A 114,254-nucleotide genomic window follows, 5' to 3' on the forward strand; every position below is an offset into this window, starting at 1 on the left:
GGCAGATCGATCTGGGTGCGCGTGTGGGTTCGATACACTACCACTTCGTCGTAAGGCTGTTGGCAGCGAACAAGCGCACGGGGAAGCGTGTCGCGGCGCCGGTTGCCAGACAGGAAAAGCAGCTTTCCGGGGGCGTCGCCCTTGATCTTTTCGGATAGGGCTTCGGCGTTACCGGTATCGGCTCCTACTGCAGTGCCTCCGATGTCGTGTACCACCGCCGCTGTGCGCGGCCCCACCACGTACGTCGGTTTTGCAATCCAGGTTGTTGGGGAGAGATGAGGGGCGTCCTTAAGCGCATCGTGAAGTGCTTTGACGGCACGTGGACTGGTAATTAGGAGCCCGGCATAGTCGTCGGGACGGGCGAGCAGGGTGTGCAACGGCGGGGGCGATAAAAATTCGAAGCGAAGCACCGGTTTGCAGATTGCCGTGTACCCATGCTCGGTGGCAGCACGCACATACGGATCGGGGCCGACTTCTGTGCGAGGGTGGCGTAAGAAGACAAGCGGCCAGTCATCCATACCTAAAAACGAGGCTATGTAGAGACAGGACGGATGTCGGCAAGCACTTCGGCACCGCCTGCAGCGAGCAGTTCGGCGGCAAGAGCGGTTCCTGTAGCCGCTGCTTCATCAAAGGATGCAGTTTTTTGCGCACGAAGTGTTGTGCTGCCATCAAGAGCAGCTACACATCCATCAATTACCACTGTGTTATCGTCTTGCAGGCGCGCCCAGGCACCGGTGGGCACCTGGCAGCCTCCTCCAATACGTTTCATGAAGCTGCGCTCTGCTTGTACAGCTGTGGCTGTGGACAGGTCGTGCACTGTGCCTTGCAGGAGCGTACGCAGGGCGGTGTCCTCGGTGCGGCTGGTAATGCCCAGCGCGCCCTGTGCTACGGCGGGCACCATAATGTCGGCTGGAATGACCGTGCGAATGGCCTCTCCACGATCGAGGCGCCGTAGGCCGGCAACGGCGAGGACCATGCCGTGCCAGTTGCTCTCGGCTAGCGTATCGAGACGCGAGTCAACGTTGCCCCGCACTGGCACAACATTCAGATCTCGTCGCCACGCCAATAGTTGGGCGCGGCGGCGGAGCGACGCTGTTGCCACGGTGGCTCCTTCTGGCAAATCTTGTAGGACGCCGTCAAAGTCGGGGTGCGCAATAAACGCGTCAAACGGCGAAGCGCGCTCGCCAATTGCAGCCAGCGTAATGCCATCGGGCACGCGCGACGGGATGTCTTTCAGCGAATGTACGGCACAGTCGATGCGTCCATCGAGCAGTGCACGGTCGAGCTCCTTTGTGAAGACCGATTCGTCACCGATTTCTGAGATCGGAACGCCCTGTACACGATCGCCTCGTGTTGTGATGTGTTGCAACGTGCTTTCGTGGCCATGACGAGCCAGGTGGCGTTGGATGCGGCGGGCTTGCCACAGCGCCAAGTCACTGCTGCGCGTCCCAATAACGAAGGGCGACGAGGGGGTGGACATACAGACAGGTTATCCGTGTGGAGAGCGAAGAATCGCGCGGATCGAATCGGCAGGGGTTGAGGCGGCCTCGTATGGACACCGCTCATCGGTTTGCGACCCGGGCACGTCGGAGAGCTGGGGACGGTCGTCATCATCGCGATCGGGAAGGCGGTCGGTCGCTTCCTCATCGCGAGTGAACAGCGCGTGCAGCAGCTTAATGCCATGCACAAAGTCGATGCTATCCGGATCCACATTTTTGAGTCGTACGATGGGCACCGCCAGCAGTTTTTGCATGATGGACTGGGTAAGGCGATCAACCTCTTCACGGTCCATACCGTCTACGCGGTGGGCATGGCGCTCGACCTCTTGCTTCCGGATGCCTTCAAAGGTATGCCGAATGGCTTGAATGGCTGGCTGAAGCGCCTGCTGATGAAACACCCAGGTTACGAAGTCGCTGAGCAGTTCATTGCAAATGGCTTTCGCTTTTGGAATTTCGGCGCGACGCTGTGAGTGAACATCCGTCGTCCAATCCTCAAGTGCGTCCATATCACGCACCACGTAGTCATCGTTCGCGTTTAACGACGGGTCTACGTTGCGTGGCACCGCCACATCAACTACAAAGGCGGGCAGCGGCTTATACGTACGCTCTGGGGCATCCTCGGCGTTGAGCACGTGCACCGGGGCGCCCGTTGCGACGAGAATGACATCGGCATCGGCAAGGGCGGCGTAGCGGTTTTCCCAGCGTACGATGTTGATGTTATGCGTATCAGCAAGTGCTTGTGCGGTATCGTGGGTGCGATTGGTAAGCGTGACCGAAGCCGGCTGGTAGTTATTCAGCGCGTGCAGGGCCAACTCTCCCATCTTGCCTGCTCCCAGCACAAGCACATCTTGCGCTTCCAGGTTGTTAAAGCCGTAGTTTGCAAAGAAGTCATCCGCCATAGCCAGGGCAGCGGTGGATACCGAGGCGGTGCCATTCGACACGTTGGTTTCATGCACCACGCGCTTTGCTGCCCTAAAGGCCGTATGCATCAGGCGATGCATGAGCGAGTGGACCTGGTTGCCATCAATGGCTCGCTGATAGGCGTCTTTGACTTGCGATAGGATTTGTGCATCACCTACAACAACGGAGTGCAGGCCACTGGTCACATGCAACACATGTCGTACAGCGGCTTCGTCGCGCAAGGAGAACGTGTGATCGGAGGGCCACGGTGTTTCGGCTTCTGCAGCAAGCGCCTCCTGAATGCGCGTCCGGTCGGCGGAGCGGCCATACAGGTAGACCTCGGTCCGATTGCATGTAGACAGCAGCACCATCTCCGCATCGTCGCTCAGCGACACACGGTCGTAGATGCGTGCCTGCGCATCGGGTGAGAAGCTAAAGGCCTCGGTTTGTTCGACCGATGAAGATACGTAGTTAATACCAAACGCGTAAAACGTCATGCAGGGGGTGGAAGGATGGACTACAGAACATGACATAGAATACAACCGTCTTGGAAAAACCCGGGTTCAATGTAGGGGTGAATTACAAATGAACGGGGGATGGTATAGTCAGGGAGATTCTATGTGGTGCGGGCAAATCGCAATTGCAGGATGAAGAAAAAGGAAGGGGCGTATGCGTCATTGGCGCATGCCCCTTCGCCAGTGGATGATACCTGTTGAGGCTATTTTCTCGCATATTGGTGTGCCATTGGAGCCGGCTATCTATTGTTGCATGCCGCACCTTGGAATGCATGAAGAAAGCGCTGTGCTACGGGTGAATGACGTACCCTTTCCGACATTGTCTGAAAGGGGCGGTGTAAGCCAAAAGAGGTAGCGTGGTTTATCAAGACATATGGTCTTGGTTCTACTGTTGTCTAACTTATTCCAGGTGCGTGCTATGAATCGTTTTCTTATTAGTGTTGGAACATTCCTCAGTTTATTTACGATAGCATCGCTTGTAGGGATGTTTGCAGACCTGGAGCGCATAGAGTTTTGGGCTTTAGGACTGGGGATAGGCATTGCTTTGCTTATAGTGTGGGCTCCTTTGTATTTAGTGGTGCGCACGCGCACTGAGCGGGCACAGGCCGCAGCAGCGGAGCCTGTAGCAGCCCAAAAGCATCTACGCCCCACCATTGCCTTGTCCTCAATCACATGGGGCGTAGTTGTTGTATTTGTTGGAGCATTGGCTACTTTGCTTGTCAGCTTGGCGCAGGTCATCGTATTTACTGCGGGGCCAGGATCGGGGTGGGGGCAAATTGGCGTCGGTGCATTTCTGGTGCTGGTTGTGTGTGGACCCATTCTTGTACTTGCACACAAACTTACCAAGCCCACCCCAGCGGCAGCCCCTCCATTTGTAGCTGAGGAAGATCTTCCAATGGGGGCACCTGCTCGGGCCTTCACAAGTGATCCATCATCCGACGAACACGAAGCTGCCAACGAATGGCCATACGCTTCAGTAGCGGCTGAAGACGGAGTCATGCAAGACGAAGAGCGGCCATACACCGGTTAAGCAGCGTCTAATCAGAGCAGTAGTGCCGTGTCACACCTGAATGTTATGGTCCAACATTGTCATCGCGAGGAGGGAGCCCTGCGACTGACGCGGCGCTGTGAGCGCTAGCGAACGAGTACTCCTGGGGTGCGATCTCATGCCGTTGATTGGGCGGCTGCATCTAGTCTGGAAGCAATGAGATTGCTTCGCTCCGCTCGCAATGACAAGGTTGTGAGTTGTTCGCGGTACGTTAGGGTGCACATGCGTTACCCGAAGATGGACCTGTGACAGAGCATTAGTGGTGTGTCACATCTGAATGTTATGGTATGGAGTGGACTCGCGTTGAAGCATTTCAAACCAAATGTTCTGTCATGTTGAGCAAGCGAAGGGCCCCCAGGGCCCGAAGCGCGTCGAAACATCTCCTCGGCGCTCAGCAGCTACTGGCAAATCAACGGCCCTGCCCAGTTCGTGGGAGATCTTTATTCGCTACGCTCATCAGTCGCTACGCTCGTGTCAGACTCCGCGTCTCCTAGGCGGAGCCGCTACGCTCAAGATGACATCATTAAGACGGGGGTGTTGCAACCCGAAGATGGACCTGTGACGCAGCAGTAGTTACCGTGGGGCATGCTACGCGCTCTTCGTTTGTCCAGCTCGCAGGGTGAGTACAGGGCACGGGGCGCGGCGTAGCAATCGGCGGGTGGTGCTTCCTAGAAGCATCCGCTTCAGGGCGGAGTGGCCGCGGGTAGCAATGACTGCAAGGTCAATGCTACTGCGTTCAATAAGGTCAATAAGGATAGGAGCAGGTTCGCCTTCTTTGATATGAATGCGGTGCTCCACAGCCGGGCCATTAGTGCGGTCAATGAGTTGCTGCAGCGCTTTCCGGCTGTTTTCGACCATCGCTGGGGGCATCTCCAACGTTTGCAAACCAGGAAGCCCGGTATCGCTGAAGACAGGGATGGTACGCTCCTCGGCAACGAACAACAGGTGCAAGGTAGCATCAAACTGGCCAGCCACCGATCGGGCATACCCATAGGCCTCATACGAGTGTGGCGAAAAGTCAATGGGGGCCACTACATCAGAGAGCGTTTCTGCGTTACCCGGGGTCGCCCACGGAGCCGACTGCCCTACCAGAAGTACCGGACAGGGCGCTTTTTCGGTCACCCGGCTGGCTACATGCCCCAGGCCAAACTGGTCGCGCTTGGTATGCCCACGCGTCCCCATCACCACCAAGTCAATGTCACGCTCACTAGCGTATTCGACAATGGTAGCAGATACGTCGAAGCTCAACTGCATCGACACATGCGTTTTCACCTCGACGGCGGTGTCGTCGGGGACAAGGTTGGTTAACATCTGCTGTGCTTCCTGCCGAATGGCATTGCGAAGGGCTTCAGCACGTCGTTCCGCATCTTCAAAGCCATACCAGCTCGAATCGAGCTTATCAACCGCGTGCATGATGTGCAATGTGGCATCAAAGCGCTTGGCAAACAAGAGCGCTTTGCAAAGGCCGGCCTTCGAGGCGTCCGAAAAGTCCGTGGCTAGCAGAATGGTGTTGATATCCATCGTCTTGGCATCCATCATTAGATAGCGGCAATTGTTAGGTAAAGAAAACGAAAAAGACGGCGATTGCTTATTCGAGGTTAGGGATCAATTTACGCGGGCAGCAACGAACGGCTTTCGTGCTGCAACGTAAGGACCGGACAGGGTGCATGGCGCACAATTCGCTCGGCTACGCTCCCCATAAGCAGGCGGTTAAGGCCTTGACGCCCATGGGTACCCATTACTACAAGATCAATATCTTCTTCTTTGACCGTGTCGAGCAGTTCTTCGGGCGGGTACCCGACGCGCACCTGAGCTTGTGCATGTTCGATGCCAACATGCTTGCTAAGCAGGTCGGCCAGTGCTTGCTCAACATCCGGACGCACCGCATCGGCATCTACCTGCTTGGGTTCAATGCCATATGCCATCGGAAGGATGACTTCTTCAATCGCATGAACGACCAAAATCTCGGCGCCGTACGTCATCGCCAGTTCGTAGGCGTGTTGCAACGCACGCTCTGAAGCATCTGAAAAGTCAATAGGCACCAGAATGCGCCTCATAAGTTGCGAGGGGGCATGCGTAGCCTCTTTGCGGACCGTAAAAACGGGACACGGTGCACGGCGCACAACTTCTTCGGTTACGCTTCCAAGAAGCATTCGATCTACACCCCGGCGCCCGTGCGTGCCCATTACAATTAGGTCTGATGACTCCTCCTTTGCATAGGCCAGAATTTGCTTTCCAGGAACGGCGCCTTCGCGCTGCGTTTGATGAATCGATAGGTCGTCGACGGAAAACTGGGTGATTTGAGACGCATCCGCCCACGTTTGGAGGGTTGCCGTAGGGATGGGGAATGTGGCACGCACATCCTCAAAATTGTAAAGATGGCGCCCTGCTACATTGAAGATGTGGAGGTCAGCATTGTGCCAGTGTGCCAATGAGGCGGCATAAGGAAATGCGCGCTGGGCGCCGTCTGAAAGATCCGTCGGGTACAGAACACGGTCGATAGCAAGCATAGTGAAGGTCGGGTTCAGATGGAAAAGCCACGGAAAAGCCCCGCTTTACGGGAAAAACCTGCTGGACATACAGTAACGCCATCGGAGTCCGTATTAAGCGTCCGTACTATCCCACGCTCTATACCGGGAAAACAGAACGAAGCCTTGTGGGAGATTCCCCCACAGGGCTACAGTGCACTATACATCGGAGGGCTGATCATCCTGCGGAAGGGCGCGCACGCTAAGCACGGGGCAGGGCGCCTGCCGAACGACCTTTTCGGCCACACTGCCCATCAAAAAGCGGGAAAGTCCGGTACGACCAGCGGTGCCAATGGCAATGAGATCAATATCGGTGGTTTCAGCAACCGTCAGAATTTCCGACGCCGGATGGCCTGACCGAATGCGCGAGCTGGCGTCAAGGCCTTGATCTTTGAGATAGTTTACTTCCTGACTGAGGCGGTCGGACACACGCGACCGCACCAGGCTGGTATCGGTGACTTGCGGCTCAATTCCGTAGGCGGAAGGCAGCGCAACCGATTCCAGTACATGCATCAGGGTGATCTGTGCCTGATACTCACGTGTTAGCGTAGTGGCCGCCTGAACAACACGATGGGTGTGCCGCGAAAAGTCGATGGGCACAAGCACGTGGTTAATGGAAGCGCCCGGCTCGGTTTGCACCTGATGGCGAATGGTGAACACTGGACACGGGGCATGCCGAACGACATGCTCGGCTACACTTCCCATAAGCGTATGCTGAATGCCCTGGCGGCCATGGGTCCCCATAACCACAAGGTCGATGCCGTGCTTTTTGGCATACGTCACGAGGCCTTCCCCAACCGAGGTGGCGGTAATGGCGTGTTCAATAATGTTCAGGGTATCTGGAGGCGACCCGTTCCAAGGAGTCTCCAAATCAGCCATAACATTAGCCGCCCGGATGTCAATGGCTTCCGAAAAGTCGTTCGGGGCATCGTGTACATGCACCACATGTAGGGGAACGCGAAAGCGCGTTGCCAGAAAGCGCGCATGGCGCAGGGCCTGGCGTGCTAACGGTGAACCATCCGTTGGTAGGAGGATGCGGGAAATCGTCATACACACATGGGGCCAATCTAGCAGGAAAAAAATTTAACGAAAGCAGCTACGAAGCCCCGCGGAAACAGCTACGGTTTATACAGATTGGGAAGGACCTCGCACACATGCCGACAACACTCGCTTCGCAGATCCTCACGCCTGCTGGAACGCTCCAGCATCCCTAATCCACCACCGGGTTTCTTTACCTCGGGGGGTACGTTGGACGCAGAGCGTCCATTCGTCCGTCGCGACGCAGAGGGGCGAAGGTCATGCCGGTTGTACATCGCGACGAGGACGCAATCGGGAGTTCGCTCCGGTTGCGTTGTGTATACACCATAGGCGGAAACAGGGGGACTTTTTTCGTTTCGAGGAGCGACCGAAAGGAGCGGGCTCTCCTCGCTCTAAAAATCACGAGCGCTGCTTTTTATCAATCTGTTTAAGCAGTGGCTTCGTCAGTCGCCTCCGAGGTTCCCAAAAGGCTGCGCCCATGCACTTTTACTGTCAGGACAGGACACGACACATGACGAACCACTTTCTCAGTTACGCTTCCAAGGCGAAACTCACGCCCTCCGGTGCGCCCGTGTGTCGCCATTGTAAGCAAATCGACGCCTTCTTCTTCAGCTACGCGAGGAATGATACGAGATGCACGAGCGGCTACGTCTACCCGCGTGCGTACGTCTACTGTGTTGTAAGGCGGCGCGTGCAACGATTTTTCGACAAACGCATCCAGTTCCTTCTGGACTTTCTTTTCGATATTCGGGTCGGCATCTTTGACGGATGAAACACCGCCCACATAAAAAGCAGGATGCAGCGTGTCTTCGATGACATGATGCACGAACAGGTCGGCTCCAAGCATATCGGCAGCCGCGGCGCCATGCTGCAGGGCCTCGCGCGAGTGATCAGACAGGTCTACGGGCACGCCGATGGTTTTGACGGGATCCGGGGCCTCGGTAAGGTCAGTGTCGGTGCCGCGTACAGTCAGTACCGGGCTATCGGCATAGCGCACGACCTCAGCCGCTACGCTTCCCATCAAGATGCGACGCATGCCCCGGCGTCCGTGTGTCCCCATAATGATGAGATCGATGTCGTTCTCATCGGCATAATCCAAAATGGCCGGAGCGGGAGCCACATCGCGTACTACGGCTTCAACCAACTCAACATCGGTGGCGACCGCCTCTCCGTCTACCTGTCCCAGGCGTTTGCGCAACCGCTTCATGTTTTCACGCTCGCGGTCAATGATCGACTCGTCTCGCTTTTGGTGGAGCACCTTGGCATGAATTACGTGCAGTTCAGCGCCCGTCCGTTCGGCCCAGTCGATAGCGTATTGTACAGCCCGGTTCGATGTCGAGGAAAAGTCGCGCGGAACCAGAATACGATCTATGTGCAGCATAGCGTCGGCAAAAGTTGATGCGTACGATCAGTGTTCGGAGTCTGCGGCAGTGCTTAAGGGCCTGTTCAGGGTTCGGTCAGAGCCATTCGGAGCCTCAAACCGAGATCGAAACAAGCTTGGAGAGATGCGCAGCGGAGTGTTCACAGAATAGGTGGCAGCCGTCTTGAATGCAACCGCTTTTCTCGGATCGATCCCCTGTTGATGCGTGGGGCATACCCCGTCATCTGTAGCATCTGCTTGCAGTGTAAAGGCCATGAGCTACTCGACCTGGCGTTGCACATGAAGATGGGCCAATGCAGCTTGGCCACGCAACACAGGTCCTTGCTCTACATAGCGATCCATCGGTATGCAGCAGTGGATCGTATCGCTGGCGAATGCAGCCTGTAGGGTTGGGATCGACACGTACCGATCGGATTTTGATGGACCGATACGATCGTACTTCGGCTGGGCATGGTCCGTGCGAAACCACAGCCCAATGATATGCCCACCGGGCCGCACCGCATCGCGCAGGGTGGTGTACAGTCTGCTCCGCTCGTGGGGCAGCAGTTGCACAAACGCCACCACCGCAGCATCATACGTGCGTTGTGGCGACCAGGTACGCGCATCGGCATGGAGCGCGGCAAACGACACGTCGTGTTGCGTCGCGTACGCCGCGGCGGTATCCAGCGCCGAAGCGGCAAAATCGAGCACGGTCAAGTCAAACCCATGGGCGCGCGCCAGTGGCAGCGTGTTGCGGCCATCGCCGCCGCCCACATCCACCACATGCGCGGTAGCAGGAAGCGACGAAAGCACATCGGCAATGAACGGGTCGGGGACCGCTCCAAAAAGACGATCATGGGCCTCAAAGCGCTCGTTCCAGAAGTCGGGCTGACTGCTGGCTCGTGCTTCGGGAGCCGGCGCATCAGAATCAGGCATGGATTGAGGCCGTGTCAGCGAGCGATTCAGCGCGTTCGATAAGCGTTTCTATTTCACCAAGTCCATTTTGCCAAAACGTCGGATCGGTAAGGTCAACGCCTAAGCGTTCTAACAGGCGGTGGGGCCAGTCAGAGCCGCCCGCTTCAAGCACCGAAAGGTAGGCGTCGGCGAAGCCATCGGGAGCTTCCTGATAGCGGGCGTAGAGCGCCAGTACCAGCAGTTCGCCAAAGGCGTATGCGTACACGTATCCGGGGGTGTGCAGGAAGTGCGGGATGTAGCTCCACCAGCGGCGGTAGTGCTCGCCCAGCGTCACCTCGCCATCGAACATAGCGCGTTGGGTGTCCATCCAGTGAGTTGCAAACGTATCGGCATTCAGTTCACCTTCGGTACGCCGGTGCGTGTGGATTCGGTCTTCGAAGCGGTTCATGGCGATTTGCCGGAAGACCGTGGCCATGGTGTCATCGATTTTGCCGATGAGCAGCGCCAGTTCGTCGGCAGGGTTGTCTTGCGTGGCCATGAGCTTTTGGAAGACGAGCATCTCCCCAAAGACCGATGCCGTTTCAGCCGTCGTCAGGGGCGTGCTTTGTTGTAACGGCCCTTGTTTGCGCGCCAGGTACTGGTGTACGCCATGCCCCAGTTCATGCGCCAGAGTTTGCACGTCGCGAGCGCGCTCGGTGTAGTTGAGCAGCACGTACGGGTGGACGCTCGGGACGGTGCTGTGGCTAAAGGCGCCGCTGCGCTTGCCCTCGCTAAGCGCTGCATCAATCCAGTTCCGCTCGAAGAACTGCTGGGCGGTGCGGGCCATACGCGGATGGAAGGATTCATACGCATCCAGAACCAGCGTTTGAGCTTCTTCCCACGGATACGTCGTTTCGACATCTCGGATGGGCGCGTAGCGGTCGTAGTCGTACAACGTATCGAAGCCAAGCAGTTCACGCTTCAGGCGGTAGAAGCGCCCCGCGAGGTCATAGCGTCCGGTGACTGCTTCGATGAGCGCCTCCACCATTTCACGCTCTACCTGATTGGACTCGTTGCGAGCGTCGAGCCAGTGATCGTAATTGCGGAGACGATCGGTAGAAGCTTTGTCGGCCAGCAGCGTGTTGAACACAAATGTAAGGGGGCGCTGCAAATCGGCCAAGCCGTCGGTAAACGATAGAGCAGCTTCGCGGCGCGTATCGCGATCGGGCTCGTAGAGCTTGGATAGAATTTCCTGTTGCGATAGCGTCTCGCCGTTGAGTGTGTATTGCTTTTCGCCAAGGGTTTCGTCGAAGAAACGGGTCCACGCTCCGCTGCCGGTAACGCGTTTCTCGGAGAGCACCTGTTCTTCCGGCTCGCTTAGCACGTGCTCGGCGCGGGCATGCTCTACAGTTAGGTAGTGACGGTAATCAGCTAGTGCCTCGTGATTGATGAGGGCGCTGGCGCGGTCGTCGTCAAGTTGGGCCCATTCCACTTCAAGAAACAGCAGTTTTTGCTCGATGTGCGAATACTGTTCGCGCACATGCTGCAGCAGGGCCCCGCGCTGATCATCGGTGGTTTGGGTGGCCCAATGCAGAAAAGCGTACGCATGGGCGCGCCCGGCCCGATCGAGCAACGTTTCGTAGGCGGCAAGCGCCTCAGCAAGCGTTTCGGCATCATACGAGGAGATGGCGCCACGGTGGGTATGGGCAAACGCCTGGGCATCCTCCTGTAACGCCTGCAAATCGCTACGTAACGCATCCGGAGACGCATATAGATCGCTGAGGTCCCAGTTAACCTCCGATGCAGAGTTTTTGCGCTCAGTCATGATTTTTCAGAACGTGAGTAAATATGATGCGTAGAGTGCTACAATACGGCCCCGCCACAAAACATGTGCTCCCCACCTGTAACCGCATATGTACACCGTGCCTTCGGAGTACTGAACGCCGTATTGTGCGGTTTGTTGATTGATCTTTATTGATGACCTGTATCATATGATTACTGATCTGGAAAGTATAGCAGATTGGGCTACGGCTCAGTCTGCGTCGAAGCAGCATCCTATTTTTGTGTACAAACACAGTGCGGCCTGTCCGACGAGTGCGTGGGCACAACGAAACGTGTTGAATTCGGAGTGTAATGGCGTTCCTGTGTACCGGGTGACGGTGCAAAAGGCGCGTGATGTGTCAAATCAGATTGCTACCGATTTGAACGTACGCCACGAAACCCCGCAGATTATTGTCGTTTATGACGGTGCGGCGGTTGGACATTGCAATCATGGCCGCGTAACCCCCGAAGAAATCGAAACCCTCACCAAAGATCTTCACTCCCCATCATGAATATCAGTCGTGTTGCACGTATTGCACTTAGCGTGCTTCTTGTTGTGGGATTGGCGGCCCTTGTTGGCTGTAGCTCAAACGATGAGCAGCCCGACCCGTCTGAAGCTCCGCGCGTCATGGGGCCTGAAGAGGGCGATACCGGGTATCCATCGGTGCAGCAGGCGGTGCTTGATGAGCCGTTTCCTGCGCCTAACATAACGCTCGAATCCATGGACGGTGAGCAGCTTACGCTCAACGAGGTCGACGGCGCTGTGGTGGTCAATTTCTGGGCAACGTGGTGCCCGCCCTGCCGTCACGAGATCCCTGATCTGATTGATGTGCAAAATGAATACGGCGACCGCGGACTGGTTGTCGTTGGCATTTCGCGCGACGATGAAGGGGAGGAGGTCGTTCGGCCCTATGCCGAGGACAAAGCAATCAACTATCCACTTGTGATCTCACAAGATGATGAACTGGAAGCTGAACTGGGTACGGTGTACGCCCTTCCCACTACGCTGCTTATAGATCCCGACGGCATGGTTACCCACCGCATGATGGGGCTGTTCGATGTGGATTCGCTGCGCGAGCAACTTGATGAGTGGCTTGACGACGAGGCCGTTGCGGATCGGTCGTGAGGGTGAAGGGAGGAATCTACATGTTGAGGGGTGAAAGTGAGAATGGGTAATGCGTTATTCTCCTTCAGGCATATAGTACTGTGTCACACCTGATTGTTAGGGTACGGAGACCGCCTGAAACGCTGTATCCCAGCCCCCTCCCTAAAAACCTGTCATGGTGAGCGCCCTGACCGCAGGGAAGAAGTGCTTTTAGAGTGCACGCGACGGGCCCAGCCCGGAGCACGTCGAACCATCTCCTCGACGTTCAGCAGGCTCTGATCGATCGAGCGGCCCTGCTCATTTCGGGGGAGATCTTTACTCACTGCGTTCGTCAGTCGCTACGCTCGTGTCAGGACTCCGCACCTGCTAGACGCAGTTGCTCCGCTCAAGATGACAACATCAAACGGGGGTTTTGCAACCCGAAGATTGACCTGTGACACAGCAGTAGTAGTACACGGTGTAGTTTTCTTCGCTGTATAGAAACAGGTCACTGGAATTGCTGGCTACTTGCTTTCCCTTGGCAGGCAAGGCGATCGCGTTCAAAATTTCGTTAGTGGTCCAGTCATAGATGTAAAGATTGTCCAGCGAGTACGAGCCGTTGCGTCCGCCTTCCCCTTCCAAAAGTTTCGCCAGTTGAGCAGACTGATTGGGAACGACTGCAGTATTATGTAGCAGCAGATCTACTTCCCCGGGAGGGACAACTGCCTGCATTCCGCTCTGGCTCTGCGCACTGGATGCGTTCGAGCGCACATCGGTCACATCTTCGTAGGTAATCGTCTGGTTGTGCTCATTGGATTTGAGGTTGTATACCACGTGCATGGGCATATACTGCGCGCTGAAAACCGCATGTTCATCAGACACTGTGATGTACCCCGCTTGCAGAAACGGATTGGGCCCGAAGACGTCATCCATATCCAGATCGTCTCCACCCAGAGTAGTTGCGCTGCCTCCATCGGTTGACAATCGTGCCATGAGCTTATCGGGCGCATTGAGCGTCAGAGCCACTAAATCCTCTCCTGTTGGTTTTATTCGTGCAGGGATCTCTGCAAGCTGCAGCATATCAACATCCTCAGTGTCTGTTGCACTCAGGCGGAGCACACGCGGGTCATTTTGACGTGTGAGGAAAATGTTGTTATTCTCATTGATAGCCAGACTGAAAAGTCGTTCTACTTCCCCAGGCCCCTCCCCTCTCGGAATGCTAATTTGATGGGCTAAGGTATCCGCGTTTAAATCATAAACAAACACCTGATTTTCGTACATTTCAATCCAGGCCAGATACCGCTCATTAGCATCGAAACTTGTATAAAGACCATATTCGCTCAGTTCAAGATTTGGAAGTGGCTCCCAGGTACCTTCAAAGCCTGGTCCTCCTTCGTCGTCCTGCTGCTCAGTACCACAGGCAGCAAGCAGCAGACCAACTACGATTAGCAAGATTTTTCGATTCAGCATGCGCGTTTTCAGTCGTGTTGTCTCAATGCAATGCGACCTCCGGACAGTGTACTCATTCAAGGAAGGGGGTATCCAATTTAGGGAAGAGGGAATGTTCATTCACTTGCTCATGCTGCTACCCTTTCATACACCAACCTCCCCATACACCAACAGCAAAACGATCGACCTTCCACACAGCGTGGCGGTCGATCGTTTTTTGTTTCGTAAAGCAAATATGTTCGTCGGAGCCTGCTATTCTTCTTCCTCTTCGCCGTTGCCCTCGCGCTGACGTAGGTAATCCTCAATGCTGCCGACTACGATGCGGGTTTCTTCATCCACCTCTACATCTTTGACATCGCCGGCACGGATCAGCTTTTTGATCTTTTTGCGGTCAATTTGCTTGAGGATATGGCGCGCTTCCGTGCGACTCACCACATCTTCGCGATATTCCTCAGCGAACGACCGCAGGAAATCAAGCGAATCGTCTGATATTTCGATGGTACGGACTTCCTCATTGTCCTCCGAAAGGGTCCAGTCCAACGACGCCTCAATCAGATGCCGGTCAATCCATCGCACGATGGTTTGCTTCGACAGCTTAACATCATCGGAGAGTTCGTCCAGGGGGATGGTTTGCACCTTCTGCATCATGGAAGCACGTAGCAGCGTGAGGTAAAGAGATACGAGAACGGAAACCCAATTGGGGTCAGGTTGCCGGGTTGCATGGCCCGCCAGGCCTCGTCAATGCAATGAAGCATGTGCGTATAGCCATTCAAGCAATGTGCGTTTATGTGGGAACATGCAATTTGTTCCTCATCACATGCGTGTGGGCAGGTAGACAAGCAGGGCGTTCGGCTATTTTTCGACGGCCCGGAGTGCAGTAAGCGTATGGGCTGGCAGCCGTAAGATGCCGCCTGGTGCATACTTTGTTTGGGCGGTAGACAGCACCTCACGCAACTCCGGAACGACGGTCCAGCGCACGCACTCTCGGTTCGCGTTATGCGTTTCGGTGGGAAGGTGAACCGAATGGGGGGCGCTTCCCTGGTTTAGAAGCACAAGAAACGTATCGTCCTGAATGGATTCCCCGCGTGAATTTTTTTCGGGGAGCGATCCACGAAGCACAAACCCAAACGTGGTCAACTGATCGTCATCCCAGTCAGAACCGGTCATTTCACGTCCATCGGGATGCCACCAAAGCGCATCACTAAGGCCTTCCTCTTCAGGCCCACTTAAAAAGTGGCGTCGCCGGAAGCTTGGGTGGGCTTTTCGGAAAGAGGTGAGTCCCTTTACAAACTCTAAAAACTTTTCTTTGCGAGGTGTCAGGTTCCAGTTATACCACGTCGTTTCGTTGTCCTGACAATACGGATTGTTATTTCCGCCGCGTGTGTGAGAGAGTTCGTCGCCTCCCAGAATCATGGGCACGCCCTGCGAGAGCAGCATCGTGCTCATCAGGCTGCGTTTGCGACGCTCGCGGCAGGCGAGTACCACAGGATCTTCTGAAGGCCCCTCTACACCACAGTTGATACTGATGTTGTGGTCGTGTCCGTCTTGGTTATCCTCACGATTGGCTTCGTTGTGTTTCTCCTCGTAGCTCACAAGGTCCTCGAGCGTAAACCCGTCGTGTGCCGTTACAAAATTGATGGAAGCGAACGGACGGCGGCCTGAGCGTTCGTAGAGGTCGCTCGATCCGGCCATGCGGGTGGCAATTTCGCCATTGTATCCACGGTCGCCGCGCCAAAAGCTGCGCACCGAGTCACGGTACCGTCCATTCCATTCGGCCCACTGCCAGGGAAAGCCCCCCACCTGATAGCCTCCAGGCCCTACATCCCACGGCTCGGCAATCAGTTTAACTTGACTGAGGACCGGGTCTTGCTGAATGATTTTGAAGAAGGGGGCGAGCATGTCAATATCGTACAACTCGCGGGCAAGGGTTGAGGCAAGGTCAAATCGGAAGCCATCCACATGCATCTCCAGTACCCAGTACCGCAGGCTGTCCATAATGAGCTGCAGCACGTACGGGTCGCCCGGATCGAGCGTGTTACCAGTGCCCGTGTAATCCATATAGTAACGCGGATTATCGGGATTGAGCTTGTAGTAGATCTGGTTGTCGATCCCGCGAAGCGAGAGCGTAGGGCCCAGTTCGCTGCCTTCGCACGAGTGGTTATATACCACATCGATAATGACCTCAAGCCCGGCATCATGGAGTGCCCGCACCATCATCTTGAAGTCGCGCACCGCGCTAACAGGGCCGTTGGTGGCGTACGATGGTTCGGGAGCAAAGTACCCGAGGGTGTTATATCCCCAATAATTCGTCAAGCCCTTTTCGACGAGAAAGTGGTCGTTGAGCTTGGCATGAACGGGCAAGAGCTGAACTGTAGTGATGCCCAGACTCTTGAAGTGATCAATCATCGGCTCCGAGGCCAGCCCCAGATAGGTACCGCGGAGCGCTGGGGCGACATCTGGATGGCGCTGCGTAGCCCCCTTTACGTGCGTTTCGTAGATGATGGTCTCCTCCCAAGGAATTCCCGGCGAGCGGTCGCGCTGCCAGGCGAAGGTTTCTTCGACAACGGCCCCCAACGGAGCATGAGGGGCGCTATCAAGCGAACAAAAAGAACGGTCGGCCTGCGAGCTGGTGGTGTCGTAGCCGTACAGGCTCTCGTGCCACTCAAGTGGGCGCCCAATCGCTTTTGCGTAAGGGTCAAGCAGCACCTTGTTGGGGTTAAATCGCAACCCCTCGTCAGGATTGTACGGCCCATAAACGCGATATCCGTAGAGCTGGCCGGGGCGCAAGTTCACGATGTAGCCATGCCAGATGGGCCCCGTTTGCTCGTGCATTTCAAATACATGGCTGGGGTGCTCGTCGGTGGGGGCATCAAACAACAGCAATTCTACTTTTTCGGCATGGGCGCTGTGCAAGGCAAAGTTTACGCCGATACCATCCCAAGAAGCACCCCGTGGATACGGTTTGCCCGGACGAATGCGCAATCCGTCTTGAACACGCCCAGCGTTGGACGTTGTGTGGGGCCTAGAAACAGGCTGATGCATAACGAAAAAATCAGTAGTTGATACAGCAAAACAACAAGGGGGCTACCATCTGCACTGTTGAAGGAAAATGCCTCCGTTTGTCCGTCATTATGCAGTATCGATGGTAGGATGTTAGGTGGAACGACTGTTAGCGCACTCGACGGGAGCACCTGACAGCGGAGCGTACGGGCATGAACACATACGGCCGTTGCATCTCTACAGTGGTGGAAGACGCCTATAACTGCGCATGCTTCAAGGGGCCGCAAAAACTATGCGATAGCTACGCGTGCCATGCAGCAGACAAGCTTATTACGCGCATTATACCGGTGGCGACTGTAGATAGAACCGGTAGATGGGCCAGACACATCGAACAGTCTGTAACGCTTCACTGACAAGCCGAGCGCCCCATTCGAGCACCTGATCGCGAGGCATGAAGCGGCGCAGCCAGATGCCTGTGGCCTTGTTCAGTGCATCGGGTACTTCGGTTAGCCGATCCGTGTGATAGACCGGGTCGGCGCCGCGACGGGTGCGGTAATAAAAGCGCCACTGCTCGCCCTGGCGTGTCAAGCATGCGTTTACGTAATCCAGATACGTAGCTGGTGCTTGGTTGATATGCTGCTGAGCTTGCGTGAGCAGGTCGGTTGCGTGCGCCCCCACGAAAACGCCCACCTGAAAGCCATCGGGGTCGATACGGTGTGAGATCTGCACATCCTTAAGCCGCTTCGTATGCGGACGATAAAAAGCAAGCCACAGGTTATCATGGCAGCCGCCGGCTCCAAAGTCGTTCTTGAGTAGGCGGCTAAATACGTAGCGCTCGGTTTCAAAGTCGAGGCGGCTCGGTAGCACCCAGTTTACGACTAGATCGTTGCGATAACGCTTAAACGGCGTCTTGAGCAGTTCGTGCAGGTGGGGCTTTTCTTCATTGTACTGGTCGATGTGGGGCGTTTCACGCAGGCGCCCCAGTAGCTCAAATACTTCGGGGGTCCACCCCTCAAACGAGCAGTCTGGGGGCTGTTGCATGACAAGGGCTGACGCAGGCACCTGATCTGGCGCACGCGTCGGGGGGGAAGCGGTGCTCATGATGCAAGCAGCTAATGAAGCAGATGGCAGACGCATCCCCCCAGCGCGTCTTACAAAGAATGTGAAGGATTCAGCCAGCTACTGGGCAGGCACGCCGGTGTCCGATTGCAAAAACGAGCCCGCACGCTTCACCATATCGGGGCTGCCAATAAACAGTGGGGTGCGTTGGTGAAGCGTTTCCGGGGTAACGTCCAAGATGCGGTTTCGCCCGTCAGTAGCCATGCCGCCCGCTTGTTCGACGATAAACGCCATGGGGTTGGCCTCATACATCAGACGAAGCTTGCCATTGGGGCTGCCCTGCGTAGCCGGGTACATGTAGATGCCGCCTTGCATCAGGTTGCGATGGAAGTCGGATACAAAAGAGCCGATGTATCGGGTTTTGGCAGGGCGATTGGGGTCGTCTTCGTCGTATTCTTGCAGCCAATCGAGGTAGGACCGTAGCCCTTCTTCGAAGGCGTGGTAGTAGCCACTATTGATGGAGCAGATACGTCCGCGATTCGGGGTTTGAATGTTGCGGTGCGAGAGAAGAAACTCGCCAATGCTAGGGTCTAGCGTAAACCCATGCACGCCATGGCCGGTGGTGTAGACAAGCATGGTGGAGGAGCCATACACGATGTACCCGGCTGCCACCTGATCGGTGCCTGGTTGCAGCGCCATATCGAGTGAGGGCTCTTCGTCGACGTCATCGGGGATGCGGTAGACGCTAAAGATCGTACCGACCGATACATTTACATCGATGTTGGAGGATCCATCGAGCGGATCCATAAGCACGATGTACTTGCCGTCCGTTTCGCTCTTTGCGCTAATGGGAATGGCTTCAGCATGCTCTTCAGAACCGATGAGGCAACACTCACCTCCACGGCGCAGCGCCAGCACAAACTCTTTATGGGCCAGGGCATCCATTTTCTGCTGAACCTCGCCCTGCACATTGGTTTCGCCGGTGGTGCCGTAAATGTCAAGCAGCCCCGCACGCCGCATATCGCGGTTTACGATCTTGCCAGCCAGACTAAGATCGTGCAGCAGTCGCGAAAACGAGCCGGTAGAATGTTCGAACTGATCTTGTTGTTCAAGAACAAACTGCTCAAGCGTTTTGAAGTCGCCCAGTTCGGCATGGGCCGGATAGTTACTCATAGTACCGTCAAAACCTTATGGGAAGATGCGGTCGGCACCACAGAAGGTGAGCCCAAGCGGGCGCACACGAACAACGAGTGCCGAATCGGTAATGGGGTGTAGATACAATGTGCACATTAGTTCTTCGAAATGCAATGCCTAGGCTGCAAAAAATGAAAGCTGTTTGTTGGCATGGTGCTTACGATGTATGAAGGTTCTGCCGTGTTGGACTTATAGAAGGCTTCAGTCTGTTATGAAAAAACGCCCGCTCAGCCGAAAGCCAAGCGGGCGTAAGGGTCTTCTGCATCGATAAGGCAGCGTGTTACACGTCAATGAAGAGCGGCGCATCTGGGCCAAGCGGTATGCCTAGAAAGATCCAGGCAGCCAGTAACAGTGTGCCAATGATACCAAAGGCGATGGAGTAAGGCAGCATAATCGCGATGATGCTTCCGATTCCAGCTTTTTTCTCGTAGCGTTGAGCAAACACGATGATGAGCGGGAAATACGGAAGCAACGGGGTCAGAATATTGGTAAACGAATCGCCAATACGGTAGGCTGCCTGGGTAAGCTCTGGGGAATACCCCATAAGCATCAGCATCGGTACAAAGGTTGGGCCCATGATGGCCCACTTGGCCGAGGCGCTACCGACAAACAGGTTGATGAATGCGGATACGAAGATGAACGCAATGATGAGCGGGATGCCACTTAATCCTACGGTGGTTTCCAGCATCTCTAGGAACTCAGCGCCCTTGATAGCAACCACCATGTCAAGATTCGACCAGCTAAACATTGCGACGAAGTGCGCTGCTGCAAAGGCCAGCACGATATAGACGCCGAGGTCAGACATCGTCTCCGACATCATATCGGTAACGTCTTTATCTTTTTTGATTTTCTCGGTTACGATGCCATACACCAGCCCCGGCAAGAAGAAGATCACCACCATAAGTCCGACAATTGCATCGAAGGTAGGTTCGAAACCACCTTCTGGTCCTCGCAACGCAGCGTTCTCTGGAATAATAAGCAGGGAGGTCGCAGCAATAGTCACAAAGAACGTGAGGGCGCCCCAAAGCAGTCCTTTGCGCTCTATCGGAGTTAGGTCTTCGGAGGTGTTTTCGTCTTCCTCAAAGTCCTCTGGGGGCTCATAGTCGCCAAGGTATGGTTCGACGATGTAGTCGGTAACGAGCCATCCTGCAATGACAAAAGCGGGCACAAGCGCTACAATGATATAGTAGTTCGCCACTGCCGTAACAGCGTAGTCCTCGGTGATAATTTGCGCTGCCGGTTCGGTAAACGACGCAAGGAGTACATCGAGTGCAGAAGGAAGTAAGTTTGCGCTAAAGCCAGCAGACACCCCAGCAAAGGCGGCTGCGAGTCCTGCAAGCGGGTGCCGACCGGCTCCATAGAAGAGCAAGGCTCCAAGCGGAATCACCACCACGTATCCCGCATCAACGGCCATGTTTGACATGATGCCCGTAAAGACAATCGTCATGGTGAGCAGGGCGTTGGGAACTGCGCGCATGAACGACCCCAGTGCGGCTCCAATAAACCCTGACTTATCGGCCACGCCAATGCCGAGCATAACAACAAGGACTAATCCCAGCGGAGGGAAATCGGCAAATGTGTCCGCCATATCGGTAAAGAGCCGCTGGATATTATCCCCTGAGAAGAGGCTCTCCACGACAATGGTTTCGCCGGTTCGAGGGTGGTCTACACTCACGCCCAGTGCGCTCACGAGGAGCGATATCAGCATCGTAATTCCGATGAAGATAAAGAACAGCGTTACCGGCTCTGGAAGCGCGTTGCCGGTGCGTTCCACGAAGTTCAGAAAGCGCCCTGATAGGCCATCGGGCTGATCATCATCGGGTGTAGTATCTGGACGAGATTCTGCGGTCGAAGTATCGTCGGCCATGCGAGCACAAGAAAAGTTCGAGGAAGGTCTGCGAAGGACGGCCTGCGGCAATAATGCAAGCCGTCTGTGCAACGTACAAAGCAGACACGAAAATTACACACAGTTCTCGTGTAAGGATTGTGCGTACCTGGGCCTGGGGGTTGCAATCACAGCAAGGAGCGCGTATCGTGCAGTGATTCCTGTGTCTAATTTCTTTATCCATCGAACGTCCTATTATGACACCACGCCGGCCGTTTTTGTCAGTGCGTAGCGTGCGCCGGGCAGTGTACCAACTGCTAAACCCTGAAAAGCGCATCAAAGCTACGTTTGGGGCAGAGCCTTCCACGCTGTCCGTATGGGGTGCGCGCCTCGATTTGTTCATTATGGCACTTATTGTGTTCAGCGTGGCGGCCGTGATCTTGGAATCGGTTGAGTCTGTTCGCACTGCGTATGCCCCATGGTTTTACTGGTTTGAGGCAGGCGCCGTCTTGGTATTTACAGTTGAATATGCAGGGCGACTCTGGTCATGTACGCTGAATCCGGACTATGACGATGGATGGCGAGGACGCTTGCAATGGGCGCGCTCTCCGTTGGCACTGATTGATCTGCTCGCGATTTTACCCTTCTTTCTCCCCTTCTTGGGCATCGATGGGCGGTTTCTGCGCGTGCTCCGCTTGATGCGTATCGCACGGCTGGCCAAGCTGCGGCGCTACCTGCGTTCGCTGCAGCTCTTCGCCAACGTCTGGCGCTCGAAGCGACACGAAATCATCATGACGAGCGCACTGATGTTTTTGCTACTGCTTATCTCGGCTTCGCTCATGTACTATGCGGAGCGTTATGTGCAACCCGAGACGTTTGGGAGCATTCCGCATTCGATGTGGTGGGCGGTGGCTACGCTTACCACCGTCGGATATGGCGATGTGACACCTATAACGGGGCTTGGGCGCGTGATGGCAGCGTGTGTTGCTATCATTGGCATTGGACTGTTTGCCTTACCAACCAGCATTTTGGGGTCGGGGTTTGTAGAGGAGATCGCTAAAGAACGAAAAGCGGCTATGCGTAATCACAACAAAGAGACTGCTCCCACCTACACATGCCCCCACTGTGGAGAGGCGCTCACCGTTTCCTTGCGCGACGCCCATCAGGATTCCACGTCGCCTGAGGAATCCAACGGGCGGTCAGGTTCGAGATCGCCTGACTAAGTGCGCTGCCATACCTGAATGATAGGGGGTCGATGGGTGTTTTCTCTTCCACCCTTAAGTAGACCCACAAAAGTATCTTTGATTATGTCATTGCGAGGAGCGCTAGCGACGCGGTGAGCGCAGCCGAACCCTCTCCTCGGCGCTCAGCAGCTTAGGGTCCAGTGGGCAGCCGTCCTTCTCTCGCTATCATCCCGACGCCCCCGACGAAGGAACCTCAACGTTCGCCGTCAACTCATCTGACACCGCGCCCAAGAAACCACCCCGCTCTCCTGTAACGAGAATACGCGGAAACAGAAGGACGCAGAGCGTCCGCATTTCGTCGCGACGCAGAGGGGCCAAAGGTCATGCCGGTTGTACATCGCGACGAGGGTTCAAGGGGGGCTCGGTACGTTAGCGGGCACATGCGTTACCCGAAGATTGACCTGTGACAGGGCACTACTGCGCTGTCACATCTGAATGTTAGGGTACGGAGACCGTCCGACACTCTGTATCCCAGCCCCCTCCCAAAAAACCTGTCATGTTGAGCAAGCGAAGGGCCCCCAGGGCCCGGAGCGCGTCGAAACATCTCCTCGGCGCTCAGCAGCTACTGGCAAACCAACGGCCCTGCTCATTTCGAGGGAGATCTTTCGACTCCGCGTCTCCTAGACGGAGCCGCTCCGCTCAAGATGACATCATTAAAGTGAGGGTGTTGCAACCCGAAGATTGACCTGTGACAGAGTACTACTGCTGTGTCACACGTGATTGTTAGGGTCCAAACTTGTCATCGCGAGGAGGGAGCCCTGCGACTGACGCGGCGATCTCATGCCGTTGTTGGGCAGCTACATCCGGTCTGGCAGCAATGAGATTGCTTCGCTCCGCTCGCAATGACAAGGACGTGAGTTAGTTCTGGGTGCGTTATAGGGTACATGCATTACCCAAAGATTGACCTGTGACAGAGCACTACAATCATTTCGACCATGTCGCGGCGCTGTACGCTGAAAAGATGTGGACAACCCATCCCATCGTTCCAACCGAGATAGTCCAGATTGCTGCTGCCAGGACAAAATGAATAGCAGCCGCAATGAGACGTCCCTGCACGAGTTGTCCGAGGCCTGCAATGAAAAAACTAGCGAGTGCTGCAATGACGTTGCCTCCGGATCCTTGCTCAGCCATAGTGCGGTACGTTAGGAAAGTACAATGGAGTAGCGTATCATAGCGCCTGCATAGTACAGAAACACTCCAAAAGAAGCGAATAGGGTCCACATGTAGATGAATCGTTATATTTCCAGGGTAAATATCGGATCCCTGCACATGATCTTCGATTAAAGGAACGAATCGGTGAAGATGCAGTGCACTTCACTGTTTGTCCATTGATTTGATTGTTAACAGCTGGTTGCCCCGGTAGACGAAATGGTTCCTCACTCCAGCGATCCCGCCCTGATTGCCTCCGATGAATACAGCATGCTTTGTGGTTTTTATGATGCCGTTGAAGCATTGCTGGATGCCCCCGATTCGATTCTTTTTGACACGCATGAGACCATATCGAACTGGTCGCCTGCCCAGCATCTGTATCATATCCTGGTTGCTGGCGAGAAGTCGCTGAAGGCAGCGCAGTTGACGGCCCGGGGGGAAGGACCCGTGCAATACGATGGGCATCCTAACGCGACGGGAGCTCAGATTCTCCGCAATGGTTCATTGGGCGACCTGAAGGCTGAAGCCCCCGCATCGGTGCGCCCGCCCGCCTTTGTGACCCGCGAGGCGCTTCGCGAAGCGTATCGTTCGAGTCGTGCTGAGCTTAATGCATTGGCTGATGATATGCCCACGCTGTCGGATTCGAAAGCGCGCTTGCCGCATCCAGCATTCGGCCCGTTGCGCGCCTCCGAGTGGCTCCGCTTTGCTCGTATCCATGCCGACCATCATCAGGATATTGTGCAGGAGATTCTCAATGCTGCCCGCAGCCAGGCCTCAAAGTCAGTGCAGCCGGCTTAAGGGACTTTTCGTCCGTTAGTGTTGGAGGGAGGCCCGGTTTGGGGACGCTGGATCGTCCCAGTAGGCGTGGCGACGCGAAGCATCGTCACGAGAGTCAGATGGTGGCGAACTGAACACCGGTGGGCAGAAACGTTAGTGCTACGTTCCACAGAGCCCCAGGGATGCAAGCAGTCCCCCGGCTATAGGTTTGACCGACATCACACTGCTCCATATCCCGGCATCAGAAATGAAGCAGATATTCCCGGGCGGTCGTTGCAAGCTCCTTCCATCAATGTGCTGCCTCTGCCAAGCCGAGTTGTTCGCTGGCATCTTTGACCAGCGCTTTAGCGGCTTCCGGCGATTCGGCCTCGGAATACACGCGCAGCACGGGCTCGGTGCCTGACGGACGAATCAGCAGCCAGCCGGTGTTGGTGATGTGCTTGTAGCCGTCGAGCGTACGCAGTTCGGTTACCGCAGCGCCGTTGATGGTATCGAGTCCACCGTGCGCATCCAAACGATCAAGGGCATCTGCCTTCTGAGCATCGGTGATGTGCAGGTCGTCGCGGTATGTGTAGTGCGGGCCAAACGCATCGAGCAGCTCCTGCACTAGTGCCGAAAGCGTCATGCCTCGTTTCACCATCATCTCCACAACGAGCAGCCCAATATACACCCCATCGCGTTCTGGAATGTGTCCTTGTGCGGCGATGCCTCCGGACTCTTCGCCGCCCACAAGCACATTGCCTGCTGCCATCTTGGAGGCGATATACTTAAAGCCGATGGGGGTCGTCTCGATCGGCAGACCGTACGCCTCGGCCATTTTGTCGAGCATGTGCGTGGTGGAGAACGTCTTCACGATAGGTCCGCTCAGCCCCCGCTCTTCGTGCATGTACTTTACGAGAAGCGCCAGCAAGCGATGGGCACTTACGTACGTACCCGTCTCGTCAACCATAGCGATGCGGTCGCCGTCGCCGTCGTTGGCAATGCCGACGTCCAGGTCGTGCGCCTGCACCAGTTCGGAAAGCGGCTGCAGGTTGCGGGCAATGGGTTCGGGCGGCGTGCCCTGAAAGCTCGGGTTGATCTCATCTCGCACCGTCTTTACCTGATCGGAGCTTAAGAGTCCGGTGACGAGTCCTTGGGCGGCGCCGAACATCGGGTCGTGTCCAATGCGTACATCGGAAGCTGCAATGGCGTCGATGTCGAGCGCTGTGCGGAGCGCATCCATAAAGTCGCTGCGCAAATCAACGAGCTTGACGCGCTTGTTAGCGACCAGCGTGTCGAAGTCCGGCAGGGTGTCGGGTACCGAAACAGAGGTGAGGTGCGACTCGACGTCAGCCACCATTTCGGGCGGTGCGGGACCGCCAAAGTCGGCTTTGAGTTTGAATCCGTTGTACTCGGGGGGATTGTGGCTGGCTGTAATGACGATGCCGGCATCGGCGCCGTACGCGTTGGTGCCCCAGCTTACTGCGGGGGTGGCTACGAATGAGTCTGACAGATACACCTGCACGCCTGCCTGGGCGACACGGCGTGCCACGCGTTTGGCAAAGGGGCGGCTCATGAACCGGGTGTCGTGTCCCAACACAACGGTTGCCTCGGCTCCGTACGTATTGCGGAGCCAGGCGGCGGTGGCCGATGCTACGCGGTCGAGATTAGCAAATGTATACGTGTCGGCGATGATGGCGCGCCAGCCATCGGTTCCAAACGAAATTGGGGAATCGGCCATGCGAATAGACGTTGATAACGGTGAATACAAATCGATCGGTGCAAATGCATGCTGTGTGAAGCATGCGACGGTGGCCTGCGATACCACGCTACATGTACCGGAGTACATTCTTATGACTCAGATTGATCGGCCACGTTCATGAGCTCACGCGCACTGGTAAGCGCAGCATCGGTTACGTCGGCGCCGCTAATGAGGGAGGCGACCTGCTCGGCTTGCTCTTCGCCATCAAGGCGATGAATCGTGGTGTGGGTGCGGTCATCGGCTACGGTTTTGGATACGCGGAAGTGCACATCCCCTAGCGCAGCAATCTGCGGCAGATGCGTGATGGTGATGATCTGATGGTAGCGCGCCAGATTGTGCATGCTCTCTCCAACGCGACGGGCCATATCGCCTGAAATACCGGCATCGATTTCGTCGAATACCAGGATGGGAAGACGTTCGCTTTTGGCAAGGATGGTTTTCAGAGCCAGCATGATGCGGCTAATTTCGCCTCCAGAAGCCACATCGGTGAGCGGTTTAGGCGGCTCCCCTACGTTGGTCGATATAAAAAACTCTACGCGGTCTATGCCATGCGGACGGGCTGCGTAGCGGGTGTCTTCTAGCTCAACCCAGCCTTCCGAGTCGGGCGTGCGCTCAAAGTGGACGTTGAACTGGCTGTCGGGCATGCCCAGGGTAGCCATTTCGCGTTCGGCGGCGCGCTCTACGCGTTCAGCCACTTCGCGTCGCTTGGTAGAGAGCCGTTCAGCGGCATCAGAGAGGGTGGCCTGCGCCTCGGCGATCTGCGTATCCAGCCGTTCGAGGGTGCCTGAAAAGTCGGAGGCCAGCGCATAGCGTTCACCGATCTCTTCGCGGTGTTCAAGCACTGCATCGAGTGTACCGCCGTACTTTCGCTTGAGTCGTTCAATGTCGGCCAGGCGCTCGCGAATGGCTTGCAGGCGATCCGGATCGAATTCGACATGCGCGTTATAGTCCTGCAGAAAGCTAGCCAGCTCACTAATGATGATCTGCGCCGACTTCACCTCGTCAACCTGTTCGGAGAAGGTGTCATCAATGCGTGCCAGGTCTTGCAGTTCGTTGCGCGCTACCACGATCTGGTCATGCACCGCGTGCTCATCGGTGTAGAGCATGTCGTACAAGCGGGATGTGCAAGCATAGAGTTGCTCGGCATTTTCCAGTACGCGCCGTTCGGATTTGAGCTCTTCTTCTTCGCCCGGTTGGGGATCAACCTCGTCGATTTCCTCGATTTGAAACTCGTACAACTCGCGCTGCTGATTCAGTTCGCGCTTGCGCTCGGCCAGGCGGGTGCGTTCGTCGACAAGCTCCTGCACCGACTCGTACTGGCGCTGGTAGTGCTCCACAAGCCCGCTCAGGCCGCCAAAGCCGTCTAACAGGGTGCGGTGCGTCGATCGGTCGAGCAGCGATTGGTGCTCGTGCTGGCCATGCAGGTCGATGAGTTCGGCAGCTACAGCCCGCATCACATCAAGCGTGGCAGGCGTGTCGTTGATGAAGGCGCGGCTGCCGTAATCGGTAAGCTGGCGACGCAAAATGATGCGTGGCAGCGGCTTGGCATCGATCTCGTGGTCGGCAAGCAGGGTACGGATTGAGTCGGTGTTGGCTTCATCGAAAATGCCTTCGATGATCGCCTTTTTGGCACCGCTTCGTAATGCGTCGGTGGAGGCCCGGTCGCCCAGGATCATGCCCAGCGCCCCCACGATGATGGACTTTCCGGCCCCCGTCTCGCCCGTCAAGATATTGAGGCCGCTGCCGAACTCAATGTCAAGTTCTTCGATGAGCGCATAATCCTTGATGTAGAGCGACCGTAGCATAGCACCAGAGCATAGATCAGACAAGGGACAGACGAGAAGCCTCCCCGGCGGGGAGATCCTTCGCGCAACAGGCCGCAGAGCGACGGCGTGTTGCGTGTGTCCTCAACATACAACAGCGCATGGACATCGTCAGGTTGTAGATCGCCTTTCTACGCGAGCGTCCTACGAAATCATGGACCAGCCTTGCTTCAGCTTTTTCTTGGCGTGCTTATACTTTATTTCTGCGGTTTCCCCGGTGCTGTTGTTGCGGATCTTGACGATGTCATTGCGCCCGGGTTCGCTGGCTACCGTTACGGGCTCCTGCTTGTCGACCGACGGGTCGCGCTCGGCAGCGCTGCCATCGCCACCCCCAGACTGTACGCCGTACGAGGGTTCGGCAGAGTCATGCTGGGTCTTGGCGCGACGGCGATCGAGGCGGCTCTTCGGCTCGCTGGTACTGGTTTGAGGTGCGGCATCATCAACCACCGGTCCTGAGCGGAACGAGAGCGACACGACCTCTTGGCCAATTTCTTCCATCATATCAGCAAAGAAGTCGAAGGCCTCCATCTTGTACTCGACGACCGGGTCTTTGCGTCCGTAGGAACGCAAGCCGATGCCTTCTTTAAGCTCATCGAGTTCGCGGAGGTGGTCGGTCCACTTGCTATCGATGGTGGAGAGCATGGCTGTGCGCTCCAGCGCGTTGTTGATCTCCTCGCCGTCGGTTTCAAGAGCTTCCTCCACATCAGCCACAGCGCGCATAAGGCGCTGTCCGTCGGTGAAGTCCACGTACACTTGGCTGGGGGTATCTTCGCCGCGCTCTTCCTTGAGGGCCTTCAGGCGCTCATAGAACGGCTGGGCCAGCGCTTGCCGCTTGCGCTGGTAGTGTTTGTTGGCTTCCTCGAAGATACGCAGAGCTACGCCGTCTTCGCCCAGCATGACAAACGTCTCGCGGTCGATTTCGAAGTCGAAGGCGAGCACGCGCAGGAGCTCTTCGCGAAGTCCGGCAATGTTGCCGTCGCCGTAGTACTGCTCCACAATGGCTTCGCACAGCTCGTACAGCATCGACAGCATCTGGCCGTGGAAGCGCTCGCCGGTGAGGGCTTGACGGCGCCGCTTGTAGATAACCTCGCGCTGTGCGTTAAGCACATCGTCGTACTCAAGTTGACGCTTACGGATTGCAAAGTTGTTTTGCTCAACCTTGCCCTGCGCCCGCTTGATGCTCTTGTTGATCCATGGGTGCGTGATTACCGCACCCTCTTCAAGATTCATTTTGTCCATGATCTTGGCTACGCGATCGGAGCCAAAGAGGCGCATCAGGTCGTCTTCGAGCGATACGTAGAATTGGCTTTCGCCGGGGTCGCCCTGACGGCCTGCACGTCCACGCAGCTGCAGATCAATACGGCGGCTTTCGTGGCGTTCTGAGCCGATGATGGCGAGTCCTCCGAGTTCGCGTACCTCATCACTGATCTTAATGTCGGTACCGCGGCCCGCCATGTTGGTCGCGATGGTGATGGCGCCTTTTTGGCCGGCTTCTGCTACAATCTGTGCCTCGGCCTTGGCGCGGTCTTGCTTGGCATTGAGTACGTTGTGGCGCAGCCCTTCGCGCTTCATCATGCGGCTGAGCTGCTCCGATACTTCTACCGACGCTGAACCGACCAGTACCGGCTGCCCTTTCTTGTGGTATTCTTTGACCTTGTCGATGACAGCGTTATACTTCTCGCGGCGTGTGCGGAAGACCAGGTCATCTTTGTCGTCGCGGCGTACCGGCTCGTTGGTCGGTACTACGATGACGTCCAACTCGTAGATTTCGTTGAACTCTTCCGCTTCGGTTTCGGCGGTACCGGTCATCCCGGCCAGTTTATCGTACATCCGGAAGTAGTTCTGCAGCGTCACCGACGCGTACGTTTGCGTGGCGGCTTGCACCTCGACTTCCTCCTTGGCCTCAATGGCCTGGTGCAGCCCTTGTGAGTAACGGCGCCCATCGAGCACCCGTCCGGTGTGCTCATCAACAATTTGGACTTTCCCTTCCTCTACAATGTATTCGAGATCGCGCTCGTAGAGCGTGAACGCTTTGAGCAACTGCTCGATCGCGTGCAGCGTACCGGCGCGTTCGGAGTAGACGTTGTAGATCTCCCGCTTTTGTTCTTGCAACTCGGTCTCCATCTGCTGCTGTTTGTCGAGCAGCCGCTCTTCGCGTTGCTCGCGGGAGAGGTCGTCGCGGGCTTTTACTTCCGCTTCGAGCTGGCGAACTTTTTCCTCATGGTCGCTCTCCAGCTCGGCAATTTGCTCACCCACGACTGGCAGGACGAACATATCTTCTGTTTCGCCCATGACTTTGGCGATATACTCGCGGCCCTTCTGCGTAAGCTCGATGGCGCGCTTTTTCTCTTCCAGCGCAAAGTACAGCTCATCGTCCACAAAGGGCATGTTTTTCGCGTTCTCCTGCAGGTAGAAGTACTCCGTTTTCTGGCGGAGGCGTTCTACACCCTGCTCTTGAAGCAGAGACTGCAGTTCATCGAGACGCGGGTAGCCGCGGGTGGCACGAAGTAGCGCCAATCCGGCTTCATCGCTGAGCTCATTGGCGCGCTTTTTCTCGCCGGCCTCTTTCGCTTTGTCTCGTTCGGCCAAGAGGTCTTTCGCCTCGCGCGTGAGTTGCTTCACCAGACGCTTTTGGGCGCGCACCACTTTCTCAACCGGGTCGCGCAACTCGCGATACTGGTCGTTTTCCTGGTCGGGCACCGGGCCGCTAATAATGAGCGGTGTACGGGCCTCATCAATCAAGACCGAGTCGATCTCGTCAATGATGGCGTAGTGATGCCCCCGTTGCTGCAGTTGTTCGGGACGCACCACAAACGAGTTATCGCGCAGGTAGTCGAATCCAAACTCGTTGTTGGTGCCGTACGTGATGTCAGCCTGGTATGCAGCGCGGCGTTCCTTGGAGTGGGGGTCGTACCGGTCGATGACGTCTACCGTAAGGCCGTGAAACTCAAAGAGCGGTTTCATCCACTCGGCATCACGCTCGGCTAGGTACGGGTTCACCGTTACAAGGTGGCAGCCGCGCTCGGCCAGTGCGTTCAGGTAGAGCGGCAGAATGGCAACCAGCGTCTTTCCTTCACCGGTTTTCATTTCCGCAATGTTGCCACGGTGGAGCACCACGCCCCCAAGAAGCTGCACATCGTAAGGAATCATATCCCATTCGATGGTGCTTCCGCCGGCTTCCCAGGTTTCCCCGATCATGCGGCGGCAGGTATCTTTCATAACGGCGAACGCCTCGGGCAAGATGGCTTCCATCTCGTCTTCTGTGATGGCAAGCCATTCTTCTTCAAGGTCATCGAGCTCTTCGTGTAGCTCTTCGCGCTCTTGAAGAGAGAGGGGGTCGATATCAGACGATGCCGCGTGCGGCTGCCCGTCGCCGCCAATGTCGGCTTCCTCGATGAGCCCAGCGGTGGAACTGGTGGGGGCCCGGCGAAGCGTTTCGTTAATTTCGTCAATGCGTGCCTCAACATCGGTTACGGCATCGCGGAGCCGCTGCTTAAACTCGTCGGTTTTGGCACGGAGTTCCTCATCCGTCAGGTCCTGCAGCTCCTCATACGCTTCATTGATTTCGTCAACAACCGGCCAGATCTTTTTCAGCTTGCGCTTATTGGGATCGCCGAACAGGTTCTTTAGCCAGTCAAGCATAGAAGGGGAATGCGGAACGTGTATGCAACGGTGATGATGGGGCGATGAAGCCCGTTATCAAAAGCTTTCGGAAGGACATGCCTTCCCAAAGCCGTGTCGTGGATGGCACGCAACCGGCACTCGTCCGTTCCCTACCCTGCAGTGCTTGACGGCTTGTCAACATGGCGTGGTCTTTCAATAAGCAACTGTAGCGCATGCTGTAGGTACAAAACCGCACGACGCGCACTTTACTGCTTTGTTGGTTTCTAAATTGCTATGCCCGCAGGCGTACGTTATGTATTGGCATGTCTGGGTCTTGCGCTCTGCGTAAGTGCCTTTCCCTCCGCCGCGGACGCTCAACTTGGTGGGGCGCTCTCTGAGTTCAGCTTTTTACGTTTGGATGCATCGGCACGGAGCGCAGCATTGGGCAGCAGCCTCTCTGCAGTGAAGGCAGATGACACCGCTTCGTTCTTTTATAATCCGGCGCTGGCCCATCCTACCTCGGCCGGACAGGGCGTAGCTTCTTACACTGACTTCATTGCCGATAGCCAAGTTGGCATGCTTGCCTACAGCCATGCCCTGGGGGAAGAAACGGTTGTCAGTGCAGGGGTGCGTTACGTAGACTGGGGCGAATTCGATGGACGCGACGCGGCAGGGGTGCCCACCGAGGCGTTTCATGCGCGTGACGTAGGGCTTACCGTAGGGTGGGCAGGAGCGATTGATGAGCACTGGCGTTATGGTGCAAACCTGCACTTCTTGTACGCGGCCATTGAGACGGCGCGAGCTACAGCCCTTGCTGGCGATGTGGGCGTGCAGGCGTACTGGCCCGGGAGCGGATGGTCGGTTAGTACGTCGTTGCACCACATGGGCGGCACGCTTAGCAACCTGGGAGCCGAACGCGCTTCGCTTCCGTTTGACTGGCGTATCGGCGTAGCACGCTCGGTGCCTCATCTACCGGTGCAGCTCTCAATGACCGGGTACGACCTTCACAACATGGGCGAGGCGTTGCCCGATGAAGGCACCGCCGGGCAGGTTTTGGGACATCTTACGTTCGGCGTGGAAGCCTATTTGGGCGAAGTGATTACCCTGCGCGGCGGCTATAACCACCGGCGGAGCCGTGAACTGGTGCTCAACGATCGCCTCGACTGGGCCGGGGTTGGTGGTGGATTTGGCGTACATCTGGGGCCACTTCGGGCTGACTATGCATTCACGTCGTGGTCGTCATTTGGCGGCCTCCATCAAATCAGCGTGCAGTTAGGTCCCGCTTAGCCCAAAGCAGCTAAGTACAGTCACGTGTCAATGTTGGAGTTCAGGGGGAGTAAGAGCCTGCGCGATGATAATAACAAACCACCTGTCATGGTGAGCGAAGGCCGACGGAGGAGGCCCCATGTAGCCGCCGAATGGCATTCGGTGGAACCATCTCATCGGCGTTCAGCAGCTATTGGCCAACCAATGGCCCTGCCCATTTCGGGGGAGATCTTTCGGCTACGCTCAAGATGACAATGCATGAACGAGGCGGTGCATGCCCAAAACCGACGTGTGACCTCACTTATCCGTTGAGCAATTCATCAATCTCTTCAGGGTCGCGCTTCAGCAGGCCCTGCTTCTTGTAGTAGATCATCGTTGTGTCGAGGGTGCCGTGACGCATGCGCTCCTTGACGCGCTCGATCGACATGCCATTGTTTAGCCAAATGAGCGCCGCTGTATGTGTGAGGCTGTGCGGCGTGATACCGGGCCGTTTGATGCCGGCCGCTTTCAAATGGTCGTTGATGCGTCCGCGTACCGAGCGTGTTTTCAGACGTTTGCCCATCGAGCGGCGCCCATGCGAAATGAATAAGGGGGCTTCTGGATTTGGTTGCTTGCGCGCTTGCAGATACGCTTCAATGCGCTCTACCACGGGCTCATCCAAAGGCACCTCTTCATCTTTTACGGTACGCCCTTTGCCCTGTACGCGTAGCACCGCCCCCATGAGGGTGTGTTCAAAATCCCCCACATCGGCCCGTACCAGTTCGATTTCACTGAGTCCGGCGTACAGCATGCAGTATACCATCGCCGTATCGCGCTTGTCGATGGGCGTGGTAGTATCCATGGTCGTGTGCAGGGCTTCGATATCGGCCTCGGTGAGAACCTTTCGCGAGTGCGTATCGGGACGGCGGTTGCCCTTTACGGCCTTGGCCGGATTCGTATCGAGGTCGCCCCGGTCGACCAGGTACTGGCACAGGCGACGGAGCGCCGTTAGGTATGTCGAAACCGACACCTGGCTCAATCCCCGTTCCTCGGTCAGGTACGTTTTGTAGGCGCGCACATCTTCTTCGGTAAACTGAAAGCGCCCTTTTTGCTGGATGTACCACTTCTGAAACGTGTTGAGCGAGCGGCGATAGGTGCCCACGGTTTCGTCGCTCTTGTCACTTAGGTACTCGGTCAAGAACGCATCGAGGTGCGCGCGCAACTCACGAAGAGAAAGCTCAAGCGGCGGATTGGTAGAATCGGATGACATGATGAGACGAGGCAGTTCGGCGGCAGGGAGCAGTCGAATCAACGGAGACGCGTCGCTAAACGCATAGCTGTCGCGATGGATGCATGGGCGTGCTATGGAGATGCTGTAGGGAAGCGATCCTGCTCTGTCGTATCCCCTGTTACTCCTATTACACACATATATTACACGTATCCTGTTAAACGACAACCAGGCGCTGGAGTCGTCTCCAGCGCCTGGCTATGTCATGTCTTATGTGGATCCTTGGCTTTTAGAAAAGATCGTCATCGGGCTGATAGGATTCGAGCACTTCAACACAGCGGTGGAGGAAGCTCGATCCCATAGCGCCGTCAATGATGCGATGGTCGTAAGAGAGCGACAAGTACATCATATGACGCACGGCAATGACATCACCCATATTGGGATCTTCAACAACAACCGGACGCTTCTTGATGGCGCCGGTCGCCAGGATTCCTACTTGCGGCTGGTTGATGACAGGCGTACCCATCAGGGAGCCCAGCGAGCCGATGTTGGTGACGGTAAAGGTGCCGCCTTGCAGTTCGTCGGGCTGGAGCTGCTTAGAGCGCGCGCGCTTGGCGGTGTCGGCCATCTGGCGAGCCAAGCCTGTCAGGTTTAGACTGCCTGCATTGCGGATTACCGGAGCAAGCAGTCCTTTCTTGCCAATAGCAACGGCAATGCCAACGTGGTAGTCTTTCTTGACAACGACTTTATCGCCCTCGACCGACGCGTTGAGCATCGGGTGGTCGCGCAGGGCTTCTACGGCGGCTTGTACAAAGAAGGGCGTAAAGGTGAGCTTCACGCCTTCGCGCTCTTGAAACGCCTCTTTGTGCTGGTTTCGCAGGTTTACAAGCCCCGTGACGTCGGCCTCGGCAAAGGAGGTGACGTGCGCCGAGGTGGCTTTCGAGCGCACCATGTGCTCGGCGGTTATTTTGCGCATCCGATCCATCTCTACAACATCGATGCGATCGCCGTACTGCTGCTTGAGCTTGTCGGCGCTGGGTCCTTGTTCGACCGTGTAGGCGGGGCGGGCGGGCGCCTCCTGCGGAGTTGACGCGGGCGAGGGCGTCGGTACTTCGGTAGGTGTGCTGTCGCCGGATGGGGCTTCAGACGGTTGAGCCGGCGCATCGGCAGGCCGCTCTTCTAAATAGGCAAGCACATCGTCTTTGGTGACGCGCCCGTCGCGCCCGGAGCCGTCGATGGACTCGAGCTCGGCCATGGAAAGCCCTTCGGTTTCAGCAATGGAGCGCACCAAAGGTGAGAAGAACTGTCCGTCAGATCCACGCCGTTCGATGGGGCGCCCGTCATCTACAGGGGCGGTGGTGGTTGTCGTACTCGACGGTGCCGGTTCGGCGGCTGCCTTCTGGCCAGCATCTTCGGTGGAATCGTCTGATGTCGGCTGAGACGCCGCTGGGGCCGCCCCCGCTTCAGCACCAACGATGGCAATGACACTACCTACTTCTACGGTGTCGCCTTCTTCGACGAGACGCTCTTTAAGCACGCCTGCTGCCGGAGAGGGCACCTCCGTGTCGACCTTGTCGGTGCCGATTTCAAGGAGGGTCTCGTCCAGGTCGATCGAGTCGCCCACCTCTTTGAACCAGGCGATAATCGTGCCTTCGGTAATGCTTTCGCCCATTTTGGGCATGACAACTTCAACATCGTCCTCGGCCGGAGCGGTACCGTTGGTGGCGGGAGCCGCTTCGGGCTGGGTTTCTGCATCGTCCGTTGGTGCTTCCTCAGGCGGTGCCTCTTGGGCGGCAGACGCGGTTGTGTCGGGCGCATCATCGGCAGGGGCTTGTGCTGCCGCTGCGTCGGCATCGGTTTCAAGGCGGGCGATGATGGTGCCCACTTCAACGGTATCGCCCTCCTCAACCAGGATTTCGTCGAGTACCCCGGCTGCCGGAGAGGGCACCTCGGTATCTACTTTATCCGTGCCAATTTCGAGCAGGGTTTCATCTTGCTCGATTTCATCGCCTGGCTGTTTATGCCAGACAATGACTGTGCCTTCTGTAATGCTCTCGCCCATTTTGGGCATGGAGACGTCTACCTTCGCCATATCAGGATGCAGCTATTCAGCGTCTGGGGAGTCGATGGAGGAGCGGGAAACGGGTGCTGGAAGCGCTGCCATCGCATTTGGGCGATGCACATGCAACGTTGCCAGCCCTGTATTCCCTGTCAAGGGTTGGTACGAATGCAATGTAGCAGATGTGTTGCCCACAAACAACGGGCTTCCTCATTTCTTGCAATGATTCAACAAAAATGGGGGATATAGGGGATATGCCCGCTATCTTTCACACGCTCTACCAGGTGGCCGGTTGTGTGCGTTGAATGTAGAAGGCGTTACCTCTATCCATTGTATCTATTCATGGCTGCTGTGAGTCCGTCGTTAACGGTTCGCAGGACGGCGTTGCACGCCTTGATGCGTGCGTCCTCAATCACAGGCTCTTGCTGAGAAGAAAAGGGAGCGAGGACGTAATCGGATTGTGCTCCAGGGGCATAGTTTTGTCCGATGCCAATGCGTAAACGCGGAAAATGCGTGGTCTCTAACCGGTTGGCAATATCTTGCAATCCGTTGTGGCCTCCGCTACTCCCTTTGGGGCGCAGGCGGAGTTGGCCCGTATCCAGGTGCAGGTCATCTACAATGACAAGCATTTTGCTAGGATCGAGGTCAGCCTGTGTGCAAAGCGCCTGGGCCGCATGCCCACTTCGGTTCATGTACGTTTGCGGTTTTGCAATCCAAAGGGGAACGGTTTGGTGCACCGCCTGAGCGAGTTGGGAGGCTGTATTGCTGTGTGATTGGAACGACACATTCAGCCGCTCTGCAAGCATGTCAGCAACCTGAAACCCGATATTGTGACGGGTGGCGGCATACTGCGCGCCTGGGTTACCAAGTCCTACGATAAGCCATTCAGGAGAAGACATAGCAATCAAAATCAGAGCATTACAAACAACCGCGCCCCCACTGTGAAAGACAGTGAGGGCGAGGTTCGTAGATCAGTATGGGAGAGATGGCGTTATGCGGCTTCTTCTTCGACAGCCTCGCCCTCTTCGCCTTCGGCAACTTCGCCCTCTTCGCCTTCGGGCAGTTCGCCTTCTTCGAGTTCGACCTCTTCCTCTTCTTCGTCGGTAGCCACGGCTTCGAGGTGCGGCGCCACAACGGTAACGAGGGTTTGGCCTTGCGCCATTTTATACCGGTACGCCTCTTGGTCGAGGTCGTACAGGTGGATCGCATCGCCAATTTCAAGCTCCGAGATGTCGATGGTAATCTCGGATGGAATGTTTTCGGGCATGCACGAGATCGTCATCTCGCGTACGATGATCTGCGTGTCACCACCGTTTTTCTGTCCTTCGGGAATGCCTTCGTAGCGAATGGGAACGGTAAGCGTAACCCGGCGACCTGGGCGCAGCACCTGGAAGTCGGCGTGCTCAGGACGATCAGAGATCGGGTGGAGCGTGTAGTCTTTCAGAACGCACTTCCAAGCGTCGCCATTCATGTCGACGTTGACCACGCTCGTCTGCCGCGAGTACAGCAGACGGTTGAGGTCATGCACACGCACCTGAAACGGCACCGGGTCGGTGTCTCGTCCATACAGGATACAGGGGACGTTATTGCTTTCACGAATCGCTCGCGTGGCTTTTTTTCCCGTTTCGCGAGGATGGGCGTCGAGGGTTGGGGCATCCATGAATCGAAAGACCGTATACCGTGCAAAATTGTAAACTAAACAGTCGCATTCCCGGAAAGGAAGCGACTGCTGTGCCTGCAGAACAGTGCAAAGCGAAAAGGGGGGGCGGCGGTTCCTTGTGCTTCACAAAAGCGGTGTTAAGAGTGGAAGCGCGCTGCCTTTGCTTGCGTCAATCTTTAAAGAGGGTAGACACCGACTTATCGGTGTAAATGTGTCGGATGGCTTTTGCAAAGAGGGGGGCCACGCTAACGACTTCGATGGAGTCGGAGGACCGCTCTAACGGAATGGTGTCGGTGATGATGAGCCGCTCAATCGGGGAAGCTTCAATACGGTCGTAGGCTGGCCCTGAAAGCAGTCCGTGGGTACAGGCGGCCATAATGTCGAGGGCCCCTTCTTCGCGAAGCGCTTCAGCAGCACGGGTGAGCGTGCCTGCCGTATCCACAATATCATCTACCAGAATGACATTCTTGTCTTCCACGTCGCCGATAATATTCATCACGCGGGCTTCGTTGGCACGCGGACGCCGCTTATCGATTAGCGCAATGCTGGTGCCGAGCTTCTTGGCATAGGCACGTACCATTTTGAGGGCGCCTACATCTGGCGCAACCAACAGAAAGTTGTCCATGTTTAGCGCTTCCAGATGGTCAATGAGCACACCCGACCCGTACAGGTGGTCAACCGGCACATCAAAGAACCCCTGGATCTGCGGAGCGTGCAGTTCCATTGTCAGGATGCGGTCGATCCCGGCGGTGGTAAGCAGATTCGCCATCAGCTTCGATGCAATAGACACACGCGGTTGGTCTTTGCGGTCCTGGCGCGCGTATCCAAAGTAGGGAATAACCGCTGTTACACGCGCTGCAGAGGCCCGTTTGGCAGCATCAATGAGCATGAGCAGCTCAATCCAGTTCTCGGCACTCGGGCAGGTGCTCTGGATGATGAACAGGTCGGCCCCACGAATAGAGGATTCGTAGCGCACGTAGATCTCACCATCGGCAAACTCTTGGATCGTGAGTTCGCCAAGCGATGTGCCGTAGCTGCGAGCGATGGCGCGGGCTAACGCAGGATTCGAGCGCCCGCCGTAAATCGCGACGGGGTTCTCTTGAGGAGCGGTGGTCATACAGGGGTAGGGGGAAGAAAAAGACCAGTCATGGGTGGCAGACGCAAGCGGCCTGCTACTTCATACAAACATCCTGCACGCCAGAACATGCAGGATGCGTAGATTGGACTCCAAAGAGAGGATGTTGCCCGGGGAGGATTCGAACCCCCACTAACGGCTCCAAAGGCCGCTGTCCTGCCATTAGACGACCGGGCAATGGGATGGTCGCTCATGTGTTGTATGGTGTCGTACTATGAGCAGGCATGTTGCCTTTTGCAACGTACGACGATGCACATCCTAATAGGTAATGCGGTCAGTGTCAACCAGAGAAGGGGCCCAAGGTTCATAGTTCAGCGCTTCTTCCATTTCTTTCGCCGAGGCTTTACAGATCTTCCCTTTCCAGGCGGTATGCAGCGCGCTCATTTCGTTTGGATGGTGGCGCCGGCTTATTAATATGGCCGGATACATCTTTCTTTCACGCATGGAACTAATGGAGCCGATGCTGATCTTGTTCTCTCCAGAGGGTGTTCTACCCCGCCCTTTAGCATTACCTTATAGTTCCCCACAATAGTGCCACACCGTACCATGTACATACATCGATTAATTGCCGTTGGATGTTTAGCCGCCACCCTTCTATTTGTAGGGTGCGACGAAGAAACACGTGAGTCGCTATCTCAGCTTACCCAGTCTGTTCAGCAAATGCAGGAGGGGGCCGAAGAGATGGCTTCGTCGTTAGAGGAAATGGAAAACGAAGACCGTGAGCCGGTCGAGCCGGTTAACTTTCGTGAGTTGCGCGACCTGTTGCCCGAGCAGCTTAGTGGCTTAGAACGCACCGACTACGAAGGGGCTCGTCAACAAATGGGCGGGTTCACCATCGTACAGGCCAATACCCAGTTTGATGGCAGCAATCGTGAGCGCATTGAAATTGAAATTACCGACATCGGCGGGGCTCCGGGGCTTAGTGTGCTCGGTCTCGGTATGATGACCATGGAGGTTGATCGCGAATCCAGCAGTGGCTTTGAGCGCACCGGCGACTATCAGGGCCACCGCATGCACGAAGAGTACGACAACAATCGCGAACGCGGAAAACGTACGGTACTGGTTGATCAACGCTTTGTCGTGGAGGTATCGGGTCGCAATGTGTCGTTTGATGCGATTGAAGACGCGTTTTCGACTGTTGACCTGAATGCGCTCCAGCGTCTGGCCGAAACAGCGGGCTAGTGCAGCGCTCTGCTGATTCTTACCCATTGGCCGCTGCAGGAAGAGAAAAGAAGGCTGGCACATTCGCTACGGGCTTTCGTAAGAGCGGGCGTTCGTAGCGAATGTTTACCAGTGCCAGTTGTGCATGTCCGTATCCACCAAACAAGTTATCGGCGTTTTGGGCGGGATGGGCCCACACGCCGGGGTCGACCTCGTTGATAAGATTACGGCCCAAACCAACGCCTCGTCCGATCACGACCACCTTCCTGTTGCTCTGCTGTCGTATCCGGAGCGCATCGTAGATCGCAGTACTTTTTTGTTTGGGGATACGGATATCAACCCTGCGTTTGCGCTGGCCGACATCCTGCGCCTGCTGGACGAGACCGGGGCGGTTGTGGCTGGCATGCCCTGTAACACAGCACACGCACCGGCTATTTTCGATACGCTTGTGGAAGAGGTAGCTCGCACCGGTCACCAGGTGCGTCTGCTCCACATGATTGACGAGACCGTGCAGTTCATGCAGGATACCATGCCGCATATCAAGACCGTGGGCACGCTCTCTACACAAGCTGTCTATGCATTGGATCTACACCGGACTCCACTCGAAGCCGCCGGGTTCGATGTGGTTACGCCCGATGCCTCTACCAAAGCCCAGGTGAATGATACGATTTTCAGCACCACCTTTGGATTGAAAGCGCAAAGTCACCCACCCACCCCACAGGCCAAGCAGTACCTGCTCGATGCGATTCAGCATCTCATTGACAAAGGTGCTGACGCCGTGGTGCTGGGCTGCACCGAGCTTCCGCTTACCCCCCTTGCCGCCGACATGGACCTGGTTCCGCTCATTGACCCTGCCGAGATTCTGGCTCGGGCGCTCATCGAAGCGGTTCATCCTGATCATTTGAAGCCGCTCGCACCGCGTCTGGCTGCGTTTCAGACGGCTTAGCTAGTGGCGTGTCACACCTGAATGTTATGGTCCCAAATTGTCATCGCGAGGAGGGAGGGCGCGACCGACCTGGCGATCTCATCCCGTTGATTGGGCAGCTACATCCGATCTGATAGCATGAGATTGCACCCCAAGAGCACTTCCTCACTGCAGTCGGGGCGCGTCGCTCCGCTCGCAATGACAAGGGTGTGGGTTTTTCTCGGTACGTTAGGGGGCATAGGCATTACCCCCAAGATTGACGTGTGACAGAGCAGTAAGTAGAGACAGGTATGAAGTTGGGGTTTTGTGCGTTTCAAACCGGTATCATGTGCGCCCCCGACGTTGTTAATACACGCTCTCATTCGTACGGTGCTTCGTTTCGCATAAGTGCCTAATATATGTGATTTGGCAGAATCCCTCCCCCTAAATCCCCCTCCTCTGAGGGGGACTTGATGAAGGCCTTCCACGGTTCCTTCCTCCTCGGGGAGGAAGGGTAGGATGGAGGGCAAACCACCCGGCAACCCCCAAAACCATTGTTGAGGTCACTTAGTGCTCTGTTACACCTGAAAGTTAGGGTACGGAGATCGTGCCAAACTCTGTGTCCCAACCCCTCCAAAAAAACCTGTCATGGTGAGCGCAGCCGAACCATCTCCCCGACGCTCAGCAGGCGCTGGGCGATCGAGCGGCCCTGCTCATTTCGGCGCAGATCACGCAGGATCTGGCGCACTTCTGGGACGAGACGTACTTCGAGGTCAAGAAGGAGATGAAGGGCCGCTATCCCAAGCACTACTGGCCTGATGACCCCTATCGCGCAACAGCCACGCACCGCGTGCGGGCTAAGTGAAAGTCACTGTATCGCAGACCGTTATGAATGCCAGATCAAAATTGAACGGGACGATCTTTCTGCTTTTGTTATTACCTGCATTTGCTTGGGCACAGGAGCCCCCATTCGACACCGTGGAGTCGGAGCAAGTTGGGCTAAATGGAGAGATTACATACGGTGATGGGGTGTCCGAGGTCACAAGTATCCTTGGCGATCCTGACGATATCGAGGAATACTATGTTGAGTTAGCCGATGTAACAGAAACGCAGTATAGATATGGAGACGACCTTATGATCGCATTCGTAGATGAAAAAGTCGAACGCATAAATGTCAAAACATCCGCCCATACCCTCTGCCTGGAAGGGTTTGAACTGCACGTCGGAAACGATATCGATTCAATTGAATCCGCGTTTCCAAAGTCGTATGGATTGATTAACAACTCTAATCAGCCTGGAACTGCTGTAATCGGACTAGACTATGGCGACTATTACTTTATAGAAGTTCGATTTGATGACGAAGGTACGATCACGGAGGTGCGCCATCTCATGTTTTGATTGTCTGATCGCTGATGGGTATCTATTTGAAGCCTTGGTTATGCATGTGGCAGGTAGCCGAGCCCTGAAAGTGCGCCCGTACCTCATCCTGACGCCCCAGGGCGGAATGATCTAAGCGCCGCTCCTTGCAGATGGCCACGCTCCGTGTATGTGGAGCACACCTGATGGGGGCCGGTCAGCGGTGTACTCCGATTGTAACTCTTCAGATGTTGCACCTCATTCAGCATGACATGAAGCCGCTATCCCTCATACTGGCCCTGCTTCTTTTAGCTGGAGTATCAACCGAATCAACCATAGCAGAACCAACCGTAGAGGAATCCAGCCACGCCACCTATCACGTGTCGGATGAATGCCCCGAAGAAGACAACGACAGGGCACGAAGGTGGTTAAAAGATATTTTGGAAAATCAGGAAGCGAGACAGAATGATGGCATTTACGCAGAGCCCGAGGATGTGCGGGTCATGAACAATGATGACGATCCAGAGGCCTGTGCAGAGATTGCAGCCTTCTATGCTGACGTAGAAGACGAACGCCTCAAATATTTTTTCTACACCACGGGGGACTATCATTTTAATGTGTCGGTGTTACGCCCTGGGGTGGAAGATCCGATGGCTCCGCCCAATGGTAACATCTTCGTGTATGATGAAGACCACAACATCATCAAGATATATATTTAGAGTTTGATGGTATCGTGCAAACCTATACACATCCTCCTACGCTTGAAATACTTCACTCCATTCAACTTGAAATGAAGCTCCTATCCCTCATACTGGCCCTGCTTCTTTTCGTCGGAGTGCCACCCGAATCAACCACAGCAGAACCAACCGCAAATGAATCCAGCCATGCCACCTATCACGTGTCGGATGAATGCCCCGAAGAAGACAACGACAGGGCACGAAGGTGGTTAAAAGATATTTTGGAAAATCAGGAAGCGAGACAGAATGATGGCATTTACGCAGAGCCCGAGGATGTGCGGGTCATGAACAATGATGACGATCCAGAGGCCTGTGCAACATTTGCCCCGTTTTTTGCCGATTCAGAAAACGAGCGCCTCCAGCACTTCTTTTACACCACAGGAGACTATCACTTTATTGTAACGGTGCTACGCCCTGAGGTGGAAGATCCGTTAGCTGGCGGGGACAGCATCATGGTTACTGATGCAGACTACAACACGATCAAGTTTTATATTTAGAGTTTGATGGTATCGTGCAAACCTATACAGGTCTTCCCAAGCTCCTAAAGCGCTGCTGGGTCGCGGCGTGCGCGCTGTGCCTGGTCGCGGCTCCGGGCTATGCCCAAGATGTCGCTATCTTCCAGACCGAAGAGGTACCGTACATCCAGGCAAGCGATCTACAGCATGTCACGCTGCATCGTGACAGCGCGAGGGGAAAAAACGAATCTGACGAGTCGGTTGTTGGACAGTCCTCTGCTTTTGCGGAGGTCGTATCCGCTTCTTCGTTGAAGGAGGTATACCGGCTGGTAGGAAGCCCCAAATGCCACAGACCGAGCTGACTCTCCGAGGGACCGGTCCATGTATAGGCTGAGGTATGATGGGGCAACAATCGAATACGAAATGTATCAAGATGGACCCCGGGGCGTTACATCGCTGGAAATGCACTCGTCAGACTGGAAGCTTGCCATTGGGGAAGAAAAGATCTACCCCGGAATGGCCCTCTCCGAGCTGAGTGTTGCCCTCAAAACCACCCGTCGCTCAGGTGACACGCAGCCTTTTGATGATCCTGATATCGATACATACATTTCGATCACCATTGCTGAAGAGAGCCATGACGGATCGCCATAGATCAGAGACATGGGACGAACCCAGTTTGTATTGTATATCAACGACGATACCGAAACAGTTGAAATGATTCATTATCGGCGCCCTCCACTATAGTGTCTTCAAGCTCTGTACACGACAAAAGTCAGACGACGCTTCATCGTAGCGTGTCAATCCTAAAGGATTCGGTTCAGAGACGTTTTTTTCCCTCCATTCTAGCTGTCCTCCCCGGAGAAGAAGGAACCATAGGACGCTCTCATGAAGTCCCCCTCAGAGGAGCTACCGTGTATACACAACTGGTGCATCGCCAGGAGAGGCGGGATGCTGCCGCGTCCGCAGGTCATCCTGACGCCGCTAGGCGGACGGATCTGGGCGCCATCCCTTCAGACTCGGCACGTCCAGGGCGCGAGGGCCCCGCGGGGGTGGTCCCATCGACACTGAGCAGCAGGACACCTCGACTGCAGGGCGCTGAGATGCTTCACTGCATTCAGCATGACATACGTGGCATGACACGCTGGGAATGACATGTAGGGGATGCCCTCTCGTCTCCGGCGACAAGAGGGCGGTTTGCCGGGGTAGCTCCCCCAGAAATCGAATGAGAATTCGCCTCATCCTTTAAACGTCCGCTTGAGTTCACTTCATGCACCTCAACGTACTTCGCAACGCAGAACAGCCCTGCTCATGCAGGCGGTTCACCGGGCGGGTCGGGACGCTCATCGGGCGGGCCGTCTGGAGGGCCAGGCGGGTCGGAACGCCGGTCGGGGGGGCCTACATCAACAGGGGGCCCCGAGGGCACTTGGCCTTGAACAAGGGCGTCTAACACCACAGATGCCGGATGCCCCATCCCAATCGCTCCTGTTGCACGACGCGCAACCACTGACAGGGGTTGATCGCCTTGTTGATGGGCGCGTTCGAGTGCTTGCGGAAGCTGCCGGATCTGAGAAGGCTGGTAAACCGCATGGACTGCAGCATGAGCAAGCTGATGCCCTATCCCACCGGGCTGATCGGCTTCGGGAAGCTGGGGAAGGATCCGTAAGGCCGCCTCAATCCGAGTAGCAGATACCGCTTGACCTGATGCTCCTCCAGGCAGCGTTGTCAGCCAGGATTCGGTTACCTCGGGCGCAAGGTTCTGCTGACGAGCCGCTGTTACGCCACGGATCAGTGCAGTTCGATCTTCGGTCGAAGGCGCCTCCTCATTTATGCCCATTGTCGTACGTCCTTCTTCAGTAGCTAACCACGCGTCGATCAGCGACCCCGCTTCTTGCGTCTGCGTACGGAGCGTTTCCAAAACGGGCTGCATGCGGGTCGGCGGCACATTTTTAGACAATCCCTCCATGACTTTGGTAAGCAGTGCTGTAGCGGGCAAGTTGCTTTCTGCGATCTCAACGGAGGGCTCTATGAGCGCATATGTATCTTCTGCCGATACGCCACGCTGGTTAGCACGCTCGACGACAGACTCTAACATTGATGCAGGCAGTCCAGCCGCTTCTCCGCGTTCGATAAGTTCAGACATGTCGGAAGCCTGCGCAACAGCACACCCTGGCGACAGAACGCTCACCAAAAGCACAGCGCCCAATACACCGGCACAGAGACTTCGCATGTAAGACAAGGTTAACATAGTGCTTACGGGTCTACGATAATAACACCGTTTATGCCTCCAAACGAATCCTCTTCGGTGATCGCCCCATCGGGCAGGTCAATCCAGTTCGGAGTGCTCTCTGTATTCCAGCCGTTCTCATCGTCTACTTTATGGATACGGTACGCATATCGCCCCGGCGACAACGAGAGCGTGGTGTTGTGGCGATCGTTGCTATGCGTTGGCGTTAGGGGCTGACCCGGCAACGCCCAGTCGTTAAAATCGCCGGTGATGTATAGCTGCTTTTCACTTGAAGCAGGCACGGACAGATGGACGGTGTGGCCGTTATCCTCGACGTGCCACAGCGGGTCTTGTGCAGCGAGAGCAGAAGACGACTCGGCCAATACCGACTGATGCCGGAGGCGAACCCCAATCCCTGCATGGTGCCCTGTAGACTGGTCATTATTATCGACAAACGGATGCAGTACAGATGCTTGCACGAAAGCTTCAAGGGGTTCGCTGGGGCGCCACGTAACCTCAGTTCCAACTTGAGCAAATTGTGCCGTTGCGGTGCCCTGTTCTACGTTGTGCGAAGCCCTCTCCTCATCGGAGGAAACAGTGTAGCTGCTCTGATCGATCTGCCCATCAACTGTGACTGACCATGCCGAGGTGGGCCACCATGTAACTGCAGCACTGCCTCCTGTACCGGTTCCCATACTGCTTGCAGAAGCCGGTTGACTCCGATACAGGCGTATCGTGGTGCGTATGTTGTTTTGCATCCACCAATGCACAGCAGACTGCGCAGTAAAGGTGGATGTCCACCCGGACGCCGCTTCGGTTACATCTCCACGATAGCGCCGACCCGACCAGCCTGCGTACCCATCAATTCGTATTGCCCTCGTTGCACGCCACTGCACCATAGGCAGCACCCAGGCGCCATCCTGGCTCGTCTGCAGTTGATACCGTCGGAGTCCCGCATTCAGGCCTACCTCAACGGACTCACCAAGGGCGTGCAGCCCCTGGCTAGTGGCTTGAAGGAGAGGCACCACAGACGATGTGTTGCCCTCGCTTGCACGGCCTCGCGCCTCAAAACGCGCTGTGGTGCGCACATGTGCACGGAATGCCGAACTTTTCCAAGAGAGCATGCCTTCCGGCATTGCACCAGCAAATGTCGGTGTAACAGCAGGGTCCCAGATACGAAGCATAGGATCAGTGTATGGGTTCGTTTGATGCCCAGCCGTTGCTGTAAGTTGTGCTGTGCCGTGTAGCGTTTGCCCATAAACGGGCTCCATGGATCCACCTACCGCAAGGAAAACACACCCTCCGATGAGCATGGCAATGCGATCTATGGAAAAGAATCCCGCAGCAACACGACAGAAGAACGCCATTGATAACAGACCCTACATTGTGTGAAGTACCGCTGGCCCTCGTACGCACCGGTAGGGGGGGCGTTTGAACGGCAAGTGGCACAACCTATTTCATGTGCAGCAACGGACGTGCACCTACAGGCTGAGCACCGCGTTTTGTGCTCCAAATCCGTCGTCGCGCTGTTCTAACGCATAGGGATCCGTCACCCACTCCTCCCCATCAATCACAAACATGTATTCGTGCTCTCCACGCGGCACCGGAATGAGAGCCGTCCATACGGTTTCTCCATCACCGAGGGCGCGCGGCGTAAGCGCCTGCGGTTCCCAGTTGTTGAAGTCGCCAGCGACCGCTACAGAGGTTGCCTCGCTAGCAGGGTATACAAACCGTGCCCAGACGCGTGCATCCGTAGTGGTTGACTCGCTTACAGGGGCAGCCGTCTGGGTAGTCGTAGTTGTTGAGGCCGTGTGCTCGGTGGGTTGAGGGTCGGCTGTGTATAATCCAGCAGCAAACGTAACTGCGCAGAGCACGAGTACAGCCACCGCCTGACGTACACGAAGCAACGGAGTACGCAACAGGGGTTCTATAGCGGCTTGAAGCCGGTCGAGTAGAGGCGTGCGTTTTGTCTCGTTGGCTAATTCATGGGACGCTGAGACAGACGCCTCCCAGGCCGCAAGCGTATCCTCGGTAAACGAGGACGGCACGCTCGGACGAGGTGTTTGCTGAAACGTACGCTGCACGCGATGCTCCATTTGAAGAAGCCGACGAGCCTCTGGCGTATCGGCAATACGATGTAACGCCGCAGCCGCCTCTTCTTCGGTCAGCTCGTCCTCGATAAAACGCTGGACCAGTAGGTCAGGATCATTTGTCATAGGTCGATTCGAGGTAAGCCTGAAGTTTCTTGCGGGCCCGATGCACACGCACCTTTAATGCGCTTACCGATACATCCATGCGCGTTGCCATCGCCTTATAGGGCAATCCGTCGCGATACTTAAGAAGAAACGGAACGGCGTACGTAGGCGGTAGCGCTCGAATGGCCTCCCACACGTGGTCCATCTCCTCAGACCACATCAGTGATTCGTCGCCTCGATCCTCCGAAGCACCCGCTAACTGATGAGTCGTGGCCTTCGTATCGGTGAACGCGTGTGTCTCACGGCGTCGGTTTTTGGCATAGTCGCGGCATCGGTTTAAAGCCATGCTGTACAACCACGCTGCAAAGCGATCAGATTGGTTAAGCTGGTCGAGACGCTCAAACGCACGCAGAAACACATCCTGTGCAAGATCTTCAGCATCACTGGAAACATGGGCATACTGTGTGGTCAGCTCAAAGACCATGTTTCGATACCGATCCAGCAAGGTGCCAAGGGCATCCCGATCGCCCTTCTGGGCAGCACGGACCAACTCGGCATCTGAAGGTGAATCAGGCATGGAAAAGGATGCATGTCAGAGACCGATGCGGGCCTGCCTCAGGGCGTACGTGCTGAGACAGGCCTTACACATCGGCAAGAAGCTGTAGCAACGCAATAGCTCTTTCAAGCGCATGCGCTGTAGCTCCTTAGTTTAGGCATCATCATCGTTTTCATCATCCTCCGTATCGTTGTCCACATCCTGTTCTTCACCATTAACGACCATGGCGTCAGCTTTCACGACTGGCTTGAAGATAAAGCTTCCACTTTCACCGGCCTTAACAAACGACTCTTCCAGGTCAAAGTCGAGGGTGAGCTCTACGCGGTCACTCTCATCCTCAAAGCTAAACGGGGGAAAGTTCACCTTAACGCCTGTTTCCTCTGCGCTGGGCAAACGAAGGTCAGCTTCCTGGATGTCGCCCGACTCATCCTCGTAGAGGACATCTGCTTCTCGGGCTGTTATGAGGCGAATCTGGCTGTACGTACCTTCAGGGAGTGTTGTGTTGGCCATGAGCGTATCCACCCCGTCTTGTAGCTCCGTGAGGTCAACGGTAAACTCATCCACTTCCAGCACAGAAATCCCTCCTTCCCGAGCATCTCCCTCATCAGCCTCGTTGGCAGGAACAACAGCGACTTCTTCAATAGTCACAATGGCTTCAACAATGTCGCCCGGGGCATCAATAAGATAGATTTCAAGCTGTCCCCCGTCGCTCGAACTGGAGTCGAATGCATCGCATCCGGTGTAGGCGACCAGACCTATAGCAAGCAATAGTACAACGCCTAAACGACGTAACGTGTATCCGAGTGTTGAGGTAGAGCGTTTCATAACAAATAAGGCTCAATGAATGAAAACAACAGGCATCTTCTTGTCATGCGCAACTACCGCACATGAAAGAATGCCTCTGTAATGAAGCGCTCAGTAGAAGAGCCAATTCTGAACACGTTACAGACCAAAGTGTAACTAAGCTGCAACAGGCAATGGTCTCGTACTCACCTTTCCTACACGTACTCTTTTTTCGAAGCTCATTGCTGCTTTCCCCTATTGTCGCAGAAGTTCAATACTCAATCCGATCCTCGTACTCGGTCCACGTTTCGAAGGGGGCCCAGCTTTCGTCTTTGAGCACACGCTGCATGGGGATTGTGCGGTCTTCGGGCGGACGGTCGATCTCATTGTAGATGTGCGAGTCATCAAACCCAACGCGAGCGGCCTCGGCGTGCGTGGCGGCATAGTAGACGCAGTCGAGACGAGCCCAGTAGACGGCGCCAAAGCACATCGGGCACGGCTCGCATGAAGTGTAGAGCGTACAGCCCGTCAGATCAAAGTCACCCAGCTCCTGGCAGGCGTTTCGTATGGCCGTGACCTCCGCGTGGGCCGTGGGGTCGCCTGAAGAAGTGACGATATTTGTTCCTTCAGCAATTACATCGTCATCGCGGGCAACGAGTGCAGCAAAGGGGCCGCCGCGACCGGCTTTCACATTCTCCACGGCCAGGGTAATGGCCCGGCGCATCAATTCGGGATTCATGACGTTGATGGGCTTTGTTTGCAGGGGGATGCGGGAATCTATCGCTCGTAGTCGGCCAGCGCCTGAATCACGTCGTCATGGATAGCCCCGCTGGTGGCGACTACGCCGGTGTTCTCGGAAAGCAGCGGTGCATGTGTGAAGTCCAGCGGCTCGCCGTGCATGTCGGAGACGCGCCCGCCGGCTGCTTCCACCACGAGGCGTCCGGCGGCGTGGTCCCAGATCTTCTCGGTGTAGTCGGAGCCGGGGCGGGGCAGGCGGAAGTAGATATCGGCATCGCCACGCGCTACGAGGGCATACTTCGCCTGGCTGTCCATGCGAATGGGAGGCGCGCTGATGCCAAGCATATCGCCCACATCCTTGGCCTTGTCGTGCGCGCTGTGCGCCGACACAAACGAGTCGGTGAAGCGCGCTTCGTCGGCCTGGGCGGTGGTGCGCGTCGAAATGGGAGTGCCTTCAACCTCTGGGTTGTCAAGCGGAAACTGCATGGCGCCCTCGCCCCGCACGGCGATGAACACCTGTCCGTGCGAGGTAGGATCGTCGAGGTTGTCGGGGAGATTCGGGCAAGCCAGAGCGGCCACGGTGGGCAGTCCGTCTTCTACAAGCGCAAGTGCAATCGCGTACTGATCGCCGCGTACGAATCCCTTTGTGCCGTCGATTGGGTCGAGCGTCCAGAAACGGTCGTGGTACTGCGTGGCATTGCCGTGGTCGATCCAGCGGCAGACGGCTTCGGCGTTGGCTGTGGGGTCGTGCGCTTGCACGCGATCGACAACCTGCTTCAGGATGTGCGCCTGCTCCGCGGTCTGAAGCATGGTGCTGTCTTCCTCGGCGATCACCGGCACATCCGGAAATGCCTGTTGCAGGGCATGGCAGATCAGCGCCTGACTCCCAAAGTCGGCCACGGTAACGGGACTGCGGTCGTCTTTTTCGGCAACGGTGTTGTCGATGTCGGCTTGCACAGTTTGGCAGAGCCGTGCAGCGGCGCGAACGGCGCGAAGGGCAGTGGTACGGGTAGAGGCGGTGGCTTCCGAAAACATAGGCAGAACAAGATTCGTGAGTGGCGCAATCTTTTTCAACGTAGGCACTACGCAGCGGAAAAAAGTACTGTTATTCCGCCTTTGCGCACAATTCGTCGTAAGGCGGGAGCTCGTCTAAGAACGTGGCCTGGCCTGCCTCCGGATCCACCCGACAGACGTAGTGCATGTGCCCGTTTGAGGCGATCCAGAAGGGGGCGCCCAGGACCTGATTGTAGCGGCTGGTCTGGTCGAACACGTCCTGCGTGAGCGGCACCGACGGGGCTTTGCATTCGACCAGAAGGAGCGTGTCGCCGCCGCGCGTGTGGGCAACGAGATCGGCCCGCTGCGGGCGCCCCTGCCAGGTAAAGCCCTGCTCCACGGACATCAGCCCGAGCGGGACGCCACGAGTGGTGTTCAGGAAGTGGATCCAGTGCTGGCGCACCCATTCCTCGGGCGTGAGCCGGATGTACTTGCGGCGTACGGGGTCATGAATGTGAGGGGTGCCATCGCGCTCGGTGACGGGCGCGTTGATGGCGGGCAGGGCAAGCGGCTCCACAGGGAGGCAGTCGGTTATTGGCGGATGCAGACGCGGGGGCTCTACGAAACCGGCCCGGCGGATGCTCCATCGGCATAGCCAGTCAACTCCACGTAGCCACGACCGGAGAGCGGGGCCTCGCCCGACATGCCGTCAATACGCACCGCACCCTCCCAGTAGCGCACCGACACGTCCATCTCCTGCCCCGGAAAGTACGACTCGACCGCGAAGTCCAGGTCGTACTCAGGCAGGCGCATCTGCCAGGCCACCGGATATTCGCTTTCGTTGTCGATGGTGCTGGTCCACGTATCGGTGACTTCGAGCTCGACGTCTTCGCGCTCAATGAGCGTAGACGAGCCATCTTCTTCGACCAGAATGCCCTTGCTGTAAGTGCTGGGCGTGCCGTCGTCATTTCGGAGCTGATAGTACATCAGTTCACGTCCGTCATCGAACTGCAGCGAGAACCAGTCCCACCCTTCCTGGTCTTCGGCGAGTGCGCTGGTGCTCCATTCGCGATCCATCCAGCTCTGGCCGGATACGGAGACGGTATCGCCTTCGATCATGATCTGGCCTTTGGTGTCGAGGCGGGTGTACGAGTAATAGTAGGAAGCGTTGCCCGAGCCAGGCCCTTTCTGGCTGAGGCCCCGGTCACCCTGAAAGACAGGGGGCTTACGCGGCGTGACGGTCAGGTCGATAGCCATCTCTTCGTCGCTTACGTCGAGGCGCAACGGAAAGGTGGAATCGTCGGGTGTTGCATCGGGCGTTTGGGAGATGGGTTCTGCGCTGGCGATCTGCCAGTCGTCAAGCCACACGCGAAACGGCTGCGCCTGTGCTCCGGCAAGTCCGGCGCCGCCGCGAGCAAAGCGTTCCGTGCTCAGGTGCCAGGCCCGGTCGATATGGCTCATGCCAAAGTGACCCATGTAGAACTGGTTGGTGCGCCAGTCTTCGGGGTCGGCGTGCTCGGCATCGGCGGAGTCAGGCGGGGTAAGTGCAGAGCGGAAGATCGTGAACTTGAAGCCGTAGTGCTCTCCGTCGTCGCCGTCGAGGTTACCCGTGAGGTACCACCACTCGGTCTGGAAGCCCGGATGCGGACCGTGGTCGTCAGGAAACGAGAAGTCGATCACGCGGTCGGCGCGGTCGTATCCCGTCGTGTCGGTGCTTCCCATGGCCTCGGCCACAGCCGTCGTCGTTCGGATGGAGGCCTCGTCCACAGCAGGCTCCGACAGCCAGTAGGCCCCAACTCCAAGAAGCAGGGCAATCGCGATGAGAATGAGCAGGAGGCGGTTCATGATAGGTACGTGTTGACAGAGTACGTGGGGAAGCGGCTATTCCTCTTTCAACGCCAGCGCCGGATTAGCGGTGGCCATTTTTCGTGCTGGGTAGAGGCCCGCGAGGAGCGCGGCAGCGATGGCAAGAACCACCGCCTGCAGCAAGATGCCAGCCGACACATCCATCTGGAGGGTCCATCCGAAAGAACGCAGGTTGATCACGTAGATGAGCACGTACGCCAGCGCATAGCCCAGCGGGAGCGATAGGAGTCCGGCAAAGAGACCCATCAGCCCGGTTTGCATCGTCACGAGGCCGCCGACCTGGCCGGGCGTCATGCCGGAGGCGCGCATCACTGCAAACTCGCGGTTGCGCTCCAGCTGAAGCGCCATCAGCGCGGTGAGCACGCCGATGAAAGCGACGAGGATGGCAAGCAGCCGCAGCACATTCGTGACAGCGAACGTCTGGTCGAAGATGTCCATGGAGGCCTCACGCAGTGCCTGGTTGGACTGAATGAGCACGTCCTGCACACCGCTGGCTTCAGCGCGTAGATCGGCGATTAGCGCATCTACATCTATGCCAGACGCGGCAGTAACGGCCACGCCCGACACACGGTCGTCGTCGTAGTGGCGATCGTAGGTTGCGCGGCTCATCAGCACGCTGCCCATGTCAGAGGCATAGTCGAAGTACACGGCACGGACCGCAAAGTCGCGCTCCCCCTGGTCGGTTTGCAGCGTGAGGGTGTCGCCAGTTTCAACACCATAGCGGTTGCTGTACGGCTCCGACACCAGAACCACATCATCAGTCTCAAACGCGTCCCAAACGGCCCCCTCCTGCGATTTCAGTTCGTAGGTATCCGGCGTTTGTGGACCAGGGGTGATGGCGATGAGTTCGGTCGGCCCCACATTGGCCGTCACGTCTACGCTACGCACGGTGTAGACGCCGTCCACGCCGTCGGTGTCGCGAATCGCGTCGACCAGAGCGGGCACTACGGTAGCGGTGGACTGCCGGAAGCTTGGGCTGGGGGCCTGAACGTATACATCGGCCTGCAGCGACTGCTGGAGCCACGTTTCGACGGTGCCGCGAAAGCTGTCGATCATAATGCCGACGCCGATGGTGGCGGCAACCGCTACGGTCAGCGCGGCGATGGCCACGCCCGTGCGGCTCAGCGTGCTCACCACGCCCCGCGCCGCCATTCGTCCGAGCACCCCCGACACGGCATCCATAACAGGGCGCGCAGCTTTGGCCATGCCAATTACCGCGAGGGGAGTGGCCGCCGTTATGCCCAGAATGAGCAGGAGGAGTCCGACATAGCTCCACGCGATGCTGCCTCCAATCAGAGCAAGGATCGCCACGCCAACGCCAGCGAGTCCTGCACCGCCGAGAGCGAGCATTGGAGCGCGCTGTTGTATGTTGGATTCGGAGGTAGATCGCTGCAAGACCATGCTTACCGGCGCGTTGGCCGCCTCGCGTGCCGGGAAAAGTGCCGCCACCATCGTGAGCCCAAGTCCGAGTCCGGCACCCTTGGCGAGCGTCCACGGGGCAATGGAAAGCTGTTGCACCGTAACCACAAAGTAGAGATCGGTGATTGTGCGGGTGATGATCTGCACCAGTCCCTGGGCGAGCACGATACCCGCGAGCACGCCCAGAATGGTCCCGGCCAGCCCGAGCACAGCCGCCTCCGACAGGACCAGGCGAAAGATCTCCTGCTTGGTGACGCCCAGCGCGCGCAGGCGTCCGATGAGCGGACGCCGCTGCACGACCGAGAACAGCATCGTGTTGTAGATGAGAAATGCGCCCACAACCAGCGCGAGCAGGCTCAGCGCCGTCAGGTTCAGATCGAAGGCGCGGGTCATCTGCGCGATGGTGTCGGTCCGGGTCTCCGAGCGCTGCAGATGGATCCCCTCTGGCAACGCGGTCCGCAAGCGCTCCTCGGTCGACTCATCCTCGATGATGGCGTCGATGCGAGAGAGCTGTCCGCGCGCATCCAACAGGCGCTGTGCGGTTGCAATGTCGGTGACGATGAGATTTTCGACGGCCCGGCGGCTGCGTTCGTCGTCGGGCTCAAGCACGCCCATGAGTTCTACCGTGTGCTGCACGCCCTCGACCGACACCGATAGCGACTGCCCGGGCTCCACGCCCAATTCGCGGGCGGTTTCGGCGCCGATGAGCACGGTAGAGCGTGCCAGAAGCGGCTCCAGCTCCAGGTCGCTATCCGGTCCGAATCCGGCATACGGACGAAACGGCCCTTCGGCGAATGGGTCTACGCCCAGGAGCTGAAACGTGCGTGCTTCATCAGCCCCCTCCACAGTCGCGTAGCCTTCAACTACAGGGGCAATGGTGCGGAAGCGGTGCTCGGTGCGAAGGGCGCGGTAGACATCCTCGCTCAGCCCCTCGCCGGCTCCGACTACCTGGTGGGTTGCTTCGCCAGTGACGGTGTCAGTAGAAAGACGAAAGGCGTCGGATGCGCTCGTATTGGCCAGGTCGATGGCTACAACGATAGCCACACCCAACGCGATGCCCAGCACCGAGAGTGCCATCAGCCAGGGGTGGCTGCGCAGGTACTGAGCACTGGATCGAGATAGCAGGGAAGACATGGGATGACTTAAATCGAGAGTAGAGCACTAAGAGAGCCGTCGTGGAGCGTGCCGTTATGGAGCGTGATCGTGCGATCCGCCTGATCAGCCAGGCTCTCATCGTGCGTGGCAATCAGCAGCGTGGTGTCGTGCTCGCGCACCATATCGGTGAGCAGGCTAAGCACCTGGCGACCCGTTTCGTAGTCCAGGCTGCCCGTGGGCTCGTCGGCTAGAAGAAGAAGCGGCTCGTGAGCCAGTGCCCGTGCAATAGCAACGCGCTGTTGCTCGCCGCCTGAAAGCCGATCGGGATAGCTGTTGCCCCGGTCGGGCAGCCCTACGCGCTCAAGCAGGTGGGACACGCGCGCATCCGCCTTGTCGGACTGTCCGCTTAGTTCCAGCGGCAGCGCGATGTTCTCGGCGACGGTGAGCGTCGGGATCAGGTTGAGCGACTGAAAGACAAACCCGATGTGCTTACGCCGGAAGCGGGTGCGCTCTGTATCCGACAGGATAGTCAGGTCGGTATCGTTGTAGCGGATGACGCCCGCGTCGGGACGATCGATGCCGCTGACCAGATTCAAGAGCGTGCTCTTTCCAGCGCCGCTACGCCCCATGAGTACAACGAACGCCCCCGCATCCAGGTCGGCCTGCACGCCATCCAGTACGGTACGTGTGGCCTCGCCTTCTGCGTAGGACTTTTGCACGTTCGAAAGATGAAGCAGCGCCATGCCTATAGATCGTATGGGTTAGATATTTACAGATGCATTTCACCTACAGCAGAATTGCGATGTTCTCTGGATATGTGGGTATTTGCACTTCGTTACGACGGTCGATGCGCCGTGAAGAAGCGAGTGACACAATAACGTATGCCCGTGTGGGATGTAGGTTAAATCTTAAGGATAGAGGGAGCACCCGAATCTATGTACCGTATAGTTATCGATATTTATTGACCACTCTGAACAACGACACCACAACTTGATGGATCACAAGGAAGGGGCATACAAAGTACGCGATATTAGTTTAGCACCGAAAGGGCGCAAGCGCATCGAATGGGCGGAGAGCCGCATGCCGGTGCTCATGCAACTGCGCGAAGAGTTTTCCGAGAGCAAGCCGTTTGAGGGTTACAAAATTGCGGGCTGCCTGCACGTTACGAAAGAGACAGCCGTGCTGATCGAAACGCTGGCGGCCTGTGGCGCCGAAGTGGCCTGGAGCGGATGCAACCCGCTCTCGACCAACGACGAAGTGGCGGCTGCACTCGCCGAGAACGGCATGACCGAAATCTACGCCTGGCACGGCCAGGATACCGAGGCGTTCTACTGGAGCATCGACCAGACCATCCAGCCGAAGGCGCCGCACCTGACGCTCGATGACGGCGCGGACCTCATCTTCCGTGTCCACTCGGAATACCCCGAGATGGCGGATACCATCGTCGGCGGCTCCGAAGAAACTACAACCGGTGTGCACCGCCTGCGCGCGATGGACAACGACGGCAAGCTGCTCTACCCGGTCTTTGCGGTGAACGATGCCGAAACGAAGTGGGACTTCGACAACGTGTACGGCACCGGTCAGAGCACAATTGACGGCATCCTGCGCGCTTCCAGTGTAATGCTCGCCGGCAAGAACTTTGTCGTAGCGGGATACGGACACTGCAGCCGCGGCGTGGCGATGCGCGCGAAGGGCATGGGCGCCAACGTGATCGTAACTGAAGTGAAGCCGACCGCTGCACTGAAAGCCACGCTCGACGGCCATCGCGTGATGACGATGGACGAAGCCGCCAAGATCGGCGATATCTTCGTTACGGCCACCGGCATGAAGAACGTCATTCGTGGACGCCACTTCTTGAGTATGAAGGATGGCGCCATTGTGTCGAACACCGGCCACTACGACGTGGAGCTCAACCTTGAAGAGCTGGCCGAGCTTTCGGTCGATACGCGCGAGGTGCGTGAGAACAACCGCGAGTACACCATGGAGAACGGCAAGCGCGTCTTCGTGCTCGCCGACGGACGCCTCGTGAACCTTGCGGCTGCCGAAGGGCACCCGAGCGAAGTGATGGACATGAGCTTTGCCAACCAGTTCATGGCGCACTTGAAGCTCGTCCAGAGCCATGAGTCCAGCGAGCAGTTGGGCCCGCACGTGATCGACTTGCCCGAGGAGCTCGATCAGGAGATCGCGCGCATCAAGCTCGAAACGATGGGCATCGAAATCGACAGCCTGACGGACGAGCAGGTCGCCTACGCCACCGACTACTCGGCCGGCACCTGATGCACGGGCAACACCTCCTGCAACACAAACCGCCGTCCCAAGCCTACGTGCTCAGGGCGGCGGTTTTTTTTTACGTACTGCCATCGCAAATGAAGTGAAGAGGTCCGTCTTGAAATACAGACGTGCTAATCACACATAATGCCACTTGCGTCAATCTCACATCTTCCAACTGTAACGCTTCTCCCCACGCATCCACATAGAACCGCATCGTGGGCAGGTTATGCATGGTGTTGACCTGCTTTTGCGATTGCTTATCACACCGTATACCTATTGCACAATTTAAGACGTTGTTATGGCTACGCAAGCTGACTCTCCCGACACACAGACTTCTACTGCCACACGCACCATTAGCCCGTGGGACTGGTGGCGCGGCGCGCTGGCCGGGTTCATTGGTAGTATGGGATTCGGACTCATGATGGCCTTTATCATGCCGCCTCCGTTGCTTGAGGTGGTAATTCCCAATATGTATGGCATTGCCGCCACCCCCGACAATCCAGCACCCCTTGCCGGATGGTTTTTCCACCAGTTCCATGGCGTGATGCTGGGACTCGCCTTCGTTGCCTACGTTGAACTGCCTTCAGTGCGAGCCTGGCAAGATGCACGTACGCTGTCGGGCGGACTCATTCACGCATTGATTTGGGGCGTGGCCACCACGATCCTCCTCGCCGTGCTCGTCATGCCGCTGTGGCTGCAAACGGTTGGCTTCCCCGAAGCGCCCCCCTTCCCGAACATTGGAGCGCCCACGGTCATGAGCCTCATCGGACACATTGTGTATGCCCTGCCGCTGGGCATTCTGTATTCGATGTATCGCAACTAATCACGTAAACATACCGTGCATCATCCGGCGCCCGCCTCGCTCATTCTCGATGGGCAGGGGCGGGCGTTTGGCATGGGGGCGCATTATATCCTACATCCACCTGTTTGGCGCTACAGCCCTTGGATCGTCCCAACACGCACATGCCGATCTTCTTTTGTGGCGTCCGTCCAGGCCACCCAAACCGCGCCTGATGTGCGTTCGAGTAGAGGAAACCCGCTACTTCGCGATGTAGAGATCGGCATAAGCGACTCACTCGGCATCGCCCCTTCGTCATTGACTACACGTGCCATGAGGGTTCCATCCGCCGAATGGTCACCCTCTGCGTTCTCCAACCAGGTAACCAGCGTCCGCTCCTCATCGACAGCCACCGCCCCCACCCGACCGACAGCCTGCCCTTCGTCCATGCGGACGGGGTCGCTGAATGCATCGCCCGTGCTGATGGTAGACGCCCAAAACACGCGGGGCTCGTTCTCGTGACGCGTAAACCACACGGCATCGGTGGTGGTGCCACGACGAACCATAGCCGGGCCTTCAACCGGACACGCGGAAATCTGCCAGTCGTCTACAGCCACACGGCCCTCGCTCTTCTGATCCTGAGGCGTAACCCGTACGGACGCGATATCGCGGATCTCGGCGTCGCTGCGGTCGCGATACAATACGCGCACGTCGGATCCCTCGCGCACGGAAGCCGTCATGCAGCAATCGCACACCTGATCGTCCAACTCGATGTCGCGCGATGGCTGGGACTCGCCCGGTTCGAAGCGGGCCCAGCGCAGGCTCATCTCCCCCTGATGTGACGCGTGGGTATTGTGGCTCGCCGCGTTCTCGTGAGACGCCTCGCTGTCTACCGTGTAGCGTCCATCCAGCCACGTCACCCCCAGCGCTCCATCCTCCAGCACAACCGATGAAAGAAACCCGTGCTCGGCGGGTCGTCCCTCGCCATGAAGTATAAACGGCTCGCCCCAGGTTTCCCCGCCGTCGTTCGACCAGGCCGCGTGGATGTTGTAATGATACGTGCCGGGTCCACTGCGCACGAGCCAGTGGGCAAAGAGCCAATCGCCTACCGGACGCACGCCGGGCGTATCCGCCCAGTTCGCGAACCAATCATCGCCCTCGGCAACGGTCTGCGGTGTGCTCCAGTCATTGCCATCGTAGCGGATAAACTGCAGGGCATGCCCCGCGTCGGTATCTGCCAGATAGGAAAGCAGCAGACGATCTTCCGCATCCACAGAGAGGCGTGGCGCAAAGGTAGCCCCCTCAACAGGAATCTCGACCGATGAAAGCGAAAGGGCATCGGGAGAATCGGATGGACTGCAGGCGCCAAGCCCAACGGCGACTAGACCCAGCACTACAGCGGAGAATAGCAATGATCGCATATGCGGAGGGTGCCGGTGGGGCATCAGTGAATCAGGCGGACGTTCATCTACACCTCCAACTAAACAACGATGGCGGAGACATGCCAAAAGCAATGCCTCCGCCATCGATTAGAACGCCTGTGAGACTTGATCGTCCTCTGTTAGTCGCCCTGCATGAACAGAGACAAGACGTACCAGAAGAGCAGGCCCAGCGACGCAAACAGCTCCAGCGAAGCGGCTACGTAGCGATCCTGCGGATAGTGGTGCAGCACATTCGAGGTATCGTAGAGGATAGCGGCTCCAGCAAACACGATCATGCCCACGGAGAAGAACGTGCCCAGTTGATATCCGAAGAGCGCTCCACCTACGATCAAGACCAGCGCACCGACACCGCCCCAGATAAGCAAGCTGCGCAGAAAAGAAAAGTCTTTGCGCGTGTAGAACGCGATAAAGGTGAGTCCGCCAAATCCAAGCAGCGTAACCGAGGCGGCGCTTTCAATGGTACCGGGGGCCACCTGTTGAGCCATCACCAGCAGCGGCACGAGGATGAGCGCCTGCGCCACCACAAAGGCGGCCAACGCCAGATACTGCGTGCCGAGCCCTTGGGCCTGATGGGCAGCCCGGCTTGCCAACCAGCTTATTAGGATAAATCCACCCAGCGGAACGAGCCAGCTTATGCTGAGCATGGCCTGCGCGATAGGCTCAGCAAAGCCTAGCGAGAATAAGCCATAGAGAACGGCAACGAGTCCAACGACAGCACTAGCCAGGTGCAGATAGGTGCGCAAGATAAAGGTAGCTCGGGTTTCGGTGTCGGCCATTGCCACAGCCGACGATGCCGCCCAGTCGGGATAATCAGCACGGCGAGACGAAGAGGACATAAAGAGATACAATTAGGTTATGGATACAGACAGCGTTAAACATCCACTCACACCAACAAGCTATTCAGAGGATCCTGCCTTGCGTAATTCTCCAACGCGCTTTTCTCGTTCTCTCCTCTTCCCAGAAGCTGTTTCTCTGCCGCTACGCCTGTGTCACAGGTCAATCTTCGGGTAACACATGTACTCTCTAACGTACCGAGCCCCCTTTGAACTCTCGTCGCGATGTACAACAGGCATGACCTACGGCCCCTCTGCGTCGCGACGAAGTGCGGACGCTCTGCGTCCTTCTGTTTCCGCGTGTTCTCTCTGAAGGAGAACGGGGGGTCTTGTACGCGGTGTCAGATGGGCTGACGGCGGGTGTTGAGATCCCTCCGCCGGGGACGTCGGGATAACAGCAAGATAAGGAAGGCTGCCCACTCGACCCTAAGCTGCTGAGCGTCGAGGAGATGGTTCGGCTGCGCTCACCATGACAGGTTTTTTGGAGGGGATTGTGACACAGAGTTTGGCACGGTCCCCGTACCCAAATAATCAGCTGTGACACACTACATGGAATACGGAGGCCGCAGAGCACGCTGTGACGGTACGAGACCTTGCACGCTGAAAGACGACCCTCGCTCTAAAACATTCAGGTATGACAGCCCACTGGCGCCTTGTCGCTCAATACGCCATATCCCCCATGCGGAGGGTATGGTTTTCCGTATATGCCTGTGATCGTGCACCTGATCACATGCATACAGCAATTCATTTCACAAATGACTTGACAGAATGTGCATCTTCGTCTTATATTTGAAACCGAAGCGCTCATGCACTGCAATGCTCCAATCCAATCAATGTGTGCAGCCCCGGAGCACGCGATGTGGGCATGATGCGCGGGCTGTTCATGTTCGCATGATTTCTGCACGATTCGGGGGAATCCATAAATACACATGTTTGTGTGTATAACATATTCTTCTATCGTGCTCGACTAACTGCACCGTTTGCACTCAGTCACTATGAAACAAAGTACAGTTAAGTGGTTCGACGCCAAAAAAGGATACGGGTTTATCAACCATCCTGATGGTGGAGACGATGTGTTTGTCCACTACTCACAGATTGAATCGGACGACGATTTCAAAACCCTGCGCACCGATCAGACTGTTCAGTTTGAGCTGAAGAATGGTCCGAAGGGGCCTCATGCCGAAGTGGTCAAGGCTATTGAAGGGCCCGAGATGCACAGCGATGGAGCCACCTCGGTTGCAGAGGATGAAAGTGCTCCTGCTGAAGCCGATCTTGCTCTTGACGCTTCTGGTCGCCTATAGCGCACTGCTACATGCCGTTCTCTTTGTCGCCATCCCCCTAATGCGACTTATGCGATTTCCCAAACAACCTCCGTAGCGAATCCACAACCCCTGCGCATACGTGCCGTTCTACTGGTGTTTTGGATACCCCGCTTTGGTCGTGGGCTTTGGTCGTGGATTGCTCATTCACGCCAACTCTTTCGTATGCCTTACCTGGTGTTTAGCGCGTTATGATCTCTGTTGAAACTGCTCCGTCGTTGTCAACCGTTCCCGTTGACCCAGACCTGCTAACGTCGTTGCTTCGCGACGTAGTGGATAACGAGTCGGATCGGTCTATTGCGCTTGTTTCGGTGATCTTGGGCCCACACGCATTGGTTCGAGAACTCAACGTGGCATATCTTGACCATGACTACAACACCGATGTGCTTGCGTTTAATCTCAGCGATGGTCCTCACAGCCCACTGGAGGGTGAAGTGTACGTCGATGTTGAGACGGCGCAGGAGCGTCATGACGAATTCGATACGACGGTAGCCCACGAGATTGCGCGCTACGCTGTACATGGCGTTTTGCATCTGCTTGGGCATACCGACAAGACCCCTGAAGGGCAATCTGAAATGCGCACAATTGAAGACCGATATGTGCGGCAGTTTTCAGCACTTACGTCCTCGGGAGAGACGGCTCAGTAGGGGATAAGGAGCACCGGACGAAAACGGTTTTCTGCAACACTTATTCCCGTTGCGCGTGTCGATACCTACCGAAGTCTCTTGGCATCTCCGGCTCGGTTTATGGGGGTGTACAGAGACGCGGTTTCCTGTTCACCTGCTTTCTTGCCTCATTGTGTTGTGCTTATGAACCTTCAACTGACCACCCGCCACGTCACCGTCACCTCGCAGGTGCAAGCTCGTGTCGAAGATCGAATTCGGAAGCTGGAGCGCTACTATGATGGCATTATCAATGCAGAGGTGGTGCTCGGCAAGAACAACAGCCCAGCAGAGGAGAAAACGGTAGAGGCTCGCTTGGATGTCTATCAGAAGCGCCTCACCGCAACGGGCGAAGCCCCCAACCATGAAGACGCTGCCAAGCAATGCGCCGATCAGCTTCGTCGGCAGTTAGAAAAATATAAAGCGCAACTCCGGCGCAAAGACAAAGATGCCCACCGATAGGGGCGTCGCATCATAACGATGTCAGATAACATAATGCCCACAGAGGGGCCGCTCCTCTGTGGGCATTGTGTGTGTGTGATGTGGGTCTCGGGCTAAGACCACCATCATGAAAATGTCAGTTCCAGTTGCATACCAGCGGTTTCCTCAGCCAACAGTGATGAGACCGTCAAACCCAAAAGCCGCAGTGGCTCGGTTGGGGGATGAGGATTCATGAGGAGCCGCTCGGCCCACTGCATAAGCACTTCTGCAGAAGCTACCGGACGCTGAAGCGTGGTCTGCCGCGTCAATACGTCGTGCTGGTATGTTTTCATCTTTAGCGTAACTGTACGTCCCTGACGTCCTGCGTGCCGAAGCCGTTGGGCTACGCGCTCGGCAATCGGTTGAAGGCGGTGCAGCATGGTGCTGGGGTCGGAAGTGGTCGTAGCGAATGTGCGCTCCGCACCAACGGACTTGCGTTCTCGGTTGGGGCGTACTGGGCGTGTGTCATCGCCGTGGGCCATGGCTGCAAACCACCGTCCGCGCTTCCCAAAATGCCGCACCAGATCTCGCTCTGCAATCTGCTGCAGATCGGCACCGGTATGGATATTCATTTCCTTCATGGTCTCTGCGGTTACCGGGCCGACGCCCCGAAACGATTCAATCGGAAGTTGAGCAATGAACGACTGCATCTCGTCGGGGCGCACCACGGTGCACCCATCGGGCTTCTCCCAGTCGGAGGCCACTTTAGCAACAAACTTGTTGGGCGCTACACCCGTCGAAGCCGTCAGGCGGCGTTCGGTGCGAATAGCCTTTCGAATAGCCTGCGCAATGAGCGTTCCAGACGGTGGGCCGTGCTTCGGAGCTGTGACGTCGAGGTACGCCTCATCGAGTGATACCGGTTCGATGAGGTCGGTATAGCGTCGAAGGATTTGACGGATAGCACGGGCCTCGTCCTTGTAAACGTGCATGCGTGGTTGCACGAAGATAAGGTCTGCACATCGACGGGCGGCTTCCACTGAAGGCTGGGCGGAGTGAATTCCATACGGACGCGCTTCGTAGCTTGCTGTCATCACGACACCCCGCGGCGGGCGTCCCCCAACAGCAATGGGTTGGCCCGCGTATCGGTCGGGATGGTCTCGTTGTTCAATAGACGCATAGAATGCGTCCATGTCCAGATGAATGATTTTGCGGGGTGATTCAGGCACAACACAAAGCGTATCGTCCTCCGGATGGGGGCTTCAGAATCGATGTCTCTTCTACAGCCCGTGTAGATCAAGTACGGCCTTTCGACGCCGCTTCGTTCCACTGAAGATGATGACCTACAAAACAAGATGCCCTGGGGAGGACCCTCGGTGCCATTCCTATCCCCCGTGCATGAGCAGCAGTGCGCCTTGCCCGCACTAACCGCTCGGGGTATCCGCTTCGCTCAAGATAACATCATGTACTACCCCTCCCAGGCCTCGCAATCGGGGTAGCGCTCTACCTCGGGCACATCCGCCCCCCCTTCGATGTCCACGTCAACCTGTTCGTGTAGAATAAGACGGCCCTCGACCCGACTCTCGGCGTCAATGTGTAGGGTCGGTGGGCTGGTTATTGATGTGTTGCACATCAGCAGTACCACGTTGCCGCGAACCACCGTGCCCTCGCGTAGCGTGATGGTGCCGTTGCGCGACTCAACAGACTCCCCCACCGTTGTTCCCGTCAGCGTAATGCGTCCGTTGCGCGTTAGTACCGACCCGTCCACTTGGCTGCCTGCTTCCATCTCGATAGCTCCGTTGCGCGTTTCGACCGTCCCTGCAATCGTTGTTGTAGCACCGATTGTGATCGCACCGTTGCGTGCTTGCACCGATCCGTTTACCGTGGTCGCCTCGCCAATACGAATGGCTCCATTGCGCGTAGAGAGGTCTCCTGTCTGGTTCTGCCCCGCGAGTCGAACCGCACCATTTCGGCTTTCAATCGATTCCACTTGCGTGCGCTCGCCAATGCGGATAGCGCCGTTCCTCGTGGAAATAGATTCCGACACTGTGGCGTCATCGCCTATTATAACTGACGCATTCTGCTCATCAATTGGACTAGATACCGTGGCCGAATCGGCAACGGTAACCGAATCGCGCATAAAATCAGCGTTTTCGCACCCGCTCGTGCCCATGAGAAGGGCAGCCGAACTGATGGCCACTACAAACAGCATGGCGTGGGTAGCCCACGTACGTAATTCAAACATTTGAGTAGACATATCAATTCCCTATTGTGTTTGATGCATGCATCAAGAGGACGCCTCCTGCCCCATGAATGTTACACACTGGTTATAACGATCGTATGCGCGTTTGCCCCACAGGCGATGCGGGGAATTACCTGATACGCTAAAGGCGCATCGTCAACTACATTGGAGGAGGTATCAACAATGATTGTTTTTCTTTATCCATTCCTTGCATACCCACTTATGAAGTACACTCAGGCGAAGGATCTCATGACGCGTGACGTGCACACCGTACAGGCCGATCGGGCATTGCATGAACTGGCCGATTTTTTCCTGACACACGGCATTACGGGCGCTCCCGTCGTAGACGAGGACGATCAGTTGGTTGGTGTAGTATCGATGACCGATCTTGCCGCCCACCAAAATGCAGCAAACGGGCATGGCGTGCCCGAAGGACGCGCCCACGATGTGTATCAATCTGAACTGGTTGGGCAATACGCGACCGAGGAAATCGAGGCGCTGCGTGTCAGCGAAACGACCACGGCGACCGTGCGCGACATCATGACCCCCGAAGTCTATGACGTGAACCCGCACACGTCGGTCCAGCAGGTGGCTAGCATTATGCTGCGTAGTGACCTCCACCGGCTTTTCGTAACACGAGACAGCCACGTTGAAGGCATCATTACTGCAACCGATATGCTCAAGGTGGTGCAAGATCTGTAAAGCGTCGCCAGAGTGGGGGTACCTTCACTTTTTCTCTAAACCAACGAAACTAAATTATGGGACGTGTATCTGATGCGGTCGCTATTGTAACGGGCGGTGCGGTCGGAATTGGCCGCGCCATTGCCAAGCACTTGGCGGCTGAAGGGGCCCATGTGGCCGTTACCGATATTAATGAAGAGGAGGGCGCTGCTACCGTAGCCGCTATCGAAAAAGAGGGCGGATCGGCGATGTTTTGTCAGCACGACGTAACCCAGGAAGACGACTGGATACGCGTTGTGGATGCCGTCACCGAGGCGTTTGGCTCGCCTACCGTGCTGGTCAACAATGCCGGAATCTATCTCATTAAGCCGCTCGAAGAAACAACCGTAGAGGAGTGGCGCAACCTTATGGACATTAACGTAACCGGGGTGTTTTTGGGAATGAAGCATGTGGTGCCCGCCATGAAAAAACTTGAGGGCACCCGTTCTATCATTAACCTGTCTTCGGTAGCCGGCCTCATTGGAACGGCTGGCCATACATGCTACGGTGCAAGCAAAGGAGCGGTGCGCACGATGACAAAGGATGCGGCTATTGAGCTTGCCGATGCAGGGATCCGGGTAAACTCGGTGCACCCAGCATACGTGGATACTGGCATGGCCGACTATGGCGCTAAGATGGCGCAGGCCACCAAAGAAGAGCTGGATGCGATGCATCCCATTGGATTTATGGGGCAGCCCGACGACGTAGCCTATGCGGTTACGTATCTGGCCTCTCATGAGTCGCGATTCGTAACCGGCGCTGAACTCGTCCTCGATGGCGGATTCACCGCCCAGTAGTACGGTTGGACAGAGTCAACAATTTTTGCCGGACTGTGAGGCGACGTAGCGCGGTTGCACGCGTTTCGTCGGGTGCACAGTCCGGTTTTTTCGTATCTATACAAATACTCCATACAAATGCACACGGTACCCGGTAGTGATTGAGTTGGAGGTGAACACGCCCGCTCTTCAAAGTGGAAGGATTGCAACGCCGACCGCTCACACTCGGAATCCCTCCGTACGTGCTGGATTTCTCTTCAGAAGAAGTGTGTTCAGCCTGCAATTAGAAACCGTCTGCGATAAGCATGTGGTCCTATGAGTCAATGGAGCAAATCGCGGATGCGTTGTGGCGGGCAGCCTGTTTGCCTTGTTCGCGATTTGATGTACGCCCTGCGCTGAACACGGATACACGCCGGTGTGAGGGTGTTGTACAAAGAAGTTTACATCTGAGCGCTACACTCTTGCGCTTTTTTGATTATCATACATGATTCCCACCTTTGTGGTTGTGCTAGCAACAGCAGCCCGCCTTTTTTCTTTTTATTGCCCGGCCTTTACGCGCATGCATACATCACCCAATGGTCCCTCTGGGCGCTTGGCCGATTCCACGGCAGGAATGGCTCTTTGCTCAACCACCGCGGCTTCGCACCTACCCCTCCCCGATGTGTCTATCGAGACCGACTCCAACGAAAACAACAATACCGCCTCCCTCTTTTTAGATACAAACCTGCGCCTCACGCGCTATACCGACGAGGGGCCCAATGTGCTCAATGCTCCGCCTACCGCGCTACAGCACATATGGACCGATTGGGTCCCGGTAGGATGTAGCACCACGCTTCTTGCTGAGGTGCAAAAGACGCTCTCTTCGGCAATTCAGTGTCACCGTGTCGTGCATGCTAACGATACGTGGTATGGCGTTCGTGTAGCGCCGCATCACACCGAAAGTAATGATATTGCAGGTGTCGTGCTTACCTTTTCCACGCTTTCAGCTCCTGCTTCCACCACCGATGCCTCCATCATCCCGTCGTCGGCGGTAATCAATGCGTTGGATCTGCCGGTTGTGGTTCTCAACTCGACCGGTGAGGTACAACGCGTGAACGCTGCCTACAACGCATTCACTGGGTACACCGCCGATAGCCAAGTGGGGCAGCCTGTTGCATCGCTTGTGGCGGCCTCCGACCAGCCCCGTTTGGCCGAGCGTATACAGAATGTGATGTCTGAATCCTGTGCCTCTACCGTTCTTTCGCTTCGCTGGCGTACGTCGGAGGGCGACGATCGAGATATGGAAAGCCGATGCGTTCCGTTGAAAGACACCCGTGGTGTTATTCACGGAGTGCTTCTGATGGGCCTATTTTCGCCGGTGCTCGACCCAGCTCGCCATATGATGTCCGAGAATGCAGCAGCCCGTCATCACGTAGGCGAGGAGCTGCACGAGTCGTTGGGTATGGGACTGGCTGCTGCCGCCATGAAAATGCAAAACTTACGTGCGGCGGTAGCGCGGGGCGAGACGATTCGTCCCGAGGCGCTCGACGCGCTTACGGAGCAGATGCGCGCCAGTGCGCAACAGGCTCGACAGCTATCGCAGCGGCTGATGCCGGTATCGCTACAACAGAACCGATTGGGCGAGGCGCTCGACGACCTGGCTCGCGAAGTGGAAGACCAAACCGGCATTGTGTGTATTGTGAGGCGCCCAGACCGGCTGCCCGCACGTCCCAGTGCGACGTGGACGCTGCAAGTCTATCATATTGCTCGCGAAGCCATCGAACTGGCTCAACAGCACGGCGCGCCGCGGTGTATTCGTCTTACAATAGAGGCACCGCCGCACAGATTGGTGCTCCGCGTCCAATACGACAACCCAACAATCGAATCCCCCATAGACGCCGACACCAAGCTGGTGCGTGATGTGATGCGCTATCGGGCCCGTGTGCTTGGGGCCACCTGCTCAACCTCTCATACGGATACAACTACTGTACTGACGTGCAACATCCCGTACGCATCAGCATAGTGCTGTGTCACACCTGAATGTTAGGTTCCGAAATTGTCATCGCGAGGAGGGAGCTTGCGACCGACGTGGCGCTGTGAGCGCTAGCGAACGAGTACTCCTGGGGTGCGATCTCATGCCGTTGATTGGGCGGCTGCATCCAGTCTGACAGCAATGAGATTGCACCCCAGGAGCACTTCCTCCCTGCGGTCGGGGCGCTTCGCTCCGCTCGCAATGACAAGGGTGTGGGTTATTCTCGGTACGTTAGGTGACCATGCGTTACCCAAAGATTGATCTGTGACAGAGCAATAAGTGACCTCAACAATGGTTTTAGGGATTGCCGGGTGGATTCCCCTCCATCCTAGCCTTCCTCCCCGAGGAGGAAGGAACCGTGGAAGGGGTTCCTCAAGTCCCCCTCAGAGGAGGGGGATTTAGGGGGAGGGATTCCGTAGAGCCAGATAGATCAATCACTTATGTGAAGCGTGGTGCCGTGCAAATGAGAGCGTGTATTAAGAATGTCCGGGTGTACATGATGCCGCTTTGAAACGCACAAAACCCCAACTTCGTGCCTGTCTTTACTTAGTGCTCTGTCACACCTGAATGTTATGGCGGGAGGACCGTGTCAAGCTCTACACCTGTCATGGTACGTCTCCTAACCGCAAGGAAGGCGTACGTTCAGGGGAAGGTCTCGTAACGTCACAGCGTGCTGTGACGCCTCCAGGGCTGTTCGGTGCTCATCAGGCGCTGTACGATCGAGCGGCCCTGCCCAGTTCGTGGGAGATCTTTGTCGCTACGCTCGTCGCGACGGACGAATGGACGCTCTGCGTCCAACGTGCCAATCCGACGCAACGAACCAGGTAGCAGAGATTGGGGACTGGCAGGCATGTCGACACGAGATCGAAGAATCTCCCTGCAATCGGCCTGCCCGCAAACGTTCTAGTCCATCCAGCGTATGAGCAACGCTCGTATCGTATGCGGTACGGGCGTTTGCTTTGCTGTCATCAACCGGTGTTCGTGCTGTGCTGCAACGCCTCTCTGAATGGAAATCGCTGTTTGTGGGCCTTACAGCCGTGCTGCTGGTCGGTCTCATCCTCTCACGCGTGCTTCAGCCCGATAGCACAACCAGCGGCGAACCGTCGGTAACAGTAGATGCCACCGAGGCGAACGAGCATGTGGGCACCCACGCCGAAGTGTGCGGATCCGTCACCAATACCTCATACCAGGAACGCATCGGCGGGTCGCCTACCTTCATCAATATGGGCGGCAGCTACCCCGATCAGCCGTTTACCACCGTCATCTGGGGCGACAACCGGCACCTGTGGCCCGAAGCGCCCGAGCGGATGTACCGCAACGCCGATATTTGCGTGCGCGGCATCATACGCATGCACGAGGGCACGCCCCAGATCGAAGTGGGGCGCCCCCAGCAAGTATCGGTCTATCGCTGAGCCGTATCGGCGAACTGCGTGCCCAGGCGCTCGCACAGCCGCTCCAGCATCTCCTGATCGACATGCGTAAACGCATCCAGCGTGTCAGAATCTATATCCAGCACCGCCAGCAGCGTATCGTCGGGCGTTAAGACGGGCACCACCACCTCCGAGCGCGTTGAGGACGAGCAGGCGATGTGATCTTCGGCTTCCTCCACATCCGGCACGAACTGCGTTTCGCGGGTGCGTGCTGCGGCCCCGCATACCCCGCGATCAAACGGGATGCGCAGGCAGCCGTGCGTGCCCTGATACGGACCCACCACAAGCAGATCGTCGGAGACCGCACGATAGAAGCCCGTCCAGTCGTAATAGTCGAACGTGTGGTGCAACTCGCACGCCACCGTCGCCATCGCCGCGATCCAGTCGGTTTCGCCGTCGAGCAGGGCCTCGATGCGGTCGAACACATCGGTGTACGCGGCTAGGCGAATTTGCGAGTCGGGGGGAGCCACCGAAGGATTGGTCATGGTAAGCACATCACAAAAAGAGAAACATAAGCGCATGATCTATACCGCTACCCCGTCGCCGCGTTCGGATCGCGACGCCCCCAGATGCGCTTGTCGGGCAGCAGCCGAACCGTTAGCGGACGGTCCACCACGATCTGGCACGACAGTCGCGGATATCCGTACCGCGCTGCCAGTTGGTCGTGCCAATGCGTGGGCGGCATCGCGTCTTCGATCCACACCCCACACGTCGCACACAGCCCGCGCCCCCCGCAGTTGGCGTACTGCGTGATTGCGGTGTAGGGCGACAGATCGTGCTGCAGCAACGCCTCACGCAGATTCGTGCCCGGCGCCACATGCAGCGTGTGCCAGACCGATCCGTCGTGCACGCGAACCGGATACGATGCGTCAGTCATAGGCTGTCGGCGGGGTGTAGACAGAACGGGTGCAGTTAGAACCGCAAGGCGACCTGAATATTGTTCACATAGTTGTACGTTTCGCCGGGGACGCGCCCCTCTTCACGTCCGTAGAACGCATAATCCACATGAATATGCCCCATGCGCAGCCCCGCGCCAAACGTCACATAGCCCTGATTGAGACCCACCCGTCCAATCAAAATATCGTACTGCGCTTGCGCACCCAGGTGAAGCTGAGCCGGAAACACCTGCTTGAAGGCGGGCTGGCGGTATCCCTGATAATCGAGCGCCACCGCCAGATTGTCAAGCGGCCCGAGCGCATCGAGCGTGTACGCTGCCCCCACCCGATACGAAGGATGAAGGTCAAAACGATCGGCCTCGGGGAGCGTGTCGGGCACCTCCAGATTGCCCTGCGCCACGTACGGCGTTTGATCGGGCAGCAGACTGCTTAACACGGGCAGCGGGGGCGCCTCGTCATGGAGCGTATAGGAGAACCTGGAGGTCAGCATATCAAAGGCAGCCCCCGCCACCGTGACGGTTCCGGGCCCCTCGTACCAGGGTATCGTATAATGCAGACCAACATCCAGTCCGACCGCATGGGCGGCCCAAACCGGGCTTTGCTGCTGATCGATGCTAAAGATGAAGGCTCGGTCGATCATTGGACTGGCCCCGGTGAGCGGGACGTTCTCGCCGTCGGGGAGCTGGCCAACCGGCGCGTTGATGTGGCTCAGGTAGCGCTGCGTGAACTTGGTGGTGAGCCCCACCGACAGCCCATCGACCCATCGTGAGGCGTCGTATCCCACCGCCGTAAGCAGCAGCACATCGGCGCGACTGTGCACATCGATGCTCGGAAACCCGGCCCCGCCCGATCCAAAGCGCTGGTCGACAGCCGAGTGCACGAACGCCCCGGCGCTCACGCCAAACGGTCCCTGCCGGTAGATGAACGACGGCAGCGCCAGCGAGATATCCGCCATCGACGGGCGCGGCCCCACGATCTGCGTGGAGTCGCGGATGGTGCGCCAGTTGTCGAGGTTCGTTCCAGGACGCTGAATCTGCTGACGGTTGATGGGTCCCCGCAGCAGCCGTAGTTGGTCGGCCAGGTGTCCGCTGCCGCCGCCGTGAAACTGAAACGCGGTGATGCGTGTGGGGAGTTCGGCCAGATGGGCGGGGTTGTAGAAGAGCGGACGCGCTTCGCCGGGAAGCGCCGCTACGGCATCGCCCCGACCCAGCACTTCGATGGAGGGCACGTAGCCCCGCTGCGTTTGAAACGCATGCTGTGCGGCGGCAGGCATCGCATCCACCAGCATCCAGAGCGTACACACCGTTGCAATCCAGAAAAGGCGTTTCATGGGAAGCGGGGTCTTGGACAAAACAAGAGCGGACAGCGGTTTAGCGGTAAGTCATCGTCACGTAGCACACATTATCAAAGTCTGCTGAACCCCTCTGTCTTCGAGCTTCGCCGCAGGCGTGATCCTGTGGACATCTCCCCCTTGGACAAGGCTAGGTCCTTGCACATAACTTTTTCTTCGCTATGTTGTTTATTTAACGTTGGTTTCCTCCACCGCCTGTTCAATGAGAGACTGTTGGATCCTACAATTGGATCCTACAACAAGAACCCATCTGGGCGTCTTCTCGGATGAATAGTCGGGGGAATGGATCCTGAATCAAGTTCAGGATGACGTGTCGGGGGGACGGTGCTGGAAGACGAAAGCTCCCTTTCAACCCAAATGCCCCCCTTCCGAACGTCATCCAGATCCTGAATCGAGTTCAGGACAGGCAAGCGAGCCTGCGAACGCGATCCAGGATCCAGAACAGGCATCGGCCGCACGAGGTCCCGCGGGCGCCGTCCCTCGTTCTGGCCAATCCGTTGATGATCCCGTCAACAACAGTCAACAACAGTCAACAACAAGCCCAGATTGCAACCCGTGATCAACGATTATCACCATCTCGAGTTGTGTGCATAGACTAGTTGGACAAGGGGGAGAAACCCGGAGGGCGAGTTACGGAGAGCAGCTGGCGGCGTCAGTAAGCAGCTGCCGGGCCTCATCCAGCTCACTGACGGCATCAGCAAAGAACGCCCCCTGCGTGTAGGGCACCATCTGCGCGTGGGCGGTCTCCCAGTAGTCAGCGGCCTCGCAAACGCGCGGGATGAGTTGCTGTAGCGTCGCCGAGCTATTGGTGCAGATGCGCAGGCCGTTCGACTCGGTGCGCGCGAGGGTGCCGTTCAGGCGATGCGTTTCGTTGTAGAACTGCAGGGCGCCCTTCATGGCGGTGGCCGCGCCCACAATGCGTGCTGTGCGGTTTTCCTCGGGCTGGATGTCGTCGACCAGCCCATGCGCGCGGCGCACCACATCGGGGCGACGGTCGATCGGAGCGAAGGCATCCGCCGTGCGAAACGCAAGCGGTTCATCGGCAGCCTCTGGCGCGCCGGGCGTGCAGGCGGAAGATGAAGACGCCGGGCTGGCACTCTGCTCTGCATCGTCCTCGTCATCGCTGCCCGTCAGAAACGTGCTGACCGCATACATCGTGAGCAGGTCCAGGTCGTGATGCTCCAGCAGCGCGTTAGCCAGCTCCAGGCGGACGGCGGTTTGCTCGGGGGCTTCCTCGTAGGCGCGCTCCATGAGATCAACGGCCTCTCCGGTGCGACCATCCGCGAGGGCGGCTTGCGCATCTTGAATGAGCGCCTCCGTATCGGTACCCGGATCGCTGTTGAGTCCATCGAACACATTGCAGCCGCTGCTAAGCAGCACAACCAATGCGGCGCATCCGATTGGAAGTGCCCCGCGCAGTGCAGAAAAAGGCGACATCATGAAAAGAGGTGATAGGCAGAAACAGTCAGCATTGCTTTTCACGATACGCACTGGCAGGGTGGGCATCAACGCGAGGCGCATCAAAAGGATCGATCGTGTGGAAACTGCATTGATCTTCACGGAGCAACGGACGTCCGAAACCCCATCGGATGCGGTTGGTATCGGGACACGGCGTTTCAGGTTTGTCACCTGAACGATTTGGAGTGCACCCCGAGCCCGAGTGGCGGAATTGGTAGACGCAACGGACTTAAAATCCGTTGACGCTTGTGCGTCGTGTGGGTTCGAGTCCCACCTCGGGTACAGACAAAAGCATGCTTCAGCGCCTCTGACGCCCATTTACCGGGATTGTCAGGGGCGTTCTTCTTTCTTCCCACATCGCATAATCTCGAACGAACCGGAGCCCGTTGCACGTTTGCGGGGAAAATGTGGGGAAGCGGTCTTGCTCGCCCGAGAGAACTCACGCTGAGCCACACCTGCACATTGCGAGCATCTCTTCTGCACTGTGATGCTAATTGGCAACCTGTTCAGGAGCCGCATTAGTAGACCCCGCAATTCGGTCCAGTAGCCGACGGGCCATCCGAGATGGCTTTTGCTTGCCCGTTTCCCAATCGGATACGGTGGCCTGACGAACGCCCATCCGCTTGGCAAATGCGGATTGCGAGAGATTGAGACGGTTCCGCAGCGTTTTGATGCGAGGGGCCGACCAGTCGCCAGGCGTATGAGGCGCAGGAACCGTACCTGGTCGCGGAGCCGGTGTGCCGCGTAGTGCGCCACGAGCACTTAGGTCTTCGTCTACATCGGGCCAATGCACGCCGTAGCCACTGGGACTGATTTCAAAGTTCTGGCGCTCTTCAGGGGTAGCCTCTTGAAGCCGCCAACTCCACGAAAGCGGTATGCTCACCACCCGGCCATCCACAAGTTCGAACGTGATACGGCCTTCGGTGTCGTTGGCCGGGTTGACCACACGTACATCTCGAATTCGTTCGGAGGCATCAGGCATCGGTTCATTGCAATCAGAACTGTAGAAATGAAATCGATATGGACCTTCGCGAAAGGCAGTGGGCATCGCAGCATGATGGAAGATAGGTCTATCCCCCAAAGGATATGCTCGTATGGTGGTACTGTTTATGCGGTTCCGTATAGATGTTGCATGCACGCACGAAAACGCCCCCACCAGGCAGTTTGCATCCAGTGAGGGCAGAGGCAGAGCAGCAAGGAGCGAATCAGGTCATTCAGGCAACGCTGTACACATAGCTACTTTGACACTGCAGATCCGTCGGAAAGAAGAGACGCATTCTGTGCGGAAGGCGCAAAATGAAGCGTGCGCTGCGGAAATGGAATCGTGATGCCAGCCTCCGCAAACCGCGCCAGCGCCTGGCGGTACACCGAGTTGCGCACCGAGCGCTTGCCGCGCGGGCGGTCGATCCAGACCAGAATCTGCAGCACGGTCGCGTTGTCACCCAGCGCAGCCACGTTCACCTCGGGCGGTGGATCGTCGTGAATACGATCGGAGCTGCAGAGAATCTCCTGCAAGATGGCAGTGGCCCGGTCCAGGTCTGCATCGTAGGCAATGCCGATCGTCATCTCAATCCGCGTCGTCTGCTCGGGCAGCATATGGTTGATGATGACCTCCTTGCCGAGCACATCATTCGGGATCAGCACAATCTCGTTGTCGCGCGTGCGGATGACCGTCTTGTGCAGGTTAATCTCCAGCACATCCCCAATGTAGTCGCCCACCTGGATGCGATCGCCCACGCGAAAGTTGCGGTCGGCGGTGAGCGTAACGCCTGCCAGCACGTTCGAGAGCACTGTACGAGCCGCCAGCGCCACCGCCAGTCCCACAATACCAAGCGAGGCGATGAACGCCGTGATCTCAATGCCAATCTCACGAAAGGCGATAAGAATACCGCCCGTCCAGATCAGGTAGACGGCTGTAAGGTCAAGCAGTCGAACCACGCGCTCGTCTACATCGGTATCGGTGCGCTCGGCCATCGGTAGACCGTACTCCCGCACGATGGCCTTCACCAGGCTGGCAAAGATCCACGTTCCGGTAATGACGAGCAGCGCGTTCTGGGCGCCGCTCCACGCTCCGAATTGGGCCTGCACCTCCGGAATCCGGAAGAGCGCGTAGTTCACCGACCCCAGCGCCAGCAGCACGCTAAGCGGACGCGCGATGATGCGGAGAACAAGACCGTCGATCTGATAACGGCTGCGGTCGGCCAGCGTAGCGAGCCAGCGAAAGAGCCGGTACAGCAGAAAAGCGCTCGTGAATCCGGCCGCAACCAGCCCAAGCGACATCAGGAGGGTGTTAACAGCAATGCCGTTCATCGGCGGCCAACGTTAGGTAAGAGAGTAGATGTACGGTGCAAACCGCCCCTTGTGACCACTGTCACCGGTTTTCCGCTGTACGCCAGTAAGAGCCTGTCTGGGTTTGAGGTGGACGCCGGGAGTGAGTTTCGGGTTTCTGGGCTGTTTAGCGTGATTCAGTCGGAGGGTGAGGATAGCCGGGGACGCACGCGGTCCCCGGGCGATCATTAAAGCCTGCTAAGCAGGTACTCCACGAGAGAGAGGTCCACAAGTCCACGTCCGCGGCGAAGCGCAGAGACAGAGGGGACAAAGCGGACTGGCGATGATATAACGCAGCTATCAATCACGGACCATTGAACCGCTACGAAATATTGAACCTATCAGATTTCACTATCACCGGTCCTTTTTCGTGCGCTTCTTCTTCCAACGCATCAACGAGATAGGAAATGCAGTCTATCAGATTGGGAAGAACGGCTGGTTTAATGGACAAAATCATTATCCGGATGTCCCAACGCTGTAGATTTTGCTGTTCGGGAAACCCTCTGTCGAGTGTCACAAAAGCATCAAACTCTGATTCAGCTTGTTTCAAAAGCTCCGTGTCATCAAGATCATGCCATCCCCGATAGGATGCGGTCTCAACTGTGTAATCGTCTGGGAATTCGTGCCGGAGTCGCTGTGGAATGCAGTGGTCCAGCAGAACGTTCATGCGTGCACTGTTGTATCGTAATCATTGTTTTTTATTTGATTGTACACATCCCTGACGATTTCAATATCAAGATTGTAGGTTTCCGCAAAGTAGTCAAGGCTATGGCCTGACTCTATATAATCGTTGATCAGGCTTATAGGAATTCTCGTACCCCGAAATACGGGAGCTCCTCCACACTTTTCTGGCCTTGTCTCAATGTGGCTGTTGTAAGGCATGGCATGTCGGTAACTGTGGCGAAGACTGCATTAAAGCGCTATCTTATTAACAATAGAGCTATCCAAAGTTCAATAGTTTCTTCTATAGGCTCCCGATTTCAAAAACCGAATTTTTAAAAGTTGACTTTCAGAATATCGTCTTTGAACTGTGTCCGCATCGCACCTACGGGTGCCTCTGCGCCATACGAAGAGCCGTAGCGCTGTGAGCGGTAGCGAACGAATACTCCTCCCTGCGGTCGGGGTGCTTCGCTCTGCTCGCAATGACAAGGGTGTGAGTTATTCACGGTACGGTAGGGGGCACATGCATTACCCGAAGATTGACCTGTGACAGATGTAATAGTGCTCGTACGTGTTTAGCGGCGTGTAACCCAGGATCAGAAGCGAAGTGGATATCCCGCGATCATTAAAGGTACTCCACGAGAGAGAGGTCCACAAGTCCACGTCCGCGGCGAAGCTCAGAGACAGAGGGGCGAGGCGGACTGCGATGATGGAAACCACGTATCAATCACGGACTATTGAACTGCTGCCTCCCAACATTCAGGTGGTGGCAGTGCACGATCGCCCAAAACAAAAACGCCCCGCTGCAGGTCGATGCAACAGGGCGCGTTCATCAAGTATCAAGTCAGTGCCCAAGAGAGGACTCGAACCTCCACGGCCGTAAAGGCCACTAGCTCCTGAAGCTAGCGCGTCTACCAATTCCGCCACTTGGGCAAGATGTACCACACATCAGGCGGTTTTGCTGATGCGCACTCTCATAATCTAAATGCACAGGGAAGTTCCACCCGAGAAACCAAGGTCCTGTAAAGGCAACTGTGGACGCAACCGTTCCGGAACCTGCAGCCCGCACCGATTCGTAACGGAACCCCCGCCCATGCGTGGGGCTCGCGTACTTTGTCCCTGATGCCTGTTGCTACAATGACGGTAGCCAAACGATTCCGCTGGGAGGCCGCCCACCGCCTGGCCGACCATCCAAGCCTGTGCCGCAACCTGCACGGGCACTCGTACACCTGCTGGATCGAGCTGGAGGGATCCACCGGCCCCTCGGCTATGCTGGTAGACTTTCAGGATCTGAAGCGCGTGGTGGCCCCGCTCATCGATGCCTGGGATCACTGCACGTACGTCCACCGCGCTGACACCGACCTGCGGCAGGCGCTCGCTACGCTGGGGGTGAAGCACTATCTGCTCGATGGCCCCAGCACCACCGAGTATCTGGCGGATTATGTGGCGCACTACCTGGGCACCCACGGGTATGCCATGCTGCGCGAGCACGGCGTAACCGATCTGCAGGTGCGCGTGCAAGAAACCGAAACCTGCTACGCCGTCACCCAAACACCGATTTCAGCGTGTGCAGAAGCGCAGGCGCCCCGCATTGACGACGCCCTCGTTCATCCCGAACCTGCTGCCGCCTAACCGCTATGGACCCCGATCTGTATCCCCCTCACACGCCTGCCGACCAGGCCCTTGTCCTCTTCTCGGGCGGACAAGACTCGACCACCTGCCTGTTCTGGGCACTCCATCACTTCGACACCGTGCAGGCCGTTGGCTTTTCGTACGGACAAACGCACGCGGTGGAGCTGGAGCAGGCGCAGACCATTGCCCAGGACGCGGAGGTTCGCTTTGATGTGGTTTCGCTCGATGACTCCCTCACTGGGTCTGCACTCACGGGCGATGGCGAGGACATGGATGCGCCCCACGACCACGATGCCGACCTGCCGGCTTCGTTTGTGCCCGGACGCAACGCGCTCTTTTTGAGCACTGCAGCCAGCATGGCCTACACACGAGGCATCCACGACATTGTGGGTGGCATGTGCCAAACCGACTACTCTGGCTATCCGGATTGCCGACGCACGTTTATCGACAGCATGCAGACGAGTCTGTCACTGGCGCTGGATGCCGATGTGCGTATCCACACGCCCCTTATGTATCAGACCAAGGCCGAAACCTGGAAGCTGGCGTATGACTTGGGCGTGCTCGACACGGTACGCCGCAAGTCGCATACCGATTACTACGGCAACCGCGAGCAGTGGAACGAGTGGGGCTACGGAGCGCTGGATAACGCCGCTTCGCGCCTGCGGGCCCAGGGCTATCAAGAAGCCAAAGAAAAAGGGTGGCTGGGAGAGACGCCTTAACATCACTTCGTTGTCTCTCGTGGCGAGGCACCACAGGCATGACCGTACGGCCTCTCCGCGTCGCCACGCCTGCCGAGACGCTCTAGCGTCCGTCCAAAAAACCTGTCATGGTGAGCGCCCTGACCGCAGGGAAGAAGTGCTTTTAGAGTGCACGCGACGGGCCCAGCCCGGAGCACGTCGAACCATCTCCGCGACGCTCAGCAGGCTCTGATCGATCGGCCCTGCCCAGTTCGGGGGAGATCTTTATTCGCTTCGCTCATCAGTCGCTACGCTCGTGTCAGGACTCCACGTCTCCTAGACGGAGCCGCTCCGCTCAAGATGACATCCATTAAAGTGGGGGCGTTGCAACCCGAAGATTGACCTGTCACAGAGCACTACCCGATACCTATCCGATAAACGTCCGTAGGTGCTGGGCCAGCAGGTCAGCACGCTGATGCTGCAAGGCGTGGCGCGTGCCCGGCACAATGGCGAGGCGGCTATTGGGCAACGCATTGTGAAGCGTGAGTGCTGCCTGCAACGGAAACAGATCATCTGCATCCGCCATGCTGACAAGCACCGGGTGGTTGATCGTTTGCATCTGACGACGCAGACGCAGTGCAGCCCCCGGTAGCTTCCGGATAAACCGGCGCAGCGCCGCCGATAGCGCCTCCCAGTCGCCATGTAATCCGTTCATCGATGTTTGACGCGCATCGGCACGTTCCAGACGACGCTCCATAGCCGACACCGTGTCGGTTTTCCAGTCGATGTGCGCCCCGTGCACCATCAGACGGTCGATACGATCGGGCGCCTTACGAGCCAAATGCAAGGCCATGTTGCCGCCCATCGAAAAGCCAAACACATGGGCCTGATCTACGCTGCAGGCGTCCAACACTGCGCGAGCGTTCGCTGCAAACAGATCGGCAGTCAGATCCTGCGCGGCCGCCACATTGGCAGAGGCCCCGTGTCCGGTAAAGTCAAGAGCCACCACATGCAGGTAGGGCTCCAGGTGAGGCACCAGCGCAGCGGTTTCGGTCGCCGTAGCCCCCGCCGCACCATGCAGCAAAAGCACCGTAGGCCGCGACGGATCGCCCCACGTGTAGTACGCCACCGGTCCGGCCTCGGTAGACACATGCGTGGGCGGCGGACACGTGAACGCAGTGCTGCAACACTCGATCAGCACGCCATGCGTTTCTTTGGGATGCAGAAAGAAAATCTGCTTTTGGTCGGCCCCTTCTAGAGGCGCATCCGACAGGAGCGTAAATCCAGCTTCTTGGAGTCGGTCAAACGCCTCGTGGATGTCGGGCACCTCAAACGCCAGATGATGCACCCCCTCTCCGCGTTGCTCCAGAAACCGATGCACCGGCGAGGTGTCATCGAGTGCCTCCAGCAGCTCTATCTTGGTGTTCTCCAGCGCTAAGAAGTGTGTGGTAACCCCCTGATCAGAAACGGTTTCAGACTTGTAGTCAAGAGTTTGGAGGACCGTATTGTAAAGTTTGCGGACGGGCTTGGCATTCTTTGTTGCAATGCCAACATGTTCTAGACGGAGCATAACGGGCAGCTTTTGGTGAAGGACGCGCATTGCAATGAACATCGAAGCAGGCTGCTCGTCAAGGGTACTCCTGTGCATATATCACAAGATTTTGCCCCGGCTATGAGCAATGTTGCGCAGCGCGCCCGCCGCCGGGCGATGATCTGGAGCCTTTCGGTCGCGGTGCTCATGCTGGTGGGCAAGGGCGGAGCCGCCTGGCTCACGGGCAGTGCGGCGATCTTCTCAGATGCCCTCGAATCAGCCATTCATCTGGTGGCCACCGGGTTTGCTGGGTTCAGTCTGTGGTATGCTGCTACGCCTCCAGATCAGGGCCACCCGTACGGGCATGGCAAAATTGCGTATTTCGCGGCGGCCTTCGAAGGGGTGCTCATCGCCGCCGCAGCGCTTGTCATCGGATGGGTGGCCATCGAGGATCTGATTCGGGGGCCATCGCTTCAGCAGTTGGATGTGGGACTGCTCATCATTGGCGGACTCACTATGGTGAATGCCGTGCTGGGGTGGTATCTGGTACGCACAGGTCGTCGGTACAACAGCCTGGTGCTCATTTCTAACGGTAAGCATGTGCTTACCGACATGTGGACCAGCATCGGCGTGCTGGTGGGAGTTGGGCTCGTATGGCTCACCGATATTGTCTGGCTGGATCCGGTGGCTGCGCTGGTGGTGGCAGCCAACATCTTGTGGACCGCCGGAGGGCTGCTCCGTAAGTCACTGGGCGGCCTCATGGATCAGGCCGATCATGACACCTCGCGCCGCGTGCTGCGGGTGCTTGACCAAGCCGTTGTGAGCGGCCTCATCGTTGACTATCACCAGGTGCGCCATCGTCGCAGCGACGATCAGTTGTGGATTGAGTACCACTTGATGTTCCCAGGCGACATGTCAGTCCGAGAAGCGCACAAACGCTCGCACGATGTGGAAGACATGCTGCACGACACGTTTGCAAACGACAAAGTGCGCGTAACGGCGCATCTAGAGCCGCGCCACCACGCTGATGCGCATCCGCCCGACCACGCCGAGCCCCGCGACCCACTCTACGAATTGTCGCGGTGAGAGAAATGCTCACCATCACGTCAAACGGGCTACCCTCCATGTGGAGCGTAGCCCGTTGGTGTGTATCGACTCAGCGGCTCTTGTAGAAAACGGGGATGTTCTCTACAATGCCAATGCGTGAAGCGTATGGTCGCTGGCTTGTTTAGGCCAGGGCGGCGTCGAGTTTAATGGTTACGCCCGCAAGCGCCTTAGACACGGGGCAACCGGCTTTGGCTTTTTGCGCATACTCGACGAACGTATCCTCGTCAATCCCCGGCACCTTGCCGCGTGTGGTAAGCGTGATCGTCGTAATGGCCGGGTCGCCATCCACCATGTCCAGGTCCACATCGGCAGTGGTGGTTACATCGTCGGGCGTGTGGCCATCCTCGGCGAGTATGTTTGAGAGCGCCATCGAGAAACAGCTGGCGTGGGCGGCTCCAATTAGCTCTTCGGGACTGGTGTCGTCACTGCCTTCGAAACGAGACACAAAGGAGTACGGCCCTTCAATGGAGCCGGTGGCTCCAACAAATGTGCCCGATCCGTTTTGGAGGTCGCCTTTCCAGGTGGCATCTGCAGAATGGGTAGGCATATAGGGTATAGGGGACAGAATGAATAGTACGATGTGTTAGGGGTAGCCACACACCTGCAGGTGGGGCGCTCCGTTCCACATCCAACGCAACAGATGCGTTACAGGCGCCCCAGCATGCAAGCAGCAACGGGGCGGCTATGCAGCCACCTCGCCATTCGCATCCACCCGATCCATGTGCACATCCATTTGTGGGAAGGGGATGCCAATTTCGGCTGCATCGAGCTCATACTTCACCGCGCGGGTCAGGTCGTCGCGCACACGGGCCAGGTCGGCAAAGCCTTCGGGGCGGATCCACAGGCGTACCTCCCAATCGATGGAGGAATCGCCCAATCCCATGAGCATCACCTGTACGCCACGCTCTTCGATGCGCTCGTCGATGCGCTCGGCGGCCCGCTTGAGCACGGTGCGTGCCTGATCGATGTCTGCCGGGTAGTCGGTACCGACTTCGCACGTAATGCGCAGCTCGTCGTTGAAAAGTACGTTGCGAATGCTGGAGCCAAACACATCGCCATTGGGGATGATGACGAGTTGGTTATCCATTGTGTTGATGCGCGTGTAGAAGAGCTGGATGTCGCGCACCCGTCCGCGTTCGCCTGCTACTTCAATGACATCGCCCGCATCGAAGGGGCGGAAGACGAGAAGCATGACCCCGGCGGCAAAGTTTGCGAGCGTGCCTTGCAGCGCCAGACCTACAGCAAATCCAGCAGCGGCCAGAATGGCAATGAAGCTGGCTACTTCAACGCCAACGGTATTCAATGCTGCTAGAATACCCAGCACCAAGATGACATAGTAGACCAGGTTGCCAGCAAAGCGCGCCAGCATTTGGTCGTACTTGGGTTTGTCGAGCATCGCACGGATGTTATCGCGGAACCATCCGGCAATGAACTTAGCCACCACGAATACCACCACACCCACAAGGATGTTGACGGAGTATTCGATGAGGAGGGCAAGGTCTAAATCATTCGCAAACTCAGGCATAAGGCACGGGTAATAGTACAAGATACATTGAGATCGTGTATTAATGTACAAACCTCGACTCGACAATCAACCCACGTTGTATGGAGGTTCAACTTTGTAACGGGCTCGTCTGAATTGCTCGGGGATCGGTACCCCTTCACGAAACGGACCCGCAGGGCACGGGTGTATGCGGTGCAATCTTATCACCATTTAGTGCTGCCATGGATACTCACCCTGGATTTCTGCGAGACGCATTGGTACGCCCCGACCGGGCCAACGACTTAGAAGAGATGGTTCGGTCGCTCTTCGCACGGCGCCATCTGCGCACGCTGGGGAATAGTCAGGAAAAGATGTGGATGGTTGCCGAGTTCGTCCAGCGCATGCGTGGTTGGAGTGTAGCGTTTCAAGGGCTGAGTACCAAGATGGAGGGGCCAATTCCGTTCGGACTCGGGCATTGCACGATCAAAGACGGACGCCTGGTGGCGGTGGCGAATCCCATCCCCATGCATCATCCTGAGGCGTTCGCACGCGTGGTAAGCGAGTTCGTGCAGCCTGGCGCACTGTGCGGCGTGCAGGCAACCGATTCGTCTGCGGCCTACGGCTGGCGCCTTACCGCTGTCGATGCTATTGAGCCGCTGGAAGACGATAAGGTGGCTACGTTGTCGTAGCAGAGAAGCTGCATCTCTTCGCGTGCGGATGACCCTGCTCATATTGGGGGCTCGACGTTAGCAAGGCCGGTTGCCATCCAACCATTGAACTGTGACTGTACATTAAGCCCACCGATTTAGCAAGGCAGTGATGGCATCGGACCGCATGTATCCGGTGTCTGGCTTGCCAGTGGGGGGAAGCAGCGCAATGGTGTGCGTATGCACGTCGTCATTGGGGTGATGCCGGTGCAGTCGCACGCCCACGGCGTCGTCTCCATGCGCTACAAGGATGGTGCGCGTGTGCGGGCGGCGCGGAAACGGTTCACTCTGAGGAAGATGCTTAAACTGTGCGTCTAGAACGTCAGTGAGCGCCTCGCGGGTTGTCGTATCGAGCGCCACAAAGGCGTGCAGTTCCACATCCCGCCCAAACTGCACCTGTACCTGACTCAGGTGCGGTGAGAAGGGCCGCCACTCCAGGTCAAGATCGCCATGCCCATGCGTATGATCCTGGATCGCGGTGCGGAGTTCTGAAAAATCCGCGTGCAGTGCTCGTTTTGCAGATGTATATCCGTGGGAAGCTTGCATCCCGCCTTGCATGCTGGCCGGCTGCTGCTCAGTTGCTATTTCAGCGGCGGTGGTGCGCATCCACTTCTGCACAGCGGGCACACGAGAGAGGGCTTCATTTGTATCCGAAATAGAAACAGAAAGATGCTCGGTTAGGACCTCAGACCAGGCGGGGGTGTCAGACATATATAACAGCGTGTTTATGGGAGGCAGCATGGGGGATGTCTTTGGGTTGCACGAACCGCCTTGTAGGCCGTTTCCGGTGTTGTGCAACAACGTTACGATCCTTAGCACGGATCGCCGATATATTGCACCGGTCTATACTCTTCAATGCAACCGTTTCAACATGACTGACCTGACTGACACTGTAGTTGTGATTACTGGCGCCTCTAGCGGGATTGGTGAAGAAACCGCGCGCTTGCTGGCCTCGAAAGGGGCCCGCGTGGTACTGGCCGCTCGCCGCGAAGAACGCCTGACAGCCCTGCGCGACGAAATCGAATCTGGTGGCGGCACCGCGCTGGTCGTGCCGACCGACGTAACCGATCGGGATGCGGTAGAGCATCTCATCAATACAGCTCATGAGACCTATGGCCGCCTCGATGTGCTGGTCAACAATGCGGGCATCATGCCGCTTTCGATGATGGCTAAGACCCACGAAGCAGAGTGGGAGCAGATGGTGGATGTAAACATCAAGGGGGTGTTACATGGCGTGGGGGCAGCCCTTCCGATCATGATTGAACAGGGCCACGGCCATGTGGTGAACATCTCTTCGGTAGCTGGGCGCCGCGTCTTTCCGGGCGGTGCGGTGTACTGTGGTACGAAGTTTTTCGTGCGGGCACTGTCTGAAGGGATGCGCAACGAACTCTCGAACCAGCACAACATTCGCGTGACGAGTATTGAGCCGGGCGCGGTAGCTACCGAACTGCCCAACACCATCACCGATCAGGATGTGCTGGATAGTTTCGAGGGAATGGAAATGGAACCGCTCGAATCCATCGACATTGCCGAGTCGATCCACTATGCCATTACTGCCCCGAACCGGGTGAATGTTGAGGAGGTGCTGGTTATGCCCCGCGAGCAGGCGATGTAGATCCGCGCGTTCCGCCCTTAAGGAGCCTAGTCCTTGCACATAACTTTTTCGGTAGCGGTAAGGCATTAAGTGATTGACATGTGGTTTACATCATCGCAACACGCTCAAACCCCCTCTGTCTTCGAGCTTCGCCGCAGGCGTGATCCTGTGGACATCTCCCCCTTGGCTAAGGGGGAGAAACCCGTAGGGAGAGGGGGTTCGAACAAGACAAAACTGCGGTCTCCAACCACCTTATCATTTAGCGTCTATCCACTACCACTTTTTCTTCGCTATGTTGTTTATTTAACGTTGGTTTCCTCCACCGCCTGTTCAATGAGAGACTGTTGGATCCTACAATTGGATCCTACAAAAAGAACCCATCTGGGCGTCTTCTCGGGGGAATAGTCGGGGGAATAGTCGGGGGAATAGTCGGGGGAATGGATCCTGAATCAAGTTCAGGATGACGTGTCGGGGGGACGGTGCTGGGAGACGAAAGCTCCCTTTCAACCCAAATGCCTCCCTGCCGAACGTCATCCAGATCCTAAATCGAGTTCAGGACAGGCAAGCGAGCCTGCGAGCGCGATCCAGGATCCAGAAAAGGCATCGGCCGCACGAGGTCCCGCGGGCGCCGTCCCTCGTTCTGGCCAATACGTTGATGATCCCGTCAACAACAGTCAACAACAAGTCCAGATTGCAACCCGTGATCAACGATTATCACCATCTCGAGTTGTGTGCATAGACTAGCCCTAAGAAGCGGAGGACCGTGCCAACCTCTGTGTCCCCCCTCCAAAAAGCCTGTCATGATGAGCGCATCCGAACCATCTCCGCGAGGTTCAGCGGCTACTGGTGATTCAACGGTCCTTCCCAATTCGAGGGAGATCCTGGCTCTGCGGCGCTGGGAGCGCCTTGGCCGGGATGACTATGCGTGTTGGCAACTCATGCTCTCCCCTAACTTTCAGGTGTGACAGAGTAGTAAGTAGAGACAGGCATGAAGTTGGGGTTTTGTGCGTTTCAAATCGGTATCATGTGCGCCCCGACGTTGTTAATACACGCTCTCATTCGTACGGTGCTGCGTTTCGCATAAGTGCTTAATATATGTGATTTGGCAGAATCCCTCTCCCTAAACCCCCCTCCTCTGAGGGGGACTTGATGAACGCCTTCCACGGTTCCTTCCTCCTCGGGGAGGAAGGGTAGGATGGAGGGGAAACCAACCGGCAATCCCCAAAACCATTGTTGAGGTCACTTAGAACCATTCCAGAACGCCTGGACAACTGTAGCATTCAGACAGGCAAACCTCAATGTCACCGTTGAATGCACTCAGTGCACAACCCCCACTCATCCACCAGACGCATTCTCCACGGTTACATGCAAGGCAGGCCCCGCCGAGAACGTCGCCTCCAGCACATCGCCGTGAGCAACGGGACCCACGCCCTCTGGCGTACCCGTGTAGATCAGATCGCCCGGTTCTAGGGTGAAGACCGACGAACAGTACGCAATCAGATCCGCCACGGAAAAGATCATATGCTCGGTAGAGCCGTGCTGGCGCGTCTCGCCGTTGACTGATACGCCAAGCGTAAGCTGCTGTGGATCGCCAACCTCCGAGGCCGGCATGATGGGCCCAAGCGGCGCAAACGTGTCGAATCCTTTTGCCACCGACCACGGATGCCGCCGGGCCTTCGCTGCCGACTGAATGTCGCGCGCTGTCATATCGAGCCCCACTGCATATCCCGCTACATGATCAAGCGCATCCGAAGCGTTGATGTGTCGCCCTCCCATGCCAATAAGCACCACCAGCTCCACCTCATGATGCACCTCGCTCGACGCAGCAGGAATCTCAACCGTGCCCCCGCTGCCCACAAGCGCCGTAGACGGCTTCAGAAAAACCATTGGCGTATCCGGCACATCGCTATCCATCTCCGCGGCATGCTTGGCGTAATTGCGCCCGATGCACAGCAGCTTGCCCGGCGAAAAGGTCTGATCGTCAACAGTGAGCTTCATCATAAAACCGAATCTGTAAGGGAGGAATAGGCGAAACTTTGCGCGAGCGTGCCCGTGGGCAGAGTCTGAACAAAATTATTCACTCTCGCGATGGTACTCAATCCACCGCTCCAAAGCAGAGATCCCTATGTACGCGATTGTTGACGTGAAAGACAAACAATTCAAGGTGCGCGCCAACGACACGGTCTACGTGCCGTATCATTCGGAGGCCGAAGCTGACGACACCCTCACCTTCGACCGAGTGCTCTTGCTCTCCGATGGCGAAGGCGATGTACAGCTTGGCAGCCCCACCGTAAACGGCGCCACCGTAGACGCCACCGTGCTCGACCAGGTTAAAGGCGACAAAGTCATCGTCTTCAAAAAGAAACGACGCAAGCGCTACCGCGTGAAACGAGGGCATCGTCAGCAATACACCAAAATAAAAATCGACGCAGTGAATGCTGCGTAAGTGGCGCGGCTTCGTCCTGCAACGCCCTGCGCCCCCACCACTCGCTTGTAGCACAACAACAGGAGGCATCATGGCTCACAAGAAAGGAATGGGTTCGACCAAAAACGGTCGCGACTCCAACCCCAAATATCTCGGCGTAAAAGCGTACGGCGGCGAATTCGTCAAAGCCGGAAGCATCATCGTCCGGCAGCGCGGCACCAAGTTTCACCCCGGCCAAAACGTAGGCCGCGGAGGCGATGACACGCTCTTCGCCAAAGAAACCGGCACCGTACAGTTTGCCCGCAGCCGGGGCAACCGCCGCTACGTACACGTGGTCGCCGACGAGGCGTAACCCCTGTACGCACAATCTAATACACGAAAGCTCTCCGCTGCTCCGGAGGGCTTTTCGTGGTTTAGAGGGATACGCCACATCTTCTATGCTCCTCAGCTTCAGCCTACCACGCCCCCATGAGTGCCCCCTCAACCGTCGCATCGTTGCGTGACCAATTTGCCCAGCCCGACCCCGAGGCGGCCATTGAACTGCGCGCCTTCACGCACGGACTCATGCCCCGCCGCGTCCCCGACATGCTCCAGCGCTTTGCCGAAGACTGGCGTACGCGGGGTGTCGATGCGTGGAACGATGTGCCCAACCACTGGGAGCCCACCACCAGCCCAGATGAATCCGTCGGGTGGTGGACGCTTCCGCTGTATCTCGGCGATGCCTTTATCGCTCCACTTCTGGGCGCTCCCCATGGCACCTGCGTGATGCAGCCTCATGTGCACTGGACCATGCAATGCCTGCTCTCAGCCCCCGAAATCATCGAGCGCGGAGACGAGGTGGTGTACATGGACAGCGCCTTCCCCTCGGTAAAACACAGCGTGCAACGGTGGCATGCCCTGAACGGACTCGCCCCAGCGGTGGTCGATCGCCCCGAATCCGGGCATGTGGATGTGGCGCGGGTCATTCATCGCATCGGGCCAGACACCGCGCTCGTGGTGCTCAGCCACGTCGGATTCACCACCGGGCAGCGCCTCCCCGATGCCGACCTGCAGGCCGTTGCCAAGGCCGCTCACGCACACAACGCACTCTTCGTAATCGATGGCTACCACAGCGCCTGCACCTTTCCCATCGATGTGGGCGAGATAGGGGCCGATGTGTACATGGGCGGGCTTCTGAAAGAAGGATGTGGCTCTTCGGGAAACGGATTTGTCTATTTGCGAAACGATGTGCCGCTCACGCCCCGGCTCACAGGCTGGTTTGGAAATGCAGACCCCTTCGCCTTCCACGACACACCGGCCCCGCACCCCGACGTACGCCGCCGCTTCCTGGGCGGTACCACTGCGATTGCCCCGCTCTACCATGCGGTAGAGGGGGTGCGTTTGCTGTTGGACGTGGGCCTCGATGCGGTGCACGCACACATCCAGCAGATGACCGATATCGTGTGGGAGCGTGCTGAAACCGCGCCGTTTGCCATACGCTCCCCACGGGATCCAGCCGAACGCAGTGCCCTTTTGGTGCTGGAGGTGCCCCACGCCCACCACCTGTGCGAATATCTGAAAACAAAACACATCTACACCGACAGCCGCCAGGATCAATTCCTGCGCATGGCCCCCTTTGTGTGGAATACCAACGACGAAATAGAGCGAGCCCTCGATGCACTGGTCGAGGTCCTGAACACCGGCGCCCATCTCGATTATGAACCCGACACCCGGGGTCCGGTGACATGAGGAGAACACCTGCAACCGACGCGGAGGGGCTATAGGTCATGCCGCTGGTACATCGCCACGAGAAACAGGATGTTGTCGCGTCCGCCCGTCATCCCGTATCTCAATTCATAAATACCTCCAAGGTAACCCCCATGATGAAGATAGAGTTAATATGCTTGAGGTATTTGCAATGGGAAGTGATGGTTGATATAGTTTTTGTGCTCGCAAACTTAAAACAATAAAGTTTTTTTGTCATGACTTTTAAAGCTCTCTCTCTCTAGCCTTATTCATGGGGTTATTTTTCTCCGTTAGTGACGGGCCTGACATTGGTGATGAGCCCGAAAAAGCTAGTGAAGAAAAGGTCATCCTTGTGGATGTAGACAACCTTGACTCTGTCATCGGAACAAATTTATTTAGCGAGCCAACGTCGGCTATGTGCTCAAACACAGCCTGTGGTGCTGGTGCTTCTTGCATGTTTTGGTTAGACTTTGATTGCATGTATCTTCCCGAAGGAGAAAGTTTTAGATGTTGGGAGTCAGGTTGTGACTGGTAAATAATAAGCAGTAGCCTTTTTGAGTACGGACTGACCTGACACCAGACCAATCATGTCTTTTGTGGTGTCAGGTGGTCTCTCACACATCACACGTGCCAATCTCAATTATCTTCATGGTCTGCCCACGCCCAAATAGATATGTCTGGCTTGCTCTTTTGTGTATTGTAGCAGTAGCCAGTTCTACACTCTCTTCTCAGCTTGCTACTTCCTACGATTGGATCATGGAGGAGCACGAATCCACCATCGTAATTGGCGATGAGGAGGATCCTGAAGATCGATTCTTTGGCGACCTGGCCGATGTGCTGGTTCATGACGAGCAGATCTATACGTTAGACCGTGACAAATACCAACTCGCTGTTGATGCCATGACAGGCGAACGCGTCTATGAGAGCGGGACCCGCGGACAAGGGCCCGGCGAGTTTATGTCTCCGTCTCGTCTCTTCACAACGCCAGAGGGGCACGTGGGCGTACTGGAGGGATACGGTCGGCAGTCATTTTTCACGACTCTGGCTCACTCCGCAAACAACTTTGGCTTCGACCATACCGAAGGCCTCATTTCCGAACGCGAGCCTACGGACATCTGTTTTTCAGGGGAAACGGTTTACGCGTACGTAAGCCCACAGCGTAACGCTGATGACGAAGAAACAGACCATGTTCTTCTTCGCAAGGACCCTCCGTACGACGTCCACGACTATTTCGGGCGACTGCCCAGCAACTTAGATGATTTTGAGCCTAAGTTCCATCCTTTCATGACGGCGGGTCACCTTCACTGCATGGAAGACAACCGCATAATTGCAGTCCATGCGTACTCAAACGAAGTGGACATCTATAAGGACGGAGCCCTTCAACACACCGTTTCAATTCTCGGCATGAAGCCAATGGACGTTACCGTAGAGACGTTTGATGGCCGTCCATGGGTTGGGTCTAAACCGAACGATTCGCACTATCCTGCGAGCACGGTTTCGCTCGAAAATGATGATGTACTTGTTCAGTACGCATACCGCCCCGCCAACTGGAACCCTCACGGTGAGCATTCACCCATTACGTATGACACGTATGTGCTTAACGTAGAAAATGGCACAATAACTTCTTTAGGAACAACCGACCGCGTGTTTTACGCCATCGGCTCCAATGGCTACGTAGCACAAAAGACCGATCCCTTTCCAACCATCCACATTGTAGACCGATGATGCATAACGCCCTTTCGTTTCTCTTTGTAAGTATTTTGCTCCTTGGAGGCAGTGCTCTTCAAGCCAACGACACGCCCGCTACACCGTCAGCGTTGGCTAAAGCCGACACAACAGATGAGCGTACTCCTGTGGGTCTTGAACACCGCGATCGGCTTCCCTCTGAGGACGACCAGGTGCGTCCGGAGTATGTACTGACATATGTGTCTGCAAGCTGGTGTATCGTAGCACAAAGGGATCGCCATGACACCATCCGGGCGTTTATTGACGAGCACCGTGAAAAAGCCAAATCACAGGACCGAGTATTCGTTACCCGTGGTGTAGCCCTTGACTCGGATCCGGAAGAAGGTTTTTCTTACTTGCAATCGATTACCGATTTCCACGAGGTTTCAAGTGGACAACACTGGCTCAACCAGGAGGCTTTACGCTTTATCTGGGGGGATAACGATCTAAATATAGAACCCGGGATACCTATTTTCGTCATTCAGGAGAGGGATATCGTTTCAGACGTCGTTTCAGACGGTCCAACGCCTGAAAGTTCCTCGGCGGTTGGTGATCCAAGAACCTTGCGCGTTGAAGAGGACACTATCGTAGATGTGTACTGGGGGCTGGATGAGATCGAAGCTGCACTGGAGGAGTAGTCTCATGCCAAATCCGGTTGTATGGTTCGCGGACTCGCTCTCTTCCGAAGCACCGGATTTACTTCGTCAGTCGGCCTCGTGTGGGAATGGACGTTTCTCTCGTTCACACCTCCACACATCTACACCCACATCCTTCACCCGCCCCACTTCCACAGCGCGCCTTCAATCGTGAGTCCCGGACCGAAGGCCATTGCTACGCCATGGGTGCCGGTTTGCGGGCCCTGCTCCAGCATGCGCTTCAGAACGAACAAAATGGTGGGCGAGCTCATGTTTCCGTAGGTGCGCAAGACCTCCAGCGAGTCGTGGACATCCGCATCCGACAGCCCTAAGACCTCCTGCGCCTTATCCACAATGGCGCGTCCGCCGGGGTGGATGGCCCAGAAGTCGATGGTGGCTTCGTTGGGCACGAGTGTATCTACGTAGCCGGGCAGGTGGTCGGCAATGACGCGGGGCACGCGTGAGGAGAGCCCCATCTGGAAACCCGTGTCGCCGATGTCCCATGTCATGTGATCCATCGAGTCGTTGTCCATCGTGGTGTGCGAGTCAACGTATTCAAGCGCGCCGGTGGATACGGTGTTGCGTTGCGAGACGATGGCCGCGGCGCATCCATCGGCGAAGAGCGCGTTCACGACTGCAGTTTCGAGCGCATCGTTTACCTGGAAGTGGAGCGTACACAGCTCGGCACACACAATGAGCACGCGCGCATCGGGCTGCGACTGGCAGAAGCTATGAGCTACGCGCAGGGCGTTGAACGCCGCGTAGCAGCCCATGAATCCGATAAACGTGCGCTGTGTGGTAGGCGGTAGCCCAAGTTCTTTTACGAGATGAATGTCGAATCCCGGCGCAAAAAAGCCGGTGCAGCTTACGCCGATGACGTGGGTGATGTCGGCGGCGTCGGTATCGGATTGTGCGAGGGCCTGCCGGGCGGCGCGCTGCGTGAGCGGCAGAATCGCCTCGCGGTACTTATCATTGCGATCGGACGTAGAGGGCGCGGGTTCGAGCGACCACGTAGGCGGGAAGAACGTGAAGTCATCCGGGTCGTCTTTCGCAAAGTCGGCAATGACCGAGTGCCGCTGGTCGATGGCGGTGCCCCGGTAGATGGCCGGAATGCGAGCACGCAGTCGCTCGGGCAGCGATGTGATGCGCTGCATGAAGGCAGCGGCCTGGGGCTGCGGCTCGCGCGTGGGGGGCGTAGCAGTGGCAATGGTGTCGAGCACCGTAGGCATAGCATTACGTATCAAGTGGAGGAGCAGAGGCGAAGCGCTGCTTGGCTTCGTCCCAGAGCGCATCGGCGTCTTCAAGCGAGATGTCGTCCCACGATTGATCAGATTCATGGAGACGTGCTTCGATGTACTGAAAGCGCTCCTGGAAGCGGGCGTTCGTGCCACGCAGTGCGTTTTCCGGGTTTATCCCAACTTGTCGGCCATAGTTTACCAGTGCGAAAAGCAAATCCCCAAACTCCTGTGCCCGGGCCTCGGCATCATCAGACGCGTCGGCCTCCCGAAACTCGGCTAGTTCCTCTTCGACTTTGGCCCAGGTGGTTGCTGCATCCGGAAAGTCAAAGCCTACCCCTGCGGCTTTCTCCTGCATGCGGAAGGCGCGCAAGAGCGATGGGAGTTGGGCGGGCACGCCGTCGAGCGCAGACTTGAGCGACTCGCTCGCCGTTCCATTGTCAGACTCCTGCTGCTTGATACGCTCCCAGTTGGCCAGTACTGCATCGGGATCGTCGGTGTCCATATCCCCAAACACATGCGGATGCCGCCGGACCAGTTTGTCAATCTCGGCGTCGATCACATCTTTGACGGTAAACTGCCCCGCTTCTTCGGCGATCGTACTGTGGAACAGCACATGCAGCAGCACATCGCCCAGCTCGTTCTGGAGCTCGGTTGGGTCGCCCGACTCGATGGCCTCAACGACTTCGTAGGATTCTTCGATAAGCAGATGTTTTACAGATACATGCGTCTGCTCCCGATCCCACGGGCACTCCTGGCGTAATTGCCGCACGATAGAGGCCAGGTCGGCATAACGCTGGATGTGTGAATTCGGCTCGCGGTACACATCGTCGTAAACAGGCGATTCTGTCGGAGAAGAAGGGTCAGTGTCAGCAGACATACAACACAGCGATTGGCGAAAATAATGGATCATCTGTTGTACCGGTTGAGACACAGGCAGTTGCTTTTGTCCAAAGGCTCTGGTGTGGTTGTGCAAAATACGCACTGTGAAAACATGGGAAACGTGCAAACAAGTTGATAAGGGCCTCATACACCATACACACAAAAATACACACAACACGCTCATCCTCTCAACTATGGGAACCTCTTGCTCACAGTGTGCTCCGGAAGAGGCGTCAGTGTCTCCGTTTTGGGACCGTCTCGGCATAGGACTTTCCACGGTATGTCTTATCCATTGTCTCTCCTTGCCGGTGCTGGCGTCTGGCATTGCGGTCTGGGCGGCCATTGACTTGCACTTTTGGCTTGCGCTGCTCATTGTGCCTGTTGCGTTAGGCATTGGGTGGCACGCCCACCGCACGCACCGTCATCGTTGGGTGGGTCCCCTATTGCTTGGTGGATGTGTATTGCTCGTTGGTGCCCTCGTGCTTGAACCGATTGTAGGCCACACCATCGAAACGGGTATCGCCGCTGTAGGAGGACTGCTACTCATTACCGGACACTGGTTAAACATCCGCAGTTGATTGCTGCAGATGGGGCTGCAAGGAGATGAATAAGCATTACCAGGGAACAACCTCAACGCGTAAAGCTATCATGCTAATCCCGACAGCCAAAGATGTCTATCTGTACGGCTGAACGGGACGTTCTTTCACTTATGGGGATGACACGGCTTCGACGGGTGGTAAACGCGCGGCGGGCTGTCCTTCCGAGCTCCCTAATATGCTCGTTAATCTCGTTAGGAACTTGTAAATGCGGACGATTACACGTACGCGATGGCGGCGTAAAGCCCCATCTGTCTCCTGTAGGTTTGTCTGTCGACTTGCCTGAGACATCATATTAGGCAGAATAGTCGCTCGATATACCGGCTGCATATCGATCGGCGAAACTTGATCAGCCTTGGCCCTTCCTTGGCCTGGTGGACCGGCCCCAGGGTAGGTGCGACAGCCTAAAATAGATCCACTATGAAGGTAGAGGCTCGACACGAGCGGCCATTCGGACCCGGGTTCGACTCCCGGCATCTCCACTTTTTGCGCGTATGCTTTTGTGCATATTCGCACTCGTTTTATGTACGCTCCCTGCAGACACATGTCTGTAGGGAGCTTTTTTGTTGGCGATTGTGCTGATTTGCTTGTATTCTCATTTCGATTTTGGACAGTTCTTCGTGTGCATCGGTGGCCTTTCCCGCTGCGCTCCGTTAGCCTATGCATGGTTGTGCTGGCAATTATTTGGGCGCACGCACCCGCTCCGCAATCTCCCATTCAACCCCCCGAACAGGAATGAGCATTCTCGTAGACGCTGACACTCGCTTGGTTGTTCAAGGCTTTACCGGGCAAGAAGGCACGTTCCACGCCGAACAAATGATCGATTACGGCACCCAGGTTGTTGCAGGGGTCACCCCTGGCAAAGGGGGCCAAACCCATCTGGATCGTCCCGTCTTTAACACGGTAGCTGAAGCTGTTGAACAGGAGGGCGCAAACACCTCCATTATTTTCGTACCGCCCCCCTTCGCCGCCGATGCCATTCAAGAGTCTGTAGAAGCAGGCATTGAGGTGATCATTTGTATCACCGAAGGCATTCCCGTGAAAGACATGAAAAGCACATATCATTATGTGCAAAAGCATGACGCTCATCTTATTGGGCCAAACTGCCCAGGCGTCATTACGCCGGAACAAGCTAAAGTGGGCATTATGCCGGCTATGATTTTTGAGCCGGGCTCTATTGGCGTGATTTCACGGTCGGGCACACTCACGTATGAGGCGGTAGACCAGCTTACACGGGCTGGATATGGCCAAAGCACCGCTGTTGGCATTGGCGGCGACCCGGTCATCGGCACGCGGTTTATTGACGCTCTGAAGATGTTTGAGGCCGACGATGATACCGAAGCGGTCGTCCTCATCGGCGAAATCGGCGGAAGCGATGAAGAAGAGGCCGCCGAATACATTCAGTCGAACATGAGCAAGCCTGTGTTTGGCTTCATTGCCGGACGCACAGCGCCTCCTGGACGTCGCATGGGCCATGCCGGGGCCATTGTATCGGGCGGATCTGGAACCGCCGAGGCCAAGTTTGAAGCGCTTGAAGCTGCCGGGGCCGTAACGGTGAAAAACCCTGCTCTCATCGGCGAGACGGTCAAAGAGCATCTTGGATAGTTCCGTCATCCACAATTTGTGGTTGTCGCCCCGTATGGCTGTCCTGTCATACGGGGCGTTTGTATATCGCTGCCCTTCGTATATCACTGGCCCCTGTCATGAAAGTAAAGCACGCCGAATTTGTAAAAGGAGCCGTGTCGTGGGACGATCTGCCGCGTGATGGCCGCCCGGAAGTGGTCTTTTTAGGCCGGTCTAATGTGGGCAAAAGCACGATGCTAAACGCTCTGACGAACCGAAAACGTCTTGCGCGCACCAGTAAACGTCCGGGCAAAACCCAGGAATACAATATCTATCGCATCAACCGGTCGCAGTACTGGATCGACATGCCAGGCTATGGCTTTGCGAAGGTACCCAAGCAAAAACGGGTACGGTGGGCGGAGTTCATTGCCCGCTACGTGCAAGAGCGTGCGCCGCTGAAAGCGATCGTTCATTTGATGGATAGCCGCCATCCGCTCACCGATCTCGACCGCGAGCTCATTGATATGATTCGGGGCGGGGCGGCCCCGTTGCTTGTGGTGCTCACTAAGTCCGACAAACTGTCGGGCAACGAGCGTCGCCGTCGCAAGGGCGAGGTGGAGGAGCAACTGGAAGAGGTTGGGCTGCACGTTCCGGTTATGCTCCTCTCCGCCGAGAAGGGAACCAACATCAACGAACTGCGACGCTGGATTGGTACGCTCACGTAGTGGGTGCATTGCAAGCACACGGGGAATGCCAAGCCAGTTGTGCATCGCGATGAGGATGCAAGTAGTGCTGTGTCACCTGGAGGCGTCACAGCACGCACGTGTTTAGCGACGTGCCCCAGATCGCCGGGGACGCAAGCGGTCCCCGGCTATGGATTTTGCTCACACCGAGCCGTTCTGTAGCCCGGGATCAGGAGCAAAGCGGATATCCCGGGCGGCCATTCTAACACGCTAAACACGTACCACAGCACGCTGTGACGGTACAAGGGCTGTACACCTTCCGTACGTCGGGGGCCTACCCTCACCGTTTTTTGATCGAGGTGTGACAGTAGGAAGGCTCGTCTTCAAGACCGGAGACGATCACCTTATCACTTAGCGCCTCTCCAATACCCGACTTACGACGGATGCACTTGTTCGGCCTCTTGCTCGCGGTACTGCATTTCATAAAGACGGCGGTACAGTCCGTCGAGGCCAAGCAATTCGTCGTGCGTGCCCTGCTCGCGCAGTTCGCCCTTGTGCATCACCAGAATCTGGTCGGCATCGCGAATCGTAGACAGACGGTGCGCAATGGCGATCGTAGTTCGGTCTTCGGTAATGGCCTCTAGCGCGTTTTGGATCAGCGCTTCGGTCTCTGTATCCACGCTGGAGGTCGCTTCATCGAGCACCATCACATCGGGGGTGTACAAGAGGGCGCGCACGAACGCGAGCAGCTGACGCTGTCCATGCGAGAGCGAGGCCCCGCGTTCTTTCACCTCTTGGTCGAGGCCATTCGGCAGTTGATCGATGAAACGGTCGGCCTGCACCAATCGGATGGCCTCGCGGATGGCGTCGTCCGAGATGTCGTCGTTCCCAAGCGTGAGATTCTCTCGCACGGTGCCTGAGAACAAGAACACATCCTGCAGCACCATGCCAATATGGCGCCGCAGGTCGTACAATCGAAGGTCGCGAATATCAACTCCATCCAACAAAATACGCCCATGCTGGATGTCGTAAAAGCGCAGCAGTACGTTCATCACGGTCGACTTGCCGGCTCCGGTGGCTCCCACAATGGCCGCGGTGTCGCCGGGCTCCACGGTAAACGAAATGTCGCGCAGGATCCACTCCACGTCGTCTACCGATTCGGGATGTTCAATCTGCTCCTGGTCCTCGTACGTGAACCAGACGTTTTCAAAGGTGATGCGGCCTTCCACGCGGTCGAGCGTTTTGGGCGAATCGGTTTCTTTTAGGGCTTTGTCATGGTCGAGCAGTCCGAAGATGCGCTCGGCCCCGGCCATGGCGCGCTGCAGGGTGTTGTATTGATCGGAGAGCTGCCGGATGGGCTCAAAGAACTGGCGGGCATACTGGATGAACGCGATGAGCACACCCAGCGTGAGAGCGTCTGTCATGGCCCCCAGGCCGCCAAACCAGAGCACGGCGCCCACGGCCACATCCGCAATAATTTGCACGGCGGGCCAGAAGATCGCAAAGTAGAATATGGTCTGGATGTGGGCGGTGCGGTGGTCATCGTTGATGTCGCGGAAGCGGCGCATCTCTTCGCTCTCGCGGTTAAAGAGCTGCACGATGCTCATGCCGGTTACGTGCTCCTGAATAAACGTATTCAGGCGAGAGATTTGCTTGCGTGTTTCGCGGTAGTGCGTGCGCACGTGCTTCCGAAACCAGAAGGTAACCCACACCATGAGTGGCATCACCGTAAGCGTTACGATAGCCAGGGTGGGATCTAGCGCAAACATGAAGTACATGATGAAGACCAGGCGGAACAGGTCGCCCAGGATCACAACTACGCCTGAAGAGAGCACATCGCTAAGCGCCTCCACATCGCTGGTAGACCGCGTGATGAGCCGTCCTACCGGGGTGTGGTCGAAGAAGGTGAGAGGCTGGTTCAGGATGAAGTCAAAGACATCGGTCCGCAGGTCGTAAATGGCCCGCTGGCCAATCCATTGCGTCATGTAGTTTTTTACAAACGCAAAGAAGCCCTCACTAAAAAGCGCAACCAGCAGAAACAGCACAATGGCTTGAAGACCGGTTACGCCCCAACTACCGAGTGCTTCGGCCTGCGCAATGAGCCATCCTTGAATGCCACTGCCGCTGCCCGTTCCGCCATCGACGATGTACTCATCAATCGCGATCTGAATAAGCATGGGTCGCAGCGGACCCAGCATGGCAGCCAACAGCGTAATGCCCAGCGCCAGCACAACCCATCCAGCGTACGGTTTCAGATACTGCGCGATGCGCTTGACCAGACGGCTATCCATCTGGTGGTAGCGGCTCTCGTCGCGCTTTGGCTTGGTGCGGGCTTCGCCCCCTTCCTCGCCCGGCTCCGACGAGCGGTCTGCGCCATTCGATGTTGAATTGGTATCGTCTGAGGCCACAGGCCAGGGGCTTCGATCTAAGGCAGAACAATCAACGACTACGTGTTACAACGCACGCAGCGTAACCTCAACTTGCATGCCCCACAACGGGTTGCGCGCCTTGATGTGAAACACACTCACAATCACACTGCTGTTACGGGTTGGCGGATGCTGTGGCTCGAATTGGATATGCATGGCCTTCTCGGGCTCCTTCTGTATGGGGATGGATACGCCGTGCTTCGGCTTCGAGCGGCGCCCAGTCGGCATATCGGGCGCTAAGGTGCCCCATCAGCAGCCGGTCGGCTCCCGCGTCATGAGCGACCTGAGCGGCCTGTGCTGCAGTGCTATGGCCGGTTTCTGCCGCCCGGTCGGCATGCTCCTGGCCGAATGTCGCGTCATGATACACCAGATGGGCGCGGTGGGCCAACGCGCGAGCACCCGGTCCCGGCCGCGTATCAGTTACGTAGGCGCATGCTGCACCAGGACGAGGCGGTCCCATCACGTCGCTCGGATGCACGGTTGTGCCCTGATCGGTCGTTACCGAGGTGCCCCGCTGTAATCGTCCATAGTCAGGGGGATGTGTAACGCCAAGCTCGCGCGCCCGCTCCACGTCAAACCGGCCTGCACGCGTGTACGATTGCCAGCGGTATCCGATCGTGGGCACCCGGTGATGCAATGCACGGGCAGCCAGCCATCCGGTGCGGCCCTGCCATACGGTGGTGCATGCGGCGGGAGGCTCAATTTCTCGGATTTCGAATGGAAACGGAAGGGTTTCTGGATGCACACCGGGCGTAACCTGCAGCCAATCCGAGAGCCCAGGCGGGGCAATGCATAAGAGGGGTTGCTGACGGTTTTGCAATGCCATGGATGAAAGAAGCCCGGGCAGTCCGTAGCAATGGTCGCCGTGCAGATGCGTGATGGCAATCACATCAATGCCTGCAACCGACGCCCCATCGACGCTTCGGATCTGATACTGCGTGCCTTCACCACAGTCGAAAAGCAGATGGTGGCCCCGGTGTGTTAACAGCGCTGCCGAGAGATGGCGACCGTGTACGGGCAATGCGGAAGCAGTCCCCAATGGTGTAAATGTAGCGGGCATAGTGTTCTATCACAGGTCAATCTTCGGGTTGCAACACCCCCGTTTGATGTTGTCATCTTGAGCGGAGCGGCTCCGCCTAGGAGACGCGGAGTCCTGACACGAGCGAAGCGACTGACGAACGCAGTGAGTAAAGATCTCCCACGAGCTGGGCAGGGCCGTTGGTTTGCCAGTAGCTGCTGAGCGCCGAGGAGATGTTTCGACGCGCTTCGGGCCCTGGGGGCCCTTCGCTTGCTCAACATGACAGAACATTTGGTTTGAAATGCTTCAACGCGAGTCCACTCCATACCATAACATTCAGATGTGACACACCACTAATGCTCTGTCACAGGTCCATCTTCGGGTAACACATGTATCCTCTAACGTACCGAGAATAGCTCACACCCTTGTCATTGCGAGCGTAGCGACGCAATCTCATGCTATCAGACCGGATACAGCCGCCCAATCAACGGCATGAGATCGCACCCCAGGAGTACTCGTTCGCTAGCGCTCACAGCGCCGCGTTAGTCGCAGGGCTCTCTCCTCGCGATGACAATGTTGGCCCCTAACTTTCAGGTGTGACAGAGTAATAGTGTTCTGTCACAGGTCAATGTGTGGGTTGTGCGGCGTCAGTAATCCAGCTACGTTGTCAGGGGAGATCCCGGCTCTGCGGCGCTGGGGCGCCTTGGCCGGGATGACTAGAAGCGTTGATAGCTCAGGCTGTACCCTAAGATTCAGGTGTGACACAGTAATAGCCGAATGGTTGAAGCAGAACAGGGGTACGGTTGGCGTCTACACGCAGTGCGATATACGAAGGGGGTGGAAGGTGAGCAGTTTCCAATGCATTGTCATGTTCAAGCAAGCTCGCGTGCTACTGCGTTCGCAGAGACGCATCCGTGCGCCAAATCTTCCCCCACATACACGCTAAACACGCCGAACAACTCGCTCAAAAAAGGATGCTGGCTCCGGTGCGGCGTGCGTATGTTTGAATCAGGACGTCAGCGCTGTACTACATCGCTGTACTACATCGCTGTACGGTTTCGTATTGACAAACGCCCTGATCTGATATGACGCCCTCTGACGCTGGATCCGAATCGCGCATCGCTCGTGCGTTACGTGCCGTTACTGCAACGATGCACCATCATGACACGCTCATGGAGCAATCGCGTACGCTGTACCGACGTCAGCAGCATCCGCTGCACAAGGAGCCCCGCGTGATGCATTGGATTGACCGGTACCTACGTTTCTATGACTCAAAGCCGTTGTATCATCTGGATGCTAGACATGCTACCGTCTTCCTGTCGTTTGTGGTGACCGAAGCCACGCAAGACGAGGCCGAGGGCGCGCTTCGCTTTTTCCACGAAACGGTGCTGCTTCGCCCGCTGCCCAAAACGCTCGACTATCGGGTGGGGCGTTCTCCACTGCCCGCTCCGCCGGATTCCGCACCGATACCAACAAACCGCACGCTGTGGCCTTCGACACAGGAGGAGGAGTAGTGCGCTGTCGCAGGTCAGCCTTTGAGTAACGCATGTGCTCCCTAACGTACCGGGAAAAAGGCACACCTTTGTCATTGCGAGCGCAGCGACGCAATCTCATGCTATCAGGCCGGATGCAGCCGCCCAATCAACAGCACTAGAAATGGCGAGCCAGGTATCGGAAGAAGCGCTGTACACGGCGGGCATTGACCCCCAGGTCACTGTACCCCACTCGGCTGGCACTGCGTACATGAAGGGTACCGCCGCCTTGCTCAGTAGGACGAACGGCAATGTGTACGTCGTCTTTGAACACAAATGCGACGCGATAGACCGCATGTGCAGCGTGGTCGTCGCGATCGGTCGTCATCTCAACTGGACTCAGGTCAGATAACGCAGCTAGCGCAGCCTGATAGAGACGATCGGGCGCGGCCTCAAAGGTGCGAGAGGTGCGCTCGCAATTGGGGGTGTCGGGGCATGGGGGAACGGGGGTAGACATACGGCGCAGGGAGGACGGAAACCAAGGAAGGGGACATGCTACGTCAGGCAATGCCCTTACGGCATATTGGCCGCGGCCTCCTGTTCCAAGGCCCGTTCGTCGTTGTACTTGGAGGGGCACTTCACCAAGATATGATCAGCGATGAATGCGTCATCGCCAGGATAGCCTTCAATAACGAGTTGCTCGGCCTCCTCAAAGTTGCCCGGTTTAGGATCGTTGTACTGCACCTGGCGCACCGTGCCGCTTTCGTCCTTCATATAGAAGGTGAATACGTTTCGCTCCACATCGTAATTTGTGGGACGATCTTCGACCCAGTCACCCACGACATGGGCTTTGCTGCCGCTGGCTTCAGCCTCGGCAAATCCCATATAGCCGCCAACCTGACCGCCAAAGTTGAGAAACAGGACAGTTCCGAAGCCCAACATGAGCACGAAACCAATAATTCGTTTTGGACGCATGGAAATACGGGGGTTACGAAAGGTTATACGTCATTTGAGTTTTTTTGCTCAAGCCGCTGTTCCAAGGTGTCAATCTTGCGGTCGGTACGGTAGATGTAGACCATGATGCCGACCCACACGATAAGTAGCACAACAACCGCCACGTAGATTTTTCCATCCACTGCCATGACTTGCTCAAGCGCATCTGGTTCTGCAGTGGGCATGGATTCTTGTTGCGCCCATGCGGTATCGGCAGCGGTGGTGTCTGCAGTAGCATCGAATGAATGAATCGTCATGAACGCAACAATCCAGCAGAAAAGGAACAGGTTGGTGGAAAAGCAATAACGCGGCAGTCACGATGATGTTATCAGCGCTGAAGCACGTTCACGCCATTCGATCACCGCGAGGCGTACGCGCTGGGTGTACATCACCCAAAACAGCCCAAAGAAAGCAAGCACCGATGGATAGAAAATCCATCGCATTGAGGGCGCCAGATCGGACTGCGAGAGCGCTGGGCTGCCATCGGCACCGGGGTGCAAGCTGGCCATCTGATTCGGCAGGATGTACAGCAGAAACGGCATAGTCACAAAAGCAAACAGGTTGTACACGGCTGCCACACGGGCCCGTACCGTTTCTGACTCAATGCTATCCCGAAGCACAAAGTAGGCTGCGTAAATAAGCATGAGCACCAGCGCCATAGATTGCTTCGGGTCCCAGTTCCACCACTTGCCCGTGCCTTCATACCATGTAAAGCGCGCCCACACCATACCGGTGATAAGCCCGAGGATTCCAAATGCAATAGCTAGCCGAGCCGCCTCGCGTGCACGAATGTCGCGCACAACGGCTCCCGTGCGTAAATACTGGGCCGAGTGATACGCAGATACGAGCGTAGCCCCCATCAGGGTAAACCACATGGGAACGTGGAAATAGAGGCTCCGCGCTGACTCTTCAATGATGGCCAACTGCGGAATATCGCGCAGCAGTCCGGCCACAATCACGACGCACAGCGTGAGAAACACTGCGCCTTGCACGACACGGTAGCCACGGGGACGCCCAACAAGATCCGGAGGGGTAGCCATAGCGTGTATTGTTTAGATGCACATGGATATCCTGCTACGTCTCCGTAACAGGCGTATTCCCACCGTTCTGGTGAATTCAGAGCAAATCGGATTCGATGTGCTCTTTTCATGGCGACCATTGCCACTCCCCCTCACCCAAGAGCAGCATCCCTATCTATTCCGCAACACGTTCTCATCGTCTTTGTGATAGAATCCTGCAAAACATAGCAGTATCCTACCATACTTTGTGGACTACTGCTCATTTCTTTTTTCTAATCCTCCTTCTATGGTAACCGTCATTCTAGATGCCCCACTCCTCTGATCATGAAAAAAATACCGGTATCGGACGCCCTTGTCGAAGACGACCTCACTGAAACGCTTGACGTCCCACTAACGCCCGAGCAAAAAGAGTGGATTACAGCAAAGGCCAAAGCGCGTGGAGTCTCGAAACGTCAGTTTATTCGCTACCTGTTGAACCGCATCAAACAGGCCGAAGAAGCGATTCGTGAGGAGCGTGCTTCCAACGCTGAACCCTCCAGCCCCTCAGAGTCCAATTCTTCGAACGCGTCGCGCTCACATAGCGCCATGCTGTCGATGTTTGAATATGCTGAAGAGGATTCTGGCGCTTCAAATACCTAAGCGGCTGCGTGCTCTTTTGCAGCGTGAAGTAGGTAGGTTGCTTTATCCTTGTCTATGTTCTATGCGTATGGTCGAGGCCCCCTCGTATCATCTGCTTTTGGTAGAAGATGATGCCGACACCGTGACTCTGATTCGGCGTATCATCAGTCGAACGCCACATATGCTGATGTGTGCAACCACTTGCACCGAGGCTATACAAATCGTACATGATGATGCGTTTGATGTGCTCCTGATCGATATTGGCCTGCCTGATGGGACCGGAATCGATGTCCTTGAACATGCACGCAACACCTCCTTCAACAGAACAACGCCCGCTCTTGCCTTAACAGCTCATGCACTTCCGGGCGATCGTGAACGCCTGCTTCGAGTCGGTTTTGACGCATACGTGGCTAAGCCCTTTTGCCGGCACGATGTGTTAAGCGCTGTAGATATGCTTTGTTAGGCATGGCGCATTAAAAAATCGACTTTGCTGCGTCGACGTTAATGTTTCTGTTGGCTTTTTGACTTATCCCCCTGCGCAGTTTTTTGTCTTCTGATGCCATCGCCCCATCGTCGTATCATCGCCACATACCGGGCGAGCGTATTATGCGGGCAACCTCTGCCAGTAATTCCCCTATCATCTTTGACCTGTTTGAAATCAGCACTTCTTTCAAGAGGGTGTCTTTTCCGCCACTCACTACACACTTTTTGGCAATCATCACAGCTGGACAAGCTACTGGGTTCTATCAACTCAGTGAGAGAACTGAGCCAACACCTGTTGTATTTCAACCAGGTAGCAGCCTATTTTTACACGTTGGTCAAGCGTCTACCTGGTCGCTTGATGTGGAAACCCTCGAGCTTCTTGTGGCCTACATTTCTCCGGAGCATATCTATGAGACGCTGAGTCGTCATGGTCTAGACCCACGGCGGTTTCCGTTACGAAATACGCTAGTCAATGAGGATCCTGTCATGCATCATCTGGGGCTCTCGTTAGCGCATACCCTTGCCAATCCGCCCGCGGAACGACGTTCGCCCTTAACGACATCGATTACTGGCGCTGTACTGCTACGCATCTTGCTCCACCACGGATCTGATGCCTCCCAGCTTGACGATGTCCTTGGCGATGTGTTTACTCCTGAATTATCCACAACGCTTCGAACGTACGTACGTCAGCATCTTGATGAAGAAATTACTGTGCATGATCTGGCCCAGGCTGCAGATATGAGTCCTTCGCACTTTAGTCGGCTGTTTAAAGAGGCAACAGGCCAGCCTCCCTATCAATACGTGTTGCAAGAACGAATTAAAGAGGCTCAGCGTCTGCTTCAAGAATCAGAAGCCTCTATTGCCGAAGTTGCTCTACGCACCGGTTTTTCCAACCAGAGCCACCTTACACGTCGGTTTCGAAAGGTCACGGGAACCACGCCCGCAGTGTACCGGCGTGCTGTTCAGTAACCCGTCTATGCGATCGGGCTCCCAACGATCGTGCTTTGTCACACGTCAATGGGTGGGTTGTGACGTGCCCCGTCAAATGATGTCATCTTGAGCGGAGCAACTGCATCTAGCAGGGGCGGCGTCCTAACACGAGCGCAGCGAGATCCCGGGCGGCCATTGAACCACGCTAAACACATAGCACAGCATCCATTCGTCCGTCGCGACGCAGAGGGGCCGAAGGTGATGCCGGTTGTACACGTATTTCTTCCGACGTAACTTAGCTCTTTGCCGGCTGCACTTCAACGCCAGGGCGGGGGAGCCACGACCAGGCAGGCAGGTAGCTGCGCACACGCACGGCCATGCGTTCTACGCTAATGTAGGCGACTGGAATAAGGACCAGCGTAATGAGTGTAGAGGCGAGCAGGCCGCCAATCACTACACGCGCCAGTGCAGCCTGGATTTCTCCACCCGTTCCCAGACCAAGCGCGAGTGGAAAGAGGCCAAGCATAGTGGTGAGAGCTGTCATCAAAATGGGACGTAAACGAAGCCGTCCGGCCTCAACAACGGCATCAACCAACTCCAGCTTCCGCTCACGACGCATGATGTTGATATAATCAACCAGGACAATCGCATTGTTCACCACAATACCGATGAGCATAATGAGCCCCATGATGCTCTGAATGTTGACGGTTGTCCCTGTAAAGTAAAGGGTTGGCACTACGCCTACGAGGGCCAAGGGAACCGATAGCATTACAATAAACGGATCCAGGAAGCGCTCAAATTGACCTGCCATTACCATGTAGATAAGCATGAGCGCCATGATAATGGCTACCATGAAGTCACGCTGCGCCTCTTGCTGCTCACGGTACTCGCCCCCGAAGGTCACCGAAAACTGTTCAGGCAAGTTCATCTGGGCTACTTCGGCTTGCGCCCGCCCGACCACATCATTGAGTGTCGCATCACTTTCGAGATTGGCTGACAAATACGTGACGCGCTGTCCGTTGATGCGTCGGATGGTACCCGGTCCTCGGCCCTCCTCAACCGTTACAAATGCAGACGCAGGGATGGTGGTACCATCTGGAGCACGAACCGGAATGTTATCAAGGTCTTGTACGTTGCGCCGGTCATCAGCTCGCAACCGTACCATGACGGGGAACTCGTCGCCATCGGCTCGGAACTCGCCAGCGCGGGTGCCGGCCATATTGGTCTGGATGGCGCTGGCCACGGTTTGAGTGTTCAGGCCGGCCTGCGCAATGCGTTCGCGATCAAACCGGATGTTTTGCTCAGGCTCGCCCCGGTCGTCTTCGCCGCCTATGTCCACATCCGCAATACCGGAAAGCCGCTCTAACCGGTTGCGAATCTGATTGCCAATAATCTGGGCCTGCTCTAAGTCGTTACCACGAAGCTCAATTTCGAGCGAGGTTTCTTCATCGCCCCCGCCGCTGCTAAAGGCCCGGCGCAGCACCCAAAGCCCTGTTCGTGCTCGAACGCGCGTTTGCACGCCCGGAACCTCGCCCTCAATATCGGCGCGCAGGTTGTCTGCAAGCACAGACGGTTCGATCGACCGTTCGCCTGACGGCTTCATGGCAATGTCGATGCGGGCACGACTGCCTCGCAACTCGGTGGTTACAAACTCAACCTCCTCAGCAGGTATGAGCGGATGCACGACATCTTCTAGCTCCTGCAAGTACGACTGCACCACCGCCAGATTCGTCCCGGAGTCCATGCTCATATCGATCCGAATTTCGTCGGCATCGGTTTGGGGGGCCAACTCGACAGGCAGCATGGGCCAGAGTGCAATGGCACCGGCAAGCAACACGCCCGTGACGCCAAACACGGTTTTGCGATACGTCACCACACTACGCAACCGGTCTTTGTACCAGTTTTCAAGCTGCTGAAACCGGCGTTGAAACCAGGAACGTTTTGTTTGATCGGGGTTGGCCTCTACGGTCAAGAAACGGCTCGATAACATGGGCACCAGCGTAAGCGCCACAAAGAGCGAGCATACCAGTGAGAACACCACCACTAGCGCCAGCGACTGGAAGAGCGTAGCACTTGCGGCTTGTGCAAACACCAGCGGCAGAAAAATCACCGACGTGGTGAGTGTAGATGCGACAATGGCACCTGCTACTTCACGGGTTCCAATCTCAGCAGCGTCGGGTAAACTTTTGCCATTCTCCTCGCGATGTCGCACAATGTTTTCGAGCACCACAATCGCGTTATCCACGATGAGTCCCACGCCCAGCGCAAGCCCTCCGAACGTCATGATGTTGAGCGTAAGTCCTCCAAAGTAAAGGAGGCCGAAGGTGGCGATGATCGAGATAGGAATCGACAGCGCAATAACGAAGGTCGTAGAGCCATTGCGCATGAACAGGTAAAGCACAAAAATAGCAAGCAGGGCGCCCCACAGCAGTGCAGTTTGCACACTGTCAATGGACGCCTGGATGAATGTACTCTGGTCGCTGATGACCGTCAGCTCCATGTCGTTGCGCTCTGCATTCACCTGTTCGGCCTCGGCCCGGATGCGGTCGGCAACGGCTACCGTGTTGGCGTCATCCTGCTTTTGGATGCGCATCTGCACGATGGGCATGCCGTTGAGTTCAGTGAGCCGGAAGGTGTCCTGATATCCATCCTCCACATCCGCTACGTCGAGCACGCGGAGCGGCTGGCCGTCGTTGTAAGAGATGACCGTATTGGATATTTCATCGACCGACGTAAATTCGCCGAGGGCTCGCACGTACATGTCGCGCAAGCCATCGCGTACATTGCCCCCACCAACAATTGCATTTTCGGAGGCGATGGCTTGCCGCACCTCATCGGCCGTAAGGCCCGCCGATTGAAGCCGATCGCGGTTTAGATTAACCTGAATCTCGCGATTGATGTCGCCGCTGAGTTCGATCGTGCCAACGCCAGGAATCTGTTCAAACCGAGTCGATAGGTCGCGATCGAGGATGCGGGTGAGGGTCTCTAGATCGTGCCGCGACTCAACGGCAATATCAACAATTGAAGTTTGACTCGGGTCAAATCGCCAGATACGCGGGGTGTTGGCCTCATCGGGCAGGTTGCGCCTGACGCGGTCAAGCGCATCGCGCAAGTCGTTCATGGCCATGTCAAGATTCGTACCCTGCGCAAATTCGAGGCTGACACGGCTTGATCCTTGACTCGACCGCGAGGTGAGGCGTTCTACGTTTGGAACGCCCGCAACGGCATTTTCGATCGGGTCGGTGATGAGGTTTTCCATCTCCTCAGGCCCCACCTCATCGTAATTGGTAGCAACAACCAACCGGGGGTACTCAATTTCGGGCAGCAGGTCGATGGGCAAGTACCGAAAGCTTACAATGCCCAGCGTAATGATCACCAGAAAGAACATGCTGGTGGCCACCGGGCGCCGAATTGACACGTTGGTAAGAGAAGCCATACGAATAACCGATTAGGTGTATGAGTAGATGGAGCCGTGTATCTAGTGGTGTGTCACACCTGAATGTTAGGGTACGGAGACCGTCCGAAACTCTGTATCCCAGCCCCCACCAAAAAAACCTGTCATGGTGAGCACGCGACGGGCCCAGCCCGGAGCACGTCGAACCATCTCCCCGACGCTCAGCAGGCTCTGATCGATCGAGTGGCCCTGCTCATTTCGAGGGAGATCTTTACTCACTGCGTTCGTCAGTCGCTACGCTCGTGTCAGGACTCCGCGTCTCCTAGGCGGAGCCGCTCCGCTCAAGATGACATCATTAAAGTAGGGGTGTTGCAACCCGAAGATTGACCTGTTACAGAGAACTACCAAGATTACCGCGTGGGGGTTACCCCAACCGATCGTTCGGTGTGCAACGTGGATGTTGCGTCGTCTTCCGCGTCTGAGTCAGATGCTGTATCTGCTTCGGGCGATTCCGACCGGAATCGTTCCTCTACCATCTGTTGATGGCGCTCCAAAAAATCGAGCAATACGTTTTGGTCTTGCAAGCGCTGCAGGCTCATGATGCGCTCCCAGGCCATAGGACGTATCCGAGCCTCGTCACTATGCTCAGCCTGGCGCATTAGCATCTCTTGGCCAACCGTTACCACCCAATCTCCTGGGTCAATGCCACGGATTCCCGCAACATCACGTCCCTGGGCTACAATGTCTACGGGCACAAAATTCGTGGGCGTTGGATCGGTGAGCGGAGGCTTATCATCTTCCTCGCTCTCGCTATCGGAAGTTGGTTCTATCGGAACCTCATCCCCCAGCTCGGCAGCTACAAAAACGCCTCTCTCACCTGTCGTCGGATTCTCGTAGAGTGCGCTCCGCGGAATGAGCGTGGCTTGGTCGGTTTCTCCGTAAAAAATATCGACTTGCACGAACATACCCGGAAGCAGGCGCTCCTCGTCATTAACGACGTCAATTTCCGCGCGAGCGCTGTAGCTATCTGAACTCAGGAACGGCGAAATACGACTCACCTCTGCCTGCACGGGATTGTCGGCTTGCCCATCCGGCATGATATTCACCGTTTGGCCGGCCTGAATCTGTCCGTAGAGCCGGTCAGGGATGGGGACCCGCACGCGCACATTTTGAAAATCACCGAGCGTAAAGAGGCGCTCGCTGGTGTCTACGCGCTGCCCTACACTCACTTCGCTATCGCCAAGGTAGCCGCTAAAGGGTGCGCGCACCGTTGTTTCGCGCAAATCTTCCTGGCGTTCTTCTATCACAGCCTGGGCCTGGGCAACCCGGCTTTCGGCCTGATCAACACTTGCTTCAGCAGACTCCACTTCTGCCCGAAGGCTTTCTAGCTCTTGCTCACTCTCAAATTCGCGTTCGACCAGTCGCTCGGTACGAGCCAGACGTGCTTCGGCTTCGGCCAGCGTAGCTCGGGCCGAGCGTGCATCGGCTTCAGCAATGCGGAGGTCGGCCTCAGCCTGGCGGATCCGGTCCCGAAACACACGGTCTCGCAACTCCACGAGCACCTGGCCTTCTTCCACATAATCACCACTTTCGGCATGTACAGCCGTCACAGTTCCCCCAACTTCCGGGTACAACTCAACCTGATTACGGGCCCGCACCGTGCCATTTACACGCGCCTCCAGTGGAAGCGCGCCAAACTCGGCCACAACAGCCTCTACCGAAGGAGGCTGGCGTTCACCTTGTTGCGCCCATGGCGAAGACCCTCCGCCATTTTCGTCATCTCCCCCACATCCGGCTAACCCAATGAAGAGAAGCGTGGCAACTAATACGTATCCGATGGGACGTTGCATATGCATTTTTGCTGTTAAGCGTTGTATTACCATCTTACCATCACGGCCCCCTTTACCGTATTGCGCTTCACGAATGGTTGCGTTGAGCTGTTTTCAAATGTCGCTCCCGCATCACGTAATCAGGTTTGTACACGGAGCCCAATAACCACTTTGTATAAACTATACTTCTTAATTTGCGCCAAGATTATGACAATGATGTTAGGTTGTCGTCTTTCTTTTCCTAAACGACCGCAGGCTAGAGGCAGATCGTGAAAACAGTGCATGTTGCACCATCTATCTACCTCAGATGTCGCGCTCTTCCCTACGACAGGTCTTTTTGGGAAGTTACATGGCCTGTTACGGACTGCTTGCTCTGCGTAATGAAAAAAGACTGTGCTCTGGACATTACAATCCTGTAGCATGTATTGTATAATCCCTTGTCGTTACGTACCCATTTGGCAGCGTCTGTTGCGTGTGTCCCTTGGTTATGACACCGTGGGCTGTGCTGTGCATACAATGCAGATGCACACCGAGCCATACGGCCTTGCTGCTTTTTAGCCGCGGCTATTCGTTTTTCTCGCTTTTGCTATGCCATCTTCTTCCCCTCAAGTGTACCGCCGTCGCTCCGCCTGGATGGAGTTTGTCGTGATTCTTGCCGTGTGGCTGGTTTTTGCCATGCTCATGGTAGGGCGTTTGTTTATCGATCCGGAGCGCACGGCACGCCCTCCTATCACTGGAGCCTCGGACGTATTCTGGCGTATTTCCATCTATATGCTTTGGGCCCTGGTCACGCCCCTGGTATTCTGGCTATCAAGCCATTCAGGGCTGGGCCGCGCCCGCTCTGCAACAAATATTGGCCTGCATGTTCTGGCGGCGATTGCTATTGCCTCCCTACTTGACACTTACAGCGATGTGGTGTATAAGCACTTGCTCCAATCGCCCGAGGAGCGCGAAGCACTTGCCACTGTGTTAGGAGGGGCACTCTCCGGCATTACCCGACTTAGCTTTTTATGGGAGCTAATTATCTATCTGGCTATTCTATCGGTGGGCTTTGCGCGCGACTACTACCGCCGCTTTCAAGAGCGGCAAATGCAGGCGGCTCGCCTTGAAACACAGTTAACAGAGGCCCGCCTCGAAGCCCTACGTATGCAAATCAACCCCCACTTTCTGTTCAATACGTTGCATGCCATCTCCAGCATGGTCGAACGCAATCCCTCGGGGGTGCGCAAAATGGTGGCTCGCCTTAGCGCTCTACTACGCCACACGCTCGACCATGATGGCGCACAAGAGATTCCCCTGAACCGCGAGATCGATGTGCTCGACGACTACCTGGCAATCATGCAGGTCCGCTTTGAAAACCGCCTGACAATCCGCCGCGACATCGACCCCGAGGTGCTCGATGCGATGGTTCCTGACATGATTCTTCAGCCCATCGTGGAGAATGCCATCAAGCACGGCGTTACACAGCGTGCCACTCCTGGCTGGGTGCTCATCGCAGCCCACCGCCACGACGATACGCTTCGCCTGGTGGTCGAAGACAACGGCCCTGGCCTTACGCTCTCTGAAAACCTAAACCAGGGCGTTGGGCTAAGCAACGTCCGCTCGCGACTGCGCCAAATGTATGATAATGAAGCCGAACTTACGTTAAGCACCGGACGCGAAGGGGGCATCCGAGCAGAAATTAGCATTCCCTACCATACCTATTCGACCTTTAACGAACCGAACCAGACTTCGCATGACGAACTCTCCTATGCTTGATGTGCTCGTTGTCGATGACGAACCGCCCGCACAACGACGCCTTACCGATCTGCTCAACGATCGCGACGATGCGAACGTAGTGCAGGTATGCAGCAATGGGCGCAGCGCCATTGAGGCCATTCGCTCCCACACGCCCGACCTGGTTTTTCTGGATGTGCAAATGCCCGACTGCACCGGCATTGAGGTGGTCAATGAAATTGGAGCCGAACACATGCCGGTTGTCATTTTCGTGACAGCGTACGACCAGCACGCGCTCAAGGCCTTTGAGTTGGCTGCACTCGACTATCTCCTCAAACCCTTTGAGGATGAACGCTTCCACAATGCGTTCGACCGCGCCGCCGAGCACGTCAAAATGCGCTCGGCAGAGCAACTCGAACACCAACTCGAACGCTTGCTTAGCACCGTACGTCCCGATCTGAAGGGCGATGATAACGATTTCCTTCGCCGGATTCCCGTACGCACACGCAATGAAGTCCGTATCGTGTCAGTAAGCGAGGTCACCCACTTTTCTGCCGACGGCCCCTACGTGCGGATTCATCTTCGCAACGAAGATACGTATCTCATTCGGGAGCGCATGAAGGTGCTCGAAGACCAGCTGGATCCGGAACAGTTTTGCCGCATCCACCGCTCTACCATCGTCAACCTCGACGATGTAGAGGCTGTGCTGCCTAACCACGACGACCGCTACATGGTGCGCCTGGAAAATGGACAGCGCCTACGCGTAAGCCGCAGCCGCCGCGATGCCTTCGAAGAACGCTTTGGACTGACCACCTAATCCATTCCCGGCATGCCCGATGCCTATCGCACACTCCGCGAACCCGCCCGTATTGCGTTCAAGCGAAAAGGGTCGCGCTTTATTGCCGAAGCTTTTCCGGCCTCCACCGCCGAGACTGCCGAGACGCATATTGACACCGTGCAAGCGCGCGAGCATCAGGCTACCCACCACTGTACGGCCTATCGAGTAGGCCCTGACGGACACACCTTCCGCTACAACGACGATGGCGAACCCTCGGGCACAGCCGGGCCGCCCATCCTACAACAAATTGATGGCCACGACCTCACGAACACCCTTGTCGTCGTAACACGCTACTATGGCGGTACAAAACTCGGCACCGGCGGACTCGTACGCGCTTACGGCGATGCGGCAGCGGATGTGCTCG

The 114,254-nt window shown here is 56.7% G+C and carries 103 protein-coding genes, 3 tRNA genes, 1 other RNA gene and 1 pseudogene (2 of these 108 only partly in view); 44 read left to right on the forward strand and 64 right to left on the reverse strand.

Going from position 1 to position 114,254, the window contains the following annotated elements; translation table 11 throughout:
- The 3 genes in view from ACZ5AL_RS08680 to hemA are tightly spaced (at most 14 nt apart) and all read right to left on the reverse strand, a layout consistent with a single transcriptional unit that may run on beyond the window.
- Positions 1-518, reverse strand: the 5' portion of a protein-coding gene (locus tag ACZ5AL_RS08680) for a uroporphyrinogen-III synthase (RefSeq protein WP_464509977.1). 214 nt of this gene lie to the left of the window's left edge; only the first 518 of its 732 coding nucleotides appear in the window; it begins with the start codon at positions 516-518; its stop codon lies off the left edge, out of view.
- Positions 519-532: 14 nt separating this feature from the next.
- Positions 533-1,480 carry a hydroxymethylbilane synthase gene (gene hemC / locus ACZ5AL_RS08685; RefSeq protein WP_464509978.1) on the reverse strand — a complete coding sequence of 316 codons (948 nt, stop codon included), beginning with the start codon at positions 1,478-1,480 and terminating at the stop codon, positions 533-535.
- 9 nt (positions 1,481-1,489) lie between these two features.
- The gene (hemA, locus tag ACZ5AL_RS08690; RefSeq protein ID WP_464509979.1) at positions 1,490-2,932 is read right to left on the reverse strand and encodes a glutamyl-tRNA reductase; all 1,443 of its coding nucleotides are present in this window, start codon (positions 2,930-2,932) and stop codon (positions 1,490-1,492) included.
- Positions 2,933-3,332: 400 nt separating this feature from the next.
- On the opposite strand from hemA, the gene ACZ5AL_RS08695 reads away from it, so the two are divergent.
- On the forward strand, positions 3,333-3,944 hold the full coding sequence (locus ACZ5AL_RS08695; protein WP_464509980.1) for a hypothetical protein: 612 nt from the start codon (positions 3,333-3,335) through the stop codon (positions 3,942-3,944).
- 606 nt (positions 3,945-4,550) lie between these two features.
- On the opposite strand, the gene ACZ5AL_RS08700 is transcribed toward ACZ5AL_RS08695, so the two are convergent.
- The 6 genes from ACZ5AL_RS08700 to ACZ5AL_RS08725 form a co-directional block, all read right to left on the reverse strand.
- Positions 4,551-5,501 (reverse strand): universal stress protein, encoded by a 951-nt coding sequence (locus ACZ5AL_RS08700; RefSeq protein ID WP_464509981.1) that lies wholly within the window; start codon positions 5,499-5,501, stop codon positions 4,551-4,553.
- Positions 5,502-5,572: 71 nt separating this feature from the next.
- Complete coding sequence (locus tag ACZ5AL_RS08705) at positions 5,573-6,472, reverse strand: universal stress protein (protein ID WP_464509982.1); 900 nt, start codon at positions 6,470-6,472, stop codon at positions 5,573-5,575.
- Positions 6,473-6,649: 177 nt separating this feature from the next.
- The gene (locus ACZ5AL_RS08710; RefSeq protein WP_464509983.1) at positions 6,650-7,540 is read right to left on the reverse strand and encodes a universal stress protein; all 891 of its coding nucleotides are present in this window, start codon (positions 7,538-7,540) and stop codon (positions 6,650-6,652) included.
- 415 nt (positions 7,541-7,955) lie between these two features.
- Entirely contained in the window at positions 7,956-8,909 is a 954-nt protein-coding gene (locus tag ACZ5AL_RS08715; RefSeq protein ID WP_464509984.1) for a universal stress protein, read from the reverse strand.
- A 258-nt stretch (positions 8,910-9,167) separates the two neighbouring features.
- Positions 9,168-9,824 (reverse strand): class I SAM-dependent methyltransferase, encoded by a 657-nt coding sequence (locus ACZ5AL_RS08720; RefSeq protein ID WP_464509985.1) that lies wholly within the window; start codon positions 9,822-9,824, stop codon positions 9,168-9,170.
- Positions 9,817-11,607: a M3 family oligoendopeptidase gene (locus tag ACZ5AL_RS08725; protein WP_464509986.1), complete on the reverse strand. Its 1,791-nt coding sequence runs from the start codon at positions 11,605-11,607 to the stop codon at positions 9,817-9,819. Before ACZ5AL_RS08725 ends, ACZ5AL_RS08720 begins: the two co-directional genes overlap by 8 nt.
- Before the next feature lie 166 nt (positions 11,608-11,773).
- On the opposite strand from ACZ5AL_RS08725, the gene ytxJ reads away from it, so the two are divergent.
- Positions 11,774-12,115 (forward strand): bacillithiol system redox-active protein YtxJ, encoded by a 342-nt coding sequence (gene ytxJ, locus ACZ5AL_RS08730; RefSeq protein ID WP_464509987.1) that lies wholly within the window; start codon positions 11,774-11,776, stop codon positions 12,113-12,115.
- Positions 12,112-12,729, forward strand: coding sequence for a TlpA family protein disulfide reductase (locus ACZ5AL_RS08735; protein WP_464509988.1), 618 nt, complete (start codon positions 12,112-12,114; stop codon positions 12,727-12,729). The genes ytxJ and ACZ5AL_RS08735 overlap by 4 nt, the downstream gene beginning before the upstream one ends.
- Positions 12,730-13,107: 378 nt before the next feature.
- Here ACZ5AL_RS08735 and ACZ5AL_RS08740 read toward each other — a convergent pair whose 3' ends face one another.
- From ACZ5AL_RS08740 to ACZ5AL_RS08765, 6 genes are all read right to left on the reverse strand, one after another.
- On the reverse strand, positions 13,108-14,157 hold the full coding sequence (locus ACZ5AL_RS08740) for a hypothetical protein (RefSeq protein ID WP_464509989.1): 1,050 nt from the start codon (positions 14,155-14,157) through the stop codon (positions 13,108-13,110).
- A 231-nt stretch (positions 14,158-14,388) separates the two neighbouring features.
- Complete coding sequence (locus ACZ5AL_RS08745) at positions 14,389-14,784, reverse strand: hypothetical protein (RefSeq protein WP_464509990.1); 396 nt, start codon at positions 14,782-14,784, stop codon at positions 14,389-14,391.
- A gap of 204 nt (positions 14,785-14,988) precedes the next feature.
- Positions 14,989-17,178: a glycogen debranching protein GlgX gene (glgX, locus tag ACZ5AL_RS08750; protein ID WP_464509991.1), complete on the reverse strand. Its 2,190-nt coding sequence runs from the start codon at positions 17,176-17,178 to the stop codon at positions 14,989-14,991.
- Positions 17,179-17,475: 297 nt separating this feature from the next.
- Positions 17,476-18,237 (reverse strand): hypothetical protein, encoded by a 762-nt coding sequence (locus ACZ5AL_RS08755; RefSeq protein ID WP_464509992.1) that lies wholly within the window; start codon positions 18,235-18,237, stop codon positions 17,476-17,478.
- Between the two features lie 78 nt (positions 18,238-18,315).
- The gene (gene fbp / locus ACZ5AL_RS08760; protein WP_464509993.1) at positions 18,316-19,368 is read right to left on the reverse strand and encodes a class 1 fructose-bisphosphatase; all 1,053 of its coding nucleotides are present in this window, start codon (positions 19,366-19,368) and stop codon (positions 18,316-18,318) included.
- Positions 19,369-19,669: 301 nt separating this feature from the next.
- Positions 19,670-21,256, reverse strand: coding sequence for an AbgT family transporter (locus ACZ5AL_RS08765; protein ID WP_464509994.1), 1,587 nt, complete (start codon positions 21,254-21,256; stop codon positions 19,670-19,672).
- Between the two features lie 215 nt (positions 21,257-21,471).
- On the opposite strand from ACZ5AL_RS08765, the gene ACZ5AL_RS08770 reads away from it, so the two are divergent.
- On the forward strand, positions 21,472-22,437 hold the full coding sequence (locus tag ACZ5AL_RS08770) for an ion transporter (RefSeq protein WP_464509995.1): 966 nt from the start codon (positions 21,472-21,474) through the stop codon (positions 22,435-22,437).
- A gap of 945 nt (positions 22,438-23,382) precedes the next feature.
- On the opposite strand, the gene ACZ5AL_RS08775 is transcribed toward ACZ5AL_RS08770, so the two are convergent.
- On the reverse strand, positions 23,383-23,589 hold the full coding sequence (locus ACZ5AL_RS08775) for a hypothetical protein (protein ID WP_464509996.1): 207 nt from the start codon (positions 23,587-23,589) through the stop codon (positions 23,383-23,385).
- Between the two features lie 237 nt (positions 23,590-23,826).
- Between ACZ5AL_RS08775 and ACZ5AL_RS08780 the strand changes: the two genes are divergently transcribed.
- A complete protein-coding gene (locus ACZ5AL_RS08780) occupies positions 23,827-24,405 on the forward strand; it encodes a DinB family protein (RefSeq protein ID WP_464509997.1) in 579 nt (192 codons plus the stop codon).
- A gap of 268 nt (positions 24,406-24,673) precedes the next feature.
- Here the strand turns inward: ACZ5AL_RS08780 and ACZ5AL_RS08785 are convergent, their stop codons facing one another.
- From ACZ5AL_RS08785 to ACZ5AL_RS08795, 3 genes are all read right to left on the reverse strand, one after another.
- Complete coding sequence (locus tag ACZ5AL_RS08785) at positions 24,674-26,104, reverse strand: phosphoglucomutase/phosphomannomutase family protein (RefSeq protein WP_464509998.1); 1,431 nt, start codon at positions 26,102-26,104, stop codon at positions 24,674-24,676.
- Positions 26,105-26,214: 110 nt separating this feature from the next.
- Positions 26,215-27,930, reverse strand: coding sequence for a DNA repair protein RecN (recN, locus tag ACZ5AL_RS08790; protein WP_464509999.1), 1,716 nt, complete (start codon positions 27,928-27,930; stop codon positions 26,215-26,217).
- Positions 27,931-28,092: 162 nt separating this feature from the next.
- Positions 28,093-31,590, reverse strand: coding sequence for a preprotein translocase subunit SecA (locus ACZ5AL_RS08795; RefSeq protein ID WP_464510000.1), 3,498 nt, complete (start codon positions 31,588-31,590; stop codon positions 28,093-28,095).
- Between the two features lie 255 nt (positions 31,591-31,845).
- On the opposite strand from ACZ5AL_RS08795, the gene ACZ5AL_RS08800 reads away from it, so the two are divergent.
- Entirely contained in the window at positions 31,846-32,838 is a 993-nt protein-coding gene (locus ACZ5AL_RS08800; protein WP_464510001.1) for a PorV/PorQ family protein, read from the forward strand.
- A gap of 280 nt (positions 32,839-33,118) precedes the next feature.
- Here the strand turns inward: ACZ5AL_RS08800 and ACZ5AL_RS08805 are convergent, their stop codons facing one another.
- From ACZ5AL_RS08805 to ACZ5AL_RS08830, 6 genes are all read right to left on the reverse strand, one after another.
- Entirely contained in the window at positions 33,119-34,066 is a 948-nt protein-coding gene (locus ACZ5AL_RS08805; RefSeq protein ID WP_464510002.1) for a tyrosine-type recombinase/integrase, read from the reverse strand.
- 247 nt (positions 34,067-34,313) lie between these two features.
- Positions 34,314-36,116 (reverse strand): 2-oxoglutarate dehydrogenase, E2 component, dihydrolipoamide succinyltransferase, encoded by a 1,803-nt coding sequence (gene sucB / locus ACZ5AL_RS08810; RefSeq protein ID WP_464510003.1) that lies wholly within the window; start codon positions 36,114-36,116, stop codon positions 34,314-34,316.
- Between the two features lie 290 nt (positions 36,117-36,406).
- Positions 36,407-36,982 (reverse strand): aminoacyl-tRNA hydrolase, encoded by a 576-nt coding sequence (pth, locus tag ACZ5AL_RS08815; RefSeq protein ID WP_464510004.1) that lies wholly within the window; start codon positions 36,980-36,982, stop codon positions 36,407-36,409.
- A gap of 92 nt (positions 36,983-37,074) precedes the next feature.
- On the reverse strand, positions 37,075-37,743 hold the full coding sequence (locus ACZ5AL_RS08820) for a 50S ribosomal protein L25 (RefSeq protein ID WP_464510005.1): 669 nt from the start codon (positions 37,741-37,743) through the stop codon (positions 37,075-37,077).
- 169 nt (positions 37,744-37,912) lie between these two features.
- Positions 37,913-38,860: a ribose-phosphate diphosphokinase gene (locus ACZ5AL_RS08825; RefSeq protein ID WP_464510006.1), complete on the reverse strand. Its 948-nt coding sequence runs from the start codon at positions 38,858-38,860 to the stop codon at positions 37,913-37,915.
- A 124-nt stretch (positions 38,861-38,984) separates the two neighbouring features.
- Positions 38,985-39,055: transfer RNA gene (locus tag ACZ5AL_RS08830), tRNA-Gln, on the reverse strand.
- Positions 39,056-39,424: 369 nt separating this feature from the next.
- Between ACZ5AL_RS08830 and ACZ5AL_RS08835 the strand changes: the two genes are divergently transcribed.
- From ACZ5AL_RS08835 to ACZ5AL_RS08865, 7 genes and pseudogenes are all read left to right on the forward strand, one after another.
- Positions 39,425-40,060 carry a hypothetical protein gene (locus tag ACZ5AL_RS08835; RefSeq protein ID WP_464510007.1) on the forward strand — a complete coding sequence of 212 codons (636 nt, stop codon included), beginning with the start codon at positions 39,425-39,427 and terminating at the stop codon, positions 40,058-40,060.
- Positions 40,061-40,184: 124 nt separating this feature from the next.
- Positions 40,185-40,985 (forward strand): aspartate/glutamate racemase family protein, encoded by an 801-nt coding sequence (locus tag ACZ5AL_RS08840; protein ID WP_464510008.1) that lies wholly within the window; start codon positions 40,185-40,187, stop codon positions 40,983-40,985.
- 682 nt (positions 40,986-41,667) lie between these two features.
- Positions 41,668-41,808: pseudogene (locus tag ACZ5AL_RS08845) on the forward strand (ATP-dependent helicase C-terminal domain-containing protein); the annotation flags it as partial.
- A gap of 65 nt (positions 41,809-41,873) precedes the next feature.
- Complete coding sequence (locus tag ACZ5AL_RS08850) at positions 41,874-42,341, forward strand: hypothetical protein (protein ID WP_464510009.1); 468 nt, start codon at positions 41,874-41,876, stop codon at positions 42,339-42,341.
- Positions 42,342-42,547: 206 nt separating this feature from the next.
- Positions 42,548-43,018 carry a hypothetical protein gene (locus tag ACZ5AL_RS08855; RefSeq protein WP_464510010.1) on the forward strand — a complete coding sequence of 157 codons (471 nt, stop codon included), beginning with the start codon at positions 42,548-42,550 and terminating at the stop codon, positions 43,016-43,018.
- Positions 43,019-43,089: 71 nt separating this feature from the next.
- Positions 43,090-43,533 (forward strand): hypothetical protein, encoded by a 444-nt coding sequence (locus ACZ5AL_RS08860; RefSeq protein ID WP_464510011.1) that lies wholly within the window; start codon positions 43,090-43,092, stop codon positions 43,531-43,533.
- Between the two features lie 381 nt (positions 43,534-43,914).
- Positions 43,915-44,142 (forward strand): hypothetical protein, encoded by a 228-nt coding sequence (locus ACZ5AL_RS08865; protein ID WP_464510012.1) that lies wholly within the window; start codon positions 43,915-43,917, stop codon positions 44,140-44,142.
- A gap of 655 nt (positions 44,143-44,797) precedes the next feature.
- Here ACZ5AL_RS08865 and ACZ5AL_RS08870 read toward each other — a convergent pair.
- From ACZ5AL_RS08870 to ACZ5AL_RS08920, 11 genes are all read right to left on the reverse strand, one after another.
- Complete coding sequence (locus ACZ5AL_RS08870) at positions 44,798-45,631, reverse strand: hypothetical protein (protein WP_464510013.1); 834 nt, start codon at positions 45,629-45,631, stop codon at positions 44,798-44,800.
- Between the two features lie 110 nt (positions 45,632-45,741).
- On the reverse strand, positions 45,742-46,899 hold the full coding sequence (locus ACZ5AL_RS08875) for a glycogen-binding domain-containing protein (protein ID WP_464510014.1): 1,158 nt from the start codon (positions 46,897-46,899) through the stop codon (positions 45,742-45,744).
- A gap of 297 nt (positions 46,900-47,196) precedes the next feature.
- Positions 47,197-47,931, reverse strand: coding sequence for an isoamylase early set domain-containing protein (locus ACZ5AL_RS08880; protein WP_464510015.1), 735 nt, complete (start codon positions 47,929-47,931; stop codon positions 47,197-47,199).
- Positions 47,921-48,487 carry an RNA polymerase sigma factor gene (locus ACZ5AL_RS08885; protein ID WP_464510016.1) on the reverse strand — a complete coding sequence of 189 codons (567 nt, stop codon included), beginning with the start codon at positions 48,485-48,487 and terminating at the stop codon, positions 47,921-47,923. The genes ACZ5AL_RS08880 and ACZ5AL_RS08885 overlap by 11 nt, the downstream gene beginning before the upstream one ends.
- 132 nt (positions 48,488-48,619) lie before the next feature.
- Entirely contained in the window at positions 48,620-49,291 is a 672-nt protein-coding gene (locus tag ACZ5AL_RS08890) for a DUF4382 domain-containing protein (RefSeq protein WP_464510017.1), read from the reverse strand.
- A 229-nt stretch (positions 49,292-49,520) separates the two neighbouring features.
- The gene (locus tag ACZ5AL_RS08895; protein WP_464510018.1) at positions 49,521-49,988 is read right to left on the reverse strand and encodes a nucleoside deaminase; all 468 of its coding nucleotides are present in this window, start codon (positions 49,986-49,988) and stop codon (positions 49,521-49,523) included.
- Between the two features lie 38 nt (positions 49,989-50,026).
- On the reverse strand, positions 50,027-51,022 hold the full coding sequence (locus ACZ5AL_RS08900; protein WP_464510019.1) for a 3'(2'),5'-bisphosphate nucleotidase: 996 nt from the start codon (positions 51,020-51,022) through the stop codon (positions 50,027-50,029).
- Positions 51,023-51,092: 70 nt separating this feature from the next.
- On the reverse strand, positions 51,093-51,557 hold the full coding sequence (locus ACZ5AL_RS08905; protein ID WP_464510020.1) for a type I restriction enzyme HsdR N-terminal domain-containing protein: 465 nt from the start codon (positions 51,555-51,557) through the stop codon (positions 51,093-51,095).
- Between the two features lie 41 nt (positions 51,558-51,598).
- A complete protein-coding gene (locus tag ACZ5AL_RS08910) occupies positions 51,599-52,825 on the reverse strand; it encodes a lipocalin-like domain-containing protein (protein WP_464510021.1) in 1,227 nt (408 codons plus the stop codon).
- Between the two features lie 36 nt (positions 52,826-52,861).
- Positions 52,862-55,399: an FtsX-like permease family protein gene (locus ACZ5AL_RS08915; RefSeq protein ID WP_464510022.1), complete on the reverse strand. Its 2,538-nt coding sequence runs from the start codon at positions 55,397-55,399 to the stop codon at positions 52,862-52,864.
- 8 nt (positions 55,400-55,407) lie between these two features.
- Positions 55,408-56,103, reverse strand: coding sequence for an ABC transporter ATP-binding protein (locus ACZ5AL_RS08920; protein ID WP_464510023.1), 696 nt, complete (start codon positions 56,101-56,103; stop codon positions 55,408-55,410).
- A gap of 250 nt (positions 56,104-56,353) precedes the next feature.
- Here ACZ5AL_RS08920 and ACZ5AL_RS08925 point away from each other — a divergent pair, with 250 nt between their 5' ends.
- Positions 56,354-57,637: an adenosylhomocysteinase gene (locus tag ACZ5AL_RS08925; RefSeq protein WP_464510024.1), complete on the forward strand. Its 1,284-nt coding sequence runs from the start codon at positions 56,354-56,356 to the stop codon at positions 57,635-57,637.
- 292 nt (positions 57,638-57,929) lie between these two features.
- The gene (locus ACZ5AL_RS08930; protein WP_464510025.1) at positions 57,930-58,454 is read left to right on the forward strand and encodes a hypothetical protein; all 525 of its coding nucleotides are present in this window, start codon (positions 57,930-57,932) and stop codon (positions 58,452-58,454) included.
- Positions 58,455-58,564: 110 nt separating this feature from the next.
- On the opposite strand, the gene ACZ5AL_RS08935 is transcribed toward ACZ5AL_RS08930, so the two are convergent.
- Positions 58,565-59,830 (reverse strand): hypothetical protein, encoded by a 1,266-nt coding sequence (locus ACZ5AL_RS08935; RefSeq protein WP_464510026.1) that lies wholly within the window; start codon positions 59,828-59,830, stop codon positions 58,565-58,567.
- A gap of 140 nt (positions 59,831-59,970) precedes the next feature.
- Positions 59,971-60,687, reverse strand: a complete 717-nt coding sequence (locus ACZ5AL_RS08940) for a Bax inhibitor-1/YccA family protein (RefSeq protein ID WP_464510027.1) — start codon at positions 60,685-60,687, stop codon at positions 59,971-59,973.
- A 992-nt stretch (positions 60,688-61,679) separates the two neighbouring features.
- On the opposite strand from ACZ5AL_RS08940, the gene ACZ5AL_RS08945 reads away from it, so the two are divergent.
- From ACZ5AL_RS08945 to hpf, 3 genes are all read left to right on the forward strand, one after another.
- On the forward strand, positions 61,680-61,985 hold the full coding sequence (locus tag ACZ5AL_RS08945; RefSeq protein WP_464510028.1) for a cold-shock protein: 306 nt from the start codon (positions 61,680-61,682) through the stop codon (positions 61,983-61,985).
- A 209-nt stretch (positions 61,986-62,194) separates the two neighbouring features.
- Positions 62,195-62,650 carry an rRNA maturation RNase YbeY gene (gene ybeY / locus ACZ5AL_RS08950; RefSeq protein WP_464510029.1) on the forward strand — a complete coding sequence of 152 codons (456 nt, stop codon included), beginning with the start codon at positions 62,195-62,197 and terminating at the stop codon, positions 62,648-62,650.
- A 162-nt stretch (positions 62,651-62,812) separates the two neighbouring features.
- On the forward strand, positions 62,813-63,127 hold the full coding sequence (gene hpf / locus ACZ5AL_RS08955) for a ribosome hibernation-promoting factor, HPF/YfiA family (RefSeq protein ID WP_464510030.1): 315 nt from the start codon (positions 62,813-62,815) through the stop codon (positions 63,125-63,127).
- A 104-nt stretch (positions 63,128-63,231) separates the two neighbouring features.
- Here the strand turns inward: hpf and dinB are convergent, their stop codons facing one another.
- On the reverse strand, positions 63,232-64,311 hold the full coding sequence (dinB, locus tag ACZ5AL_RS08960) for a DNA polymerase IV (protein ID WP_464510031.1): 1,080 nt from the start codon (positions 64,309-64,311) through the stop codon (positions 63,232-63,234).
- A gap of 239 nt (positions 64,312-64,550) precedes the next feature.
- Positions 64,551-65,339 carry a DUF4097 family beta strand repeat-containing protein gene (locus tag ACZ5AL_RS08965; RefSeq protein ID WP_464510032.1) on the reverse strand — a complete coding sequence of 263 codons (789 nt, stop codon included), beginning with the start codon at positions 65,337-65,339 and terminating at the stop codon, positions 64,551-64,553.
- A gap of 207 nt (positions 65,340-65,546) precedes the next feature.
- Between ACZ5AL_RS08965 and ACZ5AL_RS08970 the strand changes: the two genes are divergently transcribed.
- From ACZ5AL_RS08970 to ACZ5AL_RS08985, 4 genes are all read left to right on the forward strand, one after another.
- On the forward strand, positions 65,547-66,026 hold the full coding sequence (locus tag ACZ5AL_RS08970) for a CBS domain-containing protein (protein WP_464510033.1): 480 nt from the start codon (positions 65,547-65,549) through the stop codon (positions 66,024-66,026).
- Positions 66,027-66,082: 56 nt separating this feature from the next.
- The gene (locus tag ACZ5AL_RS08975) at positions 66,083-66,841 is read left to right on the forward strand and encodes a glucose 1-dehydrogenase (protein WP_464510034.1); all 759 of its coding nucleotides are present in this window, start codon (positions 66,083-66,085) and stop codon (positions 66,839-66,841) included.
- 571 nt (positions 66,842-67,412) lie between these two features.
- Positions 67,413-68,822, forward strand: a complete 1,410-nt coding sequence (locus tag ACZ5AL_RS08980; RefSeq protein ID WP_464510035.1) for a PAS domain-containing protein — start codon at positions 67,413-67,415, stop codon at positions 68,820-68,822.
- 968 nt (positions 68,823-69,790) lie between these two features.
- Positions 69,791-70,243 (forward strand): hypothetical protein, encoded by a 453-nt coding sequence (locus tag ACZ5AL_RS08985; protein ID WP_464510036.1) that lies wholly within the window; start codon positions 69,791-69,793, stop codon positions 70,241-70,243.
- On the opposite strand, the gene ACZ5AL_RS08990 is transcribed toward ACZ5AL_RS08985, so the two are convergent.
- The 4 genes from ACZ5AL_RS08990 to ACZ5AL_RS09005 all read right to left on the reverse strand — a co-directional run bounded on the left by ACZ5AL_RS08990 (position 70,234) and on the right by ACZ5AL_RS09005 (position 73,948).
- The gene (locus ACZ5AL_RS08990) at positions 70,234-70,746 is read right to left on the reverse strand and encodes a GAF domain-containing protein (protein WP_464510037.1); all 513 of its coding nucleotides are present in this window, start codon (positions 70,744-70,746) and stop codon (positions 70,234-70,236) included. The two genes, ACZ5AL_RS08985 and ACZ5AL_RS08990, sit on opposite strands and share 10 nt — an antisense overlap.
- Positions 70,747-70,793: 47 nt before the next feature.
- Complete coding sequence (locus ACZ5AL_RS08995) at positions 70,794-71,138, reverse strand: 2Fe-2S iron-sulfur cluster-binding protein (RefSeq protein ID WP_464510038.1); 345 nt, start codon at positions 71,136-71,138, stop codon at positions 70,794-70,796.
- Between the two features lie 35 nt (positions 71,139-71,173).
- Positions 71,174-72,487 carry a hypothetical protein gene (locus ACZ5AL_RS09000; protein WP_464510039.1) on the reverse strand — a complete coding sequence of 438 codons (1,314 nt, stop codon included), beginning with the start codon at positions 72,485-72,487 and terminating at the stop codon, positions 71,174-71,176.
- 651 nt (positions 72,488-73,138) lie between these two features.
- On the reverse strand, positions 73,139-73,948 hold the full coding sequence (locus ACZ5AL_RS09005) for a tetratricopeptide repeat protein (RefSeq protein ID WP_464510040.1): 810 nt from the start codon (positions 73,946-73,948) through the stop codon (positions 73,139-73,141).
- A 214-nt stretch (positions 73,949-74,162) separates the two neighbouring features.
- On the opposite strand from ACZ5AL_RS09005, the gene ACZ5AL_RS09010 reads away from it, so the two are divergent.
- Positions 74,163-74,248: transfer RNA gene (locus ACZ5AL_RS09010), tRNA-Leu, on the forward strand.
- A 208-nt stretch (positions 74,249-74,456) separates the two neighbouring features.
- Here ACZ5AL_RS09010 and ACZ5AL_RS09015 read toward each other — a convergent pair.
- The 5 genes from ACZ5AL_RS09015 to ACZ5AL_RS09035 form a co-directional block, all read right to left on the reverse strand.
- The gene (locus tag ACZ5AL_RS09015) at positions 74,457-74,948 is read right to left on the reverse strand and encodes a DUF2442 domain-containing protein (RefSeq protein ID WP_464510041.1); all 492 of its coding nucleotides are present in this window, start codon (positions 74,946-74,948) and stop codon (positions 74,457-74,459) included.
- 254 nt (positions 74,949-75,202) lie between these two features.
- Entirely contained in the window at positions 75,203-76,276 is a 1,074-nt protein-coding gene (locus tag ACZ5AL_RS09020) for a mechanosensitive ion channel family protein (protein WP_464510042.1), read from the reverse strand.
- Positions 76,277-76,616: 340 nt separating this feature from the next.
- Complete coding sequence (locus ACZ5AL_RS09025; protein ID WP_464510043.1) at positions 76,617-76,961, reverse strand: DUF5615 family PIN-like protein; 345 nt, start codon at positions 76,959-76,961, stop codon at positions 76,617-76,619.
- On the reverse strand, positions 76,958-77,176 hold the full coding sequence (locus ACZ5AL_RS09030) for a DUF433 domain-containing protein (RefSeq protein WP_464510044.1): 219 nt from the start codon (positions 77,174-77,176) through the stop codon (positions 76,958-76,960). Before ACZ5AL_RS09030 ends, ACZ5AL_RS09025 begins: the two co-directional genes overlap by 4 nt.
- A gap of 626 nt (positions 77,177-77,802) precedes the next feature.
- Positions 77,803-77,887: transfer RNA gene (locus ACZ5AL_RS09035), tRNA-Leu, on the reverse strand.
- Positions 77,888-78,076: 189 nt separating this feature from the next.
- On the opposite strand from ACZ5AL_RS09035, the gene ACZ5AL_RS09040 reads away from it, so the two are divergent.
- Together ACZ5AL_RS09040 and queC are read left to right on the forward strand one after the other, a co-directional pair.
- On the forward strand, positions 78,077-78,586 hold the full coding sequence (locus ACZ5AL_RS09040) for a 6-pyruvoyl trahydropterin synthase family protein (protein ID WP_464510045.1): 510 nt from the start codon (positions 78,077-78,079) through the stop codon (positions 78,584-78,586).
- Between the two features lie 5 nt (positions 78,587-78,591).
- Complete coding sequence (queC, locus tag ACZ5AL_RS09045; RefSeq protein ID WP_464510046.1) at positions 78,592-79,305, forward strand: 7-cyano-7-deazaguanine synthase QueC; 714 nt, start codon at positions 78,592-78,594, stop codon at positions 79,303-79,305.
- A 385-nt stretch (positions 79,306-79,690) separates the two neighbouring features.
- Here the strand turns inward: queC and mce are convergent, their stop codons facing one another.
- Positions 79,691-80,833, reverse strand: a complete 1,143-nt coding sequence (gene mce / locus ACZ5AL_RS09050; protein WP_464510047.1) for a methylmalonyl-CoA epimerase — start codon at positions 80,831-80,833, stop codon at positions 79,691-79,693.
- 102 nt (positions 80,834-80,935) lie between these two features.
- Between mce and ACZ5AL_RS09055 the strand changes: the two genes are divergently transcribed.
- Positions 80,936-81,880, forward strand: coding sequence for a cation diffusion facilitator family transporter (locus ACZ5AL_RS09055; protein ID WP_464510048.1), 945 nt, complete (start codon positions 80,936-80,938; stop codon positions 81,878-81,880).
- Positions 81,881-82,022: 142 nt separating this feature from the next.
- Here the strand turns inward: ACZ5AL_RS09055 and ACZ5AL_RS09060 are convergent, their stop codons facing one another.
- A complete protein-coding gene (locus tag ACZ5AL_RS09060; RefSeq protein ID WP_464510049.1) occupies positions 82,023-82,448 on the reverse strand; it encodes an OsmC family protein in 426 nt (141 codons plus the stop codon).
- A 135-nt stretch (positions 82,449-82,583) separates the two neighbouring features.
- The gene (locus ACZ5AL_RS09065) at positions 82,584-83,426 is read right to left on the reverse strand and encodes a mechanosensitive ion channel family protein (RefSeq protein ID WP_464510050.1); all 843 of its coding nucleotides are present in this window, start codon (positions 83,424-83,426) and stop codon (positions 82,584-82,586) included.
- A gap of 200 nt (positions 83,427-83,626) precedes the next feature.
- On the opposite strand from ACZ5AL_RS09065, the gene ACZ5AL_RS09070 reads away from it, so the two are divergent.
- Positions 83,627-84,073 carry a hypothetical protein gene (locus ACZ5AL_RS09070; RefSeq protein ID WP_464510051.1) on the forward strand — a complete coding sequence of 149 codons (447 nt, stop codon included), beginning with the start codon at positions 83,627-83,629 and terminating at the stop codon, positions 84,071-84,073.
- 102 nt (positions 84,074-84,175) lie between these two features.
- Here ACZ5AL_RS09070 and ACZ5AL_RS09075 read toward each other — a convergent pair whose 3' ends face one another.
- Entirely contained in the window at positions 84,176-84,802 is a 627-nt protein-coding gene (locus ACZ5AL_RS09075) for a hypothetical protein (RefSeq protein ID WP_464510052.1), read from the reverse strand.
- A 160-nt stretch (positions 84,803-84,962) separates the two neighbouring features.
- Between ACZ5AL_RS09075 and ACZ5AL_RS09080 the strand changes: the two genes are divergently transcribed.
- Complete coding sequence (locus ACZ5AL_RS09080; protein WP_464510053.1) at positions 84,963-85,706, forward strand: SDR family oxidoreductase; 744 nt, start codon at positions 84,963-84,965, stop codon at positions 85,704-85,706.
- A gap of 1,314 nt (positions 85,707-87,020) precedes the next feature.
- On the opposite strand, the gene ACZ5AL_RS09085 is transcribed toward ACZ5AL_RS09080, so the two are convergent.
- Entirely contained in the window at positions 87,021-87,686 is a 666-nt protein-coding gene (locus ACZ5AL_RS09085; protein ID WP_464510054.1) for a fumarylacetoacetate hydrolase family protein, read from the reverse strand.
- A 124-nt stretch (positions 87,687-87,810) separates the two neighbouring features.
- On the opposite strand from ACZ5AL_RS09085, the gene rplU reads away from it, so the two are divergent.
- From rplU to ACZ5AL_RS09110, 5 genes are all read left to right on the forward strand, one after another.
- Entirely contained in the window at positions 87,811-88,131 is a 321-nt protein-coding gene (rplU, locus tag ACZ5AL_RS09090; RefSeq protein WP_464510055.1) for a 50S ribosomal protein L21, read from the forward strand.
- Between the two features lie 70 nt (positions 88,132-88,201).
- A complete protein-coding gene (gene rpmA, locus ACZ5AL_RS09095; protein WP_464510056.1) occupies positions 88,202-88,462 on the forward strand; it encodes a 50S ribosomal protein L27 in 261 nt (86 codons plus the stop codon).
- A gap of 116 nt (positions 88,463-88,578) precedes the next feature.
- Positions 88,579-89,838 carry an aminotransferase class V-fold PLP-dependent enzyme gene (locus tag ACZ5AL_RS09100; RefSeq protein ID WP_464510057.1) on the forward strand — a complete coding sequence of 420 codons (1,260 nt, stop codon included), beginning with the start codon at positions 88,579-88,581 and terminating at the stop codon, positions 89,836-89,838.
- Between the two features lie 753 nt (positions 89,839-90,591).
- Positions 90,592-91,560, forward strand: coding sequence for a hypothetical protein (locus ACZ5AL_RS09105; protein WP_464510058.1), 969 nt, complete (start codon positions 90,592-90,594; stop codon positions 91,558-91,560).
- The gene (locus ACZ5AL_RS09110; RefSeq protein WP_464510059.1) at positions 91,557-92,198 is read left to right on the forward strand and encodes a hypothetical protein; all 642 of its coding nucleotides are present in this window, start codon (positions 91,557-91,559) and stop codon (positions 92,196-92,198) included. Before ACZ5AL_RS09105 ends, ACZ5AL_RS09110 begins: the two co-directional genes overlap by 4 nt.
- Positions 92,199-92,332: 134 nt before the next feature.
- Here ACZ5AL_RS09110 and ACZ5AL_RS09115 read toward each other — a convergent pair whose 3' ends face one another.
- Entirely contained in the window at positions 92,333-93,424 is a 1,092-nt protein-coding gene (locus ACZ5AL_RS09115; RefSeq protein WP_464510060.1) for a type III polyketide synthase, read from the reverse strand.
- Positions 93,425-93,428: 4 nt separating this feature from the next.
- Complete coding sequence (gene mazG / locus ACZ5AL_RS09120; protein ID WP_464510061.1) at positions 93,429-94,310, reverse strand: nucleoside triphosphate pyrophosphohydrolase; 882 nt, start codon at positions 94,308-94,310, stop codon at positions 93,429-93,431.
- A 196-nt stretch (positions 94,311-94,506) separates the two neighbouring features.
- On the opposite strand from mazG, the gene ACZ5AL_RS09125 reads away from it, so the two are divergent.
- The 4 genes from ACZ5AL_RS09125 (at position 94,507) to yihA (ending at position 97,196) form a co-directional block, all read left to right on the forward strand.
- Positions 94,507-94,890 (forward strand): MerC domain-containing protein, encoded by a 384-nt coding sequence (locus ACZ5AL_RS09125; RefSeq protein WP_464510062.1) that lies wholly within the window; start codon positions 94,507-94,509, stop codon positions 94,888-94,890.
- 133 nt (positions 94,891-95,023) lie between these two features.
- Positions 95,024-95,393, forward strand: a transfer-messenger RNA (tmRNA) gene (gene ssrA / locus ACZ5AL_RS09130).
- Between the two features lie 250 nt (positions 95,394-95,643).
- Positions 95,644-96,513, forward strand: a complete 870-nt coding sequence (gene sucD / locus ACZ5AL_RS09135; protein WP_464510063.1) for a succinate--CoA ligase subunit alpha — start codon at positions 95,644-95,646, stop codon at positions 96,511-96,513.
- A gap of 98 nt (positions 96,514-96,611) precedes the next feature.
- Positions 96,612-97,196 (forward strand): ribosome biogenesis GTP-binding protein YihA/YsxC, encoded by a 585-nt coding sequence (gene yihA, locus ACZ5AL_RS09140; protein WP_464510064.1) that lies wholly within the window; start codon positions 96,612-96,614, stop codon positions 97,194-97,196.
- Positions 97,197-97,588: 392 nt separating this feature from the next.
- Here yihA and ACZ5AL_RS09145 read toward each other — a convergent pair whose 3' ends face one another.
- Both ACZ5AL_RS09145 and ACZ5AL_RS09150 read right to left on the reverse strand, forming a co-directional pair.
- Positions 97,589-99,562 carry an ABC transporter ATP-binding protein gene (locus tag ACZ5AL_RS09145; RefSeq protein ID WP_464510065.1) on the reverse strand — a complete coding sequence of 658 codons (1,974 nt, stop codon included), beginning with the start codon at positions 99,560-99,562 and terminating at the stop codon, positions 97,589-97,591.
- Positions 99,563-99,695: 133 nt separating this feature from the next.
- Positions 99,696-100,640, reverse strand: a complete 945-nt coding sequence (locus ACZ5AL_RS09150; RefSeq protein WP_464510066.1) for a ribonuclease Z — start codon at positions 100,638-100,640, stop codon at positions 99,696-99,698.
- Positions 100,641-101,683: 1,043 nt separating this feature from the next.
- Here ACZ5AL_RS09150 and ACZ5AL_RS09155 point away from each other — a divergent pair.
- Positions 101,684-102,112 (forward strand): phage integrase N-terminal SAM-like domain-containing protein, encoded by a 429-nt coding sequence (locus ACZ5AL_RS09155; RefSeq protein WP_464510067.1) that lies wholly within the window; start codon positions 101,684-101,686, stop codon positions 102,110-102,112.
- 136 nt (positions 102,113-102,248) lie between these two features.
- Here the strand turns inward: ACZ5AL_RS09155 and ACZ5AL_RS09160 are convergent, their stop codons facing one another.
- From ACZ5AL_RS09160 to ACZ5AL_RS09175, 4 genes are read right to left on the reverse strand one after another with little or no spacing between them, the layout of a single operon-like run.
- Positions 102,249-102,587 (reverse strand): DUF1499 domain-containing protein, encoded by a 339-nt coding sequence (locus ACZ5AL_RS09160; protein ID WP_464510068.1) that lies wholly within the window; start codon positions 102,585-102,587, stop codon positions 102,249-102,251.
- A gap of 56 nt (positions 102,588-102,643) precedes the next feature.
- On the reverse strand, positions 102,644-103,045 hold the full coding sequence (locus tag ACZ5AL_RS09165; protein WP_464510069.1) for a cytochrome c maturation protein CcmE domain-containing protein: 402 nt from the start codon (positions 103,043-103,045) through the stop codon (positions 102,644-102,646).
- 23 nt (positions 103,046-103,068) lie between these two features.
- The gene (locus ACZ5AL_RS09170) at positions 103,069-103,320 is read right to left on the reverse strand and encodes a CcmD family protein (RefSeq protein ID WP_464510070.1); all 252 of its coding nucleotides are present in this window, start codon (positions 103,318-103,320) and stop codon (positions 103,069-103,071) included.
- Between the two features lie 57 nt (positions 103,321-103,377).
- Complete coding sequence (locus tag ACZ5AL_RS09175) at positions 103,378-104,103, reverse strand: cytochrome c biogenesis protein (protein WP_464510071.1); 726 nt, start codon at positions 104,101-104,103, stop codon at positions 103,378-103,380.
- A 303-nt stretch (positions 104,104-104,406) separates the two neighbouring features.
- Here ACZ5AL_RS09175 and ACZ5AL_RS09180 point away from each other — a divergent pair, with 303 nt between their 5' ends.
- The 3 genes from ACZ5AL_RS09180 to ACZ5AL_RS09190 all read left to right on the forward strand — a co-directional run bounded on the left by ACZ5AL_RS09180 (position 104,407) and on the right by ACZ5AL_RS09190 (position 106,152).
- Positions 104,407-104,721 (forward strand): hypothetical protein, encoded by a 315-nt coding sequence (locus tag ACZ5AL_RS09180; protein WP_464510072.1) that lies wholly within the window; start codon positions 104,407-104,409, stop codon positions 104,719-104,721.
- A 61-nt stretch (positions 104,722-104,782) separates the two neighbouring features.
- Positions 104,783-105,163, forward strand: a complete 381-nt coding sequence (locus tag ACZ5AL_RS09185) for a response regulator (protein ID WP_464510073.1) — start codon at positions 104,783-104,785, stop codon at positions 105,161-105,163.
- 401 nt (positions 105,164-105,564) lie between these two features.
- Positions 105,565-106,152: a helix-turn-helix domain-containing protein gene (locus ACZ5AL_RS09190; RefSeq protein WP_464510074.1), complete on the forward strand. Its 588-nt coding sequence runs from the start codon at positions 105,565-105,567 to the stop codon at positions 106,150-106,152.
- Between the two features lie 256 nt (positions 106,153-106,408).
- Here the strand turns inward: ACZ5AL_RS09190 and ACZ5AL_RS09195 are convergent, their stop codons facing one another.
- On the reverse strand, positions 106,409-109,549 hold the full coding sequence (locus ACZ5AL_RS09195; RefSeq protein ID WP_464510075.1) for an efflux RND transporter permease subunit: 3,141 nt from the start codon (positions 109,547-109,549) through the stop codon (positions 106,409-106,411).
- Between the two features lie 368 nt (positions 109,550-109,917).
- Positions 109,918-111,357, reverse strand: coding sequence for an efflux RND transporter periplasmic adaptor subunit (locus ACZ5AL_RS09200; RefSeq protein WP_464510076.1), 1,440 nt, complete (start codon positions 111,355-111,357; stop codon positions 109,918-109,920).
- 567 nt (positions 111,358-111,924) lie between these two features.
- Here ACZ5AL_RS09200 and ACZ5AL_RS09205 point away from each other — a divergent pair.
- The 3 genes in view from ACZ5AL_RS09205 to ACZ5AL_RS09215 are tightly spaced (at most 12 nt apart) and all read left to right on the forward strand, a layout consistent with a single transcriptional unit that may run on beyond the window.
- Entirely contained in the window at positions 111,925-113,094 is a 1,170-nt protein-coding gene (locus ACZ5AL_RS09205; protein WP_464510077.1) for a sensor histidine kinase, read from the forward strand.
- On the forward strand, positions 113,072-113,869 hold the full coding sequence (locus ACZ5AL_RS09210; protein WP_464510078.1) for a LytR/AlgR family response regulator transcription factor: 798 nt from the start codon (positions 113,072-113,074) through the stop codon (positions 113,867-113,869). The genes ACZ5AL_RS09205 and ACZ5AL_RS09210 overlap by 23 nt, the downstream gene beginning before the upstream one ends.
- 12 nt (positions 113,870-113,881) lie before the next feature.
- Positions 113,882-114,254: the 5' portion of an IMPACT family protein gene (locus tag ACZ5AL_RS09215; RefSeq protein ID WP_464510079.1), read on the forward strand. 254 nt of this gene lie beyond the right edge of the window; 373 of the gene's 627 nt are visible here — the first part of the coding sequence; it begins with the start codon at positions 113,882-113,884; the stop codon falls past the right edge of the window.

Source organism: Natronotalea proteinilytica (genome assembly GCF_055379935.1).

Bases quoted from the DNA above. Each gene is read 5' to 3' on its own strand.
- ACZ5AL_RS09105 (WP_464510058.1), top strand. From the start codon at position 90,592: ATGGAGGAGCACGAATCCACCATCGTAATTGGCGATGAGGAGGATCCT.
- ACZ5AL_RS09210 (WP_464510078.1), top strand. From the start codon at position 113,072: ATGACGAACTCTCCTATGCTTGATGTGCTCGTTGTCGATGACGAACCG.
- sucD (WP_464510063.1), top strand. From the start codon at position 95,644: ATGAGCATTCTCGTAGACGCTGACACTCGCTTGGTTGTTCAAGGCTTT.
- ACZ5AL_RS08860 (WP_464510011.1), top strand. From the start codon at position 43,090: ATGAAGCTCCTATCCCTCATACTGGCCCTGCTTCTTTTCGTCGGAGTG.
- ACZ5AL_RS08875 (WP_464510014.1), bottom strand. From the start codon at position 46,899: ATGCTTCGTATCTGGGACCCTGCTGTTACACCGACATTTGCTGGTGCA.
- ACZ5AL_RS09115 (WP_464510060.1), bottom strand. From the start codon at position 93,424: ATGCCTACGGTGCTCGACACCATTGCCACTGCTACGCCCCCCACGCGC.
- ACZ5AL_RS08770 (WP_464509995.1), top strand. From the start codon at position 21,472: ATGACACCACGCCGGCCGTTTTTGTCAGTGCGTAGCGTGCGCCGGGCA.
- yihA (WP_464510064.1), top strand. From the start codon at position 96,612: ATGAAAGTAAAGCACGCCGAATTTGTAAAAGGAGCCGTGTCGTGGGAC.
- fbp (WP_464509993.1), bottom strand. From the start codon at position 19,368: ATGAGTAACTATCCGGCCCATGCCGAACTGGGCGACTTCAAAACGCTT.
- ACZ5AL_RS08870 (WP_464510013.1), bottom strand. From the start codon at position 45,631: ATGTCTGAACTTATCGAACGCGGAGAAGCGGCTGGACTGCCTGCATCA.
- ACZ5AL_RS08785 (WP_464509998.1), bottom strand. From the start codon at position 26,104: ATGGCCGATTCCCCAATTTCGTTTGGAACCGATGGCTGGCGCGCCATC.
- ACZ5AL_RS08885 (WP_464510016.1), bottom strand. From the start codon at position 48,487: ATGCCTGATTCACCTTCAGATGCCGAGTTGGTCCGTGCTGCCCAGAAG.
- ACZ5AL_RS08805 (WP_464510002.1), bottom strand. From the start codon at position 34,066: ATGTCATCCGATTCTACCAATCCGCCGCTTGAGCTTTCTCTTCGTGAG.
- mazG (WP_464510061.1), bottom strand. From the start codon at position 94,310: ATGTCTGCTGACACTGACCCTTCTTCTCCGACAGAATCGCCTGTTTAC.
- ACZ5AL_RS08915 (WP_464510022.1), bottom strand. From the start codon at position 55,399: ATGTCTTCCCTGCTATCTCGATCCAGTGCTCAGTACCTGCGCAGCCAC.
- ACZ5AL_RS08935 (WP_464510026.1), bottom strand. From the start codon at position 59,830: ATGCGATCATTGCTATTCTCCGCTGTAGTGCTGGGTCTAGTCGCCGTT.
- ACZ5AL_RS08775 (WP_464509996.1), bottom strand. From the start codon at position 23,589: ATGGCTGAGCAAGGATCCGGAGGCAACGTCATTGCAGCACTCGCTAGT.
- ACZ5AL_RS08740 (WP_464509989.1), bottom strand. From the start codon at position 14,157: ATGCTGAATCGAAAAATCTTGCTAATCGTAGTTGGTCTGCTGCTTGCT.
- ACZ5AL_RS09195 (WP_464510075.1), bottom strand. From the start codon at position 109,549: ATGGCTTCTCTTACCAACGTGTCAATTCGGCGCCCGGTGGCCACCAGC.
- ACZ5AL_RS08795 (WP_464510000.1), bottom strand. From the start codon at position 31,590: ATGCTTGACTGGCTAAAGAACCTGTTCGGCGATCCCAATAAGCGCAAG.
- glgX (WP_464509991.1), bottom strand. From the start codon at position 17,178: ATGCATCAGCCTGTTTCTAGGCCCCACACAACGTCCAACGCTGGGCGT.
- ACZ5AL_RS09205 (WP_464510077.1), top strand. From the start codon at position 111,925: ATGCCATCTTCTTCCCCTCAAGTGTACCGCCGTCGCTCCGCCTGGATG.
- ACZ5AL_RS08995 (WP_464510038.1), bottom strand. From the start codon at position 71,138: ATGACTGACGCATCGTATCCGGTTCGCGTGCACGACGGATCGGTCTGG.
- hemC (WP_464509978.1), bottom strand. From the start codon at position 1,480: ATGTCCACCCCCTCGTCGCCCTTCGTTATTGGGACGCGCAGCAGTGAC.
- ACZ5AL_RS08835 (WP_464510007.1), top strand. From the start codon at position 39,425: ATGTACATACATCGATTAATTGCCGTTGGATGTTTAGCCGCCACCCTT.
- ACZ5AL_RS08780 (WP_464509997.1), top strand. From the start codon at position 23,827: ATGGTTCCTCACTCCAGCGATCCCGCCCTGATTGCCTCCGATGAATAC.
- ACZ5AL_RS09060 (WP_464510049.1), bottom strand. From the start codon at position 82,448: ATGCCTACCCATTCTGCAGATGCCACCTGGAAAGGCGACCTCCAAAAC.
- ACZ5AL_RS09040 (WP_464510045.1), top strand. From the start codon at position 78,077: ATGCCTGTTGCTACAATGACGGTAGCCAAACGATTCCGCTGGGAGGCC.
- ACZ5AL_RS08970 (WP_464510033.1), top strand. From the start codon at position 65,547: ATGAAGTACACTCAGGCGAAGGATCTCATGACGCGTGACGTGCACACC.
- ACZ5AL_RS09030 (WP_464510044.1), bottom strand. From the start codon at position 77,176: ATGCCTTACAACAGCCACATTGAGACAAGGCCAGAAAAGTGTGGAGGA.
- ACZ5AL_RS09180 (WP_464510072.1), top strand. From the start codon at position 104,407: ATGAAAAAAATACCGGTATCGGACGCCCTTGTCGAAGACGACCTCACT.
- ACZ5AL_RS09160 (WP_464510068.1), bottom strand. From the start codon at position 102,587: ATGTCTACCCCCGTTCCCCCATGCCCCGACACCCCCAATTGCGAGCGC.
- ACZ5AL_RS08840 (WP_464510008.1), top strand. From the start codon at position 40,185: ATGTCCGTATCCACCAAACAAGTTATCGGCGTTTTGGGCGGGATGGGC.
- ACZ5AL_RS09080 (WP_464510053.1), top strand. From the start codon at position 84,963: ATGACTGACCTGACTGACACTGTAGTTGTGATTACTGGCGCCTCTAGC.
- ACZ5AL_RS09015 (WP_464510041.1), bottom strand. From the start codon at position 74,948: ATGCCTGATGCCTCCGAACGAATTCGAGATGTACGTGTGGTCAACCCG.
- ACZ5AL_RS08865 (WP_464510012.1), top strand. From the start codon at position 43,915: ATGTATCAAGATGGACCCCGGGGCGTTACATCGCTGGAAATGCACTCG.
- ACZ5AL_RS08710 (WP_464509983.1), bottom strand. From the start codon at position 7,540: ATGACGATTTCCCGCATCCTCCTACCAACGGATGGTTCACCGTTAGCA.
- ACZ5AL_RS09055 (WP_464510048.1), top strand. From the start codon at position 80,936: ATGAGCAATGTTGCGCAGCGCGCCCGCCGCCGGGCGATGATCTGGAGC.
- ACZ5AL_RS09065 (WP_464510050.1), bottom strand. From the start codon at position 83,426: ATGCCTGAGTTTGCGAATGATTTAGACCTTGCCCTCCTCATCGAATAC.
- mce (WP_464510047.1), bottom strand. From the start codon at position 80,833: ATGCTCCGTCTAGAACATGTTGGCATTGCAACAAAGAATGCCAAGCCC.
- ACZ5AL_RS09005 (WP_464510040.1), bottom strand. From the start codon at position 73,948: ATGATGTCGCCTTTTTCTGCACTGCGCGGGGCACTTCCAATCGGATGC.
- ybeY (WP_464510029.1), top strand. From the start codon at position 62,195: ATGATCTCTGTTGAAACTGCTCCGTCGTTGTCAACCGTTCCCGTTGAC.
- recN (WP_464509999.1), bottom strand. From the start codon at position 27,930: ATGCTACGGTCGCTCTACATCAAGGATTATGCGCTCATCGAAGAACTT.
- ACZ5AL_RS09100 (WP_464510057.1), top strand. From the start codon at position 88,579: ATGAGTGCCCCCTCAACCGTCGCATCGTTGCGTGACCAATTTGCCCAG.
- ACZ5AL_RS09150 (WP_464510066.1), bottom strand. From the start codon at position 100,640: ATGCCCGCTACATTTACACCATTGGGGACTGCTTCCGCATTGCCCGTA.
- ACZ5AL_RS08940 (WP_464510027.1), bottom strand. From the start codon at position 60,687: ATGTCCTCTTCGTCTCGCCGTGCTGATTATCCCGACTGGGCGGCATCG.
- ACZ5AL_RS08715 (WP_464509984.1), bottom strand. From the start codon at position 8,909: ATGCTGCACATAGATCGTATTCTGGTTCCGCGCGACTTTTCCTCGACA.
- ACZ5AL_RS08920 (WP_464510023.1), bottom strand. From the start codon at position 56,103: ATGGCGCTGCTTCATCTTTCGAACGTGCAAAAGTCCTACGCAGAAGGC.
- ytxJ (WP_464509987.1), top strand. From the start codon at position 11,774: ATGATTACTGATCTGGAAAGTATAGCAGATTGGGCTACGGCTCAGTCT.
- ACZ5AL_RS08695 (WP_464509980.1), top strand. From the start codon at position 3,333: ATGAATCGTTTTCTTATTAGTGTTGGAACATTCCTCAGTTTATTTACG.
- ACZ5AL_RS08975 (WP_464510034.1), top strand. From the start codon at position 66,083: ATGGGACGTGTATCTGATGCGGTCGCTATTGTAACGGGCGGTGCGGTC.
- ACZ5AL_RS09185 (WP_464510073.1), top strand. From the start codon at position 104,783: ATGCGTATGGTCGAGGCCCCCTCGTATCATCTGCTTTTGGTAGAAGAT.
- ACZ5AL_RS08765 (WP_464509994.1), bottom strand. From the start codon at position 21,256: ATGGCCGACGATACTTCGACCGCAGAATCTCGTCCAGATACTACACCC.
- ACZ5AL_RS08910 (WP_464510021.1), bottom strand. From the start codon at position 52,825: ATGAACCGCCTCCTGCTCATTCTCATCGCGATTGCCCTGCTTCTTGGA.
- hpf (WP_464510030.1), top strand. From the start codon at position 62,813: ATGAACCTTCAACTGACCACCCGCCACGTCACCGTCACCTCGCAGGTG.
- ACZ5AL_RS08725 (WP_464509986.1), bottom strand. From the start codon at position 11,607: ATGACTGAGCGCAAAAACTCTGCATCGGAGGTTAACTGGGACCTCAGC.
- ACZ5AL_RS09165 (WP_464510069.1), bottom strand. From the start codon at position 103,045: ATGCGTCCAAAACGAATTATTGGTTTCGTGCTCATGTTGGGCTTCGGA.
- ACZ5AL_RS08990 (WP_464510037.1), bottom strand. From the start codon at position 70,746: ATGACCAATCCTTCGGTGGCTCCCCCCGACTCGCAAATTCGCCTAGCC.
- ACZ5AL_RS09085 (WP_464510054.1), bottom strand. From the start codon at position 87,686: ATGATGAAGCTCACTGTTGACGATCAGACCTTTTCGCCGGGCAAGCTG.
- pth (WP_464510004.1), bottom strand. From the start codon at position 36,982: ATGTCTTCTCCTGAATGGCTTATCGTAGGACTTGGTAACCCAGGCGCG.
- ACZ5AL_RS09000 (WP_464510039.1), bottom strand. From the start codon at position 72,487: ATGAAACGCCTTTTCTGGATTGCAACGGTGTGTACGCTCTGGATGCTG.
- ACZ5AL_RS08755 (WP_464509992.1), bottom strand. From the start codon at position 18,237: ATGAGCACCGCTTCCCCCCCGACGCGTGCGCCAGATCAGGTGCCTGCG.
- ACZ5AL_RS09070 (WP_464510051.1), top strand. From the start codon at position 83,627: ATGGATACTCACCCTGGATTTCTGCGAGACGCATTGGTACGCCCCGAC.
- ACZ5AL_RS09075 (WP_464510052.1), bottom strand. From the start codon at position 84,802: ATGTCTGACACCCCCGCCTGGTCTGAGGTCCTAACCGAGCATCTTTCT.
- ACZ5AL_RS09110 (WP_464510059.1), top strand. From the start codon at position 91,557: ATGATGCATAACGCCCTTTCGTTTCTCTTTGTAAGTATTTTGCTCCTT.
- ACZ5AL_RS09020 (WP_464510042.1), bottom strand. From the start codon at position 76,276: ATGAACGGCATTGCTGTTAACACCCTCCTGATGTCGCTTGGGCTGGTT.
- ACZ5AL_RS08735 (WP_464509988.1), top strand. From the start codon at position 12,112: ATGAATATCAGTCGTGTTGCACGTATTGCACTTAGCGTGCTTCTTGTT.
- ACZ5AL_RS08855 (WP_464510010.1), top strand. From the start codon at position 42,548: ATGTTGCACCTCATTCAGCATGACATGAAGCCGCTATCCCTCATACTG.
- ACZ5AL_RS08800 (WP_464510001.1), top strand. From the start codon at position 31,846: ATGCCCGCAGGCGTACGTTATGTATTGGCATGTCTGGGTCTTGCGCTC.
- ACZ5AL_RS08895 (WP_464510018.1), bottom strand. From the start codon at position 49,988: ATGAATCCCGAATTGATGCGCCGGGCCATTACCCTGGCCGTGGAGAAT.
- ACZ5AL_RS08890 (WP_464510017.1), bottom strand. From the start codon at position 49,291: ATGAAACGCTCTACCTCAACACTCGGATACACGTTACGTCGTTTAGGC.
- ACZ5AL_RS09125 (WP_464510062.1), top strand. From the start codon at position 94,507: ATGGGAACCTCTTGCTCACAGTGTGCTCCGGAAGAGGCGTCAGTGTCT.
- ACZ5AL_RS09170 (WP_464510070.1), bottom strand. From the start codon at position 103,320: ATGACGATTCATTCATTCGATGCTACTGCAGACACCACCGCTGCCGAT.
- ACZ5AL_RS08945 (WP_464510028.1), top strand. From the start codon at position 61,680: ATGAAACAAAGTACAGTTAAGTGGTTCGACGCCAAAAAAGGATACGGG.
- ACZ5AL_RS08965 (WP_464510032.1), bottom strand. From the start codon at position 65,339: ATGTCTACTCAAATGTTTGAATTACGTACGTGGGCTACCCACGCCATG.
- ACZ5AL_RS09175 (WP_464510071.1), bottom strand. From the start codon at position 104,103: ATGGCTACCCCTCCGGATCTTGTTGGGCGTCCCCGTGGCTACCGTGTC.
- ACZ5AL_RS08880 (WP_464510015.1), bottom strand. From the start codon at position 47,931: ATGACAAATGATCCTGACCTACTGGTCCAGCGTTTTATCGAGGACGAG.
- ACZ5AL_RS08825 (WP_464510006.1), bottom strand. From the start codon at position 38,860: ATGACCACCGCTCCTCAAGAGAACCCCGTCGCGATTTACGGCGGGCGC.
- ACZ5AL_RS08925 (WP_464510024.1), top strand. From the start codon at position 56,354: ATGGATCACAAGGAAGGGGCATACAAAGTACGCGATATTAGTTTAGCA.
- hemA (WP_464509979.1), bottom strand. From the start codon at position 2,932: ATGTCATGTTCTGTAGTCCATCCTTCCACCCCCTGCATGACGTTTTAC.
- rplU (WP_464510055.1), top strand. From the start codon at position 87,811: ATGTACGCGATTGTTGACGTGAAAGACAAACAATTCAAGGTGCGCGCC.
- ACZ5AL_RS08705 (WP_464509982.1), bottom strand. From the start codon at position 6,472: ATGCTTGCTATCGACCGTGTTCTGTACCCGACGGATCTTTCAGACGGC.
- ACZ5AL_RS08930 (WP_464510025.1), top strand. From the start codon at position 57,930: ATGGCTACGCAAGCTGACTCTCCCGACACACAGACTTCTACTGCCACA.
- ACZ5AL_RS09200 (WP_464510076.1), bottom strand. From the start codon at position 111,357: ATGCAACGTCCCATCGGATACGTATTAGTTGCCACGCTTCTCTTCATT.
- ACZ5AL_RS09155 (WP_464510067.1), top strand. From the start codon at position 101,684: ATGACGCCCTCTGACGCTGGATCCGAATCGCGCATCGCTCGTGCGTTA.
- sucB (WP_464510003.1), bottom strand. From the start codon at position 36,116: ATGGCGAAGGTAGACGTCTCCATGCCCAAAATGGGCGAGAGCATTACA.
- ACZ5AL_RS09025 (WP_464510043.1), bottom strand. From the start codon at position 76,961: ATGAACGTTCTGCTGGACCACTGCATTCCACAGCGACTCCGGCACGAA.
- queC (WP_464510046.1), top strand. From the start codon at position 78,592: ATGGACCCCGATCTGTATCCCCCTCACACGCCTGCCGACCAGGCCCTT.
- ACZ5AL_RS08820 (WP_464510005.1), bottom strand. From the start codon at position 37,743: ATGGATGCCCCAACCCTCGACGCCCATCCTCGCGAAACGGGAAAAAAA.
- ACZ5AL_RS08900 (WP_464510019.1), bottom strand. From the start codon at position 51,022: ATGTTTTCGGAAGCCACCGCCTCTACCCGTACCACTGCCCTTCGCGCC.
- rpmA (WP_464510056.1), top strand. From the start codon at position 88,202: ATGGCTCACAAGAAAGGAATGGGTTCGACCAAAAACGGTCGCGACTCC.
- ACZ5AL_RS08700 (WP_464509981.1), bottom strand. From the start codon at position 5,501: ATGATGGATGCCAAGACGATGGATATCAACACCATTCTGCTAGCCACG.
- ACZ5AL_RS08720 (WP_464509985.1), bottom strand. From the start codon at position 9,824: ATGCCTGATTCTGATGCGCCGGCTCCCGAAGCACGAGCCAGCAGTCAG.
- ACZ5AL_RS08745 (WP_464509990.1), bottom strand. From the start codon at position 14,784: ATGATGCAGAAGGTGCAAACCATCCCCCTGGACGAACTCTCCGATGAT.